Source organism: Bradyrhizobium sp. USDA 4452, assembly GCF_054063575.1.
Genome location: NZ_JBSSGK010000001.1, coordinates 5,023,974 through 5,139,316, shown reverse-complemented (window position 1 = coordinate 5,139,316; position 115,343 = coordinate 5,023,974). Strand labels below are relative to the sequence as shown.

Sequence of the window (115,343 nt, the reverse complement as noted above, 5' to 3'; positions counted from 1 at the left end):
GGCGCGCCCACCGCGAGGCTTCGACGACCTCGTGATGCGGATCGGCGCAGAAGAGCACGGTCGGCCGTATCTCGGAAGCCACAGCGGTTGGGGCAAGCGCTCCGGAAACCATTCCGTCTCGGCGTGCCTGGGAGCGCGCCACTCGAGAGGGACTACCTTAGCGAACGCGTGGATTCAGGGGCCGCCATGTCGTTGCCCCCACGACAACGTGACTAAGGATTCGGAGATGAAGGCAAGCCTTCGAAGCACAGAGGACGATACCGCAACAGGCGGCGCGCGAGCCGGTCGCTCGCGGCGCATATCGTCAACCTTGTCCGCTCTGCCTGCCGGGTGACGACGATTCCTTGACCCTGAACACCGCCCGGTGGCCTCTGGAGCGGAAACGTGGCAGATTGAGCACGCAACTGCTTCCGCCGCTCGAATGTTTCGGGTGCTGCGAAGGATTCCCGGAGGAGCCGTGACTGGATCTGACTCCTTTGAAGGAGCGCAACAGCGACTCAGGGCAGCTCTCGGCCGGAACGTCCGCCAGTTAAGGCTATCCCTCCGAATGACCCAAGCTGAGCTCGCGGAGCGTGCGGAAAGCCGCCGCGCATTGATCAGCGACATCGAACGGGGCGAGGCGAACCCGACGCTAGACTCCGTTCTGCGCATCGCGATGGCATTGGGCGTCGAAGCGTCCAAGCTCCTCAAGGCGCGCCGATGAATCGGGAGCGGCCCGACTAGCGCTGGGACCGCTTGTATCGACGCACGAACGAGGGTTCTACGGAGCACCCTCTATTTTCGCCATGGCCATATCTTTGGCACAATCTCTTTGTACTATATAACGTATACGGGCCGTCCCTTAGATCTCCTTTCCGATCGAAATCCGGAAAGGTCTCGGCAATAGCAACTAACCAGGCAGGCAAACACATCAATCGTCCTCGCCGACAGATTGATCGCGCACGGCGCCGTCGCCGAGCATGCGCGGCCGCAATCTCGATCCGCTACTTTCAGATCGGCAATTCCCTCCGTCATAGGCAACTGTTCAGGAGAGAATCATGCGTCCCACCCAGCTTCGCCCCAGGGCTGCCGTTCCAGCGTTTTTCGTTAGTTGCAAATGCGAAATCGAGGTTCCCGTCCGCCAGCCGCTTCTGCGCCACGCGCTCGAGCAAGCGGCCCTCGATCCTTCAGTCCGTGCCATCCGCTATCGGACAGGTCCCGTCATAGAGTGTCCACCGCTTTCGCTGCACGGGGTCGTTCTTGATCGCGTCGATGGACGCTTCCTGCTCAGGGTATATGAAACCCGACCTGAGCGTGGCGAGGACCAGATGGCGCGCATCATCTACGCGCTCGAGCGCTACGGGCCTGCGTTTGCTCGAGCGCGAAGCATCAGACATCAGGCGCGAGCCGCTCTTTACGAATTCGCGCACCGTGTGGTCGTATGCCCGGCATCCGGTGTCGCTTTTGCACCGGCAGAGAATCGGTCTCGCCCTCGAAGAAGGCGGCCCGCAGTCGCTCGCGGAGTTGGAAGAGCGGGCTCGTCCTTGCCGCGACATTGTCGCCTCCGTCTGTGCCCTGGCCTGTGCAGATCTGGTCAGCCTCAATATCCATCACCTTGCGCTGGGGCGGGCCACTGTCGTCTCGGCGCGATAGCCAACGCTTAACGCCACGACCCGAACGGAAGGAATGCTTCCGTCGCGCTGGGCGTGCGGTGAACATGGCGTGTAGCCGATGCTGCCCGCTCCCAATTCGGCCCTGAGAGGCTGCTCTCGATGGAGTGACGAATGGACCTGCAAGCGGCGGCTCCGGGCGACCTCCTCGCGCGAGCCTACCTCGACATGTTGGCGGCCGAGGCCGGGACGAACAGCGGCCCGCTTCTGCGCAGCGGCAACCCTGACGATCCGATCGAGCGACTTATCGAAGACCTGTCGACGGCCCCCGAGTCAGTCGGACGGACATCGATCCGGGCCGATCTAGCCGCCGCGGCCGTGCTCGTCGCGCGTGCGATCGAATCAGTGAGCGGGCTCACTCGCGAACTGCGTCGCGGCTGCCCCGTTGTGTCGCTTGCCGCGCACGCTGCGGAGGTCATTTCCCTCGTTAGGCAGGTCCTGACGACGTGTGCTTTCGGCCCCGACTCGAAGGTGCTCGAGGAGCGAACGTTCGACCGGCAGTATACGCGCGCCGTGCTGCTGGTGGCCAGAGACGGGGCCTCGAACGAACACAAGGCTGAACGCGGAAACGACATGATCGCGAAGGCACTGCACGCCCGTGCTCCCGTCTTTGGTGTTGCGCCGGATCCCCGGCGCCACCTGCCGCGCGATCTCCTGCGTGCGGCCGAACATCACCTGTCACTCGGTCACCTTGACGCCTCCGCAATCGCACTTGTGATCGAAGCGGTTACTGGAAGATCTCCAGCGATTGCCCTGGACGAGCAGCTCGTACGGGCGGTGGACATCTCGGATCTGGCGCTGTCGGTTCGTTCCGGTCGTACTGCGGACGATTGCGTTAAACGCCTGGAAAAGATCGTTTCCACGAAGAGTTTTTTTGACCATCGTGGTCCGGGTCTTGAGGAACTCGCGGGCTACGGCGCAGCCCGCGAGTGGGGGCTCAATCTGGCCGCGGACTTGTACGAATACCGTGCGGGGCGGCTGGACTGGGAATGCATCGAAAAGGGCCTGCTTCTGTCGGGCCCGCCCGGTGTCGGCAAAACCCAGTTCGCTCGCGCGCTCGCGAAGAGCGCTAACGTGCCCCTCGTGGCCACCTCGGTCGCGGATTGGAACGCGGCAACTTACCTTTCGGGCACATTGGCTGCGATCAAAGCATCTTTCTCGCAAGCGCGTCAGCTTGCGCCCTGTATCCTGTTCATCGACGAGCTGGACGGGATATCGGATCGAGCCACCATAAAGAGTGAATTTAGAGAATACTGGACACAGATTGTAAATCTTCTATTGGAGCTGTTGGCGGGTATCGAGGAGCGACCAGGCGTCGTCGTGATCGGCGCGACCAACCATCCCGATCACATCGATGCCGCGGTCAAAAGAGCGGGACGTCTCGATCGCACAATCGAGATCGAACTGCCTGACGCCGAGAGCCTGGCCGCGATCTTCCGCTTTCACTTGGGGCAGGACGCCCTGCCCGCCGTCAATTTGTTGCCTGCCGCTCTCGCGGCCGCCGGCCGTACCGGCGCAGATGTCGAGGCCTGGGTCCGGCGAGCAAAGTCGCGCGCTCGCCGCGCCAGGCGTGAACTTGCGCTCGATGATCTCCTTCTCGAAATCCGCTCGGGCCGTGAAGGGATGCCGCAAAACCTGAGGCGGTCCTGTGCCGTACACGAAGCCGGGCACTTGGTCGTCGGAGTCGCTCTCGCCGTCTTCGAACCGCAGGCTCTCACGATTCTGGACCATGGCGGTGCGACGTGTGTCGAGCTTTCGCGGGCCAATTCACAGACCCAAGGCGGCATCGAGAACTACGTTGCGACGCTGCTGAGTGGGCGCGCCGCAGAAGAACTGCTGCTGGGCGCCTCGCACGCGACAGCCGGAGCCGGAATAGGGGACGACAGTGATTTCGCGCGCGCGACCCAGGCGGCGGCCGATCTGGAATTGAGATTCGGCTTCGGGGTGATCGGCGTCGCGCACTTCTCCGATCGAACCACCGACATGCTTCTTCAGGATCCTTCGATCGTGGCGTTGATCACGAAGCGCCTGGATCGCTGCTTGGCGCGCGCGCGCGAACTAATCGCGGCCAACCGGCAAGCGGTCGAAGCGGTGGCAAAGCGACTGGAACTGACCGGCTACTTGGATCGAGTGGCCATCGACCAATTATTGAAGGCGTACCCGGTGCGAAGCGCCGAACCTGCCAGCAGAAACTGTGGAGCGATCGAATGATCAAAGTGACGGTCGAAATCCTTCCTGGCGGCTACGCGGAAGGTCGACATACCATCGGCCTGATGCACAGCGCCAACTTCTCCAACCTTGCGCCGCGGAGTGACTACAGGGGCGACTTCATGGAAGGAGACAATCCGTTCGCCGGAACGAAGGCGCGAGCCTCCACGGTTTACGTGCGTAATCATGATCGGAAACAGAGCGCCTGGTCTTTGATTGCGGCTGCTCTCGCCGCACTGAAGCGCGCGGAGGTCGGTCAAAGGTCGGAGTGAGCTGGGTGGCACAGTGTGTGCGGAGCGGAACCGTCCGGGCGGTGCTTCGGAGGCGAAGGTACTCTTGCCGAGGCTTTGACGACGACGGTGCCGACGACCGTCTGCGATCTGGCGAGCAGAGCGGAGCGTTCATGACGGTCCGAAACAAGGAAAGGACGGGTCCTTGAAGCGTCGCGCGTTCTTCCGAGAGGGTTTTCCGCTCACGTTGGGCGCCCCCTGCGGCGACGAGATAGTTTCGACACTCGGCTGGCGCGAAGCGCTGATCGCGTTGGCAATCGCTTGCCGAAGATCTGGCGTCGAGCGCGCGGCGACCGGGTCCTTTTGATCTTCGAGGCTGCCGGCGCCGCGCAACGGAAATCTCCGCGAACGACCTTCTACTTCACCCGACGATGGAGCGCACATGCCGACGAGCGACTTGAATCCTTCGAGCGACTGCCCCTCCTCCGCCGTCATCCACCGTCCGTTCGGCGGCGTCCACGGCTATCGCCGCATCAGCGACCGCGCCTCCCGCGCCGTGGTGCATGCGTTTCCCATGTCCGACCTTCCGCGGGTCGCCGTGGCCGGTTTGCTGAGCACGCCCGGCACCTACGCGATGACGGACGGCAAAGTCGCGTACATCGGCGAGAGCAGGAGGCCGAGCCGTCGCCTTACGTTGATATCGTGGCAACCGGTATGTTGAGTTTAGAGGCTGCGGTTGACATGGAAACCAGTAAGAGAACAGAACTCAGCAGAGGTGATTTCACCGGTACAGACATGGAGATGGTTGTCAGTCTCGTTGAAGTGCCTCCGGGAGCGTCGGGTCCGTTTCAAACCCATCCTTGTGTCAACCAGACCATGCCATGACCAGAACGCATAAGCGCGGCCGTCGTGTGGCTAGACAAAACACCTCCTGAATCCTGCGAAGTAGTCCGTTATAAGGGTGCCTTGGGAGACCGTGACCTGGATCACTGAAATGGAATTGGCGGCGAGTTGGATAGTTGGCGGTCGGTGAGCGGATCTACTTCCGAAGGGGCAGGGGGCACGATTGAAGGGGACAATCAAAACTGTTCTGGCGTCTGTTGCCGTCATCATCGCGGCCACTTCGGTGGTAAACGCGTCCGATGAATCAGATTGCGCAAGCACGTGGGGTGACCAGCGGATTGCCTCCTGCAGTCGCCTCATCGAGCAAGGCGGGAACAATCTATCCCGGGCTTACGTGAACCGCGCCCGAGTCTACACGTTCAGGTTCGATCTTGAGCATGCACAGCGCGATTATGACGCAGCCATTCAGGCCGATCCGCATAACGCTGAAGCCTACGCCTACCGCAGCTCTCTTTATTTCTTCAACAGAACGAAAGACATCGATCGCGCGCTCGCCGACATCAACGAAGCACTTCGTATCGATCCTAAATGCGCACCTGCGCTTGTCCAACGAAGCATCTTATTCCGTATCAAGGGCGATTCCGCGATCGCTCTTGTGGATGCCGAACGAGCGGTTCAATTGGATCCAAACAGCGCTGATGCACACCAACAACGCGGTCTACTGCTTTACTTCGCGAAAGGAGACCTGAACGGCGCGCTTGCCGACGTTAACGACGCTATCCGTCTCGATCCGAACCGCCCGGGGCTGTATGGCACTCGCGCCGTTCTTTACCAACGCCGAGGCGACGACCGTGCATTTTCGGATTACGACGAAGCAATTCGACTGGATCCGAAGATCCCCGGGGCATTTTTTGGTCGCGGCGCCGCTTACTTCAACAAGGGCGATCCCGACCGCGCCCTCGCCGACTATAGCGAGGCTATCCGCCTCGATCCGAACTTCGACGTAGCGTTCGAAAATCGCGGCGAAGTCTATTACAAGAAGGGCGACTATCGCCGCGCGATGCTCGATTTCAACGAAACGATACGACTCCTTCCAAATCGCGCCCCTGCATATGGTGGCCGCGGCGACGTCTATCGAGCCATGGGTGATCTTGATCGCGCCCTCGACGACTACAACGAAGCCATCCGCCTCGCTCCGAAACTTGCGCCTTCTTATGCCGGACGCGGCATCGTCTATCAGCGAAAAGGCGACCTTGATCGGGCCCGCTCCGACTTGAATCAGGCCCTGACTCTCGATCCGAAGCAGGAGGAAGCGAAAAATGCGCTGGCGGCGCTGTCGACAGGCCCGGTTGTATCATCTTCCGAGAAGCCGTCGACATCGCCCGCGACGGTGCCACCGCGCGGCCGTCGTGTCGCACTGGTGATCGGCAATTCTTCCTACCGAAACGTGGCGATGCTTCCGAATCCGTCGCGCGACGCCGCCAGCGTCGGGGATGCGCTGCGACGTGTCGGCTTCCAGTCGGTCACCATTGTCAATGACCTGACCCGCGACGGGATGCTTGATGCGCTTCGCGGCTTCGCCTCCGTGGCCGCGAATGCCGATTGGGCGGTGGTCTACTATGCCGGCCACGGCATGGAGGCGGCCGGGATGAACTACCTCATCCCTGTCGATGCGGCTCTCAAAACCGACCGCGACTTGAGCATCGAGGCGGTGTCCCTGGAGCAGGTTCTCAATGTGGTCGAGCGGGCCGGAGGCCTGCGTCTCATTATGCTCGACGCGTGCCGCGACAACCCCTTCGCGAGCCAGATGAAGCGGACCATGACGCTGGCCTCGCGCTCGGTGTCACGCGGCTTGGCCAGCGTCGAGCCGGACGCCGGCACGCTTGTTGTCTATGCGGCGAAGCACGGCGAAACGGCGATGGACGGCGATAGCGTCAATTCGCCATTCGCTACCGCCTTCATGAACAACCTTAAGACGCCAGACCTCGATGTCCGTCTGCTATTCGACAACGTCAGGGACGACGTGATGGACGCTACGCACCGCCAGCAGCAGCCCTTTACCTACGGATCGCTTTCGGGACGACAGAAATACTACTTCGTGGCGACCAAGTAGCGCTGCCGGGGCAGATCAGTCGGCAGGTGGCGCAGCGCGGCCAGGTCGACGTCCCGTCGGATCTGGCAACTCGAGCATTTGATCTCCAGCGAGGCGAAGCCTCAATTGATGGCTTGGTCGACCGTCGGCGACGGGCCGATCGGCCCGCCATCCGCCCACATGCGCTCATTCCAGGATTCGCACAGGAGAGGGTCGGCCTGCCTGATGAGAGCCTCCCCCTTCGCCCGAGCTTCGGCGGCCTGCCCCGCGAGAATCGTCCTCATCGCGCGCGAGCGGCCGAGCTCCTTGGCGAGCGCCTTGCGATCGCCGCCGCTGAGAGGCGTAGGGTGATGCTTCGGTGCCATGGCAGAATCCAGTTCCCGCCGCGCAGGCGACTACTCGAACGCAGGCCAGCAGCCGTCCTCCTCATGACGCCCGGTCCGCTGGGTGCAGGTATTGTCCAACAACCGCTGGCCGACATCCTTCCAAAGCGCGTCCTGACCATAGAGGCGCGCGGCATCTACCTTCCGGATCTCGACGACCCTGGCGCAGCGGCGGCACCCCACCCTCAGAATATGTTGAGGAATTTGGCTCAGCCGCAGCGCCGCTCCGGAGGGACCGGGGCGAGCTTCGGCGCGCGGGTCGTCCAGGAGCGCCTACCAGTATTCTGCGGGCAGATCAGCGTCGGGAGCCAATCCGGGCTTCTGCGGCACGTTTCTGCCGACGAGAGCGGCCATCTTATCCATCTGCTTGGGTGTCGGCGTGCGCCAGCTCGCGGGTCTGTCGGTCATGTCCCATTAGAACATAACAAGAACACCAGAGTCGACAGGCGCCATGAAAAGAATCGTCTTGTGGGTACGGTTATGCTGTCGGAACCATGTTGAGCTGCTCGTCTTGAACCGCCTCGTTCTTGGAGTACGCCGAGACCCAGCGAGCGATCCGCACGAATGCACCCAGCCATGGTCTTCGCATTCCCGGATGGCGCCGGCCTCCTCAGCAAGCTGATTGCCAACCCCGCAGGGTCCGGATCGCCGGTCGTCGCTTGCTCATCGGCATCGAGATAACTCCGGCCATGACAAATCCTTAGGACGCCGGCCGGCGGTCTAGCACGGGTCAGGAATTCCGAATTGCCGAGGCTACCGATTCTTGCTGTGTCCGCCGCCACACTCTGCGAAGGCGGTCGCTTCCATCGCCGAAGCTTGGCCGAGTATTTCGGCTTTCCTACCAATCCGGTTTCCAATGTTCGTCGTCGAAATGGCGTCTCACGGTTTCCAATAGTATCCGTTCGAAGTCCTCGCGGGTCTTGATGCGCGCGACGAGCTTGCGGGCCTCCTCGCGCCTGTCGGCGGCGTAGAGCGCCAGCACACCGGCGAGAACGGGTTCGCACGATTCCGGCCGCACCAATGGGCCGCCGAAATCAACGTCCTTGTGAGTGAGATCGAGCACTAAGCCGCTGTAGCCGGTTTCCAAAGGTGTGAAGACCGGCTTCACTCCGTCCGGCTTCCAAAGACGGTCGATCGAATGATCACCGTGAGAAATCGCCTGCGCCAGGACGCGCGCAGCGTTTCGCTGCCTCGATCGGCCTCGAACGATGTCTTCACAGGCGCCGCCGTTAAGGTTGCAGTACCTCGGGTGATGGTCGACGAATTCGAGCGCGGTGCTCCTTTTGAGAGAAATATCGTCCTCGATCATGAATTCCGAAGTCAGATGTCCGGCGCGATACCATCGGCCGTCCCTTAGGCGAAGCGGGCCGTCGTCGGACTTCGGATCGTACGGGACCACATGTCGGGAATTCACCTCGCGCTCGCTCAGAAGTAGGCGAAAGGCGGTCGGGTTGTACGCTGTTATTGCCTCCACCCAGTAGATGTTCATCCCGTCGACGATGTCTCGCCAAGGAAATTCGAACTGGACCGTTCCGTACATCGAGCCGGCCGCCCAGGTATTGGCGGATAGCCAGACTACGCTGATGCGCGAACGGTTGAGAACGCTTTGGTCGTAGATCAGGCCCGCCTTAATCTTTCCGTCTTCGATGATGCGCTTCGCCGTTGGCACGTGCGCGACATGCCGGACGACGTCCATCTCGACCTCGTCTCCGGATCGAATTCCATAGGGTTTCCATGGTGACATGGCGATGTTCTATCGGCGGGACACTTGGTTGTCAGCCGGAAATGCATTTGCGCGTTGCATCAGTGCGCGCGCCGGCGACGGAATGGAACGAGGCCCACAGTCCTTCCGGGAAAGACTGTCGCCCGACAATGACGAGCAGGAAACCAGGGAGGTGATGGGTCGATCGGCGCACCACCTCGGCGATGCTTGATAGATCGTCGGGAGACGGCGTCGGCATGTCTTCGGGGTGCGTGTGCCAGTCGCCAACGTAGTCCAGCCCCAAAGCGTGATGCTGGAAGATTTCCTCCTGCTCGGAGGCGCGGTGCGGTCGGAACGAGAAGCGACCGCGGCGATCCCGCGACCGCGGTCCGGTCGCAGCGAAGATTTCCCAGTCGTCGTCGCGTACCCGAGCGAAAAGCTGCCCGCCGGCCTCGCGCTGATAGAAGCGTCGTTGCCGGTGCGCGTCGAACGTTGTCAGTGCCTCAGGTCCGATGCTGACCGAGATCCGTCCGACCTTGAACTTCAGGATCGGTCCGCTCACGGAAAAGTCCAGTCGCCTTCGTAGGGACCGCCGATGTCGTCCGGCTGGCCGCGTGCCGCAGCCCATCCGGACGTGACCGATGCGTCGGCTTCCTGGAAGGCAGTGGCGTCCGCGAGCCACGATCGCCACAGAGGCGCGGTGGCGAGCCCGCGCAAGGCATCGATCGCGAGCCTGGCGACGAGAGCCTGGGCGTGGGCCAGTTCGACGGCGCCGAAGGGTGTCGATGCGCCGCCGCATTCCGGCGGCGGCGGCTTACCGCCGGCGACGACGGGAAGCCGGAATTGCCCGTTCTGATCGAAGCCGTCGGCGAATTTCGCGCCCGAACTGCCGATCAGGACGGCATGGGTGGCGAGAGCGTGAGGCTCCATCCATCCGTACACGGCGGCGGCCCTGTGTCCGGGCTGGGCCAAAGCGTGCTCCACCGAAGCGTCGGCCGCCCAGTCGCCGGTGCAGCAGATGATCAGGTCCGCCTGCTTCACGGCCTCGGGATGTTCGCGCGCGAAAGTGGCGAACGTGCATTCGTAGCCTTCCACGAAACCGATCATCGGCTGGCCGGCGCGAATGCCGCCGGCCAGGGACTTCGCCTTGCCGGCGCCGACGTTCGGGGCTCCGAGTTCGTGACGGCGGATGTTCTCCCAGCCGAGGGTCTCGGGATCGACGAGCCGCAGATGTTCGATGCCGGCCTGCGCGAGCATCCGGGCCACGCCGGCTCCCAAAGCGCCGCAGCCTGCGACGATCACCTTGGCATCCGCCATCTGGTGCTGCACGCCTCCCGGCAGGCGCGATGCTGCCGAGTCCATCCGCTGCGTGGCGATGCGATCGAGCTTGAAACGTGCGAAGAGACTTCGGGCCGAGTCCTCCGATTTTTCGATGCCCTTGCGCATGGCTCGCCGTTTCAGGGGCTGACCCTCGCGGCCCAAGGGCCGCCGCAGGTAAATGGCGGCATAGTGCTCGCGTCCGGACGGAGCTTTGCCCGCGAGCACGATGAGCGCCTCCTTCGCGGCGTTGCTCATGAGGCGCTTCAGCAAGTCGGTCCCGTCATGCGAGCGCGCTTCGACGAGAGCCCAAAGCTCTTCTGCGGTTTCCGGATAGCGGTTGGGCGCGGGGAGGGTATCGATAGCGATCACCGGCGTTTCCTTGAGCGCCTTCGGCGCTTCTCCGGTCAGATTTTGCCAGACTTTCGAGGCGTCGGCCTTGCCCGGAAAGACCAATGCGCGGCGATCCATCGTGACGGCTCGACCGAGGATCGTTTTGCCGGCTCCCTGCGGGCCCGGCATGATTTCGACGCGAGCGTCGCTGCGAGTGGCCCATGAGAGCCAATAGAGGCCGAAGTCCTCACGGAAGTCGTCGTCGTGCTGCCTGGTCTCGTTCTCGGTGAGCAGCCGGAGCGCATCGGCGACTGCAGCCTGGATGGTCCGGATCCGGTCGCCCGGCACCGCCTTGGTGGCGAGGCAGAGCTTGCCGTCCTTCTCTACGTGCGGCGCCGCCTGCGCGCGCGAATAGCCTACGAGGTATACCCGGGCGACGCTGAAGGGAAAATCCGCGTCGACCTGGACCTCGAGCTCGCGCCCGCGCCAGCGCAAGCGCCAGCCGTCGACCATGCCGGTACGCAGCGAACCGGAGGCCACGCGGCCGGTGTATTCGTCGCCGAGCGAGGCGAACCAGCCGTCGAGTCCTGGCTCCTCCGGAGCGGCCGACGCTGCGGCTTCAACCGGTAGGCTCACGCGTGGCGGTTCTCCGTCGCGTAGCGGCTTTCGCCCTGCTTGATCACGGCGGGCCCGCTGGCCTTCTCGATCTTCGATTTCTTGGAGGGGTCGGGCTGTTTGGAGAACCAGTCCGTCCAGAACAGGGCGTCCCACGCCTTCATCGCGTCGTCGTGCGTGCAGTCCAGCCTGTCCAGCACTTCGAGGTGCTTCAGGTTCTCGTCGATCTTCTCCTTGAGGAAGGCGGTCTTCGCATCGCCGGCTTCGGCGAGGTTCTCGTTCAGCACCGGATGCGGGACCGCGCCGCTTAGCGCCAGCCAGAGGTTGATGCCCCTCATCGTCTGCCGGAACGATCTGTCGTCGCGTCCGTCGTCCCGCACGAAGTTGTCGCAGCACAGTTTCGAGATGGTGAAACCGCTCGCGATCTTGTCCGTCCAGCCGTAGCGGCTGCGCGCGAAGGCCTTGACCAGGCGGACAATCCGCACGAACTGGCCCTCGTTGCCGTCGGTGGACGCGTCGGGCGACTTGCTGGTGTTGGCGTCCTTGAACCACTGCGTGTTGGCGAGCGGATCGGATGTCCTCCACTTGTCGCCGGCGGCGATCTCGAACCATTTCTTCTTCGCGCCGGTGAAGGGGTCCGTCGTGCGGTTCTCGCGGTAGACGGGCACGTCGACGTGGTAGCCTTCCGACTTGTAGTAGACCCGCACGCAGTTGTTCCGGGGTTCGGGCTGGTCGGCGAAACGCTTGTCTTGCAGCGCGTCGCTGACCATCTTCCTCGCGTCCTCGGGGGACTTGTCCAGTCCCTGATCGTCCTTAAGCCTGTCGCGCTTGAAGTAGACGCCGTCGTCGACGTCGTAGTCGTTGCGGTCGTGCTGAATCATCGTCTTCATCGCGTAGGAGCCTTGCGTGCGTGAGCCGATGGCCTTTGGGCTGCCGTTGCGATCGAGGCCCGACTTGAGCCGGTCGCGGTTGATCTTGGCCTTGCCGAAGATGTCGGCGCGGTCGTCCTTCGACATGCGCACCGCCGCGCGCTCGAAGCCTTTCACCTGTTCGTTGCAGTCCTTCACGTCGTCGCCTCCATCTTCACGCCGGTCTTCGGCATCGCCGGCAGACTCATCATCAGGGCCTTCACCATCCGTCCGTCGGAATTGTTCGGGTCGTCGCAGGCGCTCTTGGCGAGATCCGCGTCGTTGCTCGCCTGCTGGATCAGCCTTTTCACGGCTTCGGGCCGTGCGTCGTCGAGCGCCAGGTACTTCATCATCTCCGCCGGCACGTCCTTGTTCGGAAAACGCAGCCTGGTGACGGGTTGCCCCAATTCGGTGAGCTTGTTGCCGATGAAGCGCGCCATGTTGTCGAACGCTAACTCCTGGGCCGTAATGCTGAGGCCGGCGGCTTCCGCGCCCATCTTCCAGCCCAGGATCGAGCGATGCACCTTGCGCGCGGGAATGAGTTCGCCTTCCGGCCGCGAGCAGGTGCCGAGCGAGAAGATCTGGATGGGCGTCCCTGCGGGGACACAAGCGAGAGCATCCGCCAGCCCGACCATGATCGGATTGTTCGCCCACAGGCCGCCGTCGGCGAACACCTATTCGACGCCGTGGTCGTTGTTGGGATCGTCGACGGCGGCCAGCGACCGGAAGATCGGGGCGGCGCTCGAAGCCATGCAGACGTCGACCAGCTTGTAGTGGTCGTCGCGCACGCCGCTTTTGGGCGTCTTCTTGAAGACCCAGGAGCGGTGGCTGCTCATCAGGATGGCCGGGATCGAGAGCGAGATGCCGCGCTTCTCGAAGACGTCCAGCATCATCGTTTCGTTGAGTACGTCGGTTAGGGCCTGCCGCAGCACCTTGTCGCCCTTCCGGACGTAGCGCGCGCCGACGAACATGCGCCAAATCGCACTGGCCGTACCCTTGATGCGGTGAGGGAAGATCTGGCGGCCATGATCGCGGTACATCTTGACGATCTCGCCCATCGGGCGGCCGACCGCGAGCGCGCAGCCGACAATGGCACCGGTGCTGGTGCCGGTGATGAGGTCGAAGCCTTTGCCGAGATCGAGGCTTTCGACGTTACGCGTGCGCGCGAACTGAGTGACGAGGCGGTCGAGGAAGGCGGCGGTGTAGATTCCGCGCATGCCGCCGCCGTCGAGACTCAATACCCGGTAGGGTTTGGCGTCGACCGATCCTTCAGATTGGGTCTTCTTGGTGTCCGCAGTCACGCTCGCCCCATACGTCCCAGATCCGATTCATGGCCCATCCGTTGCGCCGCTGCGCGGACAAGCCGCGGCACGGCCGCGAAGGCCCGAGCTGGCCGCCGCCGGGTGCCCGACCGGCAGGCCAAAAGCGCGCGGTGGCGTCGAACGGTTTCAGCGGGATTCAGAAAGGTGTGGATCAAACTAGCGCTTGAAATGGCGAGGGGCTCGAAGCGGCGCAAGAACCGGCTGGGCTCAATTTTCCCGCGTACGTAGCGATTTGTCTCGTTGACTCTATGAAGGCGCGCGCCCACGGGCGATTCGCCAATTCGCGATCCGGGAGCTTTCGTTTCGGCTTCGGGGCCGACGATCTCGTTCAGTGCGTCGAATGCTTCGGCATGTTTCATCAAGCCTTCTCCGGATAGTACCGCGCGAAATCATGGTGATGCGCAAGTGCCGCCGGCCGGTAGGCGCCGGTGCCCGCTGCGCATTGGATGACGGCGGCCATGTCGAAGCGTAGCTGGACGGTGGGATGGACCTTGGCGGCGGCGTCGATGTCGCGGAGCTTGATCTCCCAATTCCGACCACCGATCCGATTACGGAGCCAACGCCATCTCGGCAGCTTGTCCGCGAAGGCATCCAGGGTATCCCTCATGCCAGCGACCTCACAGTGCTGCAGACCACCGGCGTCCGGATAGATGTAGAGCGCCTGACCGATGTTGCCGCTGCCTTGCAGCTTCTCGCCGTCGACGAAGATCGGGCCCGAGAGCAGACCGTCGGGGACGGAAATCGCCTCGCGGCACATCCATTCCAGCGCGATGTCGGACAGGCGGGACTCGGGCTCCGGATAGGAGCCGCCGATGTCGGAATGATTGCCGGCGAACCACCACTGCAGGAGCCGTTCGTGTCCGGGGAAGACCGGCGCGCCTTCGTTGCCGCCGCCCCAGCCTACGCGATCGAAGTCCTTCCGCGTCTCGTCGATCGCGTTGGCCGAGCGCGCGAAGGCGACGTGGCGGCTCAGAAGCCGATCGAAGTTGGCGCCCTTCCACACGGCCTTGTGCGACCGCGACTCGCCCGGCTTGGGATAGTCGACGATCGTCTTGGTCGTCGACTTGTTCTGCCAGAACCAGAACGCGCCTAGCGCGACGGCGATGATGGCAACCTGAGCGATGAAGCCGGTCAGCATGAAACCGGCGCCAAACCACCAGGAGCATGCGAGCGCGATCAGGACCGCTGGGAGAAATCCGCCGGCGAACGCCGCGCCCGCGACGCCGGCGGCCAGGCCGGCCTGGATGACGAAATAGCGGAGGCCGCTCGCGCCCAAGGCGGCAACGGTGTCGAAGACGCCGATAAAGTATGGTGCGACGTTCGAATCGGAGCCGTCGCCGGAGCCGTACTTGAGCTGGAAGCGCCTTGCCTGCTCGAGACGCTCGTCCTCGAATTCGGCTCTCGGGTGACCGGCGCCATGCTCGAGCACGGTGTCGACCGCCTCCCAAGCGATGTCCTTGACGGCCTTGCGGTAGCGCATGAGCGGGCCATCGGCAGCCTTTGTCGGCACGCCGCAGAGCATGAGGAGGTTGGCCAGGCTGCGGACAGTATAGGCGCCGCGGCTGAAGCCGAAGAGGAAGATCCGGTCGCCCTCTTCGTAGTGGTTGACGATGAATTCGTAGCAGTCGGCGATGTTGCGCTTGATGCCGGCGCCGGTCACGGACCCAAGCAGCTTTTGGACGAAGCGGACGGGAGCGGTCAGGGCCGTGGTGCCGATGTCGGTACCGAGCCCGGCGTCGTAGAATACCACCTGGCGGGATGGATGGATGCCGGTATCCGCGTGGTCGCGCGAGATCCGGTACATCTTGTAGATGTTGCTGATCCGCTGCTCGGGACGGGCACCGCCGTCCTGACCAGTGCCGTCCGAGAAGACGACGATATTCTTCGGCATAAGCGTTCGCCTCCTGCTCGGGCGACCGCTCAAGGTTGCACCGCCGGCTTCCGGGTTGTATCACGCCGAAGCTGGTCTATTTCATCCGACTTCGGCTTCTCCCCGGGTATGCCGGCAAGAGGCGCGGATTCGGACAGCATTTATTTTTTCGCCCGGGACGGATTTTTTGTCCGATTCCGTCGCCGAGCGCGGCATAGGGTCCTCGAGACCATGGACGACAAGAGCGGATCCCCGAAAGGCGGCGTGATCGCCGCCACGGAGACAAAGCACTTTGCTCCCGAGGAGGTGCTGGAGAAGCTTGATTCCATGTCCGCCGACGACAAGCGGAAGCTCCGGCTCATTGAGCGGCGCCGGCGGGGCGGTACCGATTTCCAGGAGAACGAGCTCTATTGCGAGGCCCTCACCCAGGCGATCGTCGGCCAACGCCATTGCCCGAGAGAGGAATCCTTCGTCGCGTTCCTAGCGCAGTCGATGCGAAGCATTGCATCGCACCGCAGGAAGGCGCTCGGCCGCAAGGAGTCGCTGACTTCGGACGGCCGCGGGCATGACGGCGGCGAGAAGCAGGTCGCCTCGGATCAGCTCGACCCGGAGGCGCTGCTGATCGAGAAGCAGGCCGAAGACGTCATCAAGGTCATCTACGAAGCCCTCGAAGGCGATGAGGAGGCGCAATTGGCCGTCATCGCCATTTCGGGCCAGAATCGAGGAAAGGCATTGCGCGATGAGATCGGAGTCGACCAAGCTGGCTACGACTACATCATGAAGCGGATCAGACGGACCTTGGCCAAGAAGCTCCCGGATGGATTTCGGTCATGACCGGTAAGCGCACCTCGCAGGACGAGCTCCGCAAGCTCGACGATGCGATCGACGAGAGCATTCTGGCCGCTTCTTCGGAGGAGTTGCGCGAGGAGCTCGCGGCGATGGGCATCGATCCCGACGCCGTGGTGTCGGAAATGGACGCCGTCACGGCGCACGCCAAATCCGTGGCCGCAAAGAAGAGCTTGGAGCAGGCCAAGCAAGCGGTCGTGGCCTTCAAAGCCCGACCTACGAAGTCCAATCCGGACGACAGGGATGCCTCCCGGAGAAAGCTGGAAGCGATGCGCGCGGGCGAAGCGACGGGTGCGTTCGACATGATGGCGGCGCGGAAAGGCAAAGGCCTGTCGGATAGCGACGAACAGGGCATGCTGGACGACCTTGCCCAGCTCGCTGCGCTCGAGGCAGAGGATCCGCAGGAGGAAGGATGATCGCGCTCAGTCCCGCCGAGCGCATACTCCTTAGCCTCGGGATCGATTCTCCCGGCGAGATAGACCTGGAGGCCATCGCGTGGACGCGCGGCGCGGTCGTGAACTATCGGCCGCTCGATCGCTGCGAGGCGACCATCGTCGGGACGAAGAGAAGGGCGGTGATCACTGTCAACGGTCGAAGCCCTCCTGAGCGCCGCCGGTTTTCGCTCGCTCATGAACTCGGGCACTGGCACCATCATAGGGGCAGGATGCTCTTCTGCGGCGGGCGAGACGTCTGCAACTTCGCCAACGGTCCGCTCGACCCCGAGCGCCAGGCCGATGCGTTCGCGTCGGACCTCATTCTGCCGAACTATCTGCTGGGTCCTCGGCTGCGGCGCGTGAAGCGGCCGACGCTCGCGGCAGCCAGAGAGATCGCCGAAGAGTATTCAGCGAGCCTGACGGCGACGCTCTTCAAGATGACGGTCCTGAACCGCTTTCCCATGATCATCACCTGCTACAACAAAATGAAGCGGCGCTGGTTCGAGAGATCTCCGATGGTTCAACCGTGGTGGTTTCCCTTGGACTCGCTCGATCGCGCGACGTTCGCCGCGGACATGCTGTTCAACGAGGCCGCCGAAGAAAACTTTCCGAGGAAGATGCCGGCGGACGCGTGGTTCGGGTTCAAGGGGTGCGATCGCTTCGAGGTCGAGGAGCAGTCCTTCCGGTTGCCGGAGGATGAAATTCTGACGGTTTTGAAGCTTCCGGACGAGGCTGTCGCCTGAGGCCGTCCGCACGTTGGAGTAGCACTGAACGATCTTTGCCGGGATGGAACGTTGCGGGTTGAGCAGAGAGTGCCACTCGTCCACGACGCGGTGGTTGCGCACCTTCACCGCGCCGATCTCGGTGATGCGGTCGCCGTTCGACCATGAGCCGGTGGTCTCGATGTCGACCACCACGTAATCCTGCTCGGGGTCGAAACGAAAATCCACCCGGCCGATCTCGGCCATGATGCCGACGGCGCCGAGTTGGCGAAGGCGGGTCAGCTGGTTGCGGCGGATCACATCTCCTTCAGCCTTGACCTCCATGAAGGACGCTTTGCCGTCCTGCACCAGCATCAGGTCCGGAAAGCCGTCTCGCATCCCGCGGAAGTCATCGCACATGCTGCGGACGATACTGGCGACGCCGGCTGGATCGGATCCCTCGAGCAGCGCGCGCAGCGCCTCCACTTGCACATGATCCCAGCTGAAGATCCCGTTCGGCCGGCCCCATTTCGCTGCGACGGTACGGAGAATCATCGGAAGGGATACCCCGGACGCGATGGCCGCCAGCTTCTCGTCGATGGTCGCGGCGAACAGGCGACGGAAGCTGCGGTCCTTCAGACAGTGGGGTAACCAGTCGAACCGGCAGGGCATCCGCGTGCTCTCGAAGAGTTCGTCCCAAAAGAGGAGACCGAACAGGGTGTGCCACAACACGTTCTCGGCGAAGAAAACCTCGGTGCCCTCGCGCCGCAGCACGCCCGCGACGCCGGCTTCGGGATTACCGCGATAGGTGTCGTCGACGGTTATCGTGCGGCCGGACCGCAGTAGTTCGGTGTAGAGACCCGTACGCCTTCCGCCGAACTTGCGGGCATAGAAGTCGGAGGCGAAGAGGTGTTCGCCGTCGCTGGCAGGATCGTCGATCATCCGCTGCAGCAGCGTTTCGGCCTCGGCCCTCTCCCCGGTGTTGTAAAGCAGGCGAACCAAGCGCTCGTTGCAGTCCGGGGAAGGCCCAGCACGGTAAAGCTGACGGGCGAGATCGCTCTCGCCCGCTTTCTCGAAGAAAAGCCCGGTCTGATGCGCGGCTCGGCTGCGGAGATCGCCGGCGAACTGGGTCGTGCAGGCGGGACCAGCGAGTACGTCGATGGCGGCCCGTCTGTGGACGGTCTCCGATCCGTCTTCCAGGCTGTCCAGAACCTGACTGTAGTGGAACGAGGCAAGCGCCTCCTCGGCATCGGTGAAGCGCGCGCTGAACGAGGTCTCGCGATTGGTGTGGAGGATTCCCAGGTCGCGCAGCGCGAAGTTTTTCAGATCCACCTCGGTCTTGCCGAAATACAAGTAGAGCAGGAACTCGATCGGCCGCGTCCCGTCGAGCGCGATGAAGTTGCGGGCGCCACAGTGCTGCGCGGCGACCGAAAAAGGGATGCGCTCCAGGTAGTAGTCGATGAACTTCGGCTTCGACCAGGACTTCCGGACGTCTCCTCGCCCTGCCGCCTGCGCACCAGTCACAAGGACGTCCTTCGGCAGGCATGAGACGAAGGCCGCATAGTCCGCCTCGCCGAGCGCGCGTGCGTGACCGGCCGCCGTCAGGTCAGAAGCTGCCCGCTCAACGTCATCGATCTCTGGGTAGTTGAACTGCGATCGGTTGAATATGGCACCGCGCCGGTTGATCATGCGGACCAACAGGCATCTCGCATCTCTCGAAAGACCCTCGAACCCCGCTATGAAGGCGTGATGCTCCAGACCAAGCACGGGGGCGTACGTCCGCTGCACAAAGCCGAGCATTTCGACGAAGTGGTCGAGATAATAGTAGACGGGCAGTTGTGGCAGTTGGGTCAAGCGGACCTTCGCGGCAGGATTCGTTTGTTCTATTTTTGTTCGAGCGCCGTCCTCGGAGTCAAGCGGCTCGACAGTTAGAGGTGACCACTGCCGCGGACTTCGGCGGTCGCCGGCGCGGCGTCTTCCTTCACGCCCCGCGCGACGATCCGCAGTGTCCCGTCCGGAAGCGGGCGCTGCAGCTTCAAGGCCTCGTCCGCCGGTGCGGTCATCTAGGTCTCGACCTCCGCCGCCGTCGACAGGATTCCCGGCATCGCCTTGGGATGTATGGCGCCGACCTCGGCATTCGGCTCCGTCGTCAGGAACGCGTAGAGATCGTTGGTCGTCTCGCCTTCCTTGACCTTCCTGACCGACGTCCAGTTGGTCCAAATGCCCGCGAAGCAGAGCAGCGGGCGGGTCTCGTCGAGCGCGAACCAGATGTCGCCGCCCTCGGCCCTGTTGAACTCGCTGAACGAATTGAACGGTACCACGCAGCGGTGCTCCGGCCCCAGCCACCGCGTCCAGTGCCTGCTCTTCACGTTGCGGATGTTGGTGGTTCCAGAATCCGGCTCCATCCGGAGCAGCTCCTTGAAATCGACTTCGTTGCCTTTGGCCTGCAGTTTCTCGGCCCGCTTCTTCGTCAGGCCCAGCGCGCACTGCCGGATGGCTAGTGCAAATCGAAACGGACATCCATTGTTGGTGGCTGAGTGGACATGATCAATTTGTCGGTGCGCGCTCCAGCGCTGGTTGGATCGGCAGGCGATTTAGGCACGTCGCCCGCTTGTGTCGAAACAGCCGAACGCGATCGAGCTGTACCTCCGTTCCGTACCACTTGATGATCCGCTGCGGTTCCTTTGGCGCAGCCCTAAACCGTGGCATCCTCTCGCCTTTGCGCCAGAGGATCCCTATGTTGCGGAGTACCTGCAGCAGCCCCAAAGCGACAATGGGAGGTATGCTCATGGACGCGCCCAGCAAGGAATTTGCGCTGGCGGGCAGCCTTGAGGAGCTGAAGATCAAGGGGCGGCTCGTTGTGCACGGTGCCCATCGTCCGATCCTCGTCATCTACGACCGCGGCCGCGTCTTCGCCCTGGACAATCGGTGCCCGCACATGGGCTTCCCCCTCGAGCGGGGCAGCGTCGAGGACGGCATCTTGACCTGTCACTGGCACCACGCTCGCTTCGATCTCGAAAGCGGCTGCACCTTCGACCTGTGGGCGGACGACGTGCCGATCTGCCCGGTCGAGGTGCGCAATGCTGATGTCTGGGTGAAGACCACGTTCACTCATGCCGATCCCGCCGCGCACTGGCACCAGCGGCTTGCGAACGGCCTCACCCACGACCTCGGCCTCGTCCTTGCCAAGGCTGTGCATGGTCAGCTCGCGGCCGGCGTACCGCACGCCGAAATCGTCCGGCAGGTGGCGCTGTTCGGGGCGCAAAACCGAGACGGCTGGGGCGTTGGTCTTACGATCCTCACGGCACTCGCCAATCTCCTGCCTGTGCTGCCGGAGGAGGAAGCCTACCTCGCTCTATTCCACGGCGCACGCCGCGTGGCCGCGGATTGCGACGGCGAGGCGCCGCGGCGGGAACGCGCGCCGCTCGGCAGCCGGCCGGAGCGGGCCGCGCTCAAACGCTGGCTGCGGCGTTGGACAAACGTGCGCCATCGCGAGGCCGCCGAGCGCACCCTGCTCACGGCAATTGCGGCCGGCTTGTCCCCGGCTGAACTCGCTGATGCCCTGTTCGCCGCCGCGACCGAAAGGGCGTTCGCCGACACCGGGCACTCACTCGACTTCATCAACAAAGCATTCGAGTGCCTCGACCTGATCGGCTGGCAACACGCGGCGGCCCTGCTGCCAACTGTCGTCGGTCAGATGGTTGCGGCCCGTGGCGCCGAGGAATCGACGTCCTGGCGCCAGCCCGTTGACCTTGTTGCGTTGTGTGAGGGATCAACCAGCGAACTCGCGGATCTGTTCGCTACCGGACGCGGCGCGCGTGACTGGTCGGGCCACGCCGCACTTGCTCAGGAGCTGCTCGGTGACGATCCCGCCAGGATCGTTGACGCGCTCAAGGAGGCGATCCACGCCGGTGCCGCTCCTGCGGACCTTGGCCGATCCCTCGCATACGCGGCAGCGCTCAGGGTCGCGCGCTTCGGCCATGCCAACGAGCACGCCGACTGGGAGACGGCGCATCACGTCTTCACCTACGCCAATGCCGTCCACCAGATGCTGACGCGCATCGGGACAGCCAACGACGCGCACGGCACGGCCGTCCGCGGCGTATTGCATGGAGCGATGGCGCTCTACCTTGCTCGCTATCTCAATGTGCCGCCGGCGCGCAACCCAGGCGACGGCGGCGAGCAGCTCGATGATCTGCCCGCAGATCCAGGGACGATCCGCACCGCCTTGCTCGACGCCTTCGACCGGCAGCGACAGGTCGATCTCGCCGCACGCCTGGTAGCACGCCACCTCACGCTCGGCCATTCGCCGCAGGCGCTGATCGCCATGCTCGCGCATGCGGTGCTGCGTGAAGATGCAGGGTTCCATGCGTACCAGATGCTGGAGGCGGGAATCCGGCAATTCGGCGCGTGGGGCGACACGACCGAAGGCCGGCAGATCCTGATCGCCGTTGCCCGCTATCTGGCGGCCCATTCACCGACCGAACGCGCGTCCCTGCAGACAGCCGACATCGCCCGCCGCCTGATGCGGGGTGGCGAGCTGCATCAAGAGGCGGGGATCGCCCTAGCTAACGTCACGGACTGAGGGCGCATCAAGGGCGATCTGAAGTGACAAAAGCCGGCGCCGGCGAACCGACACGCGCCTCCAACTACTGTCTCGCGTTGCCTCCGCTTTGCCCATGAGTAAGGCGCCCGGATCATGTCCCGGACAGAACCGCGACGGCACGGCTGAGTTGGGGATCGTCCGACCCGGCGGAGGCTCCGCCTGCCTGGACCTCGGTCGTCGGCGTCACGCCCACGCCCTCCAGGCGCTCGCCATCGACCCGGACATCTTCGACTGCGAGCAGCAGCAAGCCGCTTCCGATGAGGAATGCGGTGGCGGCAAGGACCGCGCCCTCCGTCCGTGTGCCGATGAGCTCGCCCAAGCGGTACTTCTTGAAGCCGTAGGCAAGGACCTCCTTGCCGCTGCGCGTACCGCCGTTGATGAGCATCGCAACGGGCTTGCGCCACCTCACATTGACGAATTCGCTGGTACCGCTTCGGTCGGTGACCTGCATTGTTGGGGCCCGGACATTGAACAGATCGAGATATTCGGGTTGCGCGCCGCCCCAGCCATCCCGCAAATCCCAGATCAGCGCATCCGCGTCCTTTAGCGCGCCTTGAGACAGCAGGCGTTCAAGGGCGCGTTGATAGACATGGCCGGCATAGCACCAAACATGGACATAGCCGATGCGTCGTCCGTTGGACTCAATAACGCGAGCACTAGACTCCAACCCATGAAGGAACATTTTCGTGGGCTCGAGGTCGACGGGTCTGACCGGGATCTGCACCACCAAGGTGCCTCGCTGCACCTCCAGGACAACCGATTCGCCCACCTTTCCACGGAACGACCCGACCGGCTCAAACGCCGTACCGTCGGCCGCAACTATTTCATCTCCAGCACGAAGGCCCGCCTGCTGAGCCGGCGTTCCGTCTATGATTGCCGTGATCGTGCTACCGCCAGACGCCTCAAGACGCGAAATGATACCTATGCCAGGGTACGATACGCTCCCGGCCGGAAACGCACTCTGCAGCCCTCGTCGTCGCAACGCGCCGGAAAAGATATCTGCAAGTTGATAATATTCCGGCTCATCCGGCGTATAGAAGCGCGTGTGTGAAGCGTGCAACTCTGACAGCATCGTATTGATGACACGCGCCAGAGAGGCCTGGGAGGTTGCCCGCTGAACCTCAGTGAGATGTCGCTCCCGAACCGCCAGCAAGTCCAGCCCGTTGTGACGCGGATCGTAAAAGTGATCACGCACAGTCTGCCAAACGCTCTCGAAGGTGGAGACGCCGTCAGCAGGAACATAGGAGTTGTTTGCCTCTCTGTTTGGAGGCTCCGCGGCGTTCGGGGTCACCACGGCATATGCGGTAACCATCGCTGCCAATCGCAACACTTGGCGACGTGAAGGCGATTTATCGATGGTCTCTTTCATCGTTTGAGCTCGCTGTGAAGCGCCTGCCGGGCGCATTCGCTGGCGATGCGATGCCGGCTCCTTACCTAATGCTCTCGCTCCATTGGCGAAAGGAGGCGGTCATTGAGGTGAGGACACGCCAGATCACGATAGCGATCCGGCCATCACGATGCTACTTCCCGCAGGACCTTCGCCCGTCGGGCCAACACCCATTGTGTTATTCGGCCTGCGATCCGCACGGCCGATCGACGCCCTAACTGCCTGCTGGGTTCGCGTCTGTGGATCAACGTTCGGCGCCGATTCACACATCAGACCGGCTCCTTCACGCGGCGGTCGGCCTCAGCAATCGCTGCATCGACATCCTTGATCAGGAAGCGGATGCCCGGCGTCATATGGATCATGATTGCGTCGCCGCTGCGCGTGTAACCGCCGCCCGGGAAGACCTCGTAAGTGTTCCCGTAGACGCCGAGTCCGTGACCAGCGTCCTGGATCTTTACCGACGCGTCCCAGCACGAATACGTGCGCGGCTTACCCATCTATCACTCCTCTTAGCTCGGCGAACCTCTTGACCGCCATTTCGCTCACTTTGTCGGCGGCCTTGTGCAAGTGGCGGCCTCCGACAGGAGCGCGTTCTTGCCAAACGCCCCAGCTCGCGAGTATTTTGAGCTCGGCCGCGCGGCCTACGCTGCGGTGGGCCGATCGGCCTAGGCCTCGCGGTCGGCATAGCTCATCCAACAAGTTTCGCCGGGCGCCCGGAATTCGACGCTGGTCCGCAGGTTCTCGACGACGCCGAACGCGTCGGCCGACTTGCGACCGCGCAGTTCGATGGCTTTCGCCAGCGCCTCATCGAGCGAGACGAACCTCAGCGGGTCCTTGTGCTCGTCCAGCGCGAGCGCCTTCGCGCGCGTGTCCAGGATCATGTACTTGCGGCCGATCATAGCGTAGCTCCTTCGTTCGCGGGGCAGTTTGCCCGCGAGCTCATCCGGTTTTCAGGACCGTCGGCTCTATCTGGTCGCCGGCCGATACATCATGATGGCTGGATGAAGAGGCGGCGGGCAAACCGGAGTGGGAAGCTAAGCCGTCAAGATGCGCCAATCGAGAATTGTCCCCAGAGAAATTTGAGATGAAGATTTCGGAATCATGCGGCCGGCTTCCGGGCGGGCATCACCCATACGGGATCGATCTGCAAGGTGTTGAGGTCGTGCAGAACGTAGAACAGCCGTCCGGCGAAGGCCGCCCTGCCCATTCGCAGCGCTTTCCATGAAGTGATTTCCAAGATTCATTCTCAAGGACTCGATTTCCAAGGATTCGCTTTTCAAGGAGGCTGGTGGCTCCAAGCCAGCGCCCGCGCGCCGCGACCTCCGGCCACGACCCTTCCTTGGCCCAGCGGGCCGAGGCAGAGCGCCTCAAGCCGAATTGGACGGCTCTGTGCGATGGTTCGCTGGCGAGCGATGTCTTCGATCTTCCGATGAAATGGAATCCCTGCTAGGTCTCTGGGAATACGTGATCCTCAGCATTTGCGCGGCATTTTTGGCGGTAAGGGTTCTCGACCTAACAATATTGTTAGGTCGAGAACCCTTACCCCGAATAGCGTCCGATCCGGTCGAGCTGCCCGAGCCGCTGGATCACGCCTGGCCAATTGACGCCTGCTGCAGCGACTTCGATGAGATACTCGCCAGCGCCCGGATTCGGTATAGGGCACTATCCAGTTTAAGTAACTCCGGGCCGCCTGATTCACCTACGCCACGCCCTCGTAGACCTGGCGGGGAGGCGGGCCTGCGAACGCGGCGCGGGACGTCCTGCGGCTCCGGGCATACGATTCGCTACGGGGTCAGGCGGAATCGCCCGACACCGAACGCCGGCCCGCGCAGGGAAGCAGCGCGCCGGCGATGCCGCCGGGCGCCGTCCGCCCGCGGCGTCATGTTGGCGGTCATGCCGGGCGCGTCAGGCTCGGGTCAGACGGCGTTGACGCGCACGCCTTGCTTTCCCAAATCCATCGCAAGCGCGCGCGTTAGGTTCAGTAGTTTAGCGCGCCGGTCGGCGTCCGGACCCCACGCCGATTAAGACGGAAGCGGCTTCGGTCCCGACCTGCGATGCCTCCGGCGGCCGTTGGGCAGACAAACTGAACGGACCCCGGCTCGTCCCGAGCCGATGCCGTTGTGGATCGACGGTCAGGCAGCGCTCCTTTCGTTGGCATCGCGCTTCTGGACGGCGTCGAATATTTCGACTGGCACAATCGGCTCGTGTTGCCCTTTGGCGATGCTCCAATCCGCGCGGGGCTTGAGGACCCGGTGGCGTGCTTCGGTGAAATCGTCTTCGAACATCTCGTACATGCCGCAGACGACGAGGCCTATGTAAATCTTGTCGTGCAGAACGCCGCGATCGCCGTCCTGCGATAGCATGGTCATTTTCCATTTCTCTCCGCGAGGCGGCGGAACGCTCGTCTCGTTCAGCTTCTTCACGATCGCCGGTAGCGACATCCCGTCGAGATAAGATCGGTAGATGAGTCCGACGATGCGTGCTTCCTCGGCGTCGACTTTCAGAAAGCCGTTTTGTCCGGCTCTCCGAACCAAGCGATAGCCGTAAGGACGAGGACCGACGTAACGGCCGTCCTTGTTCATGGCTTTGTGCCTGCGTGCGATGTGGCGACTCTTGTCCTCGAGGCCCAAACCGGCAACCATCTGCAATGCCATGGCCGTCATGTACGGGATCTGGCCCGTCGTGGTCCATACCTGGACGCCGCAACATTCGGCCAGCTCGATGAACTGGACGAGTTCGGAGTGCTTCCGGCTTCAACGGCTCGCCTCGGTCGCAAGCACGACATCGACCTGGCCCGTCCGCATGGCATGTTCGACCTGCTGGAACGCCGGCCGTTTGCGCAGTCTCTTGCCGCTCTCGGCTTCGTTGAGCACACCCACCGATACCCAGCCCTCTTGGCTCGAGCTGAACTCGGCCATGGCGATCATCTGATCTTCGAGCGAGATATCGTGTGGCTTGTTCGACGTGCTGGCATACAAAATGACCCGCACGGCCGTCGCGCGCTGCCGACTGCGTTCCATGCCGATTCCGTCCTTCGCGTTCTTTGTGGAGACCGCGGCTTCCGGTCGGGTCATGGCTTCAATCCCTCTGGTTACAAAATTTCGCGTGTTCGGTGAAGCTTCCATCGTCGAACTAGCCGGTGTCGAACTTTCCTTTCAAACTTTAATGCTCGCTGGGAGCGCTCAACCTGAATTGGCCGAGCGCTCTTGTTTGACAACTAATTTCGATCCTTTTGAGAGTGCAGTCTCAGACGGCGGACGCCGCTCTCGGCTCGGCGGGTCCCGACGTATTGGCGAGTTTCGATGACCGCTGCAGCGCTCTCCTCCGGACTGGCTTCAGTTGCCACGAGGTTGGCTTGCGGCCCGAGATTAGAAAGCGGCCCGATTTGCTCATCGACTTTCTGAGGATATAGGCGCCATCATCCCCATGAATATCGAATCCTTGCTCTCGCAAGGTCGTCAAGATCTGCTCAGTAGTAGCGGGCTCAGAGCGTGAGCGAAGGACTTTCTCGGTCGCCTCAATGATGCTGTCTGTAGTCTCGAACCATTTGACCTGCAGCTCGTCATAGGCGGTCTTCAACATGAAGCCATTCCTGCGAATGTTGACGAATACGTCGCGCCGATAACCAACGGCTCGCTCCACCTCAGTCGGCGTCGCTGCAACGCCGCGTTCAGCCAAGCGCTTGTGAATCTCATGGATTGTGACCGGTTTGACTTCGCTCACGAGGACCTCTTCGACCCTCTTATGAAATGGGACCATCCCCCGCGAACCCTCTTTGGGATACGTGATCCTTAGCATCTCCGCCGCGTCTTCTTCGGTAAGGGTTCCAGATTCAATAGAACCCTTACTCCGAATCGACTCTGTTGCGGACACGATTCGAGCGAGCTTGCCCACGATCTCCACCTCGAATTCGAGTCCTTCTTTGGGGTGAACCACGATCCGCTCGACAAGTGAATTGAGCTCCTCCATTACCGGCAGATCGATACGCTCGGCAGGTGCCGTTGTGAGTCGATGGAGCGTCTCCTCCACCAACTTGAGGTAGCTTCTAGCTGAAGGTGCATGCAGCTTGAATTCGTAAGTGCCAGCGCGGAATGCATCCTCCTCCTGCTTGGCCTGGGCGATCTGCAATTGAACCTCGGAGATCTTTCCGTTCAGAAGGACAGGATCGCCACCACTCCTGATGGCATTGATCAAATTGTCGCGTTCGTTGTGCAGGCGTTCCAGAAGTTCGCCGAGCCGAGATAATTCCTTTGCCTTCTTCCTCATTGCAGCCTTCGAAAGGCTGGAATGCTCCCTGAGGAACGCTTCAATGACCTTCGGTTCTTTCAGATTTTCGCGAAGCGTGTTCAGCGCGGCCTCGAAAACCAGGGATCTCATGTAGCTACGGCCGTTGGTGCAGTATCCCATGCTGATCCCATTGCATTGTATCCGGGTTTGCTGATTACGCCGCCCTCCACCAGTGATTTTCATGGTGCCGTAGTTGGTCGTGCCGTCCTCGTGCACGACCAGGCACTTCGCACATTTCAATTTGCCGGCGAACAGGGCCGGCGGACCGGGCGTCGGTCTCACGCTCTTTGGACGATTGCGAAATCGTTCCTGGACTGCATCGAATATGGCCGGCGTTATGATCGCCGTGTGTTGCCCCTTCTTGCGTTTCCATTCCTCCGCTGGACGGAATTTGTGCGACACTGTCTCAAGCTCGGGGTCAAAATGCTTCTCAGACTTGTCGTAAAAGACCCAGCCCCTGTATACGTCGTTATGCAAAATACCTCTAAAGCCATCTTTTTTTGTAAGTATCGGAACGCGCCATTTCTTACCCCCAGGCGAAGGGATGTTCTTTGCGTTTAGGATACGACATATCGCCATTGGCGATTTGCCTTCTAAGTATAGCCGGTAGATCTGTCTGACGATCTTGGCTTCCTTGCTGACGATTTGGAGATGGCCGTTCTGCCCGTTTTTTCGAACATGACGGTAGCCATATGGCTTGCCACCCACATGTCGGCCGTCCATGTTGATCGCGTAGTGTGCTCGCTTGATCTGTTCGCGAGCCATTCCAAGCATCAAATCGGCAACCATCGCCAGGGCCACGCTCGTGACATAAGGCATCTCGCCATTGACAACCGTCCAGATTTGCACGCGGTTCTTCTCAGCGAGCTCGAAAAGCCGCACGAGCTCCGGCAAACTACGTCCCCAGCGCGAGAAATCGTGGCTTAGAACGACATCCACTTCACGGGCGCGCATAGCCGCCTTTATTTTTTGATATTCGCCTCGTTTTCGCTGTCCTTTGCCGGATTGCACTTCGGAAAAGATACCGACTGACGCCCACCCCTTCTGCTTGGCACGGAAAGCCTCCATGACCTTGAGCTGATCATGAATTGACATGTCCTGCTTCTTTGTCGAGGCCCGTGCATAGGAAATGACTCGGACGATGCCTGCGCGCTTCCGCGCGGGTTCGCTCAACGCTATTCCAGCGGCTCGCTTTAGGAGCTTCGCCCACTCAAGTTGTTCGGTGCCCATCTCTTTTTCCTAATTGAATATTATTGTTTGTCTTGCCGTGTGAGGAACCAGATTCGTCCACCGCCGTCCGACCTCGAGCCTTCTGGCGAAGAACCCGGGCCATCGCTTCACCAGCCTGGCGTTCGACATCGGCTTCCGCTAGAGCTCGGAGAAATGGCAGCAGAAGGGATAAGCGGTCGGCATCGCAGTTCGAGCCCGCCCTTCCGCGATTCGACTTAGACGAACGGCTTCTGCTTTGGGGAGATCCAACAGTGGGAGACGAATTGGTTGCTTCTCGTTTGCAATCCTTACCGTCTCTTTTTTCGGGTGACGTCTTAGAAGAAATGTCGCCCCTTGCAGCGGCACAGCCTGACTTTTTGCCCCCTTTACTGGATCCTGAACGCAGCATCATGGACAAACCTCAACCAGAAGTTAGCGCGCTCGACGCGATGACGATGTGGTAATCGAATCCTTGAGCAGGTATTTGCATTTTGCAGGCTCCGCGGCACCGTCCTGCTACGTCAAGGACTAGAATCGCATTGCTCTGCTCAAGATGGGGATGGGAATCCTTAGCTCAGATTTTGCGACCGGCGCTGTTCACAGCATCGGCGGCCAGCGCGATCAACGACCAGACGCTCTGCCTACGATCGTGATTGCGCACGTAGACAGTGCAGGCCCGCGCCTTCGTTCCGATTAAGTGATTGCCTGCTTCAGCCGAGTCGACTCTGTAATCGCTCCGCCGGGCAAGATCGGAAATGTTGGAGATGTGCATGAGGCCGATCGTACGCCGAGCCTTCGCGCAGCCGCCAGGAAGGATCTCGACCGTGACTCTGATCATCCGGCAGCTCCGCCAGATTTCTATAAGTCGATACGACTTTCTGCGGCCGCATCGTGCTGCGCGCTACGTTGGCCGCGCGCGGCGAGTACGGCCGAGCTTTCCGCCGATTGCTTGGGGCCGTCGCGCTAGACGTTGGCTATCGCGCTGATGCGACGGTGAATCGCCCCAATGGAACGTGATGGATATTAAGGCTGACCAGGTCCGCACATGCGAGAGCACAGAGGGCGGCGACAATGTCGCACGAGGGGCGAGCACGTGCTTCCAACTCCGCGAGCGACTGCGGCCCCCATTCTTCGAGAGCAAGCCCGATTCTCAACCGGTCTGAGAGGGATACCGGACGCCGGGCGTACGACCATACTAAGCGCGAGTTCGTAAAGAGGAGCTCGCGCCGGATCTCTGACGAATCGCGCTCTAGCAGGCGAAGCCCGTAACGTTGAAGCACGTAAGTGAGGCGAGCCAACTGGTCCTCACTGCGCTCAGGTCGGGTTTCGTAGACCCGAAGCAGGAAGCAACCGTCGATGCGATAAAGAACGACGCCATGTAGTGAAAGCGCTGGACACTCTATAATGGGGCCTGTCCGATACCGGATAGCCTGGACGGCAGGATCGAGGGCCGCTCGCTCGAGCGCGCAGCGGAGAAGCGGCTGGTGCTGTATCGGAACTCCGATCTCGCATTTGCAGCTCACGAAGAGTGCAGGAACTGCAGCTCGATGGCGAAGCTGAGTGGGACGCATGATCATCTCCTGAACATGTTGCCGATGAGCAGGAAATTGCCGATCTGAAAGCAGCGGATCGAGATTGCGGCTGGATATGCTCGGAGACGGCGTCGCGCGCGACAAACGGCGACGACGATTGATGTGTTTGCCGCCAGAGTTTGTTGCTTTTGCCGAGACGATTCCGCATGTAGAGCATCGCGCCCTAAGAGACCTAACGGATGTCTCGTGTACGGTATATAGTACAAAACGATTGCGCCAAAGATATGGCCATCGGGAAAATAAGAGGGTGGTGCCGTGGCAGCGAACTCGCATCGAGCGTCGACACAAGCGGTCCCGGCGCTGTCCGGGCCGCTGCCAATTCATCGACGCGGCTTGAGAAGCTTGGACGCTTCGACGCCCAATGCCATCGCGATGCGCAGAACGGAGTCTAGCGTCGGGTTCGCCTCTCCCCGTTCGATGTCGCTGATCAATGCGCGGCGGCTTTCCGCGCGGTCCGCGAGCTCCGCCTGGGTCATTCGGAGCGACAGCCTAAGCTTGCGGACGTTCCGGCCGAGGGCTGCCCTGAGACGCCTTTGCGCTCTTTCAAAGGACTCAGATGCAGCCACGGCTCCTCCGCGAATCCTTCACACGCTCGGCAATCTGCCACGTCTCCGGTCCAGAGGCCATCGGGCGGCGTTCTCGCCCGCCAGGAAAGGCCGGCAAGGATTAGCGAAATACGCTCAGGTATGTATCGGCTCCAGCGCGCTCCGCGCTTCGGGAGGCAGGCTCGCTCTTGGCGACCAGCTCGCAGGCCTGGCGCCGCACCGATGTTCTGGGCCTGCAAGGCTTGCCTTTGTCTACGAATCCTTGGATCACGTTGCTTGGGGGTAGCGCTATGGCCGGAAACACCGCACTTGACGTACGAACTGCCGTCGTGGAGGGCTCTCTGGCTCCTCATATGCGCCGCGCTGCTGCCGCGCGCGCGAACGAATGCGGGCTTCAGATCTTTAATCTGCCGCGGCTCGCGGCACGGCTTGCGGGCGGCTTCATCGTGCCGATGGCCGCAGAGCAACAGGACTCGGCGGTCCAGCACGCGCTCGATGGCGCCGGCTTCGTCGAGCTCGAGCCGGTGCGGCAGTTGCCCGGTATGGCTCGGGCGGTTGGACGGACCCTGCGCAAGCTCTGGGACGCCGATCTAGATCTTCGGGCTTTGGGCGACAGCCAGCGAATTCGCGAACTGGTGCTGATCGAGGAACGTGTCAGAGAGCAGTTGCCGAATGCAATGCTCTCGCCGCGAGATCTGCGGAACGCGGCGCTGCAACGAATCCAACACGCTCCGCGCCTGCTTGGTCCGGTTTGCATCGAACACCTTTCCTTTGTCCAGCCAGTTTGGCGGCCTCTGATCGAAGCGCTCACCAAGGTGGTCCCTGTCGAGTGGCGCGCTCCCAGGCACGCCGAGACGGAATGGTTTTCCGGAGGGGTCGCTACGATCGCCGCGCCGTCGCACGTGATACGGCCGACCGTGCTCTCCTGCGCCGATCCGCGTCACGAGGTCGTCGAAGCGTTGCGGTGGGCACGCCATCTAATCACTTCGGGCTTCGCCAAGCCGGATGAGATTGCCGTCGCTTCGGCCAGCCCCGGCGCCTGGGACGACCATTTCCTCGCGTTGGTCTCCGAAACCGGCCTGACGGTGCATTTTGCGCACGGTATTCCGGCGCTTGCGACGCTAGATGGTCAGCGTTGCGCAGCATTAGCCGATGTCCTGCTGCACGGGTTGAACCAAAGGCGGGTCCGACGAGTCGTGTCGCTCTGCGGCGGCCAAGTGTCCGCCCTGGACAAGCTGCCCTACGATTGGCTCGCGGCGCTGCCCCGAGGCGCGACCCTGCCGGCCTTGGACGACTGGAGCCGGGCCATCGAGGAGGCGATCCTCAAAGACGGTTCGCTTGCTCCCACCCGAGCTGTTCTTCCGTTGCTGGACATCCTGGCGAAAGGTCCTGCGGCGTCGAGCGAAGCAGCGGCTTTGCTTCTGCGCGAGCGTAGCCTGGATATCTGGCAGGCGGCGAACCGCTCCGCGCCGGCCGATGCACTTGAGCTTTCGCTCCGTGACGTCCGGCTGGCCCCGGATACGGACGCCGCAGATTCGATCGTGTGGTGCTCCGCCCGCGACCTCGCGGCAGCCCCGCGGCGGCATGTGCGCCTGCTGGGTCTCACGAACCGCAGTTGGCCACGGCGCATCGGAGACGACCCCATTCTCCCAAGGCACGTCCTGTCCGAGCTGGAACTCGACGTCGATCCTCCCTCCCGAGCCGACCGCCGGCACTTCACGATCATCCTCGATGCGGCCTCTGGAGGTGCAGTACTTTCGCGCAGCCGCCGCGGCAGCGAGGGCAGTCGAGTCGGGCGGAGTCCGTTGTCGGAGGACCAACCGGAGACTGCGCTATCCCGGGCGCGCATTCCCGAGCACGCCTGCAGCGAGGCGGATCGGCTGATGGCACGTCCCGAAGAGGCAGCGGAGATCAAGAGAATCAGATCGGCAGCCCTGTGCTGGCAAGATTGGCACGTCGAACGTCTCACGGCACACGACGGTCAATTTGCCGCCGACCATCACGTCATTGCGCGCGCTCTAGAGCGCATCCAATCGGCGACTTCGCTTCAGCGGCTCCTGAGGGATCCACTCGGCTTTGTCTGGCGGTATGCACTCGGCTGGAACGCGCCGGAAGAATCTGAGCAGCCGCTCTCCATTGCCGCGCATGATTTCGGAAAGCTCGTGCATGAACTATTGCGGCGAGCCGTCGATTCGCTGGAGCCCGCTCCAGGTTATGCCAAGGCTTCCGACATTCAGATCGAACGCGCGCTGAACGATGCCGCCGCGGTCGTACGCGAGAGCTGGCCGCTGCAACGGCCCGTCCCGCCGAAACTGCTGTGGAGCAACACGGTCGACTATGCTGCCCGACAAGCTCTGGTAGCGCTCCTGCGGAAAGAAATCTCGGAAGAGGGGACGCGCAGTTGGACGGAAATTCCGTTTGGTCAACCCGACGGGTTCGACGCCGGGCGCGAGCTGCCTTGGATTCCGACGATTCCCGTCTACGTACCGGGCACGCTGATCCGCCTACGAGGCGCGATCGACCGGCTCGACATGCGGACCAACCCCTTTGGCGTACGCGTGACGGACTACAAGACCGGCTCGGCGCCCAAGAACGCGTTGCGGATGATAATCGCGGGCGGCGCGGAACTGCAGCGCGCTCTGTATGGTCTTGCGTGCAGGCAGTTGCTGGATGGCGAGCCGCAGGTCATCTCACGACTGCTCTATCTGTCCGGAGAACCGCTCGCCCTCAAGCTCGGCAATCTTGATGCGACGATCGAGCAAATAAGCGCGTTCGTCGGCGAAGCTTTGACCATGCTTCGGCGCGGAACGGCCGTAGTCGGTCCCCTCTCTTACGACGGCGCGAACGACCTGCGCTTGGCGCTGCCGGCCTCGCCGGCCTATGAGCGTCGGAAGCGTCTTGCTTTTGGCAAGGCCAGCGAAAAACTCTCGCGCTTGTGGAGCGCGCCATGACGCGGACCAACGATGAAGGCGACCGGCTGCGGGCATTGACCGAGCTAAATTCCACGCTGTTGGTGGAGGCGGCCGCGGGGACCGGCAAGACGTCTTTGCTGGCCGGGCGCGTAGTGATGCTGCTGGCCGCGGCGACCAGCGCCCGAGCGATCGCAGCGATCACGTTCACCGAGTTGGCCGCCGGTGAACTGCGCGAACGGATCGCTCGGTACCTCGATTCATTGCTGGCAGGAACGGTCCCGGATGAGCTTCGTCTCGCTCTGCCGGGCGGACCGACACCGGACCAAGTGGAGTCCTTGCGAGCCGCGGCTTTCCGGCTTGATGAGCTCACATCCTGCACGATTCACAGCTTCTGTCTCGACCTGCTGCGGACCCATGCGGTGGAAGCGCGGATCGACCCGGGGGCGGAAGTTCTCGATCGCGACCAAGCGGAGTTCGTGTTCGATGCGATCTTCGATCAATGGTGGCGCGATCGTCTCGACAAGGCTTCCTCCGGCGACGATGCTCTGGCCCTGGTGGCGTGCAAGAACCCGACCGGCGCCGAACGTCTGCTGCGCGAGTTCGCGAAATTCCGTCGAAGCCACCGGAACGCCCGTCCCTTGCCGGGCGAAATCGATACGGACGCGGAGCTCGAATTCGTCGAAACCGTTCGCGAATTCCGGCGCTGGTGTGATCGTGTCGGCGCGCCAGCCTGGGCCGCGGAAGAAATCGCGGCGCTTGAAACGCTGGCCTTGCACTTCCTTGGTCGATTTGACCCGTTGCCCAGGTTCGAGCAACTCTGGGACTTGGCGCATCCGGCTCCACTTCCGATCATGCGAAAGGACACGTTCGACCTCCGCGAATACAGGCGCCGGTCGTCTTGGAAGCGCGTCGCGGGAAAAGCAGATGGCGAACGCCTCGCAAACGAGGCAGAGCAGCATTACGCCCGTTGCCGCGACGCCTACGGCACTCTCATGGGCCGGATCGCGATATCTCTCATCAGCGTGTTTTCGGCCGAGTTGGACAGCTTACTGGCCGAGTACGAGGCATTCAAGCGCCGTGCGGCGGTCCTGGATTTCGATGATCTTCTATTCACCTGCCGGGACGTGCTCCGAATGTATCCGGAGGTACGCAAAGCATCCGCCGAGCGTTTTTCCTGCATTCTGGTCGACGAGTTCCAGGACACGGACCCAATCCAGGCGGAGATCATTTTTCTGCTCACCACCATCCCGGACGAGACGATCGGTTGGCACGCGCGCAGACTACAGCCAGGCAACCTCTTCCTGGTCGGGGACCCCAAGCAGGCGATCTATCGATTCCGCGGAGCGGACCTTGCGACCTATCTGATGGTACGCCGAGCCGTTGAAGCCCAATTCCCCGACAATATTCTCCGGGTCACGGCAAACTTCCGGTCACGCACCGACATCCTCGACCACGTTAACCTGTGCTTCAAGGACCGGCTGTCCGCCCAAGAGAGCGGTTACGTGCCCCTGCATGGCACGCGCGGCGGTCCGGTCAGTGACTTTCCCTGCGTCGTAAAGACGACCATCCACTTGTTGCCGAACACCGGGGTCGATAGCGGTCGCGACGATGAAGCCCGTGCTGTCGCCGAGATTTGCGGACGCTTGATCGGAAACATGGAGGTGAAGCTCAAGAACGGCGAGAGCCGGCCGCTGGAGCCGGGAGACGTCGCGCTACTTGCGCCCGTGTCAACAAATCTGTGGCGGTACGAGAGGGCCCTCGAGGAGGCCGGCTTACCCTTCGCCTCCCAAGCCGGCAAGAATCTTTTCCGGAGGCAGGAGGCGCAAGATTTCGTGGCCCTAGTGCGCACGCTCGCCGATTCGCGCGACACGCTCGCGCTCGGCGCTCTAATGCGCGGACCTTTGGTCGGATTGACCGAGCAGGAGTTGCTCGACATTGCGGGGGCCCTGCCAGCGGCGGAGCACGATAGCGAATTCCCGAGGCTTTCGCTTCAGACCGCCCCCGAATCGATCCAGCATGATGTTGCGCGCGAGGTGTTGACTGTCTTGCGCGATCTGCGGCGACGTGTGCGGAGCACCGCGCCTGCACTCCTGCTCGCCGAAGCCGTCGAGCGCCTGCGGGTACGTGCAATCGTGAGGGCGCGCAGCGCGGACCAAGCGGCCCGCGCGCTGGCCAATATCGATAGCTTGCTGGAGCGGGCGCGAAGCTACGGCGTACGTGGGTTCGCACAGTTCGCGCGCGATCTGGATCGCGAATGGTCGAGCGGCTCCGGACAGAACGAGGGAATGGTGGAGGCGGACGGCCAGTCCATCGAGATCGTCACGGTTCACAGCTCCAAAGGCCTGGAGTGGCCCGTTGTCATCCCGATCAACTGCGTTTCGCAGCCGCGCCGTCCCGAGAAATTCGTGTATCGCCGGAGCGATGAGACCTTGCACTGGGCTCTCGGAAGCGTAACCCCACCATCTCTGAAAAGCGCCCTGCAAAGGGAAATCCTGGAAAAGCGCAACGAAGACCTGCGGCTCCTTTACGTCGCCTGCACGCGGGCGATGGAGCTCCTGGTCATTCCGGCCTTCACGTGGAGTGATGACGCATCTTGGGCGAAGCTGCTCGACTTCAGGCTGGACCAAATTCCCGAGTTGAACTTCGAAACTTTGCCACGACGCGGCCTTCGCGCCCGCATCTCGATCGAGAACCAACAGACCGCAGAGCAATTTGCAGCAGAACAGTCCCGCCTCAAGGAGGCACACCAACGCATCCGTTGGATCCGCCCCAGTGACAGCGATCCGGATGTGGTCCCGATCCAGCTACCGACATCGCTGGGCGAGGATGAGCCGCTTCAGTCGCCCCCCACCCATTGAAGGAAGCCGCACGCGAGGCGTAATTTTGCACAAGCTCATGGAAGAGCTATTGACTGGTGAATTGGACGAGAGTCTCGATGCGATTAAATCGAGGGCTGGTTTTTTGCTCGAACAACTAACCTCAACGGCACTCGCCGCCAACTCTCCAGGCACTGAAGAGATGGCGAGTACGGCCTTGCGGACGCTATCACTTCCGGAACTGCAGTCGTTTCGGGGTACGCTCACGGTGGAAGTCCCAATCTACGGATCCGCCCCAACCAGCATGCAGGATCTCATTGCTGGGCGAGCGGATGCGGTCGCACGCGCAGAGGATGGCAGCTTGATCGTATTCGACTGGAAGAGCGACGTCGCGCCAAGAGAGTCCGATCGTTCCGCCTATCGGCGGCAGCTTGGTCAGTATCTTCACGTGATTGGAGCTCGGCGCGGCGCCGTCGTTTACATGACATCGGGGCACATCGATTGGCTAACGACGTCTCACTAATTCGAAGCGCGGCGCTACGAGATACTTGCTGTTTTTCGCCGTTCTTGCTTGATCAGCGATCACAGGGCCACCTTTAATTCGGTCAGATGAACGATAGAAATCGGTGCGGGGCTGCAAGCCGTCAGACCGCTCGAGCATCCCTGACACGCATGCCGTGGCTCGCGAGGTCTTCAGCGCCAGCTTTACCGCCGCCACAGCATCGCCGCCAACAATCCCCCGGCGCGCTTCTGCCTCTTGGGCATCTCAGCGCACGCGGGCGTGCCCTACTTCAGCCTCGGCACGCGCCAACCCTCCCAGCCCACGTGTTGCGCGTTCCTGGAAATTCAGGCTATCTGAGGTAGATGAATGGGTGCGCGCGGGGGCGCGGATGAGGGCCAAGAACCTTCGGGGGGTAATGTGAGCCTGAACGAGGCGGATACGCGCTATCACCTCATTGATCCAGTGCTGCGCGATAAGGGCTACGTCAGCCGCGACCGAATCACGCTGGAAACAGTGCTCACCCCGCCGCCGGTGGAACCCTCAAGTCCCAAGGGCCGCCGTCGCAGGGGGCCGGGCCGCACGGACTACCTCTTGTGTGTCCAGGTCGGTGATATGCCCAAGGCAATGCCAGTCGCTGTGCTTGAGGCGAAGAAGGAGGCCGACGATCCGCTCAGGGGCATGCAGCAGGCACGGGGCTATGCCGACACGCTGCGTTTCGACGTCAAGTACGTTTTTTCCACCAATGGCCACAGGTACGGCGAGTACGACCGCTTCACCGAACTGATCGAGGGGCCGTTCGCATTCGACGATTTCCCGGCGCACGTGGACCTCACCGCCCGCTATGCCAGAGCAAGCGGCATCGATCTGACGCGGCCCGAGGCGACGGTGCTCTTCCAGGCAGATAGCCCCGCCTGGTCGCAAACCCGTTACTACCAGGATGCTGCCATCCGCGCAGCGTTCGAAAAGGTCATCCTTGACCGCCAAGCTGGCGCAGCACCGCGTGTGCTGCTCACGCTTGCCACTGGCTCGGGCAAAACCGTTATCGCCACCAACTTGCTGTGGCGCCTCGCTCAAGCCGGCCGGTTGCCTAAACCAGCGCTGTTCCTCTGTGACCGCGACGAACTGCGTGAGCAGGCCTACACGAAGCTCAAGGCGGCCTTCGGCGACAACGCGCGCATCGTCAAAACCGAACGCGGCGGCAATGCAGCCGCCAATGCGCGCATCCACATCGCCACCTACCAGACGCTGGGTATCGACGAAGCAGGAGATGCCAGCTTCCTCACCGAGCATTACGGCGAAGATGCGTTTTCCGTGATCATTATCGACGAGTGCCATCGATCTGCCTGGGGCAGATGGTCTGAGGTGCTGCGTCGCAACCCCAATGCTATCCACATCAGCCTCACCGCCACCCCGCGCAAGCTTGAAGAGTCCGAGAAGGCTACTGCCGAGGACCACGAAATCACCGCCAACAACCGCGAGTACTTCGGTGAGCCGGTTTACGAATACACGCTGATCCAGGCGCAAGAAGACGGCTATCTGGCCGCCTGCGAGATCATCAAGCGCAAGGCCAGCATCGACAGCGCCGTCTTCACCAAGGAAGAACTGCTCAAGGCAGGCGTACGTGACCTAAAGACCGATCGGTTGCTAACCGCCGATGACCTCACCAAGGATCAGTACACCGGCAAGGACTTCGACGACGAAATCTTCATCGAGCTGCGCACGCCCAAGATGTGCGAAGACCTGTTCAAGCTGCTGTGCGAGAACGGCGGCCCGGAGCAGAAGGTCATCATCTTCTGTAACCGCGAGATCCATGCCGACCGCGTGGCGCAGCACATGAACAATCTGTATGTGCGCTGGTGCAGGGATCAGGGTCGCACCCCGAAGGACCTGTACGCCTTCAAGTGCATGGGTGGGGTCAACAATGGGGCTGACCTCATCGAACCGATGCGCGGCTCAAGTGAACGCGCCTTCATTGCCTGCACGGTGGATTTACTTGAGGCCGGCGTCGACATCGAGCGGCTCAATGCCGTGGTGTTCTTCCGCTACCTGCAATCGCCAATCAAGTTCTACCAGATGGTCGGACGCGGCACTCGCATCCACGAGGAATCAAGTAAATACAAGTTCTGGCTTTACGACTACACCGACGTCACAAGCCTCTTCGGCACCGAATTCCTTACTAAGCCACCGCGCCCGGGCGGAGGCGGGGGCGAAGGTGGTGATGACGACGGAGAAGGTGGCGGCGAGGGTGGCGATGTCACAGCCGTGGGCGAGGTCGGCGGAAAGCCCGTCGTCATCACGGCGCAAGGCCGTTTCATCCTCGTCAGCCGCGACGGGAGGGATACGCCCATGCCGGTGGAGAAGTACCGCCGAGAGGTCGTTAGCCGCGTGCTGAGCGAGGCACATACGCTAGAGGAGTTCCGCTCGCTGTGGATCGAGCCGCACAAGCGCCGCCAGTTCATCGAGCACTTGCTAGGAGAGCGCCTTGACCCCGACCTGATTCGCGATGAAGACCGGATGAACGATTTCGATCTCTACGACTACTTCAGCCACCACGGCTACCACGCTCGCGCCTTACGGCGACCTGAGCGCGGCGATCTATTCATCACCCACAACCAGCCCTGGTTCGCCGCCATGCCAGAAAACGCCGCCATCGTGCTCAAGGGCTTGGGCCATCAGTTCGCCCAAGGAGGGACCGACGCGCTCGAAACCCCGGCACTGTGGGAGGTGCCGGCCATTAGAGTCGCCGGTGGGTTGGATGCCCTGCGTCCCTTGGGTGCGCCTGTGCAAGTCATGCGCGAGGCCAAGGGGAGGTTGTTTGGGATATGACGGGCCAAAGCTGGCAAGAGCTTTCAGACCGCCGAAACCCCCGCGCGGCCTGATGAGTTGGGTGTGCTCAAGGTCAGTGCTGTGACTTGGGCGGAGTTCCGCCACGATGAGGCCAAGGCACTTAGGGGGGCTTACCAGCCCGATGATAGCCATAGGGTCCGAGCAGGTGACTTGCTGATCTCCCGTGCCAACACAAAGGAATTCGTTGGTGCCGTAGTGTTGGTAGACCGGGACTACCCGCTCCGTCTTTTGTCGGACAAGACCTTGCGTCTGGTAATCAACGAGAACCTTGCCAACAAGGAATACCTGCTTTTCGCCCTGCGTGCGCCGAAGGCGCGCAAGCATATCGAGCACTTCGCGACGGGAACAAGTGACTCTATGCGAAACATCTCGCAAGGGGTCATCACGTCGATTCCAATTGATCTCCCGCCGCTTGATGAGCAATGCCGCATTGCCGCCCGCCTGAAAATCCAACTGGAGCAGGTGGGAACGGCGTGGCAAGCGGCTAAGGAGCAAAATCAGGAGGCTGAGGCGCTGCGCGCCTCTATCTACCGCGAAGCCTTCCGCAAGTCCGTGCCGGTCGCGGTGCCGCCAAATCTCGGCGAATCGCCCTCCCAATGGCACTGGCACAAGCTCTCTGATGTCGCTCGGCTAGAAAGCGGTCATACGCCAAGCCGCTTGCGGCCCGACTGGTGGGGTGGCGACGTCTCGTGGAGTATCGCTGACCGAGATCCGCGCTCTCGACGGGCAATGGGTCGAGGGTACGCAACTGCGTACCAACGAGGCAGGCGTCGCCAATTCGGCGGCGCGTGTCTTGCCGCGAGGCACTGTGTGTTACTCGCGCACAGCCTCGGTAGGTTTCGTCGCCATTATGGGCCGCCCTATGGCAACGAGTCAGGATTTCGCAAACTGGGTATGCGGCAATGCCCTGGACCCGGAGTTTCTGATGGATGCACTGATCCGTTCGCGCGCTGAGTTGCGCGAACTAGCGACCGGCGCCACGCATAAAACGATCTACATGCCTACGCTTGAGAGCTTCCATGTGTGTGCGCCGGAACCGAATGAACAACGGCTCATCGTGAAGGCGCTGAAGAAACAACTCGTTGAAGCGGACACGATCCGTTCCACGCTAATCCAGCAAGAGGCCACGGTTTCAGCTTTACCGCAGCGCATCCTCGCCCAAGCTTTCGAGATCTGAAAATATGGCCCGGCCCGAGAAAACCAACAAAGCACCTAAGGCTATCGCCTCCACGCAGTCGCTTTCAGCTTTCGTCAAAAGCATTTGCGACATCATGCGGCGCTCAAACTGCGCCAGCGCCCTGCAGTACGTGCCGGAGCTGACGTGGATTCTGTTCTTGCGTATCCTCGACGCGCAGGAGGCGCGAGATCAGGAGAAGGCGGAGGTGGTGGGCGCGAGCTTCACACCCGCCTTGCGCGCGCCCTATCGCTGGCAGGACTGGGCGGCGCCCTGGTCCGACAAACCCGAGCACCCCAAGACGCCCGAAGGCAAGCCATTCGGTTGGAAGCGGCAGGAGTTGTTCGCAGCGGGCGACGGCAAGCTGTTCGAGTTCATCAACAAGGCGTTGCTTCCGCATCTGCACAGCTTGGACATCGACATGCGCACCGGGCTGCCCAACCCGACGGCGGCGCCGAAGCAGCGTGTCATCGGTCGCATCATGACGGCTGTAGAGAAGGTTCGGGTGGATTCCGAAACGAACCTCCGCGACATCTTAGACCGGGTCCACGAGATCAGCATCGATCATATCGACGACACCCATTTCTTTACGCTGTCTCAGGTCTACGAGGACCTGCTGCTCAAGATGGGCGAGAAGAACTCCGACGGCGGCCAGTTCTTCACGCCGCGCGAAGTAATCCGGGCGATGGTGCATACGGTACCTCCCAAACTCGGCCAAACCGTGTACGACCCCTGCTGCGGTACGGGAGGCTTCCTGGCTGTGGCCTACGAGCACATTGCGCGGAAGCTGGGCGAGAGCGCCACCAGCACAGATTTGGATACCCTCAAACACGAAACGTTCTTCGGCCGCGAGAAGGAGAACCTAGTGTACCCCATCGCGCTTGCCAACCTGGTGCTGCACGGCATCGACCAACCCAACCTGTGGCACGGCAACTCGTTGACGCGCCGCGCCACGTATGGCGCGCTGTTCGAACAGGCGCCCAAGCAGTTCGACGTGATCCTGGCCAACCCGCCCTTCGGCGGCAAGGAGGGCAAGGACGCGCAGAAGAACTTCGCCTTCGAGACCAGCTCCACGCAGGTGCTGTTCTTGCAGGACATTCTCGCCGAGCTGGCAGAAGGTGGCACCTGTGCCATCGTGCTGGATGAGGGCCTGTTGTTTCGCACGAACGAGAGCGCCTTTGTCGAGACGAAGCGCAAGCTGCTGGACGAATGCGACCTGTGGGCCATCGTGAGCCTGCCGGGCGGGGTGTTTTCCACTGCCGGTGCCGGCGTCAAGACCAACCTGGTGTTCTTCACCAAGGGCAAGAAGACAGAGCGCATCTGGTACTACGACCTGTCACACGTGAAGGTGGGCAAGAAGACGCCGCTCACACTCGCGCACTTCGGTTTCGGCAAGGCCGGCAACGTGCTGCCCGACGCGCAACTACCCGCTACGCTTTCAGCGGAGTGGTCAGCCGATGAGACCAACGCTGGTAATCGCTTCCCGAGCTACGCGACGCTGTTGCCCCATCGTGGCAGCCCGCAGGGCGACAGCCGCTATCGTGGACGATGGACTTCGCCGCCCGCCGTGCCGAGGCGCGGGCGAAGATGCAACCCTTGTTGGAGCAGTCCGCCGCGATCCGCACCGAGGTGGTGGACCTAAAAGAAAAGCTTAAACGGCTGAAAAGGAATGGAGAGCCAGAATCCAAGATTACTGCTGTCGAGGCGCGCATCCGTGAACAGGACAAGGCTGCTCGCGACTTGGAAGCAGAAGCCGCCGGCATCGACGCGCAGGTATTCGATCTCAAAGCGGTCAACCCGAACGCGGTCGCCAAGCTGGATGACCGCACGCCGGTGCAGATAATCCGGAATATTGAGGCCCAGGGCCGCATCGTGGCGCAGGCGCTAACGCGTCTCAGCGCATTAATGGCCGCCGAAGAACTCATCGAAGACGGACCTCAAACAGGGAGCCGACGGTTGCCGTCGGCGCAAGGACGAGGTCTTGGAGCTGATATCTACCGTCAGCCGAATTGATCTGGTCGGCAACAGATTTTCCAATGTGGCGTTTGGGTGCTTGGTGCGGCGGTAGCCGAGAGAGCGGCCAACACCTTCGCCACATCCGTGAGGTCAATCAACCACGAGAGGCGGCCGTGTCGTCAGCTTACGCTGCATGCCGTGCGCTGGGGTCTAAGCATGGCAGCAGCGAAGCGCGACATCCGGCCTGCAGCTGCAATATAGACTTTCTGCTACTCAATCTCTGCATGTAACTGAGCCGATCTTGCGTTATGTCAGCAGAATCGGTGCCAGAATGGGGAACTCAGGATTGGCTCCGTGAGGGGGCAATCCATGACGGCAGCGCAGCCTAAATCCGTCTTAGACATGATCCTCGAATGGTCGTTGGATCGTCCTCTCTGGCAGCGTGATGCGCTGCGCCGGATCGTTGCCAACGGCAAGCTTCTGCCGGAGGATCTGGCTGAGCTGGTACAATTATGCCTCAAGGGCCGAGGCGCGAGCGACATCGAGCTAAGCGCGACGCCTCTAGCGGCCGAACATGTGCCGGCTGTCGCTGCGGCGGAAGCTGCAATCTCCCTGACCTCCATTGCCGACGTGGCGGGGGTCAATCGGCTTGCCAGCGACCAAACATTGTCATTTGGGCCCACCGGTATCACTGTGATTTATGGCGACAACGGCGTCGGCAAATCAGGCTATGCGCGTATCCTAAAGCGCGCCTGTCGAGCCCGCTTCGTTGGCGATCTGCTGCCCAACGCCTTCGATCCATCTGCCACTCAGACTGCGAGCGCGACAATCGCCTATGCTTCCGGGAACGTGGCCGCGCCTGCGATCCCTTGGGTTAACGATGGCAAGCCGCATCCGATTCTGTCGGCCGTCTGGGTCTTCGACCGCGACAGCGGCGCGGTACATGTACGAAGCGAAAACGAAGTGGCTTTCCGCCCTTTCGGGCTCGACATTCCCGATGAGCTGGCAGGCGTCTGCCAAGCGGTCAAGGAGGCGTTGGCCGCCGAGCAGGGTAAGCTGGAAGCCGCCCGGGATGCCGTGTTCATCAAGCCGATCTTCAGCACCACTTCGCCAGTCGGGAACATTCTATCCAGTTTGACGCCGGCAACGGATTTAGCGGCCCTTGAGGCATTGGCGCCCATCTCCGAGGCAGAGGAAGGTCGGCTCGTTCGCTTGAATGAGGATTTGGCGCGCGATCCGCTGAGAGTTGCCGGCGAGCAGCGCGCTCTGGCGTTATCCCTACATCGCTTTGCCGATGATCTCGCGACCGCCCTCGCGGGCGCGACAGACGAGGTGCTCTCGAATCTTCTCGCCCAGGCCGAGGACGCACGCCAGAAGCGCGGCGCCGCAACGTTTGCTGCGGAAGCGGCCTTCGGGAGTGCGCCAATCAAAGGTGTTGGCGGAGCAGCTTGGCGCACCCTTTGGGAAGCGGCACGGCGGTATTCGGAGCAGGTCGCGTATCCTGAGGGCGCGTTTCCTCCTGAAGCGGGCGAAGCATTATGCGTGCTCTGTCACCAGACGCTGCCCGAGGAGGCCGCGACGCGCATGAGCAGCTTCGAGCGCTTCGTGAAGGCAGATACAGAGAAGCTCGCCCAAGAAGCAGAGCGCGACTCCGAGAAAGCGCGTCTCGCTTTGGCATCGAAGCCTGTTCGCATCGCCGCTTTTCCACTACGGCGCCAGCTTGCGATCCGTGCTCCTTCAGTTGCTGCAGCCGTCCTACGTAGTCTTGCGGCGGCCCGCTTGCGCCGCTTCATCTGTTTGTCGTCATTGAATCAGCCGGGGACGGTGCAAATGCCGAATCTGCCGACCGATCCAGTCCCCCTGGTGCGACAGCTTGCAGAGGATACGGCTCGCTATGCAGAGGAGTTGGCCGCGGCGGCCGATCCGGCCGGCCGCAAGCGCTTAGAAGATGAGCGCGATGCCCTGCGAGATCGCAAAGCGTTGGACGTTCTGCTGCCGAAGACCAGGGCCGAGGTAGCTCGGCTCGCACAGCTAGACCGGATCGCGAAATGCCTCACTGAAACGGGCACCAGGGCTATTACCACCCTCGGCAACAACATTGCCGATCAGGTCATCACGCCGCGAGTGCGGGATCGCTTCCAGGAAGAGATCCAGAAACTCGCGGCAAGCCGGGTACGCGTCGATATCGTGCGCTCCGGTGGCAAATACGGGTCGCCACAGTATCAAATTCGCCTTTTCGCCAACGAAATGGCGAAAGTGCATTCCGTCCTCAGCGAAGGCGAGCAAACGTGTGTTGCGCTCGCTGTGTTCCTGACCGAGCTGGCGACCGCCACCCATGCTTCATGCTTGGTGTTCGACGATCCTGTCTCCTCGTTGGATCACCGTTGGCGCCAAAAGGTTGCAGAGCGCTTAGTCGAGGAGGCTGGCGTGCGCCAAATCGTCGTATTTACGCATGATCTGGTGTTTCTGAACGACTTGCAGACGCTGGCACATAAGAGCGGCGTAGCACTCAAAGAAATATCCCTGACGCAGAGCGGCCGAGGCGCCGGTATCGTCAACAATGGTCTGCCTTGGGCAGGCCAAAAGGTCAATGAACGGCTCGACAACCTTGAAAAGGAAGCGCGGGCCGCTGCGACGCATTACGAGGCGCATGACGATGAGGCATACCACGCTGCGGTCGTCACCTTCTATAATCGGCTTCGCAGCACTTGGGAGCGGGCCTTGGAAGACGTCGCATTTTGCAACGTGGTCAACCGTCACCGCGACTACATCAACGCGCGCGACCTGAAGAAGGTTTCGGCGCTCACCGAGGACGATGCAACGGCCTGGGCAGCGGGCTTTAAGACCTGTTGCGACATTACGGACGCTCACGATCCGTCGCGTGGGCGCAATGCCGCTTCACCACCACCCGCAGATTTGCTTGAGCATGTCCAAGACCTGTCCACCTGGGTCACCAATCTCCGGGAAAGGCAGAAGCAGCTTCAGTAGGCCCACTCCTACGGGACGACCGACATCACTCCCGGCGACGCCCGAGTCATGCGTTGCTCAGCCCAGGGCAAGGCGGAGCGTCAGCGGTTTTGCGGTTGCCGCGCTAAACAACATCGCGTGATAGGGTTCGAGTGACTTGAGACGATCAGTGGTGCGCTGCTGATCTGCCGTCGGACCGGTGTTGCGCGCCAAAGCCCGGGCATCGGCCTCGGTCACACGTAGGACCAGATAGCTTGCCACTGCTTCAAACAGCGCACCATCGAAGTCTCGCACCCCTTGCGAGGCAAGTGCAAGCGCCAGTCCGTATTTGCGACATTCCTTGGCAAAGCGCGGGATTAGCTTGAGCTTGGCGGCGCGATGCGCCTCGTCGAAGATGATCGCATGAGTGAGGCGGCTCTGGACGCCGCGCCGGAACATGTCCTTGTAGATGCTATAGAGCACGAAGGCAGCAAAGGCGCGCTGGACGATATCGTTGGTGCTCAGGTGCACGCGTATCAAGGACGGCTGCGGGTCGCCAAGGATACCCGCGTCCTCCTGGTCACCGTCAAAAAAGCCATAGTCCGCGAGTTCCTGGAGCCGCGCGAGCAGGTTCTGATTCGGCTTGGGGCGCGATTTGAGGATGTCGAGGAACGATCGGAACCGCGGCGGCTGCGGCCGCTCGCGGGTCCGATCATTCCAGCCCAAATCGTCATAGCTTTGCTTGATCGCGCCACGCAGCTCCTCGAGTTGGATCTCACCGAGGTCGGGAAAGATCGAAGCGAAGATATCGCGCAGAGTCCCGGCAACGTCGATATACGCCATAGGCCCCGACGCATCGACGCGCAGCGGATTGAATCCCAGACCATCGAAGTCGATCGTCCGCATCGGTCCGATCGCTGCAGCAAGTTTGTCGTCGATATCGTCGTGATAGGAAAAGATCACCGGTGCGATGCCGGCCGCGGTAAGCTGCTTGGCGATGTTAATGAGGGAGGTGGTCTTCCCCATGCCAGGCAGGCCGACCATCATCATATGCGGATTGGTACGGATCGAGACTGGCCAGCAGACCGGCACACCTGTGAGCGTCTCGCCGAGCTGAATCTCGACCGGGTCGGTCTGAGTTATGTGTGATGCACTTGGTGGCATCTCTAGCCGCGTAGGGGGCACAATTTTAGGGTTCGCTTCCTCGGCCGGCCCCCCGCTGGGTACGCCTGGTACGTCCCGATCGCTCACGTGACCAGCGTCTGATTGTGGCGGCGCTGGCGCGTAGTCGGACGTAGCTAGGTTTGACGCGATCTCAGTAGGTCCAGGCGCTTGCGAAAATGGGGATTGCGGCGTTGGTCGGGTGGCAGCCTCATCGCGCGGAGGCGGCTCGCCGCGGTCGGGCGTGTCATGATGCCCATCTGACGGCACGGAGTCGTCGTCGCGGGCAGGTCCAGCTAGATCGGCGGCTGCGGCAGGCTCGCCGAGCGTGAGCGGCAGCATCGGGCGTCCGGCCCCCAAACCCTCTTCATCAGGCAGGAGCGTTGGTCCAAACAGCCACAACCCGGTGTCGCTGCCTTCTGAAATAATCCGCTCCGCCTGACCGGTGCGATGTTCCGGGCAGAATACATAGCCCACATCGGAATCGCTGACCGATCCGGGCTGATAGACGTCCTTAAGGACTAGCTGGTCGATCTCGTTGGTCAACCGTGCATAGGCGCGATCTGATAGCCGATGGCGTCTGGCGCGATCGACATAGAAGCGCAGCAGCTTGGCGAGCTGCGCGCGGCGGACGACGCGGTCGAGCGGCGCTAGTGTCTCGCTAAAGAACCAATCCATCCAGCGTTGCCTAAGTTCGCTCATCTGCGCGACCATATGCTCGAGCATGTCGGGCTGGCGGGCGGTTCTGAGATGTTGGCGATGTTTGACTTCGACGAACCGGAACTCAAGTGGACCTCGCGCCGGCGCGCTCACATGGATGAAGTCAGCGCGTCGGGCGCTGTCGCCATCGGCCTCGGCCATTAGCACGATGGGTGCGTGATCGGCGATCTCGTCAACCGGAATGAGCACGCCCTGCTCGACGTTGAGCCAGGTGCTCCCTCGGCCACCCATCGCGACGCAATGCGCATGCATAAGCGCAAGGGCTATCAGCTCGCCGGTCCGCGTGCCGCCATCGGAAAGCCGAATCGCCAAGCGGCCGCTCAGTGCTTTGAGTTGGTTGACCAGGAATCGGCTGTTTCGTTCGCTGCTGCTCAACCCCATGTCGCCAAGCGCTTCGTCGACGAGATCACGAACCGAATCGAGATTGGTGGTCGAGGTGACGAGCTGGATCGCGGCGAGATCGGTGCGCTCGGGCACCGTGTCGATCACGAACCGTTCATAAGTGTCAGGGCTCTCGCGCGGCGCATCGAAGTAATCAAGTGCGGCATTGCGGTCGAGCGTGATCACCCAGTCACTGCGGTCATGCAGCCGATCGAGGCGAATGCGATCCTCAGCAGGCAGCTTTGTCTTCAGCACCGGCCAATCTGTGGCGGCTCCGCCAAGCGCTCGGGCGGTGGCACGTGCTGTCGCACGGTCAATGCGGCGCAGGCGATCGCTGGCGGTGCGATTGTCCGGGCTCGGCTCGCCGGTCAGTTCGGGCGCTGCATAGGTGACCCAGGCCAGCTCCTCGCCGTCCAAGGCGCGTCGTTCGAGGGTACGAATGAGTCCCCATGCGTGCAACGGGCGCGAGTCTGACAATGTTGCTGCCGGAATAATGTCGAGCTCAGTGCGAAACAGATCAAAGGCCAGGCTGACGTGCGCGGCGCGCACGTCATTCCAAGCGGCGTCGTTGTCGATGGCCGGTTCCTCCTGCTTGGCCCATCTCAAGCGAGGAACCAGGACCTCGCCTGGCCTGGCAGCCGTGTCGGCAAGCCACCGATCGCGCGCATCGAGAACGTGCCCGCCGGCACGCCGTCGACGCCCAACACTTGCCAGAAACTGACCCGCGCTGGTCGAGTTGGCTGCATGGAAGAGATCGAGCGTGAAGCACAGCGAGGAAGCGGCTTCATCGTCTTCATCGACGCCGCGCGCCGCGAGCGTCTGGCCAAGCGCTCGGGCTACTGTCAGCCCATCGCCAGCGCGCCATGCGTGGATGTTGAGAAGATCGGGGCGCTCGCCGCTTGCACCGCCATAGCAGTCGAGATAATGGCCAAGCTCGCGAGCGATCGCGCCGGCGCTGGCTCCTCCGATCGATGGCGCCGCTGCAACGTTGTCACTCATGCACGCGGCCAAAAGCGCGGTCGCGGCTTTGGGTTCGCGCTCACCGTCGAGCGTCATCGCGACCGTGTGGAACCCCAGCACGTCTGCAAAGACAAATCCGCGTGTACCCGCTGCCCCAGGCAGCGCGAAGGGAAAGAAGGCGGAGTCAACTGGCGAGACCGACTTTTGGACGTGACTCGGCGACAGACCCTGCTCGTATCGTGCATGCGCGATCGCTTGGTCATAATGAGCATGCCATGCGAAACGTACCGGATGGAGCGGCGTAACCAAGAGGCCAATGAGCTGTCCCGATTGGCTACGAACTTCAATGGTGCCGTGCCGCGCAAGCGCGGGGGCGCCGCCATCCAACGCCTTCTCCCACGCGTTTACATAACTGTCCGCCGCGCTCCAGCCGCTGGTGAGCACTCGGCCGAGCAACCCGGCGGGCCCTAGTTCGCCAGCAAGCTTGCGGCAGGCATCGCGGGCGCGCTCTGTGGTCGGGCTGCTATCGTCCGGTTCGAGTTCGACGAATTGCAAGGGACGGATCGGCGAGCCATCCGCGCGGACGACCTGGATCCAATGGCCGATCGGTCCGCTTCGCGCCTCCCAATCTCTTTCCACCGCGCGCAGCAACCAGGGGCGATAGACGCGCGCCCCGCGGCTCGCGGCTTCACCCTTCCAGTTTATATAGCCTTTGCGGTCCTCGACCGGACGCGTCGCCGCCTCTGGCCCAGCCACCAGTAGGTCAAACTGTTCGCGATTGCCAACGCCGATCGCACCTTCAATGAGCGTGCGCACCTCCTGGCCGGACGCGCTGCTGAGCGATTTAATTGCTTCACCAAATTCGAGCGTGAATGGCTCGCTTTGCAGGACAGCGATGTCATCCAGGCCAATTGCGGCCACTTGGACGATCGCGTCGAACTTCTCGTTGCCTTCGAGTTCGTCGAAATCATCAACGCCGATCACGACCTGCTGATAGCGATGGTCGCGATGGCTGACAACACGCTCGGTCAATACGTCCTCGCCGGCAATTACCGAGATACGATAATCGACACTGCCAGCCGCTAGTCCATCTGGGTTCGTGGTCCAACGTACCACACACTGTGCGCGGTCCTTGGTCGCCGCGTTGCGATCGAGAATGAGCCGCGGCGTAGTCTCTTCGCCTTCTGCGTTGATGAGCCCCGACCATTTGAGCAATTTGCCTTTCGTATCGCGCCAGGACGTGAGCTGGATCAGGCGCAGCGCCTCGCTGGCAAATCCCGGCTTGATAGCGCCAAGCCAGAGATTCGGCTGGTCCTCGATCCGGCGGGCGGATTCTTCGGGACTCAGGCCCGCCACTAAGCGCAGCGCCCTTTCGAGTTCGGGGCCGTGAGTATCAGCTTCATCAAGGACGAGCGCGCGCACGCGCTCGGAGACCACGCGCGTGTCGCTCACATAGAGCAAGCGGTCGGCGAGCTCGGCTGACAAGTCGAGCTCGCTGCTCGAGGGATCGCCCTCGCATGCGATTGGCCACAGCCCCAGGCGCGCCACGGCCCGGCCGACGTTCTGCGACGCGCTGACATAGAAATCGAACTTGGCCCAAGGCGTCAGTCGGCGTCGTCGACCAAGCCGTTCGGCCCGCCGGATCGCCTCATCAAGCACACTCATATGCCCCCAGAAGGGCCTGCGCGCGAGAGTGAGCGCCTCATTGAACAGCTCGGCTTCACCGATCTCGCGCCCGGCGCTGTAGATGCCATCGAGACCCGCGCCCGCGCGCAACGGATCGATGATTAAGAGCGTGGCGTCACCCTTGTCCTCGCGTCGTTCGACCGCCTGATCGGCGGTAATGCGGCGTGTGCCAGCGATATCGATCACTGCGTTGATGGTCCAGCCCGGGATATGAAACGCATCGCTATCAGCCAGCACATCGACCTGGTCGGACGTCAAGCAACGTAGGAATGCAATTGAACCCGGGACTGGAGCGCTCAAGATATTGGTGATCGCCTGCGCGAACAGTCTGGCGTGTTCGGGTCCCATCACGCTGCATCCTCCATCGCTCCGCCGCGATCCTGGTGCGCGCGATAGCGTGCTTTTAGCTTCTTCATGCGTTCGGCATCATTGACCCCGGCTAACAAGCCCAAATCGCGCAGTCGTCGTTCAAGCATGCGACGATTGCGTTGCAGAAGGTCGCTCGGCACCGCGAGATTCGGCGGCGCGCGATCGATATAAAGACCATAATTCTCCCTAAGGATGCGCAAAAAAGCAGGGTACGATAGCGACTGCGCTTTACGCCCTTTACCGTTGTGGCGCACGTGGCGGTGGACCAAATATTCGATCACTGGGTTGGTGAGAACAAAGGACAATGCGTCGCCGCGACGATGCTGTCCTTTCTTTCGGCTTTGATACAAGGCCACCTTGCGCCGCTTAGCGAGCCCATTCACCTCGTCGATCATCAGCGCTGAGGATAGGAAATTGTTGAGCCGCTCCTTGCCGCTATTGGCGGACCCAGTGAACGCCGCACTCAGGGCCTCGGCGAGCGAGCGCCCGGGATCGTCCCCACCGCCCTCCTCGCCAAGCAGCGTGCGCAGCTCGAGATCCTCGGCTTTGTCCGCTGCTTCGCGCAGCTTGCGCGCGGTCTTGCTGAAGTAGCGCCGCGCGTCACGCGCCTCCTCATGGACGCCGTTGAGAAAACTTCCCAGAAGGTTCAGCCATTGTGTGGCGTCGGGCGAGGTCGGCGGAAGCGTGCGTCGATCTATGTCGGACTCGTTGCGGACGTAATAGTCGAGTAAGCGTGCATGCATGAGGATAGCGGGCAGCCGGTTGACGGCCTGACGAACCAGAAAACCGCTCTCCTCCGAGCTTGCCCGCAGCGCCGGATCGGACCCGCTCGAGCAATCCATGAACAACGGGAAACTGGTCACCGTGTCCGCCTCCGGTATTTCACCATCCGTTCCCCAGCGGTTCATGATGTCCACCGTCGCGGCGAAGATCACGGTTAGCCCGACCGCCATTGCCGATTCGAGCATAGACAAGAGTGCCGCACGCGGGGTGGCATCGCCGCGGGCATAGCAATCGAGAAACACAAGCAGATCATTTCGGAATGTGTCGGCCGCGCGGACCGCAATCGGTCGCTGATTGGGGATTGGCCCGGGATTTTGTCGCCCGACTGCCTTGCTCGGCGCCTCGCCGCAGCCCTGAGCCAGCCGGACCGTGAGCAACTGATCGAGCGGCAAGGGGACGGCCTCGTCTAGCGTGTCCGACCTAAGATCGCTCTTGAGTGCGCCGATCGTCTGCGTTCCCGGCGCGAGCGCGGCGAGGAGCTCATTGTCCTGGACACGTGCGCCTACCCTGTAGCGCCCGCGCTCGGCAAAGGGTTCGACCATGTCGCCCTCACGCTGGTTGCTGATCAACGCGGTCACCATCTCGGGTACGCCGCGCAAATTTGCAGCGGTAAGCGGAAGGTCGATCCAAGACGCGAAATAATGATTGGCAAAACAGCGCTGGATTTGTTCGTCGTGCGATTCGACGCGGCGCTTGTTCTCAAGGATCGAGGTAAGCAAAAAATCGCCGAGGATCGCGCGCCCGATGTCGCTGTCGAATCCATCAATCGTCGGATCGGTAACGAGACGCGAGACCGTGGATTTGATTGTCGGCGTGCCGCCCGCGCCGTAGGTTTCGGCAAAACGTCCCTTGCCGCGGCGATGCCCCCAGCGAAACAGGTAGAGCACCATCGGCAGGATCGCCCCGACCGAAAAATCCTGCGGTGTAAAGGGAAAAACCGGGGGATAGGTACTGGTCCAGATCTGGGCGGTCATGTGATTGCCGAGCACCGACTCGACCACTTGGCGGGTTTCGTTCGGCATCAGGCCGACTCCTGGGTAAGCAAGATCAACTGCCGGTCGGCGCGGGTTGCAACGGACAAGCGATGGATTCGCTCGCCATCCGCCGGATTCCAGGCGTTGAGCGCGCGCTCGTCTTCCTGCGCAAGCCGGCTGGTAAAGACCCCGAGATTGGCGAAAACGTCGTCGGAGAAGGCGTCTAGGATCTGTACGCCGTCGGCGAGATCCATAAGTAGAGCATAAAGCTCGAGCGGAACGACGAGCTCCTCCATCCCGCCGTGTGCGGATTGAAACCGCAAAGTGAGGAAGCGGTGAAGCGTCTCCGAGCCCTCGGTCACTTGGAATCGCTCGGGTTCGAGCGAGAAGCGGGCCAGCGACTTCTCGATCCAAAAGGCCGTTTCGGTCGGCGTGCGCGGGACGACGCGGATCGGTACCCGATCATCCTGGCGATAGGCCGACTCGGGTAAGGCTTCGAGTCGCGACAACCCCTCGCACAAGCGGCGCTTGATCGTCTCCTGTTCGTCGCTCGACAACAACGGAAAGTGACGAAATTCAGACGCCCGACGTCCTTCTCGCAAGGTCAACGCATGATCGTCGCCACCGACCGCCCGCACCTGATCGGTGGACCAGGCGAAATAGGCGCGTCGGCGCGCGTCGCGCAGCGGCAGCGGCCGACCGACCATATCCCGAAAGCGCCGCGCACCATGCGCTGGATCGGGCGCGCCACGCCCAACCAGATAACGATCAATGCGTGCATGGGCCTCAAGCGCCGGATCGAGTCGGGCGAGTTCTCGCAACAACTCACCTTGTCGACTCGGGGACTGCGGGTTGAACGCGTGATCGGCGGGATCATGGGGTTCAAGCTCGGGATTGTCGTGCAAGTCCTCGCACGCATAAAGCCCGAACAAGATGTAGCTGATTGCAGCCTTGAGCTCGCGCGCGGTGATATGGATCTCGTTGCGCTGGTGCACGGTCTGCAGAGCGTCGACTAGTCGCGACCTGAGGCGATTGCCCCGCGCGCGAACATCTCGATCGTCGCTGGCCCCCATCATGTCCGCCGAGCCCTTCATGGTACAGCGCGCTTGCGCGGTGCAGTTGCGGCATGGTGCCCAGATCTTAGGAGCCTCGGCGCCGCCGATCAGACGTCCGACCAGTTGGTCGACAAAGTCGGTCGAAATCGTACCGCGCTCAAGGTCGAGACCGCCGACGAGCGAGCGATTATTGAGCTCGATCAGCCGGATATGGCGCGGCAGCGCACCGCCCTTGTGGGCAAGCGCCGAGGCAAGATCGCGCGTCAATGCCGTTTCGTCATGATCGGCCTCGGCATGGTCGATCCACTCCATCAGCCGTCCGTCGTTGACCGCGACGAGGTGAACGCGGTTGTCATTTGCAGGACCATGAAGGAAGGGGGCGAAGAGCTCATCGAGCAGCGCATCGGCAGACTGTCCCTTCCAGCTCGCCGCGCCATCGAGGTTGATGGTGGCAGCACGACCAGCAAGTCGGCCCTTCCACACGCGTTCACTGGAAGGCGGCGGGTCGCCGCCCAGCGTGCGCACGAGTTGCTGCAGAAACGCGGTCTTGCCGTCGCCGGCATTGCCGCTCAGGATCACAAGCGAAATATCGCCCGAGGCGATGGCCCGAGGGAGCGCGATGTCGAGCGCTGTGGGGACGTAGGTGTCGAATGCGAAATCGGTATCCAACCCGCGGGTTTCATTGTTGCCAAAGCGTGAACCTGGATAGGCACTGAGGATATCTTTGACGCGCGGCACGAAACTAGGCCGCAGCGGTTCGGGCTCGGCGAGCACCTTGAGGATCGCGGGTTCGATCGGCCGATTGGACGGCAGCGCCTCGCGCACGCGCCGCAGCGCCGCCGCCGCATCGTTAAACCTCCCTTCCGGCGCACTCGCGGTCGCCTGATCAAGGATCGGGATCAGCCTCGGAAAAGCCGCGCGCTCCTCGTTTGTCCAGGCTAAGCCAGAGCCTGTGCTGGCCGAGGCGGGTGGGCGATTGGTGATCGCATGAAATAGGCTCGCAGCCAGGCTGTAGATATCGTCGCGCGCATAGACCGGCGCGCCGTCCCGGCGCTCAGGCGACGCATAGAGCAGCGTCCCGGAGCCGCGCGGTTGATGCCCGATCGGCCCAGCCAGATCATAGTCGATGAGCACGACCTTGGTCTCATCCGCCAGGATATTCGATGGGCTGACATCGCCATGCACCCAGCCTTGAGTGTGAAGCGCATCGAGTGCGGCGCACAAGGTCTCAAACCAGCCCAACACGAGCTGCTCAGGCGTATCCTCGCCGGCCACTTCAGCAATGAACTCAAGGTCGCCCAGCCAGGCATTCAACGGTGCGCCCTGCGCCCAGCGAAGCAGAGTCATGAGGTCGTTGGCTTGCCAAGTACTGGCACATTCCAGAACGTTGGACAGACCCTCGCGGAGCGAAAGCGGGCGAAGGCGTTGATAGGCAGCCAGCGAGGCTGGGCCGAGGTCGGGGTTGAATACCGCCTTCCCAACAAAGGTGCCGATTGGTTCGTCATCGTCACCGCTCAATTGCTCAAGCTTGAATGTACGGCCGGCGCCGCCTTGGCCGAGAACTGACACGACGCGATATTTGGCGTCTTTCCAAGTGAAGCGATAGCCTTCGTCCCAGCGCGCGGGCGACACTGGCTCCGGCTCGGCGATCGCCGAGATAGAAGGCTTGGGAGCCTTGTCCTGCAACAGCTCGGCAAGGTCGCGTGGGCTTGGCCGACTGTGCTGCGTCGCGTCGAGGCCGAGCGCGAGGATCTCTCGGATGCCGCGTGCATTGTCGCTCGGAAAAAGCTCGGTCAGGACCGCGCAAAGGCTATAGAGGTCTGACGCCGGGGTCGCTGCCGCGAGACCGTTCGACTGGATCTCCGGTGCGGCAAAGCCGCCAAGCTCGTTGGACGTCTCTTGGCCGCTGACAGTCTGCGCCGGCGTGAGCCGCGCCCAGCGCCATCCGGCAAACAACGGCGAATTGTCGGCTCGTACCCGCACGCTTGCGCCATCGAGCGCGCGGTGGAGCAGCGGGCCATCGTATCCTTCGGCAAATTCAGCGAGAGCCAGGAGCGCGCGGATTGCAAAATCGCGGCGGTCAGCGAACGTCCACTGCGTTTGATCCTTGAGCGCTGCGACTGTTGCTGCTGCGCTGTCGCTCACGCTAAAGAAATACATCTCACCAGCATAATTGGGCAGCGGCTGCCAGGAATCGACGAGGCTTGGGAGAAACGGTGATTTCTGAAAGCGACGAATAACGTCGAACTCGCGGCGTGCACGCCGCTCGGTGAGCTCTGCTGCCTCGCCCGCCGGGGCCGCCGACAGATCATAGCAATGCAACAGCACGCGATCACCAGTCCAGGGATCGCGCGCGGTGAAGATCCGCTGAAACCGGTCGTCTTCTGGTGTCAACAATGTAAGTTCGTCGAAGCGGCCAAGCCGTTTGGGGCGTGCCGCGTCAGCTAGATTGTGACGCGGGGCAAGCCCCCTGGCGAGCTTGTCGGCATTGATCCCGCCCGCCGAAGCCGGCGTTGCGATGAGCTCCATCACGTCTTTGAGGCTATAGGCCATTACTCCTAGGGAGTGGCGGGCCTGCTGCCCATTGCGCTTAAGCGATCCTGCCTCGCGAGTGAGCAGAAACGTAGCCGGCATGTACCCGAGCCGAGCATCGAGCGCGCGCAGCTTGCCCGCCACGCGCTTGGCCTTAGCAAGTATAAGCTGGGCGGCTGGATCAGCGAGATCGGCTCGCCGTAGCGCCGACCCATCCCAATGTTTGACCTCGATCGCTACGGCTCCGCCCGGACCGATCGCCACCATGTCGATCTCGTCGGCCTGGCCGTGGGGATTGGGAAAGATGAGGTTGGTTAATACATAGGCAGTCCCAGCCCCTTCGAGGCGACGGAACGCTTGATCGACTGCTTTAAAGGCCCTCAGTTCGCTTGCGTTGGCGAACGGGCCGCACGGCACATGAACGACGCGCACCCTACCCCCCCCTGGTCTCTAACAACTTAGCTGCGACAGCCTCGAATGCAACTCTCCGCCCGCTGCGCCAGAAGAACCCACCCGGCGCGATTCGTCGATCAGAGCGCTCGTTACCGCCAATGCGGTCTCGGCGCGAAACTGGATTACTTTCGGGCGCCGACGACGATTACTGTCACGTTGTCCTTTCCGCCGGCATCAAGGGCAGCCGTCACAAGCCGTTCTGCGGGACTGTCAGGTTGTCGCAGGAGAATTCCCGCAATCTCATCTTGATCAACCATGTCGCTGAGACCGTCGGAGCAGAGCAGTACGCCGACGTGGTCCTCGAGCGGAAAGCGCCGGATGTGAGGACGCAAAACCTGCGGCGTCGTCGTGCCGCCGAGCGATTGGGTGAGCGCGTGGCTGCGCCCGCTTCTTCGAACCCGATCGACATTCAGCGTATCGTCCCGGCTCAACTGAAGCATCTGGCCCCGACGAAGTTCGTACGCGCGACTGTCTCCCACGTTGAAGACGAGCGCCGCGTCCTCGAAGTAGACGACTCCGACGATGGTCGTACCCATACCGGGTCTGCCCTCGCCGGAATACATCCCCTCGAACAGCCTTCGGTTGGCGATGGCGATTATGGACGTGACATCCGCTTCGTCGCGCGCGCGATCGATCGATTCCGCGATTGTTTCGACGACTATTCGACTGGCGATCTTGCCGCCTTCGTGTCCGCCCATGCCGTCGGCGATCACGGCCCAGCCGTGATCGCCCGCGAGCGTTCCGGACCAGCTTTCGATCGGTTCGCGACCGACCCGGTCGCCGACGAGATAGAGATCTTCGTTCGCGCTTCTTACGCGGCCGACGTGAGTGGCGATCCACACCGGCCGATCAGTTGCCATTTCGTCCGACCGGGTTGCTGCTGCCGAGCACGATGCTCCTGATTTCTTCGACGAACGCCGGCTTGCGGGTCACGAGTCCTTGGACGCGCATGAAACCCGTCCGGCGCGAGACTTCGCCGAGGAACGGGCGCGTCGAGATGACCGCCAGCTCGTCGTCCTGGACCAGGAAGAAGAAGTCTTGCGTCCGGCCTTTCCGGATTGTCAACCCGCCTTTGGCGGCGCGGCGGGCGAATTCCGATAGAGGATCGTATCGACCACCGGTGCGCGGTTCGGTCTGGGGAGTGAGATAGGACTCGATCTCGATCTGGACACCCTCTCCTATCAACAGATCGATTTCGCGCATTCTGGCCGCGTTGAGGATGGACGGCTGTAGTCCGGCGCTCGTGATGATCAACGATCTGCGGGCCGCCTTCAAGGCCGCATCGAGAAGTTCGGTCTGTTCGTAGCATGCGAGTGGACGGACCTCGAACGTGTCGATCCCGTGCCTTGCGATCTCCAGCCGCTCTTCCGCCGCCACTAGGGCTGCGGCAACGGGGTTCAGGCCGCGCGGAGGCAAGCCGGCCGCAGCTCTTCTGACCGAGTCCACCTCCACCAGACTATCGAGCTCCAGTTTACGCGCCGCCATCATCGCCTCGCGCTCGGGCATGCTCCTGTACATGGGACGGCCGACCATCTTTTCGAGCTTTCTACTCAGATCGGTATCCGCGATCGCCCGCACGAAACCCATTTTTTTGGGGCCGCCGTGCTGCGCGAAAGCGAGTTCATACGCGTCGGAAAGCTTATCGTCTATCACAAACGCCACCTGAACCTCGTCCGACTTGTCGGCGGCGTAGATGAGCGCGACCCCCTCCCGAAAAAGGTTGTTGCGCCTGACCACGCGCTTCAGAGAAAGCACGGTGCGACGGAAGTCCTCGCTCCGCTGTCGGCGAATGACCTTTGAGATATCCGGGATGGCCAGATCGTCGACCCCGGGTGCTTCCGCCGGATAGGGCCGGATTTGGACGGCCCCGGTCCCCTGAAGCAGGGCCGGGCGCACGACGCTCTCACCCGTCAAACGTAGGGGAATTCGGCGGATACCGTCATAGTCGACGACGATCATCTCCTCCTGGGGAATCTCCAAACAGTCGGACGAAAGGCGCAATTCGCCGGCCTCAGTGAGATGAAACGTGTCGGGACCGTCGCTGTTCGGCTCCCTCGTGACGTAGCCGTCCGAAATGAGCACGTTCATGGCTCCGACGACAACGTCGAGCTTCAGTCCGAGCATATTGGCGACGTCCGCTTCGTGCGTCTCCCCGAGAGCCAGGCAGCGCATGGCGAATTCCTGGATGGTGGGCATGAACCGCGGCGCCATCGTGATGGCCTCGAGCGTCAGGCGGAAGATCGGCAATCCGACCTCGCTGTAGTCGACGAGATGGAAGCCCTCGCGGAACTGGTATTTCCTCGCTGCGAGCTCGGGCGTCACTGTAGATCCTCCGCCGTGCAGGTGCTCTCATTGTTGTCGATATAGTCGATCACCGCCCTGAACGGATTCTTGCCGCTGACGTTTCGGCAGAAGAAGTTGTCTCCCACGATAACGAGACCGCTCTTGCCCCTCGACAAGGCGACGTTCAGCCGAGGACGTTCGCGCAGGAAACCGAGATCCTTCTCATCGTTCGACCGGACGACCGAGTAGACGCAGACATCGGCTTGCCGCCCCTGGAACGCATCGACGCTGGAGCAGGCGACATCGAGCGACGGCCATTCGGCGATACCGCGCTGGATCATTTCGCTGAGAAGCCTCACCTGTGCCGTGTACCCGGACAATACCGCGACCGAAATGCGCTCCTTCTGAGCCTTGGCGACGAACTCGAGGCGCAGCAGTATCTTGCGGATCTGCGCGACCTCGGTGGGGTTCTTGAAGGTCAGCCCCTCGGGCTCCTCGAACCTGGCGGGCAGATCTTGGGTCGAATACCAGGTCACCGGCTTGGGGAAGGCCATGGACAACTTCAGCCCATGCGACTTTACCGGGCTCTTCAGCTTGCCTTTGTAGAAACAGGTGCTGACGAGATCGCCTATCGGCTCGATCATCCTATACTGGCTCTTCAGCCCCGCGCGGCATCCCGCCGGAAGGCCCGCCTGCTCGTCCAGCAACCTGTCGAGGAGGGTCGCCTTGATCTCATCGACCTCGAACTCGTCCAAGAGGTCGTCACCCAGTTGCTCGAAAAATGGAGGAAGCTGCTCCGGATCTCCAACAATGATGGACCGCTTGCTGCGGGACAGCGGGATGAGAATTTCGGTCGCGGTCGCTTTGGACGCCTCATCGACGATGCAAAGATCGTAGGCGACCTCCTCCATGCCCCGAACGCCGGCGATGCCGACGCACGTCCCGGCGATGATCTGGGCCGACGACAACATCGCGGCGTTGAAATCCGGGGATCGGCCGACCCGCAACAGCCAGTCCTCGAGCAGCTTCAGGCGATCCCGGCACGCCGTGATCATGGGCGTGTCGGCCAGGAAATGGGCGGCCCATTCTCCGAGTTCGTCCAGGTCTTTCGATTGCGCGAGGCCCGCGGCGTATTCGCCCATCTTCTGCAATTCGGCGCGCAGGTCCTTTTCTTCGGTTATCGCCCGCTTGAGCGCCTGCTTGCTGACGCCGATCTCGCTGTCGATCTCCGTCGTCTCCTCCTCGACCTCGTCCCGATCGGCGGGGCCACCCGCGGAATCGACGCCCGCCTTCTCGACGCTGACCCGGTCGGCTTCCTGCCTGGCGATGCTGTCGCGAAGGCCCTTTTGGATCGCGAGCACCTGCAGGAGACGCTCGACCTTCATGCCGACCGCCACCGCTTCGCGATCGACATTCTTCTCCGACGCCCACCTCTGCATGTCCGCCTCGGCGGCCTTGCGCACGTCTTTGATCCAGGCTTCGACCCGCCGCTCGAGCAGAAGCTTGTGGCCGAGATCGGAGATGCGCGTTTCGTCGCTCCGCCCGATGCGGATCATCTCGAGCGGGAGTTCCGTCTCCGTGATCCGTTCAAGGATGTTGTCCAGAGCAATGTGAGTCTGCGAAGAGAGCAAGATCCTATCCCGGGGATGGCGCTTCAGCCACTGGACGACGATTTCCGCGATTAGCTTGGTCTTGCCCGTGCCCGGGGGCCCCTCGATCGCGAGGATGTCCTGCACGCCCAAGGCCTTGGCGAGAATCTCTTTCTTCTCGTCGTCGAAATCCGCGCTTGTCGGAACGACGTCGTGCACCTCCACGACCGGCTCCGCTGTACTCGGATCTATGATGATGCCCTTGAGCTGTTCGCTCTCGGCCCTGTCGTAGAGCACGGTATCGAGAGCAGTGGTCTGACGGTCAAGGGCCCGTTGGGCGGCGAGCGTGTTGATCGCGAGCTCTCCGCGCCTCGGCAGCCGGCTCGCATCGCCGAACGTCACGTTCAGCATGATCCTGTTGAACGCAACGCCGGCGACGATGCCAGTCACCCGTCCGCCGGCCGAAAGCACGATCACACGCTCCTGTCCGACGAGGTCTTCGCTTTGCGCGAGTTCGGTGGTCAGCGCCACTCGATCCTCCACAACGCTCCGATCGACATATTTGATGGCACTCGTACGCTTCGCCTCAAGGTCGGCTCTGTCACGCAGGTAGCTACGCCAGACGCGGAAGATTCGCTGGCCGGACCTAGCCTTGCGTTCTTCGGCCAACTGCCGTTGAAGCTCGATCGCCTCGGCGAGCAGTAGCCCGAGCTGCTGCCCCGCCGTTTCCGGATCGCGCGGCCGGTCGAAGGTGAACGACATTGGTCGAGTCAGGCAGCGGTCCCTGAGGCTCGTAGCGAGGGAGGCGTCGACTTCGAGGACGTGCACCAGCTCGAGCACCTCGTTGTGGCGCCCGCTGAAACGGCATCTAAAACGCCACGTCGCGCCGACCAGATCAACGTCGGCCTTCTCGACACCGGCCGGCATGTCGGCCGGCATGAGCCCCGCGACCTCATCGAGTTCGTCCCGCACGAAACGTTCGGCGTCCTTCCGGTCCTGAAGCTCCATGCGCGAGCAAATTCTCGAAAGAACGGCGCTCGACAGGGACAGATGGCAGACCGATACGGCGGCCGATGCGCGTCTGGTCTCCTCCTCCGCCCTCTCGATCTCGCTGAGAAGTGCCGACGCCAGCGCAGGCCGCTTCGAAGCGTCCTTCTCCAGACATCGCTCGAGAATGGTGCGGATATTGCTGGACAGGACGGCCTCCTGCAGGGCGACCCGCGGGTCTTCCTCGCTGTCGAAGATCCGGCCCGTCAAGCACGACAGCGCGACCGCTGCGAAGGCGTAGCAATCCCGACTCAAGATGCTCCCGACGGCGTCCGGCTCCGCCGGCGTGTAACCTTTGGTGTAGTCGAACCTGAAGGTGAGCCCTTTCACCGGCGCCCAACTGCCGGCGTTGTCCAGAAGCTTCGCGATCCCGTAATCGGCGAGCTTCGGCACACCCTCCGACGACACCAGGATGTTCTTCGGCTTGATGTCGCGGTGCGCGATCTGCTTTTTCTGCCCGTAAACGACGGCGTCCAGGATCTGTCGGCCGAAACGCTGCCAAAAATCGTCCCAGGAGCAGGGCCCGTTCCGCTGGATGACCGTCTCCAGATTGTCCTGTAGCCACTCGAGAACGAGATACCAGTTTCCGTCGCCGTCCCGGTCGACTTCGATCATCTCCACGATATTGGGATGACGGAGATCCTGCAGCATCTGGACCTCGCGCTGGAAGCCTTCGCGCGCCCTTTCGTCGGCGGGTCCAAATCGCATCCGTTTGATCGCGACGGGCCTGGTTCCCTGAGTATCGAACGCCTGCGTTACAATTGCCTGTGCGCCATAGCGGCTGGAATTGCCTAAGGCGTATCGGTTGCCGAGGATTTCAGGAGAACGGTCGGGTGTCGTGACCATGGCAATAATGATCGCTCCAGCGGCGACTACGTCGCCGCACGTCAGGTTGCGCGATAAGCGCAATCCTTAGCGCATAAGTTGCGATTCGAAAGGGGACTAAAGTCGATAAGGTTTCGCGCGTCTGTGGGGTTTGTTCACGCGCCTTCCACGCAGCCGCTTTTTTCAAGGATTCGAGCGCTTCCACGACGCGCCAAATGATGGCAATTTGAGACAAATCTTAACGATCTGCCGGTTCTCCACCGCGGGTCTCCACCGTCGAATCCGGTGGCTCGCGGCGCCCCATGTTTTACCGGGGTTTTCGCACGTCGCGGTCAGATGGCGGAGAGGGAGGGATTCTGACCCCGACTGCGGCTCCTTAGCGCCCTTGCCGATCGTCGACATCTCTGGATTCCCTGCTTGAGGTTTCACTAGTTGGGTGTGTCGAGCAACAATTTTCGTCGTTTGGCTGCACGTCACATCACAACTGTGCTTGCCCTGGATCCTTCATTCAAGGTCGGGTGTCGTTCAATCAACCCAATCCATTATTGAACCTACTCATTCCAAACCCACTGAAATGGACGGACGGTGTGTTGTAGAAGTGTTGTAGAGCAGCAGGCGCGCAAAGATGACGAAAGAGCACCATCCAGGCTACAACCATTTGATAAAACAAAGAAAATTTGGTGGAGCGGGCGAAGGGAATCGAACCCTCGTATGCAGCTTGGGAAGCTGCCGTTCTACCATTGAACTACGCCCGCGATCTCAATTGCTTGAGGCCGCGCCTTAACGGTGCGACCGGCGGACCATAGCCCGGGCCGAGGCAGAGGATCAAGCGTGCATTGACACCGGTCGCGGCGCCGCCCCCCGCTACCAGCGCATCCTCACGAGCACGTCATTGATCACAAAGGGCACAGCGGCGGATGCGTCGCAGCTTCCGTCGCGCGCATAAATGCAGGCTTCGCTGAAGCCGACGCGGGCACAGCTTTGCCGCGAAAAATCCGGCGGCAGATCGCCGGCGGCCTCCGGCCGCGCAAGGATGCGATTGAAGGCCGGCCTGGTCGCCCGCAGCAGCAGTGGCGGCAGGATCATCTCGGCGAGCGGATCGGCGGGCTGCAGCGCGTAGAGCGGCGCCTCGCCGACCAGTCGTTCGCGCCCCGGCAACTGCTGGAAACGAACGTCGTAAAGCGCAAGGCCGCACATCTGCGGATCGCTGCGCAGTTCAGCCGCGAGCCGCGCCGCGCCGACGCCGCGCGTCCAGTACTCGCGCATCTCTTCGCTGGTGCCGGCCAGCGCCACGGACAGCAGCACCCAGCCGCCGAGAACGATCGGCAAGGCCCAGCGGCGCAACGTAACCTTCGTGCGCAGCCATCGGACCCAATCGGCCGAGCCCAGCGCCGCGACGATGGTGAACAGCGCCACCGAGAGGAAGATGAAGCGGTATTCCTTGTGCGCGATCAGGCTGTGGAAGACGAGGTTGACCAGCGCCGCGGCCAGCAGCAGCGGTGCGTGCCGCCAGCCGCGCCAGATCGCAGCGAGCGGCAGCAGGATCGCCACCGACCACACGGTCAGGAAATCGAAGAGATAGGCCGACGGCGGCGACACGCCGAATTCGATGGCGCGATCGTGGACGAGGTTTTCCCTGATATTGGCGACCAGCCAGGCGAACGGCACGGTGCCATGGGCAAGGTCGATCGCGGCGGCGAGCAGCAGAGCAACCAGCCCGCCGGCGACCAGCGGAACCAGGTTTCGCCAGCGCGTCCAGCACGCCCCGACGGCCAGCACGGCGATCGCCGGCGCAAACTGGAAGCGGCAGACAAAGGCGAAGGCGAGCAAGGCGCCGCCGATCGCGAGACGCCGCGGCGACGGACCATCGGTGATCAGCAGCGCCGCCGGAACGATCAGCGCTGTCGCCAGCGGCTCGCCCAACGTGTGTGGCGCGAGCATAATCAGTTCGAACCAGACCGCCGCGGCGAAGGCCGTGACGACGGCATGGGTCCGCGACACCCGGGCGCCAAACAACCACGCGCTGACCACGATCGACAGCGAGCCGCATGCGGCGATCAGACGCGGCACCAGGAACGCACCTGCGCCGGCAGGCGCAATCGCATCGCCGAGAGCAACCGGTCCGGCCATCAGTGTCGGCAGGAACCAGCCACGAATGCCGTCGCGCCATTCCCACGTCAAAATGCCGTCATGGCCGAGCATCCGCCACGCCGGCTCGAGATACTGATAGGTCTCGTCGGGATAAATCACGTTGGGCCAGACGGCGGCCGCAAGGCGCAGGACCAACGCCAGCAGCAGCAACGCGAAGAGCGGGTGAACACGCCCGCGCGCAGCCCCGGCCACGCCTGCGCTGCCGGGCGCGGCTTCGGCGCTCGTGACCGTCATCGTTCCGCCGATCGTCTTCTGGAGCAGCATGCCGACGACCAGATAGCGGGCAAAGCCTTTAAGATGCGTGACTGGAGGATGCGTGACTGAACGTTGACGGGGTCACACAGCGTCGGCCGCGACATGCTTAACTAAACGTGAAGATTCCGGATGCGGCGGACCGCGGCGATGTTATGATCGCATCTGGGGGTTGGTGGCGTCATGGCGGGGCGTGGGTACACCATTTTCGACACGGCAATCGGCCGATGCGGCATCGCTTGGGGCGAAGCCGGCGTCGCCGGTGTCCAGCTTCCCGAGCTCCGCGAAATCGAAACCCGCAAGCGGCTGTTCCAGCTCTATCCCGATGCACGCGAGCTGCGGCCTCCCGAGGCGATTGAGATCGCGATCGAGGGCATCGCCGCGATCCTGCGCGGCGGCAATGCCGATCTCACCGGCGTTGCGCTCGACATCAGCGGCATCCCGGCCTTCAACCAGCGCGTCTACCAGGCAGTCCGCGGCATTCCCCGCGGCGAAACCCGGACCTATGACGAGGTCGCCCGCGGCTTGCGCGCGTCCGGCGCAGTCTATTCGGTGGCGCAGGCGCTCGGCCGCAATCCCTTCATGATCATCGTGCCCTGCCATCGCGTGCTCGAAGCCGGCCATTATGCCGACCGTATCTCGCCGAACGGCGGCAGCGTTTCCAAGCGGCGGCTGCTTTCGATCGAAGGCGCCCAGCCGACCACCAGCACGACCCTGTTCGACGTGCTGCTGCCGGTTGCGCGACCACGACCGCAAGCCTAAATCTCGAAGTATGACCCGGACCACGCTGTTGCAGCGCGATCGCATCACGGTGAACGAGTTTCGCTGCACGGCGGAGCCCGGCGACAAGCCGTTCGTGGAGCAGTTCGACTGCCATTCGGTGTCCTATGTGCGCAGCGGCAGCTTCGGCTGCCATTGCCGCGGCCGCTTCCACGAGCTGGTGGCAGGCTCGATCCTGGTCGGCCATCCCGGCGACGAGTACACCTGCACGCACGACCATGTGGTCGGGGACGAATGCCTGTCGTTCTTCCTCGACCCGGAGCTCGTCGAGACGATCGGCGACCGCACCTCGGTCTGGCAGGTCGGCGCGGTGCCGCCGCTGCCGGAATTGATGGTGATCGGCGAGCTCGCCCAGACGGCGGCAGCTGGCAACAGCGACGTCGGCCTCGACGAGATCGGCCACTTGCTCGCCAGCCGCCTTGTCGAGCTGGTGTCCGATCGCAAGGCAAAGCCGCTCACCGCCGGCTTGCGCGACCGCCGCCGCGCCGTCGAGGCGGCGCTGTGGATCGACGCCAATTCGCACCATCGGATCGATCTCGACGATGCCGCCGGGCAGGCCGGCTTGAGCACTTTCCATTTCCTGCGGCTGTTCTCCGCGGTGCTCGGCGTCACGCCGCATCAATATCTCGTGCGCTCGCGGCTGCGCCATGCGGCGCGGCGGCTGGTGGACGACGACAGCCCGGTCACCGCCATCGCCTATGACGTCGGCTTCGGTGATCTCTCGAATTTCGTACGCAGCTTCCACCGCGCCGCCGGTGTCTCGCCGCTCAAATTCCGCCAAACCTCCCGCGGCGACCGCAAGATTCTCCAAGAACGCCTTGCGCTGCAATAGCTAGGTTCTTCCGGTCCGCGCGTCGCTCGACGCGCTCAGTGACTGGAGACCCCATCATGTACGACCACATCGGATTGCGCGTCGCCGACCTCGACGCCAGCGTGCGCTTCTACACCGCAGTCCTCGCGCCGCTCGGCTTCGTGCTGTGCTCGCGCGATGACAGCGGCGCGGGCTTCGGTCCGAAGGGCGAGCCCGCGCTCTGGCTGCATCTGCACAAGGGCCGTGCGCAAGGCGGCGCGCACATCGCGTTCCGCGCCCCGAGCCACGACGCGATCAAGACATTCCACAGCGAGGGCCTGAAGGCCGGCGGCAAGGACAACGGTGCGGCCGGCCATCGCAAGGACTACAGCCCGACCTACTACGCGGCATTCCTGCTCGACCCCGACGGCAACAATGTCGAGGCGGTGCGCACGTAAGCGAACGCAGTTATCTCCGCCGTCATTGCGAGCGGAGCGAAGCAATCCACCTTACCCCTTGCTGCGGCATGGATTGCTTCGTCGCTTCGCTCCTCGCAATGACGACACATCTGAAACTAACAAGGACTTAACGATGGCTTCCATTCACAAGGACATCCCGATCGACGCGCCGGCCGACCAGGTCTGGGACGCACTGCGCGATTTCGGCGCGCTGCATACGCGGCTGGTGCCGGGCTTCGTGACCGACACCAAGCTCGACGGCGACGTTCGCATCGTCAGCTTTGCCAACGGCACCATGGCGCGCGAGACACTGGTCGATTGCGACGACAAGCGTCGGCGGCTGGTCTATGCGATCACCAGCGAGCGAGTGAAGCAGCATTCCGCCTCGGTGCAGGTGTTCGCCGACGGCGATGCGCGCTGCCGGGTGGTGTGGATCGCCGACGTCCTGCCGCACGAGATCGCGCCCTACATGGACGCGCAGATGGACCTCGGCGCGGCGGCGATGCAGGCGGCGCAGGCCAAATCGGCCAGGGAGAAGAACGCGGCGTGACCTTTCCGGTCGCGTGGCCTACGAAAGCGCCGGCTGCACGTCCGCAACCGGTGCGGACTTGCCCCAGCGCGTCAGGATCACGCTGAGGCACGAGAGCACGCCGAGCACACCCATCGACGCGGCGGCGAGTGCGAAGAAGTTCTGCGCGCTCGCCTCATGGGTCGACAGCCACCAGCCGCCGGCGCCGATGAAGATCAGCCGCGCGGTCTGCGCCAACACCGGACCCAGCACCTTCGCAGCCCCTTGCGAGGAGAAATACATCGACATCGCAAGGCCGATGAAGGCGTACATCGGCGCGGCGGTCGACAGATATTGATGGCTGGTCGCCCGCACATGCGGGTCATTGGTGAACAGATTGACCCAGAGATCCGGGAAGATGGCGATGAAGCTGCCGACCACGCCGACCGCAAGGAACGATACCGTGCCCGCAGTCCAGGCGATGCGCCGCGCCCGCGCGACGCGCTCGGCGCCGACGGCCATGCCGATCATCGGCACCGAGGCGATGCCGACCGCGAACGCGACCGAGGTCAGCATGAATTCGAGCCGCGCGCCGATGCCGTAGCCGGCAAGCACCGCGGTGCCGAACTGCGCCAGCATGTGGGTGAAGATCGAGATCGTCAGAACCGATTGCAGCGGCGAGAAGCAGGACACCGCGCCGACCCTGAGGATGTCGATGAACATCGCCCATTGCACGCGCAACCCCTTGAGCTTCGGTTTCACGCGGGCGCGGCCCGAGAACAGATACCAGCCCATCACGCTGATGCTGATCGAATAGGCGATCAGCGAGCCGGCTGCGACGCCGCGCATGCCGAATTGCGGCACCGGCCCGAGGCCGAGCCCGAGCGTGCCGCCGAGGATGATCTGGCACACCGCCGAGGACAGGATCATGGTCGACGGCAGCTTCATGTTGCCGGTGCCGCGCAGGATGCCGGCCATCGTGTTCATCAGCCAGGGCAGGATCGCGCCGCCGAAGAACACTTGCGAATAGGCGATCGCATTCGCCAGCACATTGCCGCGGCCGCCGAGCAATTCAAGCAGGCGCGGACCGAAGATCAGCATGCCCAGCATGAAGGTGGCACCAAACGTCAATCCGATCAGCAGTGCATGCATGGCGAGCGTCGAGGCGCGCTCGATCTCGCCGGCGCCGAGCGCACGCGCGATCGCGGATGCGACGCCGCCGCCCATCGCGCCACCCGACATCGTCATGGTCAGGATCACGCAGGGAAACACCAGCGCCATCGCCGCGAGCGACTCGACGCCGAGCCGGCCGATATAGGAGGTCTCCGCGATGACGACGCAGGTGCCGGCGGACAGCGCGATCACGTTCGGCCAAGCCAGCCACAACAGCGTGCGCAAGATCGGCCCGTCGAGCAGCGCGTTGCGCGCCGGCCTCGTCACCGGCGGCGGCAGCGGCCGCTCGTGTTCGTCGACAGGCATTTCGGCGAGGCCGAGATCGGACATTTCTACTCCCACGCGCGATCTTCGGGAGCCGCGCCATGGTGTTTCCCTACCATGGCGAACGCGGATTCCACGTGCACGGGACGCAAGGGGGGCCTGCGTGATTGCAGGTGAACCCGGATGAACCTCCGGCCTAGCCGATCGACCAGACGAACGGCGCGCCGGCGGCGCCATTCGGCTTCAGATGCACCGGAATATGCCGTCCGCAGCCGGCCGCCAGCCCTTCGAACAGGCCTGTCAGGACGCTGGCGCAGGCCGGATGATAATCAACCACGTCGGCCATCAGCTTCCAGCCCTGCTGGCGGATCTCGAACTGGCCCTCGGACTCGCTGACCTCAGCGATGTCATCCTGCGACTCGAACAGAGTGCGCAGGAATGCGGCAAATTCCGTGGCACGGCCACGGCGGCCGCCGAGCGCCTGCGCGACCTCGTCGAAATACTGCATGCCAATCAGCTTGCCGGTGAGATGCAGCAGATAGCTCGCGTCCTCGGGGCCGAACACCTGCACGATGACGGGCGCGGCGGTCTTCACATATTCCATCGCGTAGTTGCGATAGGCCTTTTCCAGCCGCGGCTTCGGCCAGCTGCCGACCGGCAATGCCGGCGCGGTCTTCGGGTCGAACAGCGGCGCCTCGAGGTGGCGCGCGAACACCAGGCGCTGGTCGAGCTCGAGCGGATGATCGTACTCGCAGTAATAGCCCTCGAGCCCGTCCTGCCCATCGACGCTCTGCTTGGTGCAGACGAAGCCGAGCCTGAGATCACCGAGCGCGACGCCGTTGTTGGCGTGCCAGCCGCGCAGCATCGCGCGCGAGACCTCGCCGGGCACGCCGCAGATCGCGGTGCCCTTCCAGATCCAGCGCGGCGGCGGGTAGCGGATCCAGGCCTTACGGTCGCTCTCGACCATGTATTCGACATGCACGCCGCCGATCCAGTTGGAGAGATAGTGATACTGCGCGGCCGCGACCGCGGGCGGCAGGCCGTCGAGGCCGAGCTTCTTCAAGCCGGGCAGGAAGCGCTCCTGCTGCTGGCGGCGAAACACGCGGAAGACGAATTCGGCAGCGTCGGCGGTGCCGCGCCGCGTCACCACGGTGAGGATCAGCCCGGTGAAGAAGGCGTGATAGAGGTCGGCGACGCTGCGCCATTTCCGCCACTGGGTTTCTTGTGCGCTTTCGCCTGCAGTCATCTTGGCTCCCTGGCTCTTGTTGGCGAGGTCGAACTCGCATGCGCAATCGTAGCCCGGATGCAGCGAAGCGCAATCCGGGGCAACTCAATCTGCGTATGCCGTCCCGGATTTCGCGAGGGCTTCATCCGGGCTGCGGAATTACACACGCGAAGATGCTTGGAGAGCGTCAAGCCCAGCGCTCCGACGAACGACGATTACCGCTAGAGATATTCCCCTTGCTCGAAACGCGGTGGTCCGATTTCGTTCTCCGGCACCTCGTCCGACTGAAAGATGAGTTCAGCGCCTTGTTCGGTCTTCAACATGGTATCAAGATCAGGCGCGATGAACGGCGCATCCGCATCGAGGAACAGCGATCCGCTCTCGACCAGATAGGTCGCGACGCCAGCAGCTCCCTTGCCATGCACCAGCAATTGGCCGCCGCCATTGTCGCCATAGGGCATTGCGCCCGGGATCACGGTCGACACGCCATAGGCTTGGTCCATTGCCATCACCTGTTCGGGGCCCCACAGGCGGAGCTCGCCCTTGCGGTGCCAAAGCAGCACGACGCCGGTCATCTGCCCGACCAGCTCGATGTAGCCTGCCGGAATGTCCGGATATATCTGCCGAAGGCGCGCGATATCAGCGGCCCGCGCGGGCGGGCCATAGGAATGGATCTGGAAGGCCGGACTCAATTCCATCAGCGTTTCCATCGGCGCCGGCGACCAACGACGGTGACGACGGACCTCCGCTACACGCGAAAATGCTTGGAGAGCTTGAGGCCCTGCGCCTGGTAGTTGGAGCCGATGCGCTGGCCGTAGAGCGCGTCGGGGCGCTCGAGCATGCGCTCATAGACGAGGCGGCCGACGATCTGGCCATGCTCGAGGATGAACGGCACCTCGCGCGAGCGCACTTCCAGCACGGCGCGCGCGCCCTTGCCGCCGGCGCCGGCATAGCCGAAGCCGGGATCGAAGAAGCCGGCATAGTGGACGCGGAATTCGCCGACCAAGGGATCGAACGGCACCATCTCCGCCGCGTAGTCCGGCGGCACCTGCACGGCCTCTTTCGACGCCAGGATGTAGAACTCGCCGGGATCGAGGATCAGGCTGCCATCGGGCCGCGCCTTGATCGGCTCCCAGAACTCGTCGACCGCATAGCCGCCGCGGCGATCGACATCGACGACGCCGGTGTGGCGCTTGGCGCGATAGCCGACGAAGCCGCCGGAGTTCTCGCCGGAGAGATCGACCGAGAGCGCGACGCCATGGGTGAGGTCGGCATCGTCGGCATCGACCAGCCGCTCGGCAGCATGCAGCGCGTCGAGCTCGTCGGCGGAAACGGTCGCCTCGCCGATCCGGAAGCGGACCTGGCTGAGCCGCGAGCCCTCGCGCAGCAGCACCGGAAAGGTCTTCGGCGAGATCTCGGCATAGAGCGGGCCGTGATAGCCGGCACCGATCATGTCGAAGCGACGGGTGCCGTCGGCGATTACGCGGGTGAAAACGTCGAGCCGTCCGGTCGAGCTCTTCGGGTTGGCCGCGGCCACGATCTCCGGCGGCAGCGCCAGGCTCTCCAGCAGCGGAACGATGTAGACGCAATTGGTCTCCAGCACCGCGCCGTCGGACAGATCGATCTCGTGCAGCTTGAGCTGGTCGATCCGCTCCGCGACGGTGGCATCGGGCCCGGGCAGGAAGCTGGCGCGGACCCGGTAGGCGATGTCGCCGAGGCGCAGGTCGAGGCTCGCCGGCTGGATCTGGCTCTCGACGAAGTCGTAGGCGGGCAGGATGAGGCCGGCCTCCGCCATCTCCGCGATCATGCGGTCGGGCAGGATTCCGTTGGATTCATCTTCCAGCGTGAACGACACGATGCGGTCCCTCGAGATGGCCCGAAATCATACTCTGAACGGCCACCAAGCCCCAATATATGGGCTTTTAGGGGTTATCCGATGACCGTCTTGACGGAAAGGGCGCGAGGGAATATCAGCTGCACTTATCCCGTGGTGATTTGAGCCGGCCGGCTTGCAGCCACGTTAAATAAGTCGCTAAACAGGCCGGGGACAGTGTGATCCCGGCTTGTGGAGGTTGCTCCAGGCCGGTTTTTTTGTGGCCAGTTTCCAGGGGAAATGGCCACTTCGGAGGTCACATGTCTGAATCTGAAGGTACCGCCCGCTTTCGTCCCGAAACCCGCCTCGTCCACGGCGGCACGCTGCGCTCGCAATTCGGGGAAACGTCGGAAGGGCTGTTTCTCACCCAGGGCTACGTCTACGACAGCGCCGAGCAATGCGAGGCGCGTTTCAAGGGCCAGGACCCCGGCTTCATCTACTCGCGCTATTCCAATCCGACCATTGCGATGTTCGAGCGCCGCATGATCGAGCTCGAGGGCGCCGAAGCCGCCCGCTCGACCGCGACCGGCATGGCCGCGGTCACCACCGCGATCCTGGCGCCGCTGAAGGCCGGCGATCATGTGGTGGCCTCAAAAGCCCTGTTCGGCTCCTGCCTCTACGTGGTGCAGGACCTGTTGCCGCGCTACGGCATCGAGACGACGCTGGTCGACGGCCTCGATCTCGACCAGTGGCAGCGCGCGTTGCGGCCGAACACCAAGACCTTTTTCCTGGAGAGCCCGACCAACCCGACGCTCGACGTGCTCGACATCGGCGCGATCGCCAAGATCGCGCATAGCGGCGGCGCCCGGCTGATCGTCGACAACGTGTTCGCGACCCCGATCTGGCAGAGCCCGCTGTCGCTCGGCGCCGACGTCGTGGTCTATTCCGCGACCAAGCATATCGACGGCCAGGGCCGCTGCCTCGGCGGCATCATCCTGTCGTCGGAAGCCTTCATCGCCGAGCACATCCACAATTTCATGCGCCAGACCGGTCCGTCGCTGTCGCCGTTCAACGCCTGGGTGCTGCTGAAGGGACTGGAGACGCTCGGCGTCCGCGTCCGCGCCCAGACCGAGAACGCGGCCAAGATCGCCGAGGCACTGGCCAGGCATCCGAAGATCACGCGGCTGGTTTATCCCGGCCGCGCCGATCATCCGCAGGCCGCGACCGTGAAGAAGCAGATGGGCGCCGGCTCGACGCTGGTCGGCTTCGAGGTGAAGGACGGCAAGGCCGGCGCGTTCCGCTGTCTCAACGCGCTGAAGATCTCGCGCATCTCCAACAATCTCGGTGACGCCAAGAGCCTGGTCACGCATCCCGCGACCACGACGCATCAGCGCCTCGCGCCGGAGGCCCGCGCCGAACTCGGCATCAGCGAAGGTTTCATTCGCTTCTCGGCCGGGCTAGAGCATCCCGACGACCTGATCGAGGATTTCGAGCGGGCGCTGGAGCAGGTCTGAGGCTGGCGCTAAAGCATGATGAGGATAGGTTGAATTGGAGCGGCGTCGGAGATTCACCTCTCCCTTGGGAGAGGTAAACCGACCCGAGCGCAAGCCGATTCAAGCTAACTTCTTCCCGCTTTACGTCGCCGCTGTCGTCACGCCGCCGTCGACCACGATGGTCTGGCCGGTCATGAAGGTCGAGGCATCGGAAGCGAGATAGGCCACTGCGCCCGCGATCTCGTCGGGCTCGCCGATGCGGCGGAGCGGCGTCGAGGCGGTGCGGCGCTTCAGATTGTCCGGATCCTCCCACAGCGCGCGGGCGAAGTCGGTCTTCACGAGGCCCGGCGCCACGCAATTGACGCGCACGCCCTTCGGCCCCCATTCGCCGGCGAGGCTGCGGCACAGCGCGAAGTCCGCCGCCTTGGAGATGCCGTATGCGCCGATCACCGTCGAACCCCGAAGTCCGCCGATCGAGGAGATGATGACGACCGAGCCTTTGCCGCGCTCGGCCATCTGCGGGATCGCCAATGCTGACAGCCAGATGTTGCTCTTGACGTTCGAGCCCATGATCTTGTCGAAGGCTTCATCCGTGATGTCGAGCAGCGGACCGTAATAGGGATTCACCGCGGCGTTGCAGACCAAGATGTCGATCTTGCCGTAGTGCTTGATCGTGCCCGAGACCAGCCCTTCGACCTCGTTGCGGCGCGCGATGTTGCAGGGGATGACGAGCGCATCGCCGCCGGCCTTCTTGATGCCGTCGGCGACCTCCTGGCAGGCGTCCGCCTTGCGCGAGGAGATCACGACCTTGGCGCCGAGTTTTGCCAACAGCTCCGCCGAGGAGCGGCCGATGCCGCGGCTCGAGCCGGTGACGACCGCGACCTGGCCGGTGAGATCGAACGGGGTGTTTTTCATTGTTGTTTCCTCCCGGATGGGCCGTCATTCCGGGGCGCGACGCAGTCGCGAACCCGGAATCCATCAGGCCGCATCATTGGTGGTGAAATGGATTCCGGGCTCGCCGCTTCGCGGCGCCCCGGAATGACGAGTTACGCCAGCAGCCCGCCGCCCTCGCTGACGCGACGGAGGTGGTAGTCGGTGTCGCCGAGCGTGTTCTCGATCATGGTCAGCCGCTTGAAGTAGTGGCCGATCTTGGCTTCCATGGTCATGCCGATGCCGCCATGAAGCTGGATCGACTGCTGGCCGACGAACTTCAGGGATTTGCCGACCTGCACCTTGGCGGCCGCGACCGCGGACGAACGCTCCTTGGCATCGGTGAAGTCCGACGCCATGGTCGCGAACATCGACATGCTGCGGGCCTGCTCCAGCGCCACGAACATGTCGGCGGCACGGTGCTGCAGGCTCTGGAACGAGCCGATCGCAACGCCGAACTGCTTGCGGGTCTTGATGTACTCGACGGTCTCCTTCAGCGACTCGTCCATCGCGCCGACGGCTTCCGCGCACAGCGCAATGCGGGCTTCGTCCGCCACGCGCTCGATCAGCGGCAGGCCGTTCTCGGGATCGCCGATCGCAGCATCCGCACCGACCTCGACATTGGTGAACGTGATGTCGGCCGCGTGCAGGCCGTCCTGGGTCGGATAGCCCTTCCTGGTGACGCCCTTGGCGTCCGCCGGCACCAGGAACACGCCGATGCCGGTCTTGTCGCGCTGGCCGCCCTTGGTACGCGCGGTCACGATCAAGGTGTCGGCGTTCTCGCCGTTCAGCACGACGAACTTCTCGCCGTCGATCACCCAACCGTCGCCCTTCTTCTTCGCCGTGGTCACGACGTCGAACAGGTCGTAGCGCGAGTTCTTCTCGAGCTGGGCGAAGCCGAAGGTCTTGCTGCCGTCGATGATGCCGGGAATGTACCTGGCCTTCTGCTCGGCCGAGCCGCCATGGCGCAGGAAGCCGCCGGCGACCACGACGGTGGCGAGATAGGGCTCGACCACCAGTGACTTGCCGAGCGCTTCCATGACGATCATGGTCTCGACCGCGCCAGCGCCGAAGCCGCCGTCGGTCTCCGCGAAGGGCAGACCAAGCAGGCCCTGCTCGGCGAGCTTGCCCCAGAGCGCTTTGCTCCAGCCGCCCTTCTCCTTCATGTACTTCTTGCGCGCATCGAAGTCGTAGGCATCCGCCAGCAACCCGTCGACGCTTTCCTTGAGAAGCCGCTGCTCCTCGGACAGATCAAAATCCATGTTCGTTTCCTTAAACTGAAAGTCGTTACCGAAACCGGGACCTCTTCACCTCGCCCCGCTTGCGGGGAGAGGTCGGATCGCGAAGCGATCCGGGTAAGGGGGTATAGGTCTCTCGGCAATCATTGCTCGGAGAGATGCCCCTCACCCCAACCCTCTCCCCGCGAAGAGCGGGGAGAGGGGGAGGATCAAAGCCCCAGCACCGCCTTGCTGATGATGTTGCGCTGGATCTCGTTGGAGCCGCCGTAGATCGAAACCTTGCGGTTGTTGAAATAGCTCGGCGCGATCTGCGCGGTCCAATCCATGCTCTCGTTGGAGCCGGCGTCGCCGTGCTCGTCATAGGGCGCGGCGAACGGACCGATGATCTCCATCAGCAGCTCGGTGGTGGTCTGCTGGATCTCCGAGCCCTTGATCTTGAGCACCGAGGACGCCGGATTGGGCTTGCCCTTGCCGTGCTTGCCCTCGTCGGCGACGACGCGGAGCTGGGTCAGCTCGAGCGCCTTCAGCTCGATCTCGCAGGCCGTCAGCTTCTCGCGGAACGCCGGATCCTCGATGACAGGACGGCCGCCGGACTCGACCTTGGAGGCCAGCGCGCGGATGCGGCGCAGCCGCTCCTTCGACACGCCGACCCGGGCAATGCCGGTGCGCTCATTGCCGAGCAGGAATTTGGCGTAATCCCAGCCCTTGTTCTCCTCGCCGATCAGGTTCTCGTAGGGCACCTCGACGTCGTCGAAGAACACCTCGTTGACCTCATGGCCGCCGTCGATGGTCTGGATCGGACGCACGGTGACGCCCTTCGACTTCATGCTGAACACGATGAAGGAGATGCCCATCTGCTTCTTCGCCGCCGGATCGGTGCGGCAGAGGCAGAAGATCATGTCGGCGTGCTGGGCGAGCGTGGTCCAGGTCTTCTGGCCGTTGATGATCCACTTGTCGCCGCGGCGCTCGGCCTTGGTCTTCAGCGAGGCGAGGTCCGAACCCGAACCCGGCTCGGAGAAGCCCTGGCACCACCAGTCGTCGACATTGGCGATGCGCGGCAGATACTTCTTCTTCTGTTCCTCATTGCCGAACGTGTAGATCACAGGGCCGACCATGCTGACGCCGAAGGCGAGCGGCTGCGGCGCCGGATAGGACTGCAGCTCCTCGTTGAAGATGTAATGCTGCACGGTGCTCCAGCCGGTGCCGCCATATTCCTTCGGCCAATGCGTGACGCCCCAGCCCTTCTTGTTGAGGATGCGCCACCAGGTGACCATCTCGTCCTTCGACAGATGGCGGCCTTCCTGCAGCTTGCGCCTTGTCTCCGGCGGCACGTTGTTCTTGAAGAACTCCCGTACCTCCTCGCGAAACGCTATCTCTTCCTTGGTGAAAGCGAGATCCATCGGATCCTCCTATTGAGCGACTGATTTGGCTTGAGATGTCTTCGGCTGCTGCTGGCGCAATTCGTGACGCGACAGCTTGCCGACGGGGGTGCGCGGCAGTTCGTCGACGAACTCGACCGCCGCCGGCAGTTCATGCTTGCCGACCTTGCCGGCGAGGAACGCCCGCAGCTCGTCGATCGAGAACTCTTTCTCGCCGTCACGCAGCTTGATGAAGGCCTTGGCGGCCTCGCCGCGGTAATCGTCGGGAATGCCGATCACGATCACCTCGTGGACGGCAGGATGGGTGTAGATCGCCTGCTCGATCATCTGCGGATAGACGTTGAAACCGCCGGAGATGATCATGTCCTTCTTGCGGTCGACCAGATAGAAATAACCGTCGGCGTCCATGTAGCCGATATCGCCGGTGAGGAAGCGGTCGCCGACGAAGGCCTCGGCGGTTTCCGCCGGCCTGTTCCAGTAACCCTTGGTGACGTTCGGGCCGCGGATGCGGATTTCACCGACCTCGCCGACCGGCATCACCTTGGTGGAGTCCTCCAGCGATACCACGTCCATCTCGATGCCGGGCAGCATCAACCCGATCGAGCCCGGCTTCTCCGGGCCTTCCTTCGGGTGGCCGGTGCCGGGCGAACAGGTCTCGGTCATGCCCCAGCCGCTCTTCAGCTTCATGCCGACGCGGCGCTCGAAGATCTTGGCGACCTCGACCGGCAGCGGCGCCCCGCCGGAGCCGGCGACCACCAGCGAGGACAGGTCGCGCTTGTCGAGATCGGGCAGCGAGGCGATCGCAATCCACATCGTCGGCACGCCGGGAAACACCGTCGCGCGCTTGACCTCGATGTCGCGCATCACGGCCTCGACGTCGAAGCGCTGATGCAGCGAGATCAGATGGCCGCGCCGGATCGCCGACAGCAGCACCACGGTCAACGCGTAGATGTGAAACAGCGGCAGCACGCAGATCACGCGCTCGACCGCGTTGCGTTCGAGCCGCGCCGGCTTGCCCCAGAGGTCGTAGATCGAGACCGCCGCGGTGAGATTGCCGTGGCTGAGCATGGCCCCCTTCGGCAGGCCGGTGGTGCCGCCGGTATATTGCAGCAGCGCGACGTCCTCGACGTCGACCGCGGGCCATTGTGGCGGCTTGACTGCGCCGTCGATGAACTGCCGGTGGGTGATAACAGCGGGATTGTCGGGCAGCGCGGCTTGCTGTGTGCCGATCTTGCCCCAATGGTCATCCTCGCAAACGATCAGGCGGTCGAGCAGCCCCTTGGCGAGGAATTTCAGCGCGGTCGGCAACAGCGCCGACAGGTTGCTGGTGACCAGCACGCGCGCGCCAGAGTCCGAGAGCTTGTGCGACAACGCGATCTCGCCGTCGAGCGGTGACAGATGCACGACGCGGGCGCCGGCCTTCAGCGCGCCGAAGAAGTTGATCGGGTGATCGGGCGAGTTGCCGAGAAACAGCGCGACCGAGGCGCCTTTGCCGTAACCGGCCCGCATGAACGCGGCGGCCGCGGTCTCGACCAGGGCTTCGAGCTCGCTGTAGCTGATCTGCCGGTCGCGAAATTCGAGCACCGGACGCGCGCCGAACTCGGCGGCGGCCGTCGAGAGCAGATCCGGCAGCGTGCCGCGCGTGATCTCGTCGCTCCACCGCACGCCCTTGGGATAATATCGTTCGCCGGGATAGATCATGGATGCATCAACTGATGTGAGGTGAGCACCGGCTTGTGGGCTCCCCCTCCCCCTTGTGGGGAGGGGTTGGGGAAGAGGGTCACACGGGCAGTCCCGATGCGATCACCCCTCTCCCTAACCCTCTCCCACAAGGGGAGAGGGAACCCAGTCACTGCCGTTGTATCGCCGAACGTGATCACGCCGCCTTCGACGCTGCGGCGAGCGAGGCGAAGGTCTTGCCTTCGTCCGCAAGCTTCCTCAGCAGCGGCGCCGGCTCGAGCGAGGGATCGTTGGTCTCCTTGGCGTAGAAGGCCAGACGATCGGCGATGTGCTTGAGGCCGACGGTGTCGGCCCAGAACATCGGGCCGCCGCGATAGATCGGCCAGCCATAGCCATAGAGCCAGACCACGTCGATATCAGACGGACGCGCCGCGATGCCTTCGGCGAGGATCTTCGCGCCCTCGTTGATCATCGGGTACATCATCCGCTCGAGGATCTCGTCGTCGCTGACGACGCGCTTCTTGCGGCCGAGACGGGCCAGCGTCTCGTCGATCAGCTTCTCGACCTCCGGATCGGGCAGCGCCGCGCGCGAGCCCTGCTCATACTTGTAGTAGCCCTTGCCGGTCTTCTGGCCGAAGCGGCCGGCTTCGCACAGCGCATCCGCGATCTCCGACTTGATGCCGCGGTCCTTGCGCGAGCGCCAGCCGATATCGAGACCGGCGAGATCGCCCATCGCGAACGGGCCCATCGGCATGCCGAACTTGGTGACGACAGCGTCCACCTGCTGCGGCAACGCGCCTTCGAACAGCAGCTTCTCGGCCTGCTTGCCGCGCTGCGCCAGCATGCGGTTGCCGACGAAACCGTCGCAGACGCCGACCACGGCCGGCACCTTTGCGATCTTGCGCGCGATCGAGACGGCGGTGACCAGCGCATCCGGCGCGGTCTTGTCGGCGCGCACGATCTCGCACAGCTTCATGACGTTGGCCGGCGAGAAGAAGTGCATGCCGAGCACGTCCTGCGGACGCTTGGTCGCTTTCGCGATCTCGTCGATGTTGAGGTAGGAGGTGTTGGACGCCAGCACCGCGCCCGGCTTGGCGGACTGATCGAGCTTGCCGAACACTTCCTTCTTGACCGCCATGGTCTCGAACACCGCCTCGATGACGAGATCGGCGTCGCCGACGTTCTCGATCCCGACGACGCCGTTGATCAGCGCCATGCGCTTGGCGGGCGCGTCCGCCGGGATGCCACCGCGCGCGGCGGTCGCCTCGTAGTTCTTCTGCATGATGCCCATGCCGCGCTTGAGCTGCTCCTCGCCGGTCTCGATCAGGGTGACCGGGATGCCGGCATTGGCGAACGACATCGCGATGCCGCCGCCCATGGTGCCGGCGCCGAGGATAGCGACGCGCGCCACGTTGCGGCCTTTGGTGCCCTCGGGGATACCGGAGATCTTGGCGGCTTCACGCTCGGCGAAGAAGGCATAACGCTGCGCCTTCGACTGTTCGCCGTTCATCAGCTTGAGAAAGCCCTCGCGCTCCTTCTTCAGACCCTCCTCGAACGGCAGGTCGATCGCGGCGCCGACGGCATCGGCGGCAGCGAACGGCGCCTCGAGGCCGCGCGACTTCTTGGTCAGCGCAGCGACCGCATTGGTGAAGATCGAACGGTCGGCCTTGGCCGCGGCGAGCTTGCTGTCGTCATCGCGCAGCTTGCGCAGCGGACGTTTCTCGGCGACCACCTTGCGCGCAAACGCCTCACCGCCCGACGCCGGACCTTCGACGATCTCGTCGATCAGGCCGGCCTTCAGCGCCGCATCCGCGCTGATCGGATCACCACCGACGATCATCTTGACCGCGAGCTCGGGGCCGACCGCACGCGGCAGGCGCTGGGTGCCGCCGGCGCCCGGCAGCAGGCCGAGCTTCACCTCGGGCAGGCCGAGCTTGGCGTCCTTGGTGGCGACGCGATAGTGGCAAGCCAGCGCGACCTCGAGACCGCCACCGAGCGCCGTGCCGTGGATCGCGGCAACGATCGGCTTCGGCGAACTCTCCATCAGGCTCAGTACCTCGGCCAGGCCGGGCGGCTTCGGTGGCTTGCCGAATTCGGTGATATCGGCGCCGGCGATGAAGGTGCGGCCGGCGCAGGTCAGCACGATGCCCTGGACCTGCGCATCGTCGATCGCGCTCTTGATGCATTCGAATATCCCGCCGCGCACCGCCGCGCTCAGCGCATTCACCGGCGGACTGTTAACCGTGACGACGGCAATGTTGTCATGACGTTCGAGCTTGACGACTTCACTCACCGGGACTCTCCCTGGATGCTTGTTCTTGAACTTGTGTTGAGTAGCTGCATGACTTGCGTCGAGCCGCTGCGATCAGACCAATTTCGCACTGCGAAATTTAATTCCACATCTTGACACGGAGGGTTATTTTGAAGCACGAGCCTTGTCAACGAGCATGACAGGGGCAGGCAAGGATAGGGATGAAGCGCGCCAGCAAGAAAGCAGCGACCGATCGCAATTTCGTCGTCGCGCTTTCCCGCGGACTGGATGTCCTGCGCGCATTTCAACCCAATGACGGGCTGCTCGGCAATCAGGAGATTGCCGCCCGCACCAAGTTACCGAAGCCAACCATTTCCCGGCTGACCTACACCCTGACCAAGCTGGGATACCTTACGCCGGTACCGAAATTCGAGAAGTATCAGCTCGCGCCGTCGGCAATGGCGCTCGGCTATGCCGCGCTCGCCAATCTCGGCGTTCGGCATTTGTCCGAGCCCTATCGAGAAGAAGTGATGCGCGCGACCGGCGGCGCGGTCGCTGTCGGCGGCCGCGACCGCCACAGCATGATCTATTTCGGGCAGAGCAGGAACGGCCTGGCGCTCGGCGTGCAACTCGACGTCGGCTCGCGGGTGCCGATCGCAACCACCGCGATGGGACGTGCCTATATTTGGGCATTGCCACCTGACGAGCGTGCGGCATTATTGCGCGAGCTGCGGGATCACTATGGCAGTCGCTGGGCCAAGATGCGTGACGGCATCGAGCGCTCGGGTGAGACAGTCGCAAAACACGGCTTCACACTGTCCACCGGCGACTGGCAGAACGACGTCGCCGCAGCCGGCGTTGCGTTGAAATTGAACGACGGAACCGGTCCTTACGCGTTCAATTGCGGCGCGCCGGCATTCCGCTTCACGGAAGACAGATTGCTCAACGACATTGGACCTCGTCTTGTCGCGATGGTAAGGAACATCGAGCAGGCGCTCGGTGGAATGGCGCCGCAATCCAAAAAAGAAGAACGCAAAAAGACCAGAGTAGGAGGGAAAGTTGCACGTTTGGCCGAGGGGATCAGATAGCCTCCATCGCGTCCGGCGAAATCCATCGCAGGGCCGCTCGCACCGCGCAGAGATGGCGGGCGAGACGAGATGACGCAGGCACAGCTCGCGCAGGGGAATGATCCTCTGCTTGCGGTTCGCGACGTCAGCGTCGTGTTCGGCGGCATCATCGCATTGAATGGCGTGTCGTTCGACATGCGCCATGGGCAGATCCTCGGCCTGATCGGACCGAACGGCGCCGGCAAGACGACGCTGTTCAACTGCCTGTCGCGGCTCTATCAGCCGTCATCCGGCGACATCCTGATGGAAGGCAAAAGCATTCTGTCGCGGCCGCCGCACCGGATCGCGGAGATCGGCATCGGCCGCACCTTCCAGAACGTCGCATTGTTTCCCAATCTGTCCGTGATCGACAACGTGCGCGTCGGCGCCCATGCCCGCACCTCGAGCGACATCGTCAGCGACTCACTGCGTCTCGCCTGGGTTCGCCGCGGCGAGAGCGACATGAACAAGAAGGTGCACGACATCCTCGGCTATCTCGATCTCGAGGACGTCGCCCACACCGTGGTCTCGGGACTTCCCTTCGGCACCCAGAAGCGCGTCGAACTGGCGCGCGCTTTGGCCGCAGATCCGAAGATCCTGCTGCTCGACGAGCCGGCCGGCGGCCTCAATCACGAGGAAGTCTACGTGCTCGGCGATTTGATCCGCAAAATCCGCGATGACCGTAAAATTACGGTGTTGCTGGTCGAACATCACATGGGTCTCGTGATGTCGATCGCCGACCACGTCGTCGCGCTCAATTTCGGCCGCAAGCTGGCCGAAGGCACGCCGGCCCAGGTCCAGGCCGACCCCGACGTCATCAAGGCCTATCTGGGGAGCAAGGACCAATGACAGCGATGCTCAACGTCAAGGACCTGCGCGCCTATTACGGCCAGGTCCAGGCCCTGCACGGCCTCTCCTTCTCGCTCAACGAGGGTTCACTGACCACCCTGCTCGGCGCCAACGGCGCCGGCAAGACCACCACGCTGCGGGCGATCTGCAACATGGTGCGATCGACCGGCGCGATCGAGTTCGAGGGCAAGCCGATCGGCACCCGTTCCACCGAGAACGTGGTCCGCCTCGGCATCGCCCATGTGCCGCAGGGCCGCGGCACCTTCACCAACATGACGGTGGAGGAAAACCTGCAGCTCGGGGCCATCAGCCGCTCCGACACCAAGGCGATCGGCTCCGACATCGAGCGGATGTACGAACATTTCCCGGTGCTGAAGCAGCGCTACACCCAGCAGGCCGGCACGCTGTCGGGCGGCGAGCAGCAGATGCTTGCGGTGGCGCGCGCGCTGATGCTGCGGCCGCGCCTGATGCTGCTCGACGAGCCGTCGTTCGGCCTCGCGCCGCTGATCGTGCGCGACCTGTTCCGCATCCTCGGCAAGATCAATCGCGAGGAAAAGGTGACCATCCTGGTGGTCGAGCAGAACGCGCAGCTCGCACTCGAGCTCGCCGACCAGGCCTATGTGATCGAAACCGGACGGATCGTGATGTCGGGCAATGCCAAGGACATCGCGAACAACGAAGACGTCCGCAAATCCTATCTCGGCTACTGAGGGAGCTGGCACAATGGAGCTTTTTGCCAACCAGGTCCTGGCCGGCATCGCCACGGGCGCGATCTACGCCTGCATGGCGCTCGCGGTCGTGATGATCTACCAGGCCATCGACCATCTGAATTTCGCCCAGGGCGAAATGGCGATGTTCTCGACCTTCGTGTCCTGGCAGCTGATGCAGTGGGGCGTGCCATATTGGGGCGCCTTCGTGCTCACCGTCGCCTTTTCGTTCGCCGCCGGCATCGTCATCGAGCGGCTGCTGTTCAAGCCGCTGGCCAAGGCCCCGATCCTGACCAACGTCGCCGGCTTCATCGCGCTGTATGCGATCATCAACTCGGTCGCCGGCCTGATCTGGGACTTCACCATCAAGCAGTATCCGACGCCGTTCGGCTCCTCGCCGTTCCTCGGCAGCCAGCTGATCTCGACCCACCAGGCCGGCATGATCGGCATCACCCTCTTGATGCTGCTCCTGCTGTTCTTCTTCTTCCGCTTCACCCGGGTCGGCCTTGCGATGCGGGCGGCCGCCTCGCTGCCTGAATCGGCCCGGCTGGTCGGCATCAACACCTCCTGGATGATCGCGCTGGGCTGGGGCATGGCGTCCGCGATCGGCTCGATCGCCGGCATGATGATCGCCCCCGTGGTGTTCCTCGAGCCGAACATGATGCTCGGCGTGCTGATCTACGGGTTTGCCGCAGCGGTGCTCGGCGGCCTAAGCTCGCCGTTCGGCGCTGTCATGGGCGGCTTCCTGGTCGGCATCTTCGAGAATCTGGTCGGCACCTACATCCCCGGTGTCGGCAATGAACTGAAACTTCCGATCGCGCTTGCGCTGATCATCGTCGTCCTGGTCGTTAAACCGGCAGGCCTGTTCGGCCGCGCCATCGTCAAGCGAGTTTGATCATGAGCGCCGCTGAAGAAATCGTCACAGAAGCCGCCGCCGTCGAGGCCGTGCCGAAGCGCGCGATGACGCTGGGCTACGGCACCTCGCTCGTCGTGCTTGCCGCGCTGATCCTGATCCCGCTGTTCGTGAAGAACTTCATCATCTTCCAGATGACGATGCTTCTGATCTACGCGCTTGCGGTGATGGCGCTCAACATCCTGACCGGTGGAAGCGGCCAGTTCTCGCTCGGCCAGAGCGCGTTCTACGCCGTCGGCGCCTATACGTCGGCGATCCTGATGGAGCATGCGGGCATGAACTATGCCCTGACACTGCCGATCGCCGGCATCGTCTGCTTCGCCTTCGGCTTCCTGTTCGGCCAGCCGGCGCTGCGGCTATCGGGCGTTTACCTGGCGCTCGCGACCTTCGCGCTCGCCACCGCAATGCCGCAGCTGCTCAAGCTCGGCTATTTCGAGCACTGGACCGGCGGCGTGCAGGGCCTCGTCGTCACCAAGCCGGATGCGCCGTTCGGGCTGCCGCTGTCGCAGGACATGTGGCTCTACTACTTCACCCTGGCGGTCTCGATCGCGATCTACGTCGCCTCGGTGAACCTGCTGCGCTCGCGCTCCGGCCGAGCCTTCATGGCGATCCGCGACAACGAGATCGCGGCTTCGGCGATGGGCGTCGACGTCGCGCTGTACAAGACCCTGGCGTTCGGCGTCTCGGCCGGCATCACCGGCGTTGCCGGCGGTCTCGGCGCCATCGCGGTGCAGTTCGTGGCGCCCGACGGCTACACCATCCAGCTCGCGATCTCGCTGTTCCTCGGCATGGTGGTCGGCGGCGTCGGCTGGCTGCCCGGCTCGATCGTCGGCTCGGCCTTCATCATCTTCGTGCCGAACATCGCCGAAGGCATCTCGAAGGGCCTTTCCGGCGCGGTGTTCGGCGTGTTGCTGTTCCTCGTCATCTTCCTCGTGCCGCACGGCGCCAGGCAGGTTGCGATCGTTGCCCAGCAACTGGCCGCAAAGCTCAAGAAGAACTAAGAATCTTTAGGACCAGACCAGGAGACATTATGCTTTCTACCGTTCGGATCGCCGCGATTTCCGCGGCGATCGTCGCCGCGACGTCTACCGCGGCATTCGCCCAGAAGAAATACGACACCGGCGCAAGCGATACCGAGATCAAGATCGGCAACATCATCCCCTATTCGGGACCAGCCTCCGCCTACGGCGTGATCGGCAAGACCGAAGAAGCCTATTTCAAGATGATCAACGACCAGGGCGGCATCAACGGCCGCAAGGTCAACTTCGTCACCTATGACGACGCCTACTCGCCGCCGAAAGCGGTCGAGCAGGTGCGCAAGCTGGTCGAGAGCGACGAAGTGCTGCTGGTCTTCAACCCGCTCGGCACGCCGTCCAACACGGCGATCCAGAAATACCTGAATTCCAAGAAGATCCCGCAGCTGTTCGTCGCCACCGGCGCAACCAAGTGGAACGACCCGAAGAACTTCCCGTGGACCATGGGCTGGCAGCCGAGCTACCAGAGCGAAGCGCAGATCTATGCCAAATGGCTGATGAAGGAGAAGCCCGACGCCAAGGTCGCGATCCTCTATCAGAACGACGATTTCGGCAAAGACTACCTCAAGGGCACCAAGGACGGCTTCGGCGCCAAGGCGGCCTCCAGCATCATCATGGAGGAGAGCTACGAGATTTCCGAGCCGTCGATCGACAGCCATATCGTCAAGATCAAGGCCGCTAATCCGGACGTGCTGCTGATCTACACCACGCCGAAATTCGGCGCCCAGACTATCAAGAAGACCGCCGAGCTCGGCTGGAAGCCGCTGCAGATCATCACCAACGTGTCGGCCTCGGTCGGCAGCGTGATGCAGCCGGCCGGCTTCGACAACGCCCAGGGCGTGCTGTCGGCAGCCTACGCCAAGGACGGCGCCGATCCGCAATGGGCCAGCGATCCCGGCATGAAGAAATGGTCAGCCTTCCTCGACAAGTACATGCCGGGTGCCGATCGGACCGATGGCGGTTACGTCTACGGCTATGGCGCCGCGCAGACGCTTGCCAAGGTGCTGGAAATGTGCGGCGACGACCTCACCCGCGCCAACGTCATGAAGCAGGCGGCAAGCCTGAAGGACTTTACGCCGGACACCTTGCTGCCCGGCGTCAAGATCAACACCTCGGCTACCGACTTCGCCCCGATCGCCCAGTTGCAGATGCAGCGCTTCAAGGGTCAGAAGTGGGAACTGTTCGGTGACATCATTTCCGGCGACGTCCCCTCCGAGTGAGGTTGCACTGCGGGAATAAAACAACGGCCTCCGCGATCGCCGTCGCGGGGGCTTTTTGTTGACGCCCCGCGCCGATGGTATTGAATACTGCAAACCAAGAACTCGAGGTGGGGAAACCATGACTGCCGCACGTCCGTCCCTGACGGCGCTGTTGTCCGCATTCGCTCTGATCCTGACGAGCTGCAATGTCGCGCTGGCGCAGAAGCGCTACGACACCGGGGCCAGCGACACCGAGATCAAGATCGGCAACGTCGTGCCCTACAGCGGCCCCGCATCCGCCTACGGCACGATCGCCAAGACCGAGGCGGCCTACTTCAAGATGATCAACGCGGCCGGCGGCATCCACGGCCGCAAGATCACGTTCATCTCCTATGACGACGGCTACTCACCGGCAAAGACGGTCGAACAGACGCGCAAGCTGGTCGAGGACGACGGGGTGCTGCTGGTGTTCGGCTCGGTCGGCACCGGCAGCAACGCGGCGATCCGGAAATACATGAACGAGAAACAGGTGCCGCAGCTGTTCATCGCCTCCGGCGCCTCCAAGTTCAACGACCCCAGGAACTATCCGTGGACCATGGGCTGGCAGCCGTCCTACCAGGACGAGGCGCGGGTCTACGCAAAATACATCATGAAGCACAAGCCCGACGCCAAGGTCGCGGTGCTCTACCAGAATGACGATTTCGGCAAGGACTACCTCAAGGGCCTGAAGGACGCGTTCGGCGACAAGACCTCGATGATCGTCGCCGAAGAAGCTTACGAGACGTCGGAGCCCACGATCGACAGCCATATCGTCAAGCTGAAGGCGGCCGGCGCCGACACATTCGTCAGCATCACGTCACCGAAATTCGCGGCGCAGGCCATCAAGAAGGCCGCCGAAATCGCCTGGACACCGTTGCAGATCGTCGCCAACGTCTCCGCCTCGGTCGGCGGCGTGATGCAGCCGGCCGGCTTCGAGAATTCGCAGGGCATCCTGTCGGCGTCCTATCTCAAGGACGGCGCCGATCCGCAATGGGACAAGGACCCCGGCATGGAGACATTCCTTGCCTTCCTCAAGAAGGATTACCCCGAGGCCAACAAGCTCGACGGCGCCACCTCGTTCGGCTACGCAGCCGCACAGACCATGGCGCAGGTGCTGGAGATGTGCGGCGACGACCTTACCCGCGCCAACATCATGAAGCAGGCCGCGAGCCTGAAGGATTATGTCCCGGGCACGCTGCTGCCGGGCATCAGCATCAACACCTCGGCCACCGACTTCGCGCCGATCAAGCAGTTGCAGCTGATGCGCTTCAAGGGCGAGAAGTGGGAGCTGTTCGGCGACATCATCTCGAGCGGGCTCAGCAACTAGGGCGACCCACGAACTCCACGCAAACGCTTCGCGTGTGTTGCGAGGCGATTCCGCGGCGCTGATTTTCCTCGCAACGCTTTCGACTAAATGACGCCCTCCGCGGCAGCGCCGCGGGAGGCTTCCTGTTGCTGCCACCAGACGAAAGGTATTCAATGCCGGAAGGAGCCGCAAAGTGCTCCCACTCCAAAAATCGTGACACATTCACCGTGATCCAAGGGAGATCAAAATGCCTGCTATCCATTTGCGGTTGGGGGCCTTTTCGGCTGCCCTCGCATTGCTCGCGGCGGCCACGACCCCCTCCGTCGCGCAGAAGAGATACGACATCGGTGCCTCCGACAGCGAAATCAAGATCGGCAACATCATGCCCTACAGCGGGGCGGCTTCGGCCTATGGCGTGATCGGCAAGACCGAGGCGGCCTATTTCCGCAAAATCAACGCCGAGGGCGGCATCAACGGCCGCAAGATCACCTTCATCAGCTACGACGACGCCTATACGCCGCCGAAGACCGTCGAGCAGGCGCGCAAGCTCGTCGAGAGCGACGAGGTGCTGCTGATCTTCAATTCGCTCGGCACGCCGCCGAACTCGGCGATCCAGAAATACATGAACCAGAAGAAGGTGCCGCAACTGTTCGTCGCCACCGGCGCCACCAAGTGGAACGACCCGCGCGAATTCCCCTGGACGATGGGCTGGCAGCCCAACTACCAGAGCGAGTCGGTCATCTATGCGAAGTACATCCTGAAGAACAAGCCCGACGCCAAGATCGCGGTGCTCTACCAGAACGACGATTACGGCAAGGATTATCTGAAAGGATTCAAGGACGGGCTCGGCAGCAAGGCTGCGTCCATGATCGTCGCCGAAGACAGCTACGAGGTGACGGAGCCGACCATCGACTCTCACATCGTCAGGCTCAAGGCTTCCGGCGCCGACGTGTTCTTCAACATCACGACGCCGAAGTTCGCGGCGCAGGCGATCAAGAAGAACGCCGAGCTCAACTGGCATCCGCTGCATTTCCTCAACAACGTCTCCGGATCGATCGGCAGTGTGATCAAGCCCGCGGGCTTCGAGAACGCCCAGGACATTATCTCGTCGCAGTATTTCAAGGACCCGACCGACCCGCAGTGGAAGACCGACAAGGCAATGATCGCCTGGAATGAGTTCCTCGATAAATACTATCCGGAAGCGAACCGCGCCGATGCCTCCGTGATGTACGCCTACATCGTCTCGCAGGGCCTGGTGCATGTGCTCAAGGCGTGCGGCGACGACCTGACCCGCGAGAACGTCATGAAGCAGGCGGCCAGCATCCGCGATTACGAACCCGGCGGCCTGTTGCCGGGTGTCAAGGTCAATACCTCCGCTACCGATTTCGCGCCGCTCTCGCAACTGCAACTGATCCGCTTCAAGGGCCAGACCTGGGAGCGCTTTGGCGAGATTTTGAGCGGCGACGTCGGGGGCTGACCCGGAATTGTCGACTAAAGACCAGAGCCCCTGCGGCGTTGTCGCAGGGGCTTTTCATTGAGACGACCCGGCCAAGATGGTAATTTCACCTGATAACAACAGAGCCCTCGAAACAGGGGGCCGCGACACATTCGTCTGACAACAGGGAGAGAGACATAGATGTCCGCTACCACAAGACTTGCGGTCCTCGGGGCCGCGCTCGCGCTCGTCGCGACATCCAGCAGCGCTGCGCTTGCCCAGAAGAAATACGACACCGGCGCCAGCGACACCGAGATCAAGATCGGCAACATCATGCCCTACAGCGGCCCCGCCTCCGCCTACGGCATCATCGGCCGCACCGAGGCTGCCTATTTCAAGAAGATCAACGACGCCGGCGGCATCAACGGCCGCAAGATCAATTTCATCTCCTACGATGACGCCTACTCGCCGCCGAAGGCCGTCGAGCAGGCCCGCAAGCTGGTCGAAAGCGACGAGGTGCTGCTGATCTTCAATTCGCTCGGCACGCCATCGAACTCGGCTATCCAGAAATACATGAACTCCAAGAAGGTGCCGCAGCTGTTCGTCGCCACCGGCGCCACCAAGTGGAACGATCCGAAGGACTTTCCCTGGACCATGGGCTGGCAGCCCAACTACCAGAGCGAGACCCAGATCTACGCCAAGTACATCCTGAAGAACATGCCGAACGCCAAGATTGCCGTGCTCTACCAGAACGACGATTACGGCAAGGACTATCTGAAGGGTCTGAAGGACGGCCTCGGCCAGAAGGCCGCCAGCATGATCGTCGCCGAGGAGAGCTTCGAGACCTCTGAGCCGACCATCGACAGCCACATCGTCAAGCTGAAGGCCAGCAACGCCGACGTCTTCGTCGATATCGCGACGCCAAAATTCGCGGCGCAGGCGATCAAGAAGGTTTCTGAGGTGGGCTGGAAGCCCACGCACTTCCTCAACAACGTGTCGGCCTCGGTCGGCAGCGTGATCAGGCCGGCCGGCTACGACAACGCGCAGGGCATCATCTCGGCCGCCTATCTGAAGGACGCCTCCGACAAGCAGTGGGACAATGATCCCGGCATGAAGGAATTCTACGCCTTCATGGCCAAGGACTTCCCCGAAGGCGACAAGCTCGACGGCGGCACGGTGACCGGCTACGGCGTGGCGCAGACCCTGGTTCAGGTGCTCAAGCAGTGCGGCGACAACCTCACGCGCGAGAACATCATGAAGCAGGCGGCAAACCTGCACGACTTCCGCACCGAAGTGCTGCTGCCCGGTATCAAGATCAACACCGCCGCGAACGACTTCGCTCCGATCAGCCAGTTGCAGCTGATGAAGTTCAAGGGCGAGAAATGGGAACTGTTCGGCGACGTGATCAGCGCCGACGTCGGCGGCTGATCTCCCGCCAATATCCGACTGGCATTGGCCCCCTGCGATACCGTCGCAGGGGCTTTCACTCGCCATGGGCCGGCTAGAGCATTTCGGTTCTGATTGAGTCAGAACCGAAGCTCCAGATTCGAGTCTTGACGCGTTTTCTTCGCGCGAACCGGTGTCCACTTCGCTCGAAAACGCTCTGGCCCCGGCGATGCCTGCTTACACTTTGCCCGGCAATGCGCTAGGAGAACCGGCAAGAACCGAAGAGAACCCGGCCCTTCCGCGCCGGCAACAACAAGGAGATTTCGGGAAATGCCGATGCCGATCCGCCACCGTGTCGCAACCGCCCTGCTCGGCTTCGCCGTCGCCGCCATGACCGGCCATGCCGCATGGGCGCAGAAGAAATACGACACCGGTGCGACCGATACCGAGATCAAGATCGGCAACATCGTGCCCTATAGCGGCCCGGCGTCGGCCTATGGCGTGGTCGGCAAGGCGATGGCTGCGGTGTTCAAGAAGGTCAACGACGACGGCGGCATTAACGGCCGCAAGATCAATTTCATCTCCTATGACGATGCTTATTCCCCGCCGAAGGCGGTCGAGCAGGCACGCAAGCTGGTCGAGAGCGACGAGGTGCTGTTCCTGTTCGGCACGCTCGGCACCGCCTCCAACACCGCGATCCAGAAATATCTCAACGCCAAGAAGGTGCCGCAGCTGTTCGTTGCCACCGGCGCGACCAAGTGGAACGATCCGAAGGCGTTCCCATGGACCATGGGCTGGCTGCCGAGCTACCAGAGCGAGTCGCGAATCTACGCGAAATATCTGCTCAAGGAGAAGCCTGCCGCAAAGGTCGCGGTGCTCTATCAGAACGACGACATGGGCAAGGACTATCTGAAGGGCCTGGAAGACGGCTTCGCCAGCGATCCCGCACGGGTCGTCGCCAAGGAGAGCTACGAGGTTGCCGAGCCTACCATCGATTCCCATGTGGTGCGGCTGAAATCATCGAACCCCGACGTCATCATCTTCTTCACCACGCCGAAATTCGGCGCCCAGGCGATCAAGAAGCTCGGCGAGATGAACTGGAAGCCGGTGACCATCGTCTCCAACGTCTCGGCCTCCACCGCGACGGTGATGCGCCCCGCGGGCCTCGACAACGCCCAGGGCGTGATCTCGGCGGCCTACGCCAAGGACGCCAGCGATCCGCAGTGGAAGGACGACGCCGGCATGAAGGCGTTCGACGAACTGCTGGCCAAATACATGCCCGACACCAACCGCGTCGATGCCTCGGCGATGACCGGCTACAACTGGCGACCACCATGGTCGAGGTGCTGCGCCGCTGCGGCGACGACCTCACCCGCGCCAATGTGATGAAGCAGGCGGCGAGCCTGAAGCAGTTTGCGCAGGGCGGCCTGCTGCCCGGCGTGACGCTGACCACGGGGCCGACCGACTTCCAGCCGATCGAGCAATTGCAGCTGATGCAGTTCAAGGGCGAGCGCTGGCAATTGTTCGGCGACGTCATCAGCGGCGAAATCGGCGGAAACTGATCGGGTAACGAAAGCACAGCCATGACCGACCGTCGTCCTCTCCTGCGTTCGATCTTCGATGCCGCGGTGGCGGCTGCGCATCCCGATGTCGTGCTGGCATCGCGGCTGCGGCCGGCACCGAAGGGACGCGTGATCTGCCTCGCCGCCGGCAAGGGCGCCGGCGCCATGGCCGCGGCGGCGGAACGGCACTATCTCGACACGCTCGGGCTCGAACCGTCGCGGCTGGTCGGCATCGCCACCACCCGCCACGGCCATGGCGTGCCGACCCGCCGCATCAGGGTGGTCGAGGCCGGCCATCCGGTGCCCGATGAAGCCGGCCTGCGCGCGGCCGACGATACGCTGCGGCTCGCGGCAGAAGCCACGCCTGACGATCTCCTGCTGGTGCTATTGACCGGCGGCGGCTCGGCGAACTGGATCGCGCCCGTCGAGGGCGTCAGCTTTGCCCAGAAGCAGCAGGTCAACCGCACGCTGCTGCGCTCCGGCGCGCCGATCGGCGAAATGAACATCGTCCGCAAGCATCTGTCGCGCATCAAGGGAGGACGGCTGGCACGCGCCGGCCAGCACGCCGCCGAGGTCGTCACGCTGGCGATATCAGACGTGCCGCATGACGACCCCTCCGCGATCGCATCGGGGCCGACCGTGCCGGATCCGACCACCCTGGCGGATGCCCGTGCGCTGGTCGCCAAATACAATCTCTCCGTCGACGACGCAGTCCGCCGCGCGCTCGACGATCCCAGGAACGAGAGCTGCAAGCCGGGCGATCCCGCCTTTGCGCGCGCGACGTTCGAGCTGCTGGCCAAGCCGAAAGCCTCGATCGACGCTGCGGTGAAGGTCGCGCAGGACGCCGGCTACGAGACCATCGCGCTCGGCGCCGATCTCGAGGGCGAGGCGCGCGACGTCGCAGCCGGGCACGCGCGGCTCGCATTGAAGGCACGCAGCGAGGGCAAGCGCGTCGCGATCATCTCCGGCGGCGAGCTCACGGTGACGGTGCGCGGCAACGGCCGTGGCGGCCCCAACCAGGAATACGCGCTGGCGCTGGCCGACCTGCTCAAGGACACGCCAAATGTCGCAGCGCTGGCCGCCGACACCGATGGCGCCGATGGCGGCGCCGGCAGCGCCACCGACCCCGCCGGGGCCGCGATCGATCATGCGACCTTCGCGAAGATGAAGTCGCTCGGCCTCGACCCCAAGGCCTATCTCGAGAACAACGATGCCACCGGGTTCTTCGCGCAGACCGGGGACTTGCTGCAGACCGGGCCGACGCTGACCAACGTCAACGATGTCAGGGTGATTTTGGTGGATTGAGACTCACCGCTCTCTCCCCGTCATTGCGAAAGCGATAGCGACGAAGCAATCCATCGTTCCGTGCATGCTGCACGATAGATTGCTTTGCTACGCTCGCAATGACGGCAGAGGCGCCGCCGGCCTCAAAACTCCTGCGCGAGCTTCGCCAGCATCTCAAGCAGCGCGGCGTGGTTGGCCGGGCCGAGCACCTCGATCAACCGCGCCTCGTGCTTGTTGGCGACCAGCTTCTTGGCGCGCGCCAGCACGGCGCGGCCCCTGTCGGTCAGGACCAGGATGTGGGAGCGGCGGTCGTTGGTGGAGCGCATCCGCGCGCAAAGGTCGCGGCTCTCCAGCGCGTCGAGCATGGCGACGAAATTCGGCCTGAGGATGCCGAGCGTGTTGGCGATCTCGGTCTGGTTGCGGCCCGGATTCTTGTCGAGCAGCAGCAGCACCGAGAACTGCGCCGGCGTCAGCTGCAGCGGCGCGACGCAGCGCAGGAAGTCCTCAAACACCTTGAGCTGCGCGCGCTTCAGCGAATAGCCGAGCAGTCCGGACAGTTCGCCCAGTTGCAGCATGCTGTCGTCCCCGGCAGGATCGACCGGTTCCCGGCGCTGGGCACGCGGCGAACGGACGGCATCGGCGGCGGTCTTGGAAACAGTCATCGCTCCAGGCTCGCAATCCCGGTAAAACCCCGCGGGACGCTCGGGGACCTTGAGATTATATCCAATAATCGTTATGAACTATATCAAATACCGGCGGCTATCAACAGCCGATATCGGCCGACCCGACCGGCACAACCGGCCGCGGCGGTCCGACGCTTGAGGGGGAGCGCTCGGCCTTGAACACGACGATCATGCTGTTCCTGCTGCAGGACGGCATCACCAATGGCGCGATCTACGCACTGCTCGGGCTGGCCCTCGTGCTGGTGTTCGCGGTGACGCGGGTGATCCTGATCCCGCAGGGCGAATTCGTCACCTACGGCGCGCTGAGCTACGCCATGCTGGCGACCGGGCAGGTGCCCGGTACGGTGCGCCTTGCGGTCGCGATGGGCATCGTCGCTTTCGCGCTCGACCTGTTCTTCGCGCGCAAGGCGTTGCATGCCCGACTGGTGATGCGCTCGGTCGGGCTCAACATCGTGTTTCCCTTCGCGCTGCTCGGCCTCGTCTATGCACTGGTCGGTCCCCATACGCCGATCGCCGTCAACATCGCGCTGGCACTCTTGATCGTGGCGGCGATCGGGCTGTTCCTCTACCGCATCGCCTTCCAGCCGATCGCGCACACCTCCGTGCTGGTGCTGCTGATCGCCTCGGTCGGCTGCCATCTGGCGCTGCAGGGCCTGGGCCTGGTGTTCTTCGGCGCCGAAGGCCTGCGCGGCCCGGCGCTGTCGAGCGCCGCGGTGACCGCAGGTCCGCTGCGCTTCACCGGCCAGAGCCTTGCCGTGTACGCCCTGACGATCGGCTTCATCGTGGGGCTGTGGCTCTTCTTCGGCTACACCAAGACCGGCAAGGCGCTGCGCGCCACCGCGGTCAATCGCCTCGGCGCCCGCCTGGTCGGCATCCGCACCACGCTGTCGGGCCAGATCGCATTCCTGCTCGCCTCAGTGATCGGCGCGATTTCCGGCATCCTGATCGTGCCGATCACGACGCTCTATTACGACACCGGCTTCCTGATCGGCCTGAAGGGTTTCATCGCCGCCATCATCGGCGGCCTCGTCAGCTATCCCCTGACCGCGGTCGCCGCCATCCTGGTCGGCATCGTCGAGGCCTTCTCCTCGTTCTACGCGAGCAACTTCAAGGAAGTCATCGTGTTCACGCTGATCCTTCCCGTCTTGGTGCTGCGCTCGCTTGCAGCGCCCCAGGTCGAAGAAGAGAAGGATTGAGCGCGATGACGCAGCGACTTCCTCTCGTCATCTTCGCGCTCGTGTTGGCGGTGATCCCGCTTGTCCCGGGCATCCCGCCGTTCTGGATCGTGCTGCTCGACAATATCGGCCTCGCCGCGCTGGTCGCGATGGGGCTGGTGCTGCTCACCGGCGTCGGCGGCCTCACCTCGTTCGGACAGGCCGCGTTCTGCGGCTTCGGCGCCTACACCACCGCGGTGCTGACCACCGCCTATGGCGTCTCGCCGTGGCTGACGCTGCCGGCGTCGTTATTGGTCAGCGGAATCGCGGCCGTGCTGCTCGGCCTCGTCACGGTGCGGCTGTCGGGCCACTACCTGCCGCTCGGCACGATCGCCTGGGGCATCGGGCTGTTCTATCTGTTCAGCAAGCTGGAATTCCTCGGCCGCAACGACGGCATTTCGGGCATCCCGCCGCTCTCGATCGGCTCGTTCAAGATGCTGAACCCGGATACGATCTATTACGCGATCTGGGTCGCGGTGCTGCTCGCCGCGCTCTTGACCATGAACTTGCTGGATTCCCGCACCGGGCGCGCGATCCGCGCCCTGCGCCGCGGCCATATCGCGGCCGAAGCCTTCGGCGTGCAGACGCCGCGCGCCAAACTCCTGGTGTTCATCTATGCCGCGGTGCTGGCCGGCCTGTCCGGCTGGCTCTACGCGCATTTCCAGCGCGCCGCCAACCCGACGCCGTTCGGCGCGCAGGCCGGCATCGAGTATCTGTTCATCGCAGTGGTCGGCGGTGCCGGTTACGTCTGGGGCGGCGTGCTCGGCGCCGGCATCGTCGTGATCCTGAAAGAGGTGCTGCAGAGCTACCTGCCCTATATCTTCGGCGGCCAGAGCCAGCTCGAGACCATCGTGTTCGGCATCATGCTGGTGCTGCTGTTGCAGCTCGCACCTCAGGGCGTCTGGCCCTGGCTGATGTCGCGGCTGCCGTTCAAGCCGGGACGAAAGACGCCGGACACATCAGTGAGGCTCGAACACCGCGAGCGGGCGCCAGGAACGTCCCAGGTGCTGCTGCACGTCGACAAGGCGCGCAAGCAGTTCGGCGGCGTGCTCGCGGTGAACGACGTCTCGTTCGACGTCAACGCCCGCGAGATCGTCGCGCTGATCGGCCCGAACGGCGCCGGCAAGAGCACGACCTTCAACCTGATCACCGGCGTGCTGGCTGCAACCAGTGGCAAGATCGCGGTGCTCGGCAACGAGGTTGCGAACGCTCCGCCGCAGGAGGTGGTCAAGCTCGGGGTCGCACGCACATTCCAGCACGTCAAGCTGGTGCCCGACATGACCGTGCTCGAGAACGTCGCGATCGGCGCGCATCTGCGCGGCAATTCCGGGGCGATCTCCAGCATGCTGCGGCTCGACCGCACCGACGAGGCGAAGCTGCTGGCGGAAGCCGCGCGGCAGATCGAACGCGTCGGCCTGTCCGACCAGATCGACCAGCTCGCGGGTTCTCTCTCACTCGGCCAGCAGCGCATCGTCGAGATCGCGCGTGCGCTGTGCGTCGATCCGATGCTGCTGTTGCTGGACGAACCGGCCGCCGGCCTGCGCCACATGGAGAAGCAGCGGCTCGCCGCGCTGCTCAGGCAATTGCGCGACGGCGGCATGTCGGTGCTGCTGGTCGAGCACGACATGGGGTTCGTGATGGATCTCGCCGACCGCATCGTGGTGCTGGATTTCGGCACCAAGATCGCCGAAGGCACGCCGGCCGCGATCAAGCGCAACCCTGATGTCATCAAGGCCTATCTCGGAGCCGCCGCATGAGCGCACTGCTGACGGTGACCGACGTCCACATTGCCTACGGCAAGGTCGAGGCCGTGCGCGGCGTCTCGCTCGACGTTGGAGGGAACGAGATCGTCACCATCATCGGCGCCAACGGCGCCGGCAAGACCACGCTGCTCAACGCCATCATGGGCGTGCTGCCGCTGCGCGGCCGCACCACCTTCGCCGGTATCGACATGGCGCCGCTCGACATCGAGGACCGCGTCGCGACCGGCCTCAGCCTGGTGCCCGAGCATCGCGAATTGTTCGGCACCATGAATGTCGAGGACAATCTCGAGCTCGGCGCCTTCCGGATCACCAAGGCGGTCGCGGCGACCTCGCTGGAGCGGGTCTACACGCTGTTTCCGCGGCTCAAGGAGCGCCGCAAGCAGCTCGCCGGCACGCTGTCCGGCGGCGAGCAGCAGATGCTGGCGATGGGCCGCGCGCTGATGGGCGCTCCGAAGCTGCTGATGCTGGACGAGCCGAGCCTCGGCCTCGCCCCGATCATCGTCGCCGACATCTTCCGCATTGTCGGCGAGCTCCGCGCAGCCGGCGTCTCGGTGCTGCTGGTCGAGCAGAACGCCCAGGCGGCGCTGCAGATCGCCGACCGCGCCTATGTGATGGAGCTCGGCGAGTTCGTGCTGTCTGGCCCGGCCCATGAGATAGCCGCCAACAAGGGCGTCGCCGCGAGCTATCTCGGCTTCCAGCACGAGGGCGAAAGCGCGATTTAATATCGCTGACGCGTGTGGCTAGCGAAAAGGCCGGCCCCTCAGCGGGACCGGCTTCCTCGTTTTGCGGATCGCGGCCGGCTTACATCGCCGGGACGTACTTCCCGTCCTTGACCGTCAGCAGGATGCGCGAGCGGTCGTCGAGGCCGTAGCGGTCCTTTTCGGTCCAGTTGTAGACGCCCTGGCTCGCCACGATCTCCTTCTCGGAGATCAACGCCTGGCGGATCGCTTCGCGGAATTCCACCGTGCCGGGCTTGGCAGTCTTCAGCGCCGTCGGGATGATACGCTTCAGCACCTCGAAGGCATCGTAGGAGTGGCCGGCGAACTGGCTGCGGCTGTTGGCGCCGTACTTGGCTTCATAGGCGGCGTTCAGCGTCAGGCCCGGCTTCTTGGTCAGCGCGCTGTCGGGCTGGGTCTCCGGCGACATGATCGGGCCGGCCGACATGATAACGCCTTCCGCCGACGCGCCCGCGATGCGGATGAAGTCCATCGTGGCGGCACCGTGGGTCTGGTAGATCAGGCCCTTGTAGCCGCGCTCGCGCAGCGCGGTCTGCGGCAGCGCCGCCGCAGTACCGGAAGCGCCGATCAGGATGGCGTCGGGATTGGCGGCGACGAGCTTCAGCACCTGGCCCGCGACCGATGTATCCGGACGCGCGAAGCGCTCCTCGTCGGTCATGGTCAGGCCCATCGGCACCGCCTGCGCCTTGAAGTCGTTGACCCAGAGATCGCCGTAGGAATCCGAATAGCCGATATAGCCGACGGTCTTGATGTTGTGCGCCTTCATGTGCTCGTAGAGCACCTTGCCCATGATCGGAATCGACTGCGGCAGGTCGACCGACCATTTCGCGCGGGCGTCGTTGATCGGGAACGGCGCGAGGCCGAAATGCGGGATGCCGGCCTCGTTGGCGACCGTCGACACCGCGATCGTGGTCGGCGTGATGCAGGAGCCCATGATGATGTCGGCCTTGGACTCGGTGACGAAGCGCCGCGTGTTGGTGGTCGCAGCCGTCGGATCGCCGGCGTCGTCGAGCACGATCAACTTCAGCGGCACGCCGCCGATCTCCTTCGGCACGAAATCGAGCGCGTTGCGCTCGGGAATGCCGAGCGCCGCCGCGGGGCCGGTGGTCGAGATCGAGATGCCGATGGTGATTTCATTGGTCTGCGCCAGAGCGGGTGCGCCCGGCAGCGCGATAGCAGCTGCGAGCAACGCTGCGGCGAGAGTGGCCTTCCTCATTCATTCCTCCCTGCGGATATGTTCTTTGGGTTTAAACCAGTTTTGCGGGCCAATTCAGCCCCTTCTTTAGAGCATGATCCGGAAAAGTGGAAACCGGTTTTCCCTCGCGACAAACGCGAGACGCGTTTGCGCCGGGATCATGCTCCGGAAGCCGGGTCATGAGGAGGTCCAAGTCAGCCCTGAATCAGTCAGCCCTTCATCAAGCAGTCGATGACGTCCTGCGGAAATGGCGCCGATTTCAGCCTGGCGGGATCGTCCGGGTGCCGGCCGACCAGCACCCTGGTCTCGAATGCCTCGATCGCCAGCGCCTCGCCCTTGAACACGCGGTGCACCACCTCGAAGCTCGAGCGCTTGATGCTATCGATCCGGCTCTCGATGGTAATCCAGTCGCCATGGGTCGACGGAATGTGGAATTTCGCCCTTGTGTCGACCATGGGAATGCCGACCAGGCCGTATTTGTGGACGAGGTCCTGTTTCGAGCAACCGGCAGCTTCGAACATGATCGAGGTCGAGTCGTCGAACATCGCGAAGTAGCGCGGGTAGTAGACGATGTTGGCGGGGTCGCAATCGCCCCACTGGATCTGCACGTCGCGCCGGTTGACGAACATGGTCTGTCCTCGATTGAACGTGATCGATCCGGAAGAGCTTTTTGCGCTCTTCCGGATCATGCTTCAGCGCGGCGCCATCCGGAGCGCGGCATCGAGCCGCACCACTTCGCCGTTCAGATAGGGATTGTCGATCATGTGCAGCGCCAGCGAGGCGAATTCGTCGGCCTGGCCCAGCCGGCGCGGGAACGGGATCGCGGCCGCGAGCGAATCCTGCGCCTCCTGCGGCAGGCCGGCCAGCAGAGGCGTCATGAACAGGCCGGGCGCGATGGTCAGCACGCGGATGCCGAATTGCGCGAGCTCGCGCGCGATCGGCAGTGTCATCGCGACGATACCGCCCTTGGAGGCCGAATAGGCCGCCTGCCCGATCTGACCGTCATAGGCCGCGACCGAGGCCGTCGAGATCACGACGCCGCGCTCGCCGGTCGCGAGCGGCTCGAGCTTCGCCATGTCGGATGTTGCCAGCCGCAGCATGTTGAAGGAGCCGATCAGATTGACCTTGATCACCTTGTCGAAGTCGGCGAGCGCCATCGGCCCCTCGCGGCCGATCACGCGTTTTGCGACACCGATGCCGGCGCAATTGACCAGCACCCGCGCCGGGCCGTGCGCCTTGGCGGCCGTTGCCACCGCGGCCTCCGCCGCCGCTGCGTCGGCGACGTCGCAGACGAGCGGAATGCCGCCGATCTCGGCGGCGACACTCTCGGCGAGCTTGGCGTTGAGGTCGCAGACCGCGACCTTGGCGCCCTGTGCGGCCAGCCGGCGCGCGGTCGCCGCGCCCAATCCCGATGCGCCGCCGGTGACGATGGCGGCCTGGTCCTTCAACTGCATGGCGTTCTCTCCTTGAATGGTCAGACGAGTTTGATCACCGATGCCGGCGGCACCGGCGCATAGAGTGCTTCGATAATCTCGTTGCGATGCTCCAGCACCGCGCGCTGGTTGATCGAGCCTTTGTCGGTGACCTCGCCGCGATCGATCGACAGCGGCGTGTCGAGCAGGATCGCTCGCGCGATCCGGTTCGACGAACCGGTGGCACTCGCAAACACACGCGCGAAACGCTCGCCGAAGGCGGCACGCACCAATGGATCGTTGGCCGCGGCCGCGATGTCGCCAGCGGCAAGCTGCGGATTGATCAGCCGGCAGCCATCGAGATCGAGGACCACGATCGCCGCGAGCTCGTCGCGGTTGATTCCTGCGATCACGACGTCGCGCACCAGCGGCGCGCAGGTGCCGACGAAGCGCGCCCGCAACGGCCCGACGCTGACCCAGGTGCCGCTGGCCAGCTTGAAATCTTCGGCGATGCGGCCGTCGAAATCGAACCCGGCCTCGAGATCGCCGGCGTTGGCGGGCTTCAGCGCGTCGCCGAACTTGTAAAAACCTTCCTCGTCGAACGCCTTGGCGGTCAGCTCGGGCTGCCGCCAGTAGCCCGGCGTCACGTTCGGCCCCTTGGCGCGCACCTCGAGCTTGCCGTTGTTGGGCACCAGCTTCGCATCATTGCCCGAGACCGGAAGCCCGACATGGCCGGAGCGGCTGGTATCGGGCCGCACCGACATGAAGAACGGTGAGGTCTCGGTAGCTCCGAGCCCGGTCAGCATGGGCACGCGATAGCCCTTCTCCTGCACCGCGAGCGCATCGAGGCTGTTCCAGATGAACGGCGACAGCGCGGCACCCGAGAAGAACATCGCGTGCAGCCGGTGGAAGAATTTCGCCCGCAAGTCTCCATCGTCGCGCAGGTAAGGCAGCAGCGATTCATATCCTTTGGGCACATTGAAATAGACTGTCGGCGAGATCTCGCGCAGGTTTCGCACGGTCTCCTCGATGCCGCCGGGCATCGGCTTGCCCTCGTCGAGATACATCGAGCCGCCGTTATAGAGCGTCAGCCCGACATTGTGATTGCCGCCAAAAGTGTGGTTCCACGGCAGCCAGTCGACGATGACAGGCGGCTCGTCCTTCAGGAACGCCAGCGTTTCGCGCAGCATCACCTGGTTGGCGCAGATCATGCGCTGGGTGTTGATGACGGCCTTGGGATTGCCGGTCGAACCCGACGTCAGCAGGAATTTTGCGATGGTATCTGGACCGATCGCGGCGTGGGCCGCGTCGAGGCGCGGATCCTCCGGCGTCGCCATCAGATCGGCGAGCCGCGTCACGTCGCGGCCGGGCACGGCGCCGCGGCTCGCCGCGATCTCGACATCGGAGCCGACATTGGCGCGCAGCGCGTCGGCGAACTTGTCGGCGTCGTCGACGAAGACGAGGCCCGGCGTCAACAGCTTGATGACGAAGCCGAGCTTGCCGTAGTCGCGCGACACCAGCGAATAGGCCGGCGAGACCGGACAGAACGGAATTCCGGCATAGAGCGCGCCGAGCGCGACCAGCGCGTGATCGATCGAGTTGCCGGACAGGATCACGATCGGCCGCTCAGCCGACAACCCGCGCGCGATCAGCGCGGAGGCGATGCGCCGGGTCGTTTCCAGCAATTGCGCATAGGTGATCCGGCGCCAGCCGCCGCCGGCTGCACGTTCGGCCATGAACACGCGGTTCGGCTCGGCGTTCGCCCAGTGATGCAGGCGATCGGTCAGGCGAACGGGATAATCGGCGAGATTGAGCTTGGGGCGAAGATAGATCGTGCCGTCGTGACGGCGCTCGACGGTGACGTCGGGATTGCCGAACGAGATCGGGCGCAGCGGATACGCATTCCCAGCGGACGCAGACGCAGATATGTCAGCCTTGGCGCTCATGTCGGCTTCACCTTGGCGGTCTTGCGATCCAGAAAGGCGCGGATCCGCTTCTTGGCTTCCTTGTCGCTCTGCGCGACCGTCGCCATCAGCGATTCCATCAAGAGGCCGGTCTGCGGATTGGCTTCGGCGATCATCGGCAGCGCCTGCAGCACGGCGAAATTGGTCAGCGGCGCGTTGGCGGCGACGCGCTCGGCAAGCTCCAGCGCTTTCGGCAGCGCGCCGTCGGTCTCGGTGAGATATTGCGAGAAGCCGTAGGCTGCGCCTTCGGTTGCCGAATAGACCCGGCCGGTCAGCATCATGTCCGCCATCCTGGGCACGCCGATCAGGCGCGGCAGCCGCACCGATCCGCCGCCGCCGACGAAGATGCCGCGCTGGCCCTCGGGTAGCGCGAAATAGGCCGACGGCTCGGCAACCCGGATATGTGCGGCGCAGGCCAGCTCCAGCCCGCCGCCGATCACCGCGCCCTTCAGCGCGGCGATCACGGGCACACGGCAATACTGGATGCGGTCGAACACGCGGTGCCACATCTGGGAATGCACCAGCCCCTCGGTGGCGTCGCGCTCGGTCAGCTCGGAGAGATCGAGGCCGGACGAGAAATGATCGCCGACGCCATGGATGACGACGGCGCCGACCGCGTCGGGAATCGCGGAGAAGCAATCCCGCAGCGCCAGGATGATGCCGTCGTTCAGCGCGTTGCGCTTGGCGGGCCGGTTGAGCCCGACCGTCAGCACGGCCCCTCGCGTCTCGACCCTGAGCAGCGAGGCGTCACCCGCGTCGGCAGCGTTTCCCATGGCGTTATTGTTTCCTGGTTAGAATAGTTATGTTTTATAACGATTAGCGCTGGAGTCAATACTGGTCACGTCGTGCGACGCAGCCTGCCACCCTACCTTGGGGGGTCGGCTCACATGAAGCGAAGCGGAACGGGAGCCGGGGGTGGGGTGACGATCTCTCCACCCCGACAGTGCCCGTGTGGAGAGATCACCCCACCTCGCCGCGTATTACATGCGCGTCAGTCCTCTCCTCCAGGGGAGGATGAAGGCGGAGCCTCACAGCACCTGATGCACGTCGATCACGACGCGGTCGGCGTGGCGGGCGGCGGAGGCGATGAAGATGTGCTGCATCAGCCAGCGATATTTTTCGGCGCCGGTTTCGAATCTCGGCACGGTGCGGAAATAGATCAACTTCGGATCGACCGGCTCGCCGCGCTTGAGCTTCTCGAGCAATTCGACCGGCCCGAAGCGGATGCCCTTGTTCTCGACATAGACGACGGCGCCGTCGTCGGTCTCGAAGGCGTATTTTGCCTCCAGCTCGATCAGCTCGCTCGGCCGGATGATCTGGAAGTCGGCGCCGAAGGGAAGCACCTTGCCGTTGACCGTCTCGCCCCTCACCTCGCCGCCGACGATCGGAACGATACGGCGGACGCCCGCGCCGATGTCGCCAGCGGACGTCACCTCCGCGATCCGGGCGGTGATGGTGAAGACGTATCGGGTCTGAAGTTCCGTTGCCATGGGTTAGCCTATCATGCGCTGCGGCAGCCAGGTCGCGAGCAGCGGGAACAGGATCAGGATCACCAGCCGGATCAGATCGGTGATCACGAACGGCAGCACACCGACGAAGATCGTCGACATGTTGACGTCCTTGATCACGCTCTTGATCACGAACACGTTCATGCCGACCGGCGGATGGATCAGGCCGAGCTCCACCGTCATGACGATGATGATACCGAACCAGATCGGGTCGAAGCCGAGCGCGGTCACCACCGGAAACACGATCGGCACGGTGAGGATCACCATCGCCATCGCATCCATCAGGCAGCCGAGCACCAGATACATCATCAGGATCAGCGCCAGCACGCCATAGGGACCGATGCCGAGGCCGGTGAGAAATTCAGTGACGTGCTGCGGCGTCTGGGTGATGGTGAGGAAATAGCCGAAACAGAGCGCGCCGATCAGCACGGTGAACACGGCCGCCGCGGTGCGCGTCGCCTGCAGCAGCGATTGCAGGATGCCGTCCTTGGTCAGCTTGCCGCGCAGAAGTCCGATGATGAAGGCGCCGACCGCACCGACCGCACCTGCCTCGGTCGGGACGAAGAAGCCGCCATAGAGGCCGCCGATCACGAACAGGAACAGCAGCAGCGGCGACCAGACGTCGCGCAGCGCCATGAAGCGCTCATGCCACGACGCCTTCTTGCCCGCCGGCAGGAAGCCCGGCCGGGTCACGCCGATGATGCCGATCGTGATCATGTGCATCAGGATCGCGAGCAGGCCCGGCACCACGCCGGCGATGAACAGCTTGCCGATGTCCTGCTGGGTGATGATGCCGTAGACCGCGAGCACGGTGGACGGCGGCAGCATCGCCCCGAGCGTGCCGCCGACCGCGATCACACCGGTCGCGAACGATTGCGGATAGCCGAAGCGGCGCATCTCGGGATAGGCCACCGCGGAGAAGGTCGCGGCGGTCGCCACCGAGGAGCCCGAGATCGCGGCGAAGCCGCCGCAAGCCGCGATCGTCGCAATGCCGAGCCCGCCCTTCCAGTGGCCGACGAAGGTGTTGGCGGCGCGGAACAGCTCGCGGCTGATGCCCGAGACGGACACGAAGGCGCCCATCAACAGGAACATCGGGATCACGCCGAAGGAATAATCCGTCACCGTGCGCATCGTGGTCTGGCCGACCAGCTTCAGCGCCGGGGCAAAGCCGGTGAGATAGCCAAAGCCAGTAATGCCGACGAGGCCCATCGCCATGCCGACGGGAACACGCAACAGCATCAGCACGAACAGGCTGACGAAGCCGATGACGGCGACGGCCTCGGGACTGAGGTCGAGACTCATGGCCGTCTACTCCGCGGTCTTGATCTTGGCATCGTGGATATCTTCCGGATGGAAGATCAGGCGCCAGGTGCGGATCGCGATCAGCAGCACGGCGGAGACGTCGCCAAGCCACGACACCAGGAAGAACGGCCAGACCGGAACGCCGAGATCCATGGTGACGATGTGGCTGTTTTTGGTGTCGATCACCTTGTCGACCAGCGTGTAGGTCTGCACGCTCACCACGAACAGCAGCACCAGCGTCGCGAAAATATCGATCCAGCGCTGATGGCGCGGCGAGGCATTGGCCCAGACCAGATCGACCGTGATGTGGGTGCCGCGATAGCTCGTCGCCGCAATGCCCCAGAAGATCAGGATGCCGAGCAGGAACTGACCGAAATTGTAGTAGTCGGGAATCGTCACCGAAAAGAACTTGCGCATGAACACCGCGGTGAAGGTGTTGAGCGCGACGACGCCGACGAAGAAGGCCGCCACCCATTCGATCGAATCGATGAAGCGGTCCATGAAGTTCTTGCGCACCGGCTCGGGTGGACCGGTGATCGCGCCGTCCTGGGTGACTTCGGCAGATTGCGTCATGCGCTGCTTCGATCGGCTCCCTCGCCGCGCTCTTGCGGGGAGAGTGTTGGGGTGAAGGGCTGCTTCCACGAGTAGTGAATGCGGCGAGACCTGTACCCCCTCACCCGGATCGCATCTGACGATGCGATCCGACCTCTCCCCGCAAGCGGAGAGGTGAAGGGGAGCGAAATCAGATCCCCGCCTCGTACTTCTTCAGCGTGGCCTGCAGGTCGGCCTCGATCTTCTCCGCATCGCCGCCGGCTTTCTTCACGGCCTCGGCCCAGCTGTCACGCAGCGGCTTGGCCGCCTTCTTCCATTCGGCGAGCTGCTCAGCGGTCAGCGGATAGACCTCGTGGCCTTGCAGCGCCTTCATCTTGGTGCGGCCATTGGCTTCGAACTCGGTCCAGGGGTCGGTGACCTTGGAGGCCCATTCCGGCGTGCAGTGATCGTCGATCACCTTCTTCTGGGCATCCGACATCGCGTTATATTTGGCGAGGTTCATGTTGTAGGTGAACACCGTCGTGTAGAGAGGCACGTCCATGTGATACTTCACCACCTTGTCGATGCCGAACAGGAAGATCGAGCCCCAGGGGAAGGTGATCTCGTCGGCGACGCCGCGCTCGATCGCGTCGCGCGATTCCGGCGCGGAGGCCTGCACATTGGTGCCGCCGAACATCTTCACCATCTCGCCGATGGTGCTCTGGGCGGGGCGCACCTTGACGCCGGAGAGGTCGCTCGGCAGCAGGATCTTCTTCTTGCCGTGCAGCGCACCCGGATCGTGGATGAAGGCGAAGCAGAGCTTGGTGTCCTTCATCTCGGTCGGCGCGTATTTGTGGTACCACTCGTTCAGCGCCAGCGTGCCCTTTTTGCCGTCCGAGAACACGAACGGGAGCTGACCGGCGGCCGCGATCGGGAAACGGCCGGGCTGATAACCGGGATTGACATAAGTGACGTCGGCGATGCCGTCGCGCGCCATGTCGTAATGGTCGAACGCCTTGCCGAGCTGCTCGGACGGAAACACGGTGACCTTGATGGAGCCGCCCGAGGCCTTCTCGATGTCGGCAGCCCAGGCCTGCGTCGCCGGCACCAGCGGATGCGCCGGCGGGACCCAGAGCGACACTTTGAGATTGACCGTCTTGTCCTGCGCCTGCGAAGGACCTGCGGCCGGCACGACGGCTGCGGCTGCCATCAGCAGCGCCAGCAAACTCTTCCTCATCACGTCTCCTCCTCTCCAGGACGGGCTTCCTGCCCGGTCTCATTACTTAACATGTTATCTAGTTCGCGCGCATATTCAAGACGAAATCCACGAGCCGGGACGCCTCGTCGCACCCGGTCCCTCGCCCATCTTGCGCTGCGGCGAACGCGGGCCCCTGCGCAAATCCGCCTTGCCAAAACTGTTATATGATATAGTTGCCTTGGCAAATTGACGGCGACCGCCCCGGCGCGAGCGCCCGGCTGAAAGCCTATCCGATCGGGAGGAGCACGTATTGCGGACAAAAGTAGCAATCATAGGCGCAGGCCCGGCCGGACTGTTGCTTGGGCAACTACTTCATACTTTCGGTGTAGACAACGTCATTCTCGAGCGGCAGACGCCGGATTACGTGCTGGGGCGGATCCGCGCCGGCCTGCTCGAGGAAGGCACGGTGTCGCTGCTCGACAGCGTCGGCGCGGGCGCCCGGCTGCACCAGGAGGGCCTGGTCCATCACGGCGTCGAGCTGGCGTTCGGCGGTGCGCGGCACCGTATCGACATGCATGCGGCGACCGGCAAGACCGTGACCATCTACGGCCAGACCGAGGTCACGCTTGATCTGATGAACGCGCGCAAGGCGGCCGGCCTCACCTCGGTCTACTCCGCGGCCGACGTCACGCCGCACGATTTCGATACCGACCATCCGCGCGTCGCTTACGTCAAGGACGGCGTCACCCACGAAATCGCCTGCGATTTCATCGCCGGCTGCGACGGCTTTCACGGCGTCAGCCGCGCCAGCGTGCCGGCATCGGCGATCACCAGCTATGAGCGGGTGTACCCGTTCGGCTGGCTCGGCATCCTTTCAGAGACGCCGCCGGTCTCGCCGGAGCTGATCTACAACAATCACGAGCGCGGCTTTGCGCTTTGCACGATGCGCTCGACCCATCGCAGCCGCTATTACGTGCAGTGCCCGCTCGACGATCATGTCGATCAATGGTCGGACGCGCGGTTCTGGGACGAGTTGAAGCGACGGCTCGACCAGAAGGCCGCCGACGAGATCATCACCGGCCCGTCGATAGAAAAGAGCATCGCGCCGCTGCGCAGCTTCGTTGCCGAACCGATGCGGTTCGGCCGGATGTTCCTGGCCGGCGACGCCTCGCACATCGTGCCGCCGACCGGCGCCAAGGGGCTGAACCTTGCCGCCAGCGACGTGCATTATCTGTCGCAGGCATTGCGCGAATATTACGACGAGAAATCCGCTGCCGGCCTCGACGGCTATTCGGCCAGGGCGCTGGCGCGGGTCTGGAAGGCGGTGCGCTTCTCCTGGTGGATGACCTCGATGCTGCACAAATTCCCCGACGAAGGCGAATTCGCCGCACGCATCCAGATCGCCGAGCTCGACTATCTCGTCAGCTCGAAGGCGGCATCGACCTCGCTGTCGGAGAACTATGTGGGGCTGCCGTTATAGATAGGTCGCGGCTTCTTTCGTCGGGCAACCTCGCCGTTACGCCCTCGGCCGTCATACCCCGCGCATGCGGGGTATCCAGTACGCCGCGGCGTCTCGATTCATGCCGTGCGGTCTCTGGAATACTGGATCGCCCGCTTTCGCGGGCGATGACAGCTGAAGACGTGGCGACAGGCCAGGGCCGCATTCAAACACCCGCGCAAATCCCGTTTAAAACTTTGTAGGCGGTGAAACCGTCATCGACATCGCGTTCAATGGCGTCAACCCGACGACATATGCGAGCTTCAGATGAGCACCGATGCACAAGCCGCCCCCGATATTCCTTTCCACCTCCCCGAGGGCTTCGAGCCGCTATTCCGCAAGAGCCCGCTCACCGAGCCGTGGGAGCCGCTCTACCAGAAGAAGACCGAGCGGGCCGTCATCATCGGCCTGCGGCTGGCGAGGCCGCATACCAACGGCCGCGGCCTGATCCATGGCGGGCTGATTGCAGCGCTCGCCGACAATGCGATGGGCTATAGCTGCGGCCAGGCGACCGGCTGGACCACCTCGTATGTGACGATCTCGCTCACGGTCGATTTCGTCGGCTCCGCCAATGTCGGGCAGTGGCTCGCGATCGAGAGCGACGTGATCAAAACCGGCAGCACGATCTGCTTTGCGCAGAGCCTGATCAAGGCCGACGGCGTGACGATCGCGCGCGCCAGCGGCACGTTCCGCGTGGTGCCGAAGAAGCCGCCGGTGAGCTGAGCGCTTTCGCGAGAAGCTAACTGAAGTGCCAGTCGGTGATCTCGGTGACGAGATCGATGAAGGTCCGCACCTTGGCCGACAACAGCCGGGATGTCGGGTAGACGACGTGGATCGGCACCGGCGGCTGCTCGAACGCGGCGAGCACGATGCGGACCCGCTTGGCTTTCAGCGATTCGGCGGCCTGGTAGGCCATCACCCGGGTCAATCCGCCGTCCTGCTCGGCGAACTGGATGGCGGCATCCGAGCTGTTGCTGGTGAAGCGCGGAGTAGGCGTAATGCGGATCTCCTGGCCGTCCTCCATGAAGCGCCAATCCGGTGCCGCGGTGATGGCGCCGAACTGGATGGTGTCGTGAGCGGCGAGGTCGGCCGGCCGCTTCGGCTCGCCGCGAAGCTTGAGATAGCCGGCGGAAGCCACCACGATGCGGCGCATCTGGCCGACATGCCGCGCCACCAGGGTCGAATCCGGCAGGTGCCCGAGCCTGACCGCGAGGTCGACGCCGTCCTCGACGAGATTGATGCGGCGGTCCGACAGTCGCAGGTCGACGCCGACGTCGGGATAGCGCTTCAAATAGGCTGATACGACCGGGCTGACATGCAGCCGCCCGAAGCCGAACGGCGCCGAGATCACGAGGCGGCCTTCGGGGCGGGTGCGCTCGCTCTCGACCGCATCCTCGGCCTCCTCCACGTCGGCGAGGATCCGCCGCGCCCGCTCCAAATAGCGCGAGCCGGCGTCGGTCAGCGTCACCTGCCGCGTGGTCCGCTGCAAGAGCCGCGCGCCGAGCCGCTCCTCCAGCGCCGCGATCAGCCGCGTGATGGCGGATGGCGACAGGCCGAGCTTGCGGGCGGCGGGGGCAAACCCTTCGAGGTCCGCCACCGCGACAAAAGCCTGCATGGCGTCGATTCGGTCCATGAACTATTGCATAATCGGCAACAGTGAAGTGTCAATTCACAAGATTGCTTACGATCCGGAAATACCCATCTTGCGACTCGAGGACGACCGCTTTGTCGCCCATGGCGGGAGACTGAGATGTCAGACGCTGGCAGCTATTCGAGCGACGTCGGGTTCACCCCGGCGGTGAAGCAAATCCAGGCCCGCAAGGGGTCGCGCGCAACCTATGCCGAGGTTGAGGCCCATGGCGGCTGGCAGACCGAGGTCGACGAGAACCTGGCCGCGTTCCTCGCCAACACCAACAGCTGCTATCTCGCCACCGCCTCGGCTGCCGGCCAGCCCTACATCCAGCATCGCGGCGGGCCGAAGGGCTTCATCAAGGTGCTCGACAAGCACACCATCGCGTTCGCCGACTACAGCGGCAACCGGCAGTTCATCACCCAGGGCAATCTCTCGGAGAACCCGAAGGCCTATATCTTCGTGATGAATTATGCGTACCGGCAGCGGGTGAAGATCTGGGGCGAGGCGCGCGTCGTGGAAGACGATCCGGCGCTGACGCGCTCGCTGATGCCGCAGGGCTATCGCGCGCGCCCCGAGCAGGTGATCCTGTTCAAGGTCACGGCGTGGGACACCAATTGCCCGCAGCACATCCCGCAGAAATTCGACGCGGCCGACGTCGCCACAGCGCTCGCCTCACGCGATCAGCGCATCGCCGAGCTCGAGGCGGAGCTCGCCGCGCTGAGGGGCGAGCCCGCTCCTGCCCCTGCCGGTTAGGCCGCCTGCTGCAGCGGCGCCCAGGCGAACTCCGGATAGTACTGCTGCATCATCCGGCCGACATAGGCGGTGAGATTGTCGAACTTTTCAGTGCGCTCGCGCAGCGGCGAATCGAAGAACGGCGTCAGGATCCCCGCCAGTGCCCCGAACGCGGTGGCGTCGGTACCGCAAGGCGCGTTGCCCATCAGATAGGGCTTGTCGCCGAGTTGCACCGACAGCGCGAACAGCGAGCGGATCGCGAGATCGACGTCCTCATCGGGTCCGTGACGGCCGAGCCCGCTCAGCAGATAGTTCTCGGCGACGCGAAACTGGGCGTCCTCGCGCATCTTGTCGCGCAGATGATCGGGCGCGCCGTCGAAGAAATGCGCGGGTCCCTTGGCGAAATTGGTGTCGTCGACCCAGCGCGCGCCGACCAGCGCCCAGTAGACGTGATGCTCGATCATGCGCTCGAAGGCCCAGGCCTGCGCACGCGCCTGCAGGCTCAGCGGCGCATCGAAATCGAAGCCGTATTTGCCCTCGATATGGGCGCGAATGAAGGTCGAATCGGCGATCGTCTCGCCGTCATCGGAAATGAACGGCAGCTGGCCCTTGGGAGACGCCGGCGGCATCGCCTTTTCCTTAACGTAGGCGAGCCCGGCCATCTTGAGCTGGACCTCGGTCTTGGTCACGAAGGGGCTGATTTCAGGCAAGCCGAAGCCCGTGCCAAAGCCAAAAAGCGTAATCATATGAAGCTCCCGATCGCCAATGGTCGTGAAGTGAAGCTAGCCGGCCCCTGCTGCCAGCATGGTGTCAGCAGTAGTGGCATTCACTGCCGTACGGGCCGATCGGCGCGAGGCGGCGAACCGCCTCGCGAACGCGCTTGACCAGCCGTGCCCGCCCGTAGGACCAGGCTGCGCTGATGGATTGAGCGACCAGCGCGACCAGGGCCCAGCGCAGGTCGCCGGAGGTGGAGTAGACCGTGACCAATTGTTCCAGCGCAAAGCTCTGCGCTTGCCGGAAACCGAGTTCGTCAAGATTCGTCATGGACAAATTCCCTTCACTTGAGGTGTTGTCCTGATATAGCCCCCACCTACTGCCAACATGCTGTCAGCAGCAGTGACAGGGGGCGCGAAAAGGCGACGCGTCGAGACACCGCAAGATCCGTCAAGACACTCGTCAAGACAGCTGCCAAAACGACGACAACAGACGCCTGCCAAGAGAGCGATCAAGAGAATTGCCATGAGACGCGCCGACCGGCTGTTTCAGATCATCCAGGTGCTCCGCCGCACCCGTAAGCCTTTGACCGCGGATGCGATCGCAGCCGAACTCGAGACATCGAAGCGGACCATCTATCGCGACATCGCCAGCCTGATCGAGCAGCGGGTGCCGATCCGCGGCGAGGCCGGCATGGGCTACATCCTGGAGAAGGGTTTCGACCTGCCGCCCCTGATGCTGACACCGGACGAGATCGAGGCCTGCGTGCTCGGCGCGCAATGGGTGGTCGGTCACGCCGATCCGGCGCTGGCGCGCGCGGCCGAGGACCTGATGGCCAAGATCGCCGAGACCGTGCCCGACCGCCTGCGGCCGTTCGTGCTGGAGCCGGCGAGCCGCGCCCGCTCCGCCTGGAACAGGGAGCCCGACCGCATCGACATGGTGAGGACCCGCAGCCAGATCCACGAGGGAAAGAAGATCACGCTCAACTATCGCGACGAGCACGGCCGCGACTCTGAGCGCACGATCTGGCCGATCGCGGTCGGCTATCACGAGGCGGTGCGGCTGCTCGCCGCCTGGTGCGAGCTGCGCAAGGATTTCCGCAGCTTCCGCACCGACCGCGTGGTCACGGCTGTTTATCACGACGAGAAGTATCCGGAACGGCGCGACCTGCTCAGGGCGCGCTGGCGGCGCAGCCTGGTGTGGGAAGCACCAAGGGACACGTGATGGCTGGCAACGCGATCGAGACAGAGGACGCGAGCCCCTGCCGGTCCTGCGGCGCCTGCTGCAGCTATTCGGAGAATTGGCCGCGCTTCACTATCGAGGACGACGCCGAGCTCGACCTGATCCCGGCGCAATTCGTCAATGCGCGACAATCGGGGATGCGCTGCGAGGGCGACCGCTGCTCGGCGCTGTCAGGCAAGATCGGAGAAGCGACGCGCTGCGAGGTCTATGCGGTAAGGCCGGAGGTGTGCCGAACCTGCTTGCCGGGCGACGCGGAATGCGCCATGGCGCGGCGCCGGCATGGGCTGCCGCTCATCCCGAGCGCGCAGCCGGGTTGAGCACGGCTTAGGCCGTCACGGTCGCCGTCTCGCTGACGTCCTCTTCGTCGAGTTCGTCGTCGACAACGGGCGCGAAGCTCGACAGCGGCTTGGTCGACAGCGTGATCGGCTTGCGGCCGCCGTGCGACACGGTCGCGGCACGGGCCGGCTCACGCGACAGCGCATAGAGCGTCGACCCGACACGGCCGCCGCAATTGGCCAGCTCCCACTCGCTGCAGCTCGACGCAATCGCGAGTGCGAGTGCATGCAGATGGCTGCGCCGATAGCAGAACAGCGCGAGCATCGCCCTGACGTCGGGCGCGACATTGGCGACCAGCAGCGAAAGCCCGTTCGGATTGGCGCGGTACATCTGGCCGAGCAGGTCGTCCGCAACTGGGCAGGCATCGTTCTCGAACGCGTCGCGGCTTGAAAACATTTGCAAATCCCCCTCGATCGAGAAGATGCCGCGCAATCCTCTAACGAAAGGTTAACCACGGCCGCCGGTCGCCTCCGGCGGCCCTTGCTCGTTGCACGCGAATCACATCCGCCCGCCGCTGGCGGGAGGGATCGTGGTCCGGGATTTGGGAAGAGGCGTCCGCCGCCTGCTCAGTTGGCGGCCATGTAGATCGACAGCGCGAATCCGGTGAGATGGTGCAGTGCCTGATCGACCCCGATCAGGGTCCAGAACCAGGGATGGCCGGACTCCAGCGTCACGCCGAAATGCGAGGCGCAGATGCCCTTGCAGCGATCGACGATGATGTGGATCACGAAATCGACGAAGGCGACGTACCAGAAGCGCGGCGCCACTACCAGGATCAGCGCCAGCGCGACCGCAAGGTGGACCAGGCAATGCGCGAGCAGCGGCATGGCCCAGCCGGTCTTCTGATCCTTGCCGATCGCCATCCAGGCGTTCTGCAGCATGAAGTCGGCGATGATGTGCTTTGCGGTGAGAAGCAACATCCATCCCACCAGGGCACCAACCGACACCGACGATGACATGGAAGGAAACAACAAGCTGACGCCCTTCTACTTCGATGAATATGATTGCAAGAAAATCCGGGTCAGGCCGTCAGCACAATTCCGCAAGGCGAAGCTTGTCTCATTTATGACATCTCCGGCGATGGAATGCACCTGCGGCCCCCCGAAAATCACATCTGGGTTCGGACGTCGATAGTGGCGATGGTCATGTGGCATCGCGGCGCAGGCCAGTCGGGATAAAGGTGACGGCGGGCGGCCGGTTTGCATTCCAGCCGGGGAGGTATATCGTCGGCAGCGCAGGAAATTTTCTTTCTTTTGGAGCCATTTACAGATTCACCGGGCAGTGCCGCGCTGTTGCGGCAGCGGGTCGTCCCGGACGGGTGATCAGCCATGAGTGCCGAAGCCCCCGCGCCTTCGCCAACGCCGCCGCGACCACACCCTCCGGTCGCCAAACCGGTCGTCAAGAGCAATCGCGCGCAGATCGTCAT

Annotated in this window: 91 protein-coding genes, 1 tRNA gene, 6 pseudogenes and 1 riboswitch (2 of these 99 cut by a window edge); of the genes and pseudogenes, 45 read left to right on the top strand and 53 right to left on the bottom strand. The window is 63.2% G+C overall.

Annotated features, from left to right (window positions below):
- On the bottom strand, positions 1-112 hold the 5' end (the start) of the coding sequence (locus ACVISU_RS24565; RefSeq protein WP_456708595.1) for a hypothetical protein. The gene continues 197 nt to the left of window position 1, outside the view; only the first 112 of its 309 coding nucleotides appear in the window; it begins with the start codon at positions 110-112; its stop codon lies off the left edge, out of view.
- 309 nt (positions 113-421) lie between these two features.
- Here ACVISU_RS24565 and ACVISU_RS24560 point away from each other — a divergent pair, with 309 nt between their 5' ends.
- The 6 genes from ACVISU_RS24560 to ACVISU_RS24535 all read left to right on the top strand — a co-directional run bounded on the left by ACVISU_RS24560 (position 422) and on the right by ACVISU_RS24535 (position 7,043).
- Positions 422-703, top strand: coding sequence for a helix-turn-helix domain-containing protein (locus ACVISU_RS24560; RefSeq protein WP_456708594.1), 282 nt, complete (start codon positions 422-424; stop codon positions 701-703).
- A gap of 647 nt (positions 704-1,350) precedes the next feature.
- Complete coding sequence (locus tag ACVISU_RS24555) at positions 1,351-1,632, top strand: hypothetical protein (protein ID WP_456708593.1); 282 nt, start codon at positions 1,351-1,353, stop codon at positions 1,630-1,632.
- Between the two features lie 131 nt (positions 1,633-1,763).
- On the top strand, positions 1,764-3,860 hold the full coding sequence (locus ACVISU_RS24550) for an AAA family ATPase (RefSeq protein WP_456708592.1): 2,097 nt from the start codon (positions 1,764-1,766) through the stop codon (positions 3,858-3,860).
- Positions 3,857-4,129 carry a hypothetical protein gene (locus ACVISU_RS24545; protein WP_456708591.1) on the top strand — a complete coding sequence of 91 codons (273 nt, stop codon included), beginning with the start codon at positions 3,857-3,859 and terminating at the stop codon, positions 4,127-4,129. Before ACVISU_RS24550 ends, ACVISU_RS24545 begins: the two co-directional genes overlap by 4 nt.
- Positions 4,130-4,529: 400 nt before the next feature.
- A complete protein-coding gene (locus ACVISU_RS24540; RefSeq protein ID WP_456708590.1) occupies positions 4,530-4,808 on the top strand; it encodes a hypothetical protein in 279 nt (92 codons plus the stop codon).
- A 345-nt stretch (positions 4,809-5,153) separates the two neighbouring features.
- Positions 5,154-7,043: a tetratricopeptide repeat protein gene (locus ACVISU_RS24535; protein WP_456708589.1), complete on the top strand. Its 1,890-nt coding sequence runs from the start codon at positions 5,154-5,156 to the stop codon at positions 7,041-7,043.
- 17 nt (positions 7,044-7,060) lie between these two features.
- Here the strand turns inward: ACVISU_RS24535 and ACVISU_RS24530 are convergent.
- The 10 genes and pseudogenes from ACVISU_RS24530 to ACVISU_RS24485 form a co-directional block, all read right to left on the bottom strand.
- Positions 7,061-7,387: pseudogene (locus ACVISU_RS24530) on the bottom strand (hypothetical protein); the annotation flags it as partial.
- Positions 7,388-7,417: 30 nt separating this feature from the next.
- A pseudogene (locus ACVISU_RS24525) lies at positions 7,418-7,813 on the bottom strand (hypothetical protein).
- A 430-nt stretch (positions 7,814-8,243) separates the two neighbouring features.
- A complete protein-coding gene (locus tag ACVISU_RS24520) occupies positions 8,244-9,101 on the bottom strand; it encodes a hypothetical protein (RefSeq protein WP_456708588.1) in 858 nt (285 codons plus the stop codon).
- A gap of 79 nt (positions 9,102-9,180) precedes the next feature.
- Positions 9,181-9,669 (bottom strand): Mov34/MPN/PAD-1 family protein, encoded by a 489-nt coding sequence (locus ACVISU_RS24515; protein WP_456708587.1) that lies wholly within the window; start codon positions 9,667-9,669, stop codon positions 9,181-9,183.
- Complete coding sequence (locus ACVISU_RS24510; RefSeq protein ID WP_456708586.1) at positions 9,666-11,393, bottom strand: ThiF family adenylyltransferase; 1,728 nt, start codon at positions 11,391-11,393, stop codon at positions 9,666-9,668. The genes ACVISU_RS24515 and ACVISU_RS24510 overlap by 4 nt, the downstream gene beginning before the upstream one ends.
- Entirely contained in the window at positions 11,390-12,439 is a 1,050-nt protein-coding gene (locus tag ACVISU_RS24505) for a cyclic GMP-AMP synthase DncV-like nucleotidyltransferase (RefSeq protein ID WP_456708585.1), read from the bottom strand. The genes ACVISU_RS24510 and ACVISU_RS24505 overlap by 4 nt, the downstream gene beginning before the upstream one ends.
- On the bottom strand, positions 12,436-12,954 hold the full coding sequence (locus ACVISU_RS24500) for a hypothetical protein (protein WP_456708584.1): 519 nt from the start codon (positions 12,952-12,954) through the stop codon (positions 12,436-12,438). The genes ACVISU_RS24505 and ACVISU_RS24500 overlap by 4 nt, the downstream gene beginning before the upstream one ends.
- Complete coding sequence (locus ACVISU_RS24495; RefSeq protein ID WP_456708583.1) at positions 12,955-13,581, bottom strand: patatin-like phospholipase family protein; 627 nt, start codon at positions 13,579-13,581, stop codon at positions 12,955-12,957. It abuts the gene before it with no gap.
- Positions 13,578-13,961 carry a hypothetical protein gene (locus ACVISU_RS24490; protein ID WP_456708582.1) on the bottom strand — a complete coding sequence of 128 codons (384 nt, stop codon included), beginning with the start codon at positions 13,959-13,961 and terminating at the stop codon, positions 13,578-13,580. Before ACVISU_RS24490 ends, ACVISU_RS24495 begins: the two co-directional genes overlap by 4 nt.
- Complete coding sequence (locus ACVISU_RS24485) at positions 13,961-15,493, bottom strand: DUF2235 domain-containing protein (protein ID WP_456708581.1); 1,533 nt, start codon at positions 15,491-15,493, stop codon at positions 13,961-13,963. Before ACVISU_RS24485 ends, ACVISU_RS24490 begins: the two co-directional genes overlap by 1 nt.
- A gap of 210 nt (positions 15,494-15,703) precedes the next feature.
- Here ACVISU_RS24485 and ACVISU_RS24480 point away from each other — a divergent pair, with 210 nt between their 5' ends.
- From ACVISU_RS24480 to ACVISU_RS24470, 3 genes and pseudogenes are all read left to right on the top strand, one after another.
- Positions 15,704-16,306: a sigma-70 family RNA polymerase sigma factor gene (locus ACVISU_RS24480; RefSeq protein ID WP_456708580.1), complete on the top strand. Its 603-nt coding sequence runs from the start codon at positions 15,704-15,706 to the stop codon at positions 16,304-16,306.
- Positions 16,303-16,734: a hypothetical protein gene (locus ACVISU_RS24475; protein WP_456708579.1), complete on the top strand. Its 432-nt coding sequence runs from the start codon at positions 16,303-16,305 to the stop codon at positions 16,732-16,734. The genes ACVISU_RS24480 and ACVISU_RS24475 overlap by 4 nt, the downstream gene beginning before the upstream one ends.
- Positions 16,731-17,129, top strand: a pseudogene (locus tag ACVISU_RS24470) (ImmA/IrrE family metallo-endopeptidase); the annotation flags it as partial. The gene ACVISU_RS24475 and the pseudogene ACVISU_RS24470, both read left to right, overlap by 4 nt.
- A 30-nt stretch (positions 17,130-17,159) precedes the next feature.
- Here ACVISU_RS24470 and ACVISU_RS24465 read toward each other — a convergent pair.
- Together ACVISU_RS24465 and ACVISU_RS24460 are read right to left on the bottom strand one after the other, a co-directional pair.
- Complete coding sequence (locus tag ACVISU_RS24465; RefSeq protein WP_456708578.1) at positions 17,160-19,307, bottom strand: VRR-NUC domain-containing protein; 2,148 nt, start codon at positions 19,305-19,307, stop codon at positions 17,160-17,162.
- A gap of 74 nt (positions 19,308-19,381) precedes the next feature.
- Positions 19,382-19,924 (bottom strand): annotated as a pseudogene (locus tag ACVISU_RS24460) (SOS response-associated peptidase family protein); the annotation flags it as partial.
- A 317-nt stretch (positions 19,925-20,241) separates the two neighbouring features.
- On the opposite strand from ACVISU_RS24460, the gene ACVISU_RS24455 reads away from it, so the two are divergent.
- Positions 20,242-22,038 carry a Rieske 2Fe-2S domain-containing protein gene (locus ACVISU_RS24455; RefSeq protein WP_456708577.1) on the top strand — a complete coding sequence of 599 codons (1,797 nt, stop codon included), beginning with the start codon at positions 20,242-20,244 and terminating at the stop codon, positions 22,036-22,038.
- Between the two features lie 112 nt (positions 22,039-22,150).
- Here ACVISU_RS24455 and ACVISU_RS24450 read toward each other — a convergent pair whose 3' ends face one another.
- From ACVISU_RS24450 to ACVISU_RS24425, 6 genes are all read right to left on the bottom strand, one after another.
- A complete protein-coding gene (locus ACVISU_RS24450; RefSeq protein WP_456708576.1) occupies positions 22,151-23,428 on the bottom strand; it encodes a S41 family peptidase in 1,278 nt (425 codons plus the stop codon).
- A 287-nt stretch (positions 23,429-23,715) separates the two neighbouring features.
- Positions 23,716-23,943 carry a hypothetical protein gene (locus ACVISU_RS24445; RefSeq protein ID WP_456708575.1) on the bottom strand — a complete coding sequence of 76 codons (228 nt, stop codon included), beginning with the start codon at positions 23,941-23,943 and terminating at the stop codon, positions 23,716-23,718.
- Positions 23,944-24,111: 168 nt separating this feature from the next.
- Positions 24,112-24,345 (bottom strand): hypothetical protein, encoded by a 234-nt coding sequence (locus tag ACVISU_RS24440; protein ID WP_456708574.1) that lies wholly within the window; start codon positions 24,343-24,345, stop codon positions 24,112-24,114.
- Between the two features lie 1,233 nt (positions 24,346-25,578).
- Positions 25,579-26,109 (bottom strand): recombinase family protein, encoded by a 531-nt coding sequence (locus ACVISU_RS24435; RefSeq protein ID WP_456708573.1) that lies wholly within the window; start codon positions 26,107-26,109, stop codon positions 25,579-25,581.
- Between the two features lie 90 nt (positions 26,110-26,199).
- On the bottom strand, positions 26,200-26,520 hold the full coding sequence (locus tag ACVISU_RS24430) for a recombinase family protein (RefSeq protein WP_456708572.1): 321 nt from the start codon (positions 26,518-26,520) through the stop codon (positions 26,200-26,202).
- Positions 26,521-26,692: 172 nt separating this feature from the next.
- Positions 26,693-28,963 (bottom strand): recombinase family protein, encoded by a 2,271-nt coding sequence (locus ACVISU_RS24425; RefSeq protein WP_456708571.1) that lies wholly within the window; start codon positions 28,961-28,963, stop codon positions 26,693-26,695.
- Between the two features lie 251 nt (positions 28,964-29,214).
- Between ACVISU_RS24425 and ACVISU_RS24420 the strand changes: the two genes are divergently transcribed.
- Complete coding sequence (locus tag ACVISU_RS24420) at positions 29,215-29,406, top strand: hypothetical protein (protein WP_456708570.1); 192 nt, start codon at positions 29,215-29,217, stop codon at positions 29,404-29,406.
- A 110-nt stretch (positions 29,407-29,516) separates the two neighbouring features.
- On the opposite strand, the gene ACVISU_RS24415 is transcribed toward ACVISU_RS24420, so the two are convergent.
- Positions 29,517-29,780: a hypothetical protein gene (locus ACVISU_RS24415; RefSeq protein WP_456708569.1), complete on the bottom strand. Its 264-nt coding sequence runs from the start codon at positions 29,778-29,780 to the stop codon at positions 29,517-29,519.
- A gap of 1,074 nt (positions 29,781-30,854) precedes the next feature.
- On the bottom strand, positions 30,855-31,100 hold the full coding sequence (locus ACVISU_RS24410; protein WP_456708568.1) for a helix-turn-helix transcriptional regulator: 246 nt from the start codon (positions 31,098-31,100) through the stop codon (positions 30,855-30,857).
- A gap of 332 nt (positions 31,101-31,432) precedes the next feature.
- Here ACVISU_RS24410 and ACVISU_RS24405 point away from each other — a divergent pair, with 332 nt between their 5' ends.
- From ACVISU_RS24405 to ACVISU_RS24365, 9 genes and pseudogenes are all read left to right on the top strand, one after another.
- Positions 31,433-34,030 (top strand): PD-(D/E)XK nuclease family protein, encoded by a 2,598-nt coding sequence (locus ACVISU_RS24405; RefSeq protein ID WP_456708567.1) that lies wholly within the window; start codon positions 31,433-31,435, stop codon positions 34,028-34,030.
- Positions 34,027-36,849, top strand: a complete 2,823-nt coding sequence (locus ACVISU_RS24400; RefSeq protein WP_456708566.1) for a UvrD-helicase domain-containing protein — start codon at positions 34,027-34,029, stop codon at positions 36,847-36,849. Before ACVISU_RS24405 ends, ACVISU_RS24400 begins: the two co-directional genes overlap by 4 nt.
- Entirely contained in the window at positions 36,779-37,330 is a 552-nt protein-coding gene (locus ACVISU_RS24395; protein WP_456710887.1) for a PD-(D/E)XK nuclease family protein, read from the top strand. The genes ACVISU_RS24400 and ACVISU_RS24395 overlap by 71 nt, the downstream gene beginning before the upstream one ends.
- A 396-nt stretch (positions 37,331-37,726) precedes the next feature.
- Positions 37,727-40,135 carry a DEAD/DEAH box helicase family protein gene (locus ACVISU_RS24390; protein WP_456708565.1) on the top strand — a complete coding sequence of 803 codons (2,409 nt, stop codon included), beginning with the start codon at positions 37,727-37,729 and terminating at the stop codon, positions 40,133-40,135.
- Positions 40,136-40,198: 63 nt separating this feature from the next.
- Positions 40,199-40,591: pseudogene (locus ACVISU_RS24385) on the top strand (hypothetical protein); the annotation flags it as partial.
- Positions 40,592-40,832: 241 nt separating this feature from the next.
- Positions 40,833-41,333: a restriction endonuclease subunit S gene (locus ACVISU_RS24380; protein ID WP_456708564.1), complete on the top strand. Its 501-nt coding sequence runs from the start codon at positions 40,833-40,835 to the stop codon at positions 41,331-41,333.
- A gap of 4 nt (positions 41,334-41,337) precedes the next feature.
- The gene (locus ACVISU_RS24375) at positions 41,338-42,972 is read left to right on the top strand and encodes an N-6 DNA methylase (protein WP_456708563.1); all 1,635 of its coding nucleotides are present in this window, start codon (positions 41,338-41,340) and stop codon (positions 42,970-42,972) included.
- On the top strand, positions 42,927-43,343 hold the full coding sequence (locus ACVISU_RS24370) for a hypothetical protein (RefSeq protein WP_456708562.1): 417 nt from the start codon (positions 42,927-42,929) through the stop codon (positions 43,341-43,343). Before ACVISU_RS24375 ends, ACVISU_RS24370 begins: the two co-directional genes overlap by 46 nt.
- Before the next feature lie 312 nt (positions 43,344-43,655).
- Entirely contained in the window at positions 43,656-46,274 is a 2,619-nt protein-coding gene (locus ACVISU_RS24365; RefSeq protein ID WP_456708561.1) for an AAA family ATPase, read from the top strand.
- A 57-nt stretch (positions 46,275-46,331) separates the two neighbouring features.
- Here ACVISU_RS24365 and ACVISU_RS24360 read toward each other — a convergent pair whose 3' ends face one another.
- From ACVISU_RS24360 to ACVISU_RS24325, 8 genes are all read right to left on the bottom strand, one after another.
- Positions 46,332-51,488, bottom strand: a complete 5,157-nt coding sequence (locus tag ACVISU_RS24360) for an ATP-binding protein (protein WP_456708560.1) — start codon at positions 51,486-51,488, stop codon at positions 46,332-46,334.
- Positions 51,488-53,314: a hypothetical protein gene (locus tag ACVISU_RS24355; protein WP_456708559.1), complete on the bottom strand. Its 1,827-nt coding sequence runs from the start codon at positions 53,312-53,314 to the stop codon at positions 51,488-51,490. The genes ACVISU_RS24360 and ACVISU_RS24355 overlap by 1 nt, the downstream gene beginning before the upstream one ends.
- Positions 53,314-57,285: a protein kinase domain-containing protein gene (locus ACVISU_RS24350; protein ID WP_456708558.1), complete on the bottom strand. Its 3,972-nt coding sequence runs from the start codon at positions 57,283-57,285 to the stop codon at positions 53,314-53,316. The genes ACVISU_RS24355 and ACVISU_RS24350 overlap by 1 nt, the downstream gene beginning before the upstream one ends.
- Before the next feature lie 143 nt (positions 57,286-57,428).
- Positions 57,429-58,166, bottom strand: coding sequence for a PP2C family protein-serine/threonine phosphatase (locus ACVISU_RS24345; protein ID WP_456708557.1), 738 nt, complete (start codon positions 58,164-58,166; stop codon positions 57,429-57,431).
- The gene (locus tag ACVISU_RS24340; protein WP_456708556.1) at positions 58,156-59,628 is read right to left on the bottom strand and encodes a hypothetical protein; all 1,473 of its coding nucleotides are present in this window, start codon (positions 59,626-59,628) and stop codon (positions 58,156-58,158) included. The genes ACVISU_RS24345 and ACVISU_RS24340 overlap by 11 nt, the downstream gene beginning before the upstream one ends.
- Complete coding sequence (locus tag ACVISU_RS24335) at positions 59,625-63,071, bottom strand: AAA domain-containing protein (protein WP_456708555.1); 3,447 nt, start codon at positions 63,069-63,071, stop codon at positions 59,625-59,627. Before ACVISU_RS24335 ends, ACVISU_RS24340 begins: the two co-directional genes overlap by 4 nt.
- Before the next feature lie 660 nt (positions 63,072-63,731).
- Positions 63,732-63,805, bottom strand: a tRNA-Gly gene (locus tag ACVISU_RS24330).
- A 109-nt stretch (positions 63,806-63,914) separates the two neighbouring features.
- On the bottom strand, positions 63,915-65,465 hold the full coding sequence (locus ACVISU_RS24325) for a 4-amino-4-deoxy-L-arabinose transferase (protein ID WP_456708554.1): 1,551 nt from the start codon (positions 65,463-65,465) through the stop codon (positions 63,915-63,917).
- A 171-nt stretch (positions 65,466-65,636) separates the two neighbouring features.
- Here ACVISU_RS24325 and ACVISU_RS24320 point away from each other — a divergent pair, with 171 nt between their 5' ends.
- From ACVISU_RS24320 to ACVISU_RS24305, 4 genes are all read left to right on the top strand, one after another.
- The gene (locus ACVISU_RS24320; protein WP_456708553.1) at positions 65,637-66,215 is read left to right on the top strand and encodes a methylated-DNA--[protein]-cysteine S-methyltransferase; all 579 of its coding nucleotides are present in this window, start codon (positions 65,637-65,639) and stop codon (positions 66,213-66,215) included.
- A 10-nt stretch (positions 66,216-66,225) separates the two neighbouring features.
- A complete protein-coding gene (locus tag ACVISU_RS24315; RefSeq protein WP_050406268.1) occupies positions 66,226-67,065 on the top strand; it encodes a helix-turn-helix transcriptional regulator in 840 nt (279 codons plus the stop codon).
- Between the two features lie 56 nt (positions 67,066-67,121).
- Entirely contained in the window at positions 67,122-67,481 is a 360-nt protein-coding gene (locus tag ACVISU_RS24310; RefSeq protein ID WP_456708552.1) for a VOC family protein, read from the top strand.
- A gap of 133 nt (positions 67,482-67,614) precedes the next feature.
- Positions 67,615-68,031, top strand: coding sequence for an SRPBCC family protein (locus ACVISU_RS24305; protein WP_456708551.1), 417 nt, complete (start codon positions 67,615-67,617; stop codon positions 68,029-68,031).
- An 18-nt stretch (positions 68,032-68,049) separates the two neighbouring features.
- Here the strand turns inward: ACVISU_RS24305 and ACVISU_RS24300 are convergent, their stop codons facing one another.
- The 4 genes from ACVISU_RS24300 to ACVISU_RS24285 form a co-directional block, all read right to left on the bottom strand.
- Entirely contained in the window at positions 68,050-69,492 is a 1,443-nt protein-coding gene (locus ACVISU_RS24300) for an MATE family efflux transporter (RefSeq protein WP_050406265.1), read from the bottom strand.
- A gap of 130 nt (positions 69,493-69,622) precedes the next feature.
- On the bottom strand, positions 69,623-70,672 hold the full coding sequence (locus tag ACVISU_RS24295; RefSeq protein ID WP_456708550.1) for a hypothetical protein: 1,050 nt from the start codon (positions 70,670-70,672) through the stop codon (positions 69,623-69,625).
- Between the two features lie 200 nt (positions 70,673-70,872).
- Positions 70,873-71,349 carry a hypothetical protein gene (locus tag ACVISU_RS24290; RefSeq protein WP_050406263.1) on the bottom strand — a complete coding sequence of 159 codons (477 nt, stop codon included), beginning with the start codon at positions 71,347-71,349 and terminating at the stop codon, positions 70,873-70,875.
- A 50-nt stretch (positions 71,350-71,399) separates the two neighbouring features.
- On the bottom strand, positions 71,400-72,506 hold the full coding sequence (locus tag ACVISU_RS24285) for a 2'-deoxycytidine 5'-triphosphate deaminase (RefSeq protein ID WP_456708549.1): 1,107 nt from the start codon (positions 72,504-72,506) through the stop codon (positions 71,400-71,402).
- A gap of 122 nt (positions 72,507-72,628) precedes the next feature.
- Positions 72,629-72,708: riboswitch (SAM riboswitch) on the top strand.
- Between the two features lie 76 nt (positions 72,709-72,784).
- On the opposite strand from ACVISU_RS24285, the gene ACVISU_RS24280 reads away from it, so the two are divergent.
- Positions 72,785-73,978 (top strand): O-succinylhomoserine sulfhydrylase, encoded by a 1,194-nt coding sequence (locus ACVISU_RS24280; protein ID WP_050406261.1) that lies wholly within the window; start codon positions 72,785-72,787, stop codon positions 73,976-73,978.
- Between the two features lie 120 nt (positions 73,979-74,098).
- Here the strand turns inward: ACVISU_RS24280 and ACVISU_RS24275 are convergent, their stop codons facing one another.
- The 5 genes from ACVISU_RS24275 to ACVISU_RS24255 form a co-directional block, all read right to left on the bottom strand.
- Positions 74,099-74,872, bottom strand: coding sequence for an SDR family NAD(P)-dependent oxidoreductase (locus ACVISU_RS24275; protein WP_050406260.1), 774 nt, complete (start codon positions 74,870-74,872; stop codon positions 74,099-74,101).
- Between the two features lie 131 nt (positions 74,873-75,003).
- The gene (pimD, locus tag ACVISU_RS24270; RefSeq protein ID WP_456708548.1) at positions 75,004-76,149 is read right to left on the bottom strand and encodes a pimeloyl-CoA dehydrogenase small subunit; all 1,146 of its coding nucleotides are present in this window, start codon (positions 76,147-76,149) and stop codon (positions 75,004-75,006) included.
- 185 nt (positions 76,150-76,334) lie between these two features.
- Positions 76,335-77,525, bottom strand: coding sequence for a pimeloyl-CoA dehydrogenase large subunit (pimC, locus tag ACVISU_RS24265; protein ID WP_050406258.1), 1,191 nt, complete (start codon positions 77,523-77,525; stop codon positions 76,335-76,337).
- A 9-nt stretch (positions 77,526-77,534) separates the two neighbouring features.
- On the bottom strand, positions 77,535-79,205 hold the full coding sequence (gene pimA, locus ACVISU_RS24260; RefSeq protein ID WP_456708547.1) for a dicarboxylate--CoA ligase PimA: 1,671 nt from the start codon (positions 79,203-79,205) through the stop codon (positions 77,535-77,537).
- 175 nt (positions 79,206-79,380) lie between these two features.
- Positions 79,381-81,477, bottom strand: coding sequence for a 3-hydroxyacyl-CoA dehydrogenase NAD-binding domain-containing protein (locus ACVISU_RS24255; RefSeq protein WP_456708546.1), 2,097 nt, complete (start codon positions 81,475-81,477; stop codon positions 79,381-79,383).
- 179 nt (positions 81,478-81,656) lie between these two features.
- Between ACVISU_RS24255 and ACVISU_RS24250 the strand changes: the two genes are divergently transcribed.
- The 11 genes and pseudogenes from ACVISU_RS24250 to ACVISU_RS24200 all read left to right on the top strand — a co-directional run bounded on the left by ACVISU_RS24250 (position 81,657) and on the right by ACVISU_RS24200 (position 94,276).
- A complete protein-coding gene (locus tag ACVISU_RS24250) occupies positions 81,657-82,523 on the top strand; it encodes an IclR family transcriptional regulator (RefSeq protein WP_050406255.1) in 867 nt (288 codons plus the stop codon).
- Positions 82,524-82,592: 69 nt separating this feature from the next.
- The gene (locus ACVISU_RS24245; protein ID WP_050406254.1) at positions 82,593-83,390 is read left to right on the top strand and encodes an ABC transporter ATP-binding protein; all 798 of its coding nucleotides are present in this window, start codon (positions 82,593-82,595) and stop codon (positions 83,388-83,390) included.
- A complete protein-coding gene (locus ACVISU_RS24240; RefSeq protein ID WP_050406253.1) occupies positions 83,387-84,100 on the top strand; it encodes an ABC transporter ATP-binding protein in 714 nt (237 codons plus the stop codon). Before ACVISU_RS24245 ends, ACVISU_RS24240 begins: the two co-directional genes overlap by 4 nt.
- 13 nt (positions 84,101-84,113) lie before the next feature.
- Positions 84,114-84,992, top strand: a complete 879-nt coding sequence (locus tag ACVISU_RS24235; protein WP_024581729.1) for a branched-chain amino acid ABC transporter permease — start codon at positions 84,114-84,116, stop codon at positions 84,990-84,992.
- Positions 84,993-84,994: 2 nt separating this feature from the next.
- A complete protein-coding gene (locus ACVISU_RS24230; RefSeq protein WP_456708545.1) occupies positions 84,995-86,011 on the top strand; it encodes a branched-chain amino acid ABC transporter permease in 1,017 nt (338 codons plus the stop codon).
- A 29-nt stretch (positions 86,012-86,040) separates the two neighbouring features.
- Positions 86,041-87,264 carry an ABC transporter substrate-binding protein gene (locus tag ACVISU_RS24225; RefSeq protein ID WP_456708544.1) on the top strand — a complete coding sequence of 408 codons (1,224 nt, stop codon included), beginning with the start codon at positions 86,041-86,043 and terminating at the stop codon, positions 87,262-87,264.
- Between the two features lie 118 nt (positions 87,265-87,382).
- Positions 87,383-88,609, top strand: coding sequence for an ABC transporter substrate-binding protein (locus ACVISU_RS24220; protein WP_050406250.1), 1,227 nt, complete (start codon positions 87,383-87,385; stop codon positions 88,607-88,609).
- A gap of 226 nt (positions 88,610-88,835) precedes the next feature.
- The gene (locus ACVISU_RS24215; RefSeq protein ID WP_456708543.1) at positions 88,836-90,065 is read left to right on the top strand and encodes an ABC transporter substrate-binding protein; all 1,230 of its coding nucleotides are present in this window, start codon (positions 88,836-88,838) and stop codon (positions 90,063-90,065) included.
- Between the two features lie 159 nt (positions 90,066-90,224).
- On the top strand, positions 90,225-91,451 hold the full coding sequence (locus tag ACVISU_RS24210; RefSeq protein ID WP_456708542.1) for an ABC transporter substrate-binding protein: 1,227 nt from the start codon (positions 90,225-90,227) through the stop codon (positions 91,449-91,451).
- Positions 91,452-91,745: 294 nt separating this feature from the next.
- Positions 91,746-92,971 (top strand): annotated as a pseudogene (locus tag ACVISU_RS24205) (ABC transporter substrate-binding protein).
- Positions 92,972-92,992: 21 nt separating this feature from the next.
- Complete coding sequence (locus tag ACVISU_RS24200; RefSeq protein WP_456708541.1) at positions 92,993-94,276, top strand: glycerate kinase type-2 family protein; 1,284 nt, start codon at positions 92,993-92,995, stop codon at positions 94,274-94,276.
- Between the two features lie 122 nt (positions 94,277-94,398).
- Here ACVISU_RS24200 and ACVISU_RS24195 read toward each other — a convergent pair whose 3' ends face one another.
- The gene (locus ACVISU_RS24195; RefSeq protein ID WP_050406246.1) at positions 94,399-94,917 is read right to left on the bottom strand and encodes a MarR family winged helix-turn-helix transcriptional regulator; all 519 of its coding nucleotides are present in this window, start codon (positions 94,915-94,917) and stop codon (positions 94,399-94,401) included.
- 176 nt (positions 94,918-95,093) lie between these two features.
- On the opposite strand from ACVISU_RS24195, the gene ACVISU_RS24190 reads away from it, so the two are divergent.
- The 3 genes from ACVISU_RS24190 to ACVISU_RS24180 are packed head-to-tail and all read left to right on the top strand — an operon-like array spanning position 95,094 to position 98,637.
- Complete coding sequence (locus ACVISU_RS24190; RefSeq protein WP_050406245.1) at positions 95,094-96,134, top strand: branched-chain amino acid ABC transporter permease; 1,041 nt, start codon at positions 95,094-95,096, stop codon at positions 96,132-96,134.
- Positions 96,135-96,139: 5 nt separating this feature from the next.
- Positions 96,140-97,909 carry a branched-chain amino acid ABC transporter ATP-binding protein/permease gene (locus tag ACVISU_RS24185; RefSeq protein ID WP_456708540.1) on the top strand — a complete coding sequence of 590 codons (1,770 nt, stop codon included), beginning with the start codon at positions 96,140-96,142 and terminating at the stop codon, positions 97,907-97,909.
- Entirely contained in the window at positions 97,906-98,637 is a 732-nt protein-coding gene (locus tag ACVISU_RS24180; RefSeq protein WP_456708539.1) for an ABC transporter ATP-binding protein, read from the top strand. Before ACVISU_RS24185 ends, ACVISU_RS24180 begins: the two co-directional genes overlap by 4 nt.
- A gap of 79 nt (positions 98,638-98,716) precedes the next feature.
- On the opposite strand, the gene ACVISU_RS24175 is transcribed toward ACVISU_RS24180, so the two are convergent.
- From ACVISU_RS24175 to ACVISU_RS24135, 9 genes are all read right to left on the bottom strand, one after another.
- On the bottom strand, positions 98,717-99,868 hold the full coding sequence (locus ACVISU_RS24175) for an ABC transporter substrate-binding protein (protein ID WP_063695263.1): 1,152 nt from the start codon (positions 99,866-99,868) through the stop codon (positions 98,717-98,719).
- Between the two features lie 188 nt (positions 99,869-100,056).
- A complete protein-coding gene (locus ACVISU_RS24170) occupies positions 100,057-100,476 on the bottom strand; it encodes an acyl-CoA thioesterase (RefSeq protein ID WP_456708538.1) in 420 nt (139 codons plus the stop codon).
- Positions 100,477-100,539: 63 nt separating this feature from the next.
- Positions 100,540-101,301, bottom strand: a complete 762-nt coding sequence (locus ACVISU_RS24165; RefSeq protein ID WP_050406241.1) for an SDR family NAD(P)-dependent oxidoreductase — start codon at positions 101,299-101,301, stop codon at positions 100,540-100,542.
- A 20-nt stretch (positions 101,302-101,321) separates the two neighbouring features.
- A complete protein-coding gene (locus tag ACVISU_RS24160) occupies positions 101,322-103,205 on the bottom strand; it encodes a feruloyl-CoA synthase (protein ID WP_456708537.1) in 1,884 nt (627 codons plus the stop codon).
- The gene (locus ACVISU_RS24155) at positions 103,202-103,996 is read right to left on the bottom strand and encodes a crotonase/enoyl-CoA hydratase family protein (protein ID WP_456708536.1); all 795 of its coding nucleotides are present in this window, start codon (positions 103,994-103,996) and stop codon (positions 103,202-103,204) included. The genes ACVISU_RS24160 and ACVISU_RS24155 overlap by 4 nt, the downstream gene beginning before the upstream one ends.
- Positions 103,997-104,251: 255 nt before the next feature.
- Positions 104,252-104,713 (bottom strand): DUF3237 domain-containing protein, encoded by a 462-nt coding sequence (locus tag ACVISU_RS24150; RefSeq protein ID WP_050403923.1) that lies wholly within the window; start codon positions 104,711-104,713, stop codon positions 104,252-104,254.
- Between the two features lie 3 nt (positions 104,714-104,716).
- Positions 104,717-106,033, bottom strand: a complete 1,317-nt coding sequence (locus tag ACVISU_RS24145; RefSeq protein WP_050403922.1) for a TRAP transporter large permease — start codon at positions 106,031-106,033, stop codon at positions 104,717-104,719.
- A 6-nt stretch (positions 106,034-106,039) separates the two neighbouring features.
- Positions 106,040-106,549 carry a TRAP transporter small permease gene (locus tag ACVISU_RS24140; RefSeq protein ID WP_050403946.1) on the bottom strand — a complete coding sequence of 170 codons (510 nt, stop codon included), beginning with the start codon at positions 106,547-106,549 and terminating at the stop codon, positions 106,040-106,042.
- 226 nt (positions 106,550-106,775) lie between these two features.
- A complete protein-coding gene (locus ACVISU_RS24135; protein ID WP_456708535.1) occupies positions 106,776-107,801 on the bottom strand; it encodes a TRAP transporter substrate-binding protein in 1,026 nt (341 codons plus the stop codon).
- Positions 107,802-108,072: 271 nt separating this feature from the next.
- Between ACVISU_RS24135 and pobA the strand changes: the two genes are divergently transcribed.
- On the top strand, positions 108,073-109,242 hold the full coding sequence (gene pobA / locus ACVISU_RS24130) for a 4-hydroxybenzoate 3-monooxygenase (RefSeq protein WP_050403920.1): 1,170 nt from the start codon (positions 108,073-108,075) through the stop codon (positions 109,240-109,242).
- A gap of 285 nt (positions 109,243-109,527) precedes the next feature.
- On the top strand, positions 109,528-109,983 hold the full coding sequence (locus ACVISU_RS24125; protein ID WP_050403919.1) for a PaaI family thioesterase: 456 nt from the start codon (positions 109,528-109,530) through the stop codon (positions 109,981-109,983).
- Positions 109,984-109,999: 16 nt separating this feature from the next.
- On the opposite strand, the gene ACVISU_RS24120 is transcribed toward ACVISU_RS24125, so the two are convergent.
- Entirely contained in the window at positions 110,000-110,893 is an 894-nt protein-coding gene (locus ACVISU_RS24120; protein ID WP_050403918.1) for a LysR family transcriptional regulator, read from the bottom strand.
- Positions 110,894-111,010: 117 nt separating this feature from the next.
- Here ACVISU_RS24120 and ACVISU_RS24115 point away from each other — a divergent pair, with 117 nt between their 5' ends.
- Positions 111,011-111,646 (top strand): pyridoxamine 5'-phosphate oxidase family protein, encoded by a 636-nt coding sequence (locus ACVISU_RS24115; RefSeq protein WP_050403917.1) that lies wholly within the window; start codon positions 111,011-111,013, stop codon positions 111,644-111,646.
- Here ACVISU_RS24115 and ACVISU_RS24110 read toward each other — a convergent pair.
- Both ACVISU_RS24110 and ACVISU_RS24105 read right to left on the bottom strand, forming a co-directional pair.
- Complete coding sequence (locus ACVISU_RS24110; protein ID WP_456708534.1) at positions 111,643-112,371, bottom strand: glutathione S-transferase family protein; 729 nt, start codon at positions 112,369-112,371, stop codon at positions 111,643-111,645. The genes ACVISU_RS24115 and ACVISU_RS24110 overlap by 4 nt on opposite strands.
- Positions 112,372-112,435: 64 nt before the next feature.
- On the bottom strand, positions 112,436-112,669 hold the full coding sequence (locus tag ACVISU_RS24105; protein WP_456708533.1) for a hypothetical protein: 234 nt from the start codon (positions 112,667-112,669) through the stop codon (positions 112,436-112,438).
- Between the two features lie 195 nt (positions 112,670-112,864).
- Between ACVISU_RS24105 and ACVISU_RS24100 the strand changes: the two genes are divergently transcribed.
- Together ACVISU_RS24100 and ACVISU_RS24095 are read left to right on the top strand one after the other, a co-directional pair.
- The gene (locus tag ACVISU_RS24100) at positions 112,865-113,563 is read left to right on the top strand and encodes a helix-turn-helix transcriptional regulator (protein ID WP_028336549.1); all 699 of its coding nucleotides are present in this window, start codon (positions 112,865-112,867) and stop codon (positions 113,561-113,563) included.
- Positions 113,563-113,898, top strand: a complete 336-nt coding sequence (locus ACVISU_RS24095) for a YkgJ family cysteine cluster protein (protein ID WP_456708532.1) — start codon at positions 113,563-113,565, stop codon at positions 113,896-113,898. Before ACVISU_RS24100 ends, ACVISU_RS24095 begins: the two co-directional genes overlap by 1 nt.
- Before the next feature lie 7 nt (positions 113,899-113,905).
- On the opposite strand, the gene ACVISU_RS24090 is transcribed toward ACVISU_RS24095, so the two are convergent.
- The gene (locus tag ACVISU_RS24090; RefSeq protein ID WP_050403945.1) at positions 113,906-114,313 is read right to left on the bottom strand and encodes a hypothetical protein; all 408 of its coding nucleotides are present in this window, start codon (positions 114,311-114,313) and stop codon (positions 113,906-113,908) included.
- Positions 114,314-114,483: 170 nt separating this feature from the next.
- On the bottom strand, positions 114,484-114,837 hold the full coding sequence (locus ACVISU_RS24085; RefSeq protein WP_083991990.1) for a DUF3307 domain-containing protein: 354 nt from the start codon (positions 114,835-114,837) through the stop codon (positions 114,484-114,486).
- A 408-nt stretch (positions 114,838-115,245) separates the two neighbouring features.
- On the opposite strand from ACVISU_RS24085, the gene ACVISU_RS24080 reads away from it, so the two are divergent.
- On the top strand, positions 115,246-115,343 hold the 5' portion of the coding sequence (locus ACVISU_RS24080; protein WP_456708531.1) for a TAXI family TRAP transporter solute-binding subunit. Its footprint extends 1,315 nt past the window's final position; only the first 98 of its 1,413 coding nucleotides appear in the window; the start codon lies at positions 115,246-115,248; its stop codon lies beyond the right edge, outside the window.

Coding starts and splice junctions, on each gene's coding strand:
- ACVISU_RS24090 (WP_050403945.1), bottom strand. CDS start 114,313: ATGTTTTCAAGCCGCGACGCGTTCGAGAACGATGCCTGCCCAGTTGCG.
- ACVISU_RS24180 (WP_456708539.1), top strand. CDS start 97,906: ATGAGCGCACTGCTGACGGTGACCGACGTCCACATTGCCTACGGCAAG.
- ACVISU_RS24435 (WP_456708573.1), bottom strand. CDS start 26,109: ATGACGGCCATGGCATTGCAGATGGTTGCCGGTTTGGGCCTCGAGGAC.
- ACVISU_RS24305 (WP_456708551.1), top strand. CDS start 67,615: ATGGCTTCCATTCACAAGGACATCCCGATCGACGCGCCGGCCGACCAG.
- ACVISU_RS24100 (WP_028336549.1), top strand. CDS start 112,865: ATGAGACGCGCCGACCGGCTGTTTCAGATCATCCAGGTGCTCCGCCGC.
- ACVISU_RS24200 (WP_456708541.1), top strand. CDS start 92,993: ATGACCGACCGTCGTCCTCTCCTGCGTTCGATCTTCGATGCCGCGGTG.
- ACVISU_RS24240 (WP_050406253.1), top strand. CDS start 83,387: ATGACAGCGATGCTCAACGTCAAGGACCTGCGCGCCTATTACGGCCAG.
- ACVISU_RS24165 (WP_050406241.1), bottom strand. CDS start 101,301: ATGCAGTTGAAGGACCAGGCCGCCATCGTCACCGGCGGCGCATCGGGA.
- ACVISU_RS24225 (WP_456708544.1), top strand. CDS start 86,041: ATGCTTTCTACCGTTCGGATCGCCGCGATTTCCGCGGCGATCGTCGCC.
- ACVISU_RS24085 (WP_083991990.1), bottom strand. CDS start 114,837: ATGTTGCTTCTCACCGCAAAGCACATCATCGCCGACTTCATGCTGCAG.
- ACVISU_RS24230 (WP_456708545.1), top strand. CDS start 84,995: ATGAGCGCCGCTGAAGAAATCGTCACAGAAGCCGCCGCCGTCGAGGCC.
- ACVISU_RS24550 (WP_456708592.1), top strand. CDS start 1,764: ATGGACCTGCAAGCGGCGGCTCCGGGCGACCTCCTCGCGCGAGCCTAC.
- ACVISU_RS24220 (WP_050406250.1), top strand. CDS start 87,383: ATGACTGCCGCACGTCCGTCCCTGACGGCGCTGTTGTCCGCATTCGCT.
- ACVISU_RS24445 (WP_456708575.1), bottom strand. CDS start 23,943: ATGGGTAAGCCGCGCACGTATTCGTGCTGGGACGCGTCGGTAAAGATC.
- ACVISU_RS24490 (WP_456708582.1), bottom strand. CDS start 13,961: ATGAAACATGCCGAAGCATTCGACGCACTGAACGAGATCGTCGGCCCC.
- ACVISU_RS24360 (WP_456708560.1), bottom strand. CDS start 51,488: ATGGGACCCGAACACGCCAGACTGTTCGCGCAGGCGATCACCAATATC.
- ACVISU_RS24235 (WP_024581729.1), top strand. CDS start 84,114: ATGGAGCTTTTTGCCAACCAGGTCCTGGCCGGCATCGCCACGGGCGCG.
- ACVISU_RS24105 (WP_456708533.1), bottom strand. CDS start 112,669: ATGACGAATCTTGACGAACTCGGTTTCCGGCAAGCGCAGAGCTTTGCG.
- ACVISU_RS24295 (WP_456708550.1), bottom strand. CDS start 70,672: ATGACTGCAGGCGAAAGCGCACAAGAAACCCAGTGGCGGAAATGGCGC.
- ACVISU_RS24185 (WP_456708540.1), top strand. CDS start 96,140: ATGACGCAGCGACTTCCTCTCGTCATCTTCGCGCTCGTGTTGGCGGTG.
- ACVISU_RS24455 (WP_456708577.1), top strand. CDS start 20,242: ATGGACGCGCCCAGCAAGGAATTTGCGCTGGCGGGCAGCCTTGAGGAG.
- ACVISU_RS24280 (WP_050406261.1), top strand. CDS start 72,785: ATGTCTGAATCTGAAGGTACCGCCCGCTTTCGTCCCGAAACCCGCCTC.
- ACVISU_RS24395 (WP_456710887.1), top strand. CDS start 36,779: ATGTGGTCCCGATCCAGCTACCGACATCGCTGGGCGAGGATGAGCCGC.
- ACVISU_RS24150 (WP_050403923.1), bottom strand. CDS start 104,713: ATGGCAACGGAACTTCAGACCCGATACGTCTTCACCATCACCGCCCGG.
- ACVISU_RS24170 (WP_456708538.1), bottom strand. CDS start 100,476: ATGTTCGTCAACCGGCGCGACGTGCAGATCCAGTGGGGCGATTGCGAC.
- ACVISU_RS24275 (WP_050406260.1), bottom strand. CDS start 74,872: ATGAAAAACACCCCGTTCGATCTCACCGGCCAGGTCGCGGTCGTCACC.
- ACVISU_RS24345 (WP_456708557.1), bottom strand. CDS start 58,166: ATGGCAACTGATCGGCCGGTGTGGATCGCCACTCACGTCGGCCGCGTA.
- ACVISU_RS24300 (WP_050406265.1), bottom strand. CDS start 69,492: ATGTCCGATCTCGGCCTCGCCGAAATGCCTGTCGACGAACACGAGCGG.
- pimD (WP_456708548.1), bottom strand. CDS start 76,149: ATGGATTTTGATCTGTCCGAGGAGCAGCGGCTTCTCAAGGAAAGCGTC.
- ACVISU_RS24215 (WP_456708543.1), top strand. CDS start 88,836: ATGCCTGCTATCCATTTGCGGTTGGGGGCCTTTTCGGCTGCCCTCGCA.
- ACVISU_RS24375 (WP_456708563.1), top strand. CDS start 41,338: ATGGCCCGGCCCGAGAAAACCAACAAAGCACCTAAGGCTATCGCCTCC.
- ACVISU_RS24450 (WP_456708576.1), bottom strand. CDS start 23,428: ATGAAAGAGACCATCGATAAATCGCCTTCACGTCGCCAAGTGTTGCGA.
- ACVISU_RS24160 (WP_456708537.1), bottom strand. CDS start 103,205: ATGAGCGCCAAGGCTGACATATCTGCGTCTGCGTCCGCTGGGAATGCG.
- ACVISU_RS24195 (WP_050406246.1), bottom strand. CDS start 94,917: ATGACTGTTTCCAAGACCGCCGCCGATGCCGTCCGTTCGCCGCGTGCC.
- ACVISU_RS24335 (WP_456708555.1), bottom strand. CDS start 63,071: ATGGTCACGACACCCGACCGTTCTCCTGAAATCCTCGGCAACCGATAC.
- ACVISU_RS24520 (WP_456708588.1), bottom strand. CDS start 9,101: ATGGACGTCGTCCGGCATGTCGCGCACGTGCCAACGGCGAAGCGCATC.
- ACVISU_RS24540 (WP_456708590.1), top strand. CDS start 4,530: ATGCCGACGAGCGACTTGAATCCTTCGAGCGACTGCCCCTCCTCCGCC.
- ACVISU_RS24425 (WP_456708571.1), bottom strand. CDS start 28,963: ATGGGCACCGAACAACTTGAGTGGGCGAAGCTCCTAAAGCGAGCCGCT.
- ACVISU_RS24250 (WP_050406255.1), top strand. CDS start 81,657: ATGAAGCGCGCCAGCAAGAAAGCAGCGACCGATCGCAATTTCGTCGTC.
- ACVISU_RS24560 (WP_456708594.1), top strand. CDS start 422: ATGTTTCGGGTGCTGCGAAGGATTCCCGGAGGAGCCGTGACTGGATCT.
- ACVISU_RS24125 (WP_050403919.1), top strand. CDS start 109,528: ATGAGCACCGATGCACAAGCCGCCCCCGATATTCCTTTCCACCTCCCC.
- ACVISU_RS24110 (WP_456708534.1), bottom strand. CDS start 112,371: ATGATTACGCTTTTTGGCTTTGGCACGGGCTTCGGCTTGCCTGAAATC.
- ACVISU_RS24400 (WP_456708566.1), top strand. CDS start 34,027: ATGACGCGGACCAACGATGAAGGCGACCGGCTGCGGGCATTGACCGAG.
- ACVISU_RS24365 (WP_456708561.1), top strand. CDS start 43,656: ATGACGGCAGCGCAGCCTAAATCCGTCTTAGACATGATCCTCGAATGG.
- ACVISU_RS24245 (WP_050406254.1), top strand. CDS start 82,593: ATGACGCAGGCACAGCTCGCGCAGGGGAATGATCCTCTGCTTGCGGTT.
- ACVISU_RS24210 (WP_456708542.1), top strand. CDS start 90,225: ATGTCCGCTACCACAAGACTTGCGGTCCTCGGGGCCGCGCTCGCGCTC.
- ACVISU_RS24115 (WP_050403917.1), top strand. CDS start 111,011: ATGTCAGACGCTGGCAGCTATTCGAGCGACGTCGGGTTCACCCCGGCG.
- ACVISU_RS24440 (WP_456708574.1), bottom strand. CDS start 24,345: ATGATCGGCCGCAAGTACATGATCCTGGACACGCGCGCGAAGGCGCTC.
- pimC (WP_050406258.1), bottom strand. CDS start 77,525: ATGGATCTCGCTTTCACCAAGGAAGAGATAGCGTTTCGCGAGGAGGTA.
- ACVISU_RS24135 (WP_456708535.1), bottom strand. CDS start 107,801: ATGAGGAAGAGTTTGCTGGCGCTGCTGATGGCAGCCGCAGCCGTCGTG.
- ACVISU_RS24175 (WP_063695263.1), bottom strand. CDS start 99,868: ATGAGGAAGGCCACTCTCGCCGCAGCGTTGCTCGCAGCTGCTATCGCG.
- pimA (WP_456708547.1), bottom strand. CDS start 79,205: ATGATCTATCCCGGCGAACGATATTATCCCAAGGGCGTGCGGTGGAGC.
- ACVISU_RS24145 (WP_050403922.1), bottom strand. CDS start 106,033: ATGAGTCTCGACCTCAGTCCCGAGGCCGTCGCCGTCATCGGCTTCGTC.
- ACVISU_RS24485 (WP_456708581.1), bottom strand. CDS start 15,493: ATGCCGAAGAATATCGTCGTCTTCTCGGACGGCACTGGTCAGGACGGC.
- ACVISU_RS24545 (WP_456708591.1), top strand. CDS start 3,857: ATGATCAAAGTGACGGTCGAAATCCTTCCTGGCGGCTACGCGGAAGGT.
- ACVISU_RS24405 (WP_456708567.1), top strand. CDS start 31,433: ATGCGCCGCGCTGCTGCCGCGCGCGCGAACGAATGCGGGCTTCAGATC.
- ACVISU_RS24315 (WP_050406268.1), top strand. CDS start 66,226: ATGACCCGGACCACGCTGTTGCAGCGCGATCGCATCACGGTGAACGAG.
- ACVISU_RS24310 (WP_456708552.1), top strand. CDS start 67,122: ATGTACGACCACATCGGATTGCGCGTCGCCGACCTCGACGCCAGCGTG.
- ACVISU_RS24120 (WP_050403918.1), bottom strand. CDS start 110,893: ATGGACCGAATCGACGCCATGCAGGCTTTTGTCGCGGTGGCGGACCTC.
- ACVISU_RS24355 (WP_456708559.1), bottom strand. CDS start 53,314: ATGCCGAACGAAACCCGCCAAGTGGTCGAGTCGGTGCTCGGCAATCAC.
- ACVISU_RS24480 (WP_456708580.1), top strand. CDS start 15,704: ATGGACGACAAGAGCGGATCCCCGAAAGGCGGCGTGATCGCCGCCACG.
- ACVISU_RS24095 (WP_456708532.1), top strand. CDS start 113,563: ATGGCTGGCAACGCGATCGAGACAGAGGACGCGAGCCCCTGCCGGTCC.
- ACVISU_RS24475 (WP_456708579.1), top strand. CDS start 16,303: ATGACCGGTAAGCGCACCTCGCAGGACGAGCTCCGCAAGCTCGACGAT.
- ACVISU_RS24155 (WP_456708536.1), bottom strand. CDS start 103,996: ATGGGAAACGCTGCCGACGCGGGTGACGCCTCGCTGCTCAGGGTCGAG.
- ACVISU_RS24325 (WP_456708554.1), bottom strand. CDS start 65,465: ATGCTGCTCCAGAAGACGATCGGCGGAACGATGACGGTCACGAGCGCC.
- ACVISU_RS24430 (WP_456708572.1), bottom strand. CDS start 26,520: ATGACCCGACCGGAAGCCGCGGTCTCCACAAAGAACGCGAAGGACGGA.
- ACVISU_RS24290 (WP_050406263.1), bottom strand. CDS start 71,349: ATGGAATTGAGTCCGGCCTTCCAGATCCATTCCTATGGCCCGCCCGCG.
- ACVISU_RS24320 (WP_456708553.1), top strand. CDS start 65,637: ATGGCGGGGCGTGGGTACACCATTTTCGACACGGCAATCGGCCGATGC.
- ACVISU_RS24415 (WP_456708569.1), bottom strand. CDS start 29,780: ATGATCAGAGTCACGGTCGAGATCCTTCCTGGCGGCTGCGCGAAGGCT.